Raw genomic sequence first — 114,988 nt, 5'->3', positions numbered from 1 at the left:
AATGATTTCGAGATCGCCGCCGCCAATCTGCTGGACGGTGATGACCGGAAGGTCTCGAGCCGCATCCCGGCCTATGCGCTCTACATCGACCCGCCGCTCGGACGCGTCGGCATGACCGAAAAACAGGCGCGCGAGACGGGCCGCAAGATCATGGTCTCGAGCCGGCCGATGAGCCGCGTCGGCCGCGCCAACGAGCGCGGCGAGACCAAGGGCTTCATGAAGGTGATTGCCGACGCCGAGACCAAGGAAATCCTCGGCGCGGCGATCCTCGGCATTGAGGGCGACGAGGTGATCCACGGCCTGATCGACGCGATGAATGCCGGGACCACCTATCCGACGCTGAAATGGTCGGTGCCAATCCATCCGACGGTGTCGGAGCTGATCCCGACGCTGCTTGGCGATTTGAAGCCCGTTTGACGGTGACCTGACACGTCGGGAACAGGTGAGGGCGAGCCGTCATGTCTATCGAACTGCTGATCGAGAATTACGGCCTGCTGGCGATCTTCCTGGGTGCGGCCATCGAAGGCGAAACGGCCGCCTTCCTCGGCGGAGTCGTTGCCCATCGCGGGCTGCTGAGCTATTCGGCGGCGGCATCCGCGGCCGTTGCGGGATCCTTCGTCGGCGACCAGTTCTGGTTCTTCGCCGGCCGTTACGCCGCCCGCTGGAGCTTCGTCCGCCGGCTGATGGAGAAGCCGGCGCTCGCCCGCGCAACCCAGCTTCTCGAAAAATATCCGACCGGATTCATTCTTGCGTTTCGTTTCCTGGTGGGATTGCGGACGATCAGCCCTGTCGTCATCGGGACCACGCGAATACCGACCGGCAAGTTCGTCGTCCTCAATGCCGTGGCCGCGCTGGCATGGGGGCAGCTGTTTACGGCGCTCGGCTACCTGTTCGGGCACGGCATCCAGCAGCTATTGGGCCATCTTCCCCTTCACCGCCATCTGCTGATTGCTGCCGGAGCCGCGGCTGTCATTGCAGCCGCCGCTTTTGCCTTTCGCAAAATGAGACCAAGTGCGGGCCACTCCTAGAACAGGATGATTTTAGGCCGGTCGGCCTAAAATGTGAATCCTGTTCTAAACTAAAGAGTTAGAGCATGATGTCGTCCGAAAACCGCTCATACTTTTCGGCATCATGCTCCAGACGTGGCGTGCCCTATTCCATCACGATCTGCAGCTTGACGTCGCTCGGCCGGGCTTCGACGGCACGATCGAAGGCCTTGATCGAATCCTCGAATGTGAAGGTCTCCGATATCAGCGGCTTCAGGTCGACGCGTCCCGAGGCGAGCAGCGCGATCGATCGCTCATATTGATGGGCATAACGGAACACCGTTTCGATGCGGATCTCCTTGGTGGTCGCCGTCGAGACGTCGAAACCAACAGGATTGATCGGCAGGCCGACGGCGACGATGACGCCGCCCGGGCGCGGCAGCGCCATGATCGTCTCCCAGGCTTTCGGCGAACCGGAGCATTCGAAAACCACATCCGCACCCCAGCCGTCCGTCAATCGGGCGACTTCCTCGATCAGGTTCTTCTCGCGGATATTGACCGGGATGACACCCTGGTATTGCGCGGCGATATCGAGCTTCGGCTGCGCGAGATCGGCGACGATCGCCCGGGCGCAGCCGCCGGCCAGCGCCGCGATCGCCACCATCGTGCCGATCGGCCCGGCGCCAAGCACGATCGCGGTATCACCAGGCGCAATCTTTGCCTTGCTCGCCGCCTGCATGCCGACGGCGAAGGGCTCGACCATGGCGCCTTCGGCAAAGCTGACATTGTCAGGCAGCTTGAACGTATAGTTGGCGGGATGCACGACTTCGGGCGTCAACACGCCATGGACCGGCGGCGTCGCCCAGAATGTGACGGCAGGATCGATATTATACATGCCGAGCCGGCTTGCCTTGGAGTTCGGATCGGGAATGCCGGGCTCCATACAGACGCGGTCGCCGGCTTTCAGATGGGTGACGCCGGCGCCCACCTCGACCACCGTGCCGGCCGCCTCATGGCCGAGCACCATCGGCGCGTTGACGACGAAGGGACCGATCTTGCCGTGGGTATAATAATGCACGTCCGAACCGCAGACGCCGACGGTATGAATCCTGATCTTGACCTGCCCCGGTCCTGTCTCCAGCGGCAGATCGATATCGCGAAGCGCAAGCTCATGCTGGCGCTCCAGCACCAGCGCACGGACTTTGGTCATGATCGGTTTCCTTCCCTTTTGCCCCGCTTCAGCGGGTGCCATCGATACGGACTATAAGACCGCAAGCGGCGGCAATTCAATCGCACCAGCCAAGCTTTTGCTCAACATGTGATGAAATGCCCATTTTCTATAATCCGAAAGATTCACGTTCCAAGACCTCTGTATGATTTCAGCCGAGGCCGACGGGGAGTACATTCTCAGTTCGAGATCCCCGGGGTCTCAGTTTGAGATCCCCGCAATCAGAACAGGCAAAGAGATGAAGAGCGGCCCGACGATATCAAGGTCAATCCGGCAATTCTGGCAGCGGCTTGCGGACCTGATCACCGCTCTGCCGAAAGCCCCCCGGCCGCGGCCGGTGCGCGTTATCGCAAAAACTAGGGATCGAAATCCTCCCCCACAGCGTTATTAATAATGCGTCGGCATGGCGTCACGGAAGCATGACGGCTCCGGGCACATGCGGGTCGACACGATAAGGAAGACCATCATGAAGTCGACCGCGTCATTCTGTCTGTTCGTCTCCCTTCTCTTCACCGCAAGTGAAGCCTCTGCGGCTCTGGAACAAGCCTCGCTTCCGCCGCAGCAGCAAGAAGTAAGGCTGGCGCCGGCCAACGTCGAACTCACCTTCACCGGCCCGGTCGACCTTGCCCGTTCGACGGCCGTCCTGTTGGATGCTCAGGGTACGGCGCTTCCCACGGGCAAGCCGTTTCTCTCCGGCCCCGAAGGATCGATCTTCAAGATTCCGCTCGATCCTGCCATGGCGCCCGGCCTCTACACCGTCGACTGGCGCGTCCTCTCGATGGACGGGCGCAGCGCCGAAGGCCAATACCGGTTCCGAGTCGATCCTTAGAGCATGTCGGTTTCCCGGTAACGACATGCGTAAAACAAAGCGCTGAAGCGTTGAAAGCACGTCCGAACGATCGCGACGCGCTTTAGGCACGCCCTGAAAGCATTTATAAGATTTTTATATTGATGGTCCTTCGGCCGTCTCGAACCTTTATGCCCTCCGGCTCCATATTCATGCCCGAGAGATCGAACGGTCATCTCCACGCCAGAAAGCATGAAAGGCGGCCTTTCCAAGCGAATGGCGCCCTTTGTCTTGTCTGACTCCAACAAAGAACAACAGGAGTCACGATCATGATGGATATCCTTCTACTCGGCACCGCGATCTTATTTTTCGCGCTGTGCCTTGCCTACACCAGAGCCTGCGACAGGCTTTGACGGAGAACCGACGATGACCCTCGATTACATCTTGAGCGGTGCCGTGACCGTGTTTCTCACCGTCTACCTCACCTACGCTCTGCTTCGCCCAGAACGCTTCTGAAAAGAACCGGCGCTTCTGAGAACGCGGATGCGCGATCGGGAAGCAGCCGGCATTGAAAGTTACCTCCATGACCCTCAACGGATGGCTTCAGATCCTGCTCTTTTGCGGGATCGTTCTTGCACTCGTCAAACCGCTCGGCGGCTATATGACGCGTGTCTTCAGCGGCGAGCGCACGTTTCTGTCGCCGGTCCTCGTTCCGATCGAACGGGGGCTTTACCGCGTCGCCGGCACCAGCGAAGGCGAGGAGCAGCATTGGACCTCCTATGCCTTCGCCATGCTGACGTTCAATCTTTTCGGCGTCATCGTCCTTTATGCGCTGCAGCGCCTTCAGGGCATCCTTCCGTATAACCCGGCCGGCATGGCCGCCGTCCCGCCGGAGCTTTCCTTCAACACCGCCGTCAGCTTCGTCACCAATACGAACTGGCAGAACTACGGCGGCGAAAGCACCATGTCCTATCTCACCCAGATGGCCGGCTCCACCGTCCAGAACTTCGTTTCTGCCGCCACCGGCATCGCCATCGCGCTTGCCTTCATCCGCGCCTTCTCCCGCGCCTCCGGCAAGGCCATCGGCAATTTCTGGGTCGATCTGACAAAGGCGATCCTTTACCTGCTGCTGCCGATCTGCGTGGTGCTGACGCTCGTCTTCGTCTATCTCGGCGTACCCCAGACGCTTGGGCCTTACGTCAATGCGACGACGCTCGAAGGCGCGCAGCAGACGATCGCCGTCGGTCCGGTCGCTTCGCAGCTCGCCATCAAGATGCTCGGCACCAATGGCGGCGGCTTCTTCAACGCCAATTCCGCCCATCCGTTCGAAAACCCCGATGCGATCTCCAACCTGATCCAGATGGTGTCGATCTTCGCCATCGGCGCAGCACTGACCAACGTGTTCGGCCGCATGGTGGGCAATCAGCGCCAGGGCTGGGCGATCCTCGCCACGATGGGCGCACTGTTCCTCGTCGGCGTCATCGTGACTTATTGGGCCGAAGCCGCCGGCAATCCGCTGATGCACGCCTTCGGCCTTCAGGGCGGCAACATGGAGGGCAAGGAAGTCCGCTTCGGCGTCGCCCTCTCCTCGCTGTTTGCCGTCATTACCACGGCTGCCTCCTGCGGCGCGGTCAACGCGATGCACGGCTCGTTTACCGCGCTTGGTGGCCTCATTCCGCTGATCAACATGCAGCTCGGCGAAATCATCGTCGGCGGTGTCGGCGCGGGCTTCTACGGCATCCTGCTGTTCATCATCGTCGCCGTCTTCGTCGCCGGCTTGATGGTCGGCCGCACGCCGGAATATCTCGGCAAGAAGATCGAGGCGAAGGAAATGAAGATGGCCGTCCTCGCCATTCTCTGCCTGCCGCTCGCCATGCTCGTCTTCACCGCGATCGCCACCGTGCTGCCTTCCGCCGTCGCCTCGGTCGGCACCGCCGGCCCGCACGGTTTCTCCGAAATTCTCTATGCCTATACCTCGGCTGCGGCCAATAACGGCTCGGCCTTCGGCGGCCTGACCGGCAATACGCCCTGGTACAATGTGACGCTCGGCATCGGCATGCTCGCCGGCCGCTTCCTGGTCATCATCCCGGCGCTCGCCATCGCCGGTTCGCTGATCGCCAAGAAGACGGTCCCGGCCTCGGCGGGTACCTTCCCGACGGACGGTCCGCTCTTCGTCGGCCTGCTCGTCGGCACGATCCTGATCGTCGGCGGCCTGACCTTCTTCCCGGCGTTGGCGCTCGGCCCCGTCGTCGAACACCTGGTCTCGATTGCCGGACAAACCTTCTGAGGCGTTGCCCGACCCTGCATCGCCGGGGTCCTTCGCCATCCTCGTTTCAAGCTGGAGTCTCTTATGAGCCAGGCAAAATCCGCGAGCATCATCGATTCTCGCATCCTCATTCCGGCGGTGAGCGCCGCCTTTAAGAAGCTGGATCCGCGCGCACTCGCCCGAAACCCTGTCATGTTCGTGGTGGCTACGGTTTCGGTACTGACCACCGCACTTTTCCTGCGCGATCTCGTCGCCGGCAACGGCAATCTCGGCTTCTCCTTCCAGATCAATCTCTGGCTCTGGTTCACCGTGCTGTTTGCCAATTTCGCCGAAGCTGTCGCCGAAGGCCGCGGCAAGGCGCAGGCGGATTCATTGCGCAAGGCGCGCACCGAAACCCAGGCCAAGCTGCTCACCGGCAACAACGGCAACGACTACCGCATGGTGCCCGGCACCAGCCTCGAGGTCGGCGATATCGTGCTCGTCGAAGCCGGCGACATCATCCCCTCGGACGGCGAGGTCATCGAAGGTGTGGCCTCCGTCAACGAAGCGGCGATCACGGGCGAATCCGCCCCCGTTATCCGCGAATCCGGTGGCGACCGCTCGGCAGTGACCGGCGGCACCCAGGTGCTGTCCGACTGGATCCGCGTCCGCATCACCGCGGCGGCCGGCTCCACCTTCCTCGACCGGATGATTTCACTCGTCGAGGGCGCGCAGCGCCAGAAGACCCCGAACGAGATCGCGCTCAATATCCTGCTTGCCGGCATGACGCTGATCTTCGTGCTCGCCACCGCGACGATCCCGAGCTTCGCCATCTATGCCGGCGGCTCGATCCCGATCATCATTCTCGTCGCCCTGTTCGTCACCCTGATCCCGACCACGATCGGCGCGCTGCTGTCGGCGATCGGCATTGCCGGCATGGACCGTCTCGTCCGCTTCAACGTGCTCGCCATGTCCGGCCGCGCGGTCGAGGCCGCCGGCGACGTCGACACGCTGCTGCTCGACAAAACAGGCACGATCACGCTCGGCAATCGCCAGGCGACCAGCTTTCGCCCGGTGCGCGGCGTTTCCGAACAGGAACTCGCCGATGCCGCCCAGCTTGCCTCGCTCGCCGACGAAACGCCGGAAGGCCGTTCCATCGTCGTGCTCGCCAAGGAGAAATATGCGATCCGCGGCCGCGACATGGCGACCCTGAAGGCGACCTTCGTGCCCTTCACCGCCCAGACTCGCATGAGCGGCGTCGATCTCGAAGACGCCTCGATCCGCAAGGGCGCGGTCGATACCGTGCTGACCTATGTCAACAGCGACGCCCCCTCGAAAAACCGCAGCGAGGTCGTGCGAGAACTGCAATCGATCGCCGACGAGGTCGCCAAATCAGGCGGCACGCCGCTCGCCGTCGCCCGTGACGGCCGGCTGCTCGGCATCATCCAGCTGAAGGACATCGTCAAGGGCGGCATCCGCGAACGCTTCGCGGAGCTACGCCGCATGGGCATCCGCACCGTGATGATCACCGGCGACAACCCGCTGACGGCGGCCGCCATCGCAGCCGAGGCCGGCGTCGACGACTTCCTCGCCCAGGCGACGCCGGAGATGAAGCTGGCGCTGATGCGCGAGGAGCAGGCCAAGGGCAAGCTCGTCGCCATGTGCGGCGACGGCACCAACGATGCGCCGGCTCTCGCCCAGGCCGATGTCGGCGTCGCCATGAACACCGGCACGGTCGCCGCCCGCGAGGCCGGCAACATGGTCGATCTCGACTCGGACCCGACCAAGCTCATCGAGATCGTCGAGATCGGCAAGCAGCTTCTGATGACGCGCGGCGCGCTGACGACCTTCTCGATCGCCAACGACATCGCCAAATATTTCGCCATCATCCCGGCGATGTTCCTGACCTTCTATCCGCAGCTCGGCCTGCTCAACGTCATGGGATTGTCGACGCCGCAGAGCGCCATCCTCTCGGCGATCATCTTCAACGCGCTGATCATCATCGCGTTGATCCCGCTGTCCTTGAAGGGCGTGCGCTACCGCCCGATCGGCGCCGGCGCGCTGCTGTCGCGCAACCTGCTGGTCTACGGCCTCGGCGGCATCCTGGTGCCCTTCATCGGCATCAAGGCGATCGACATGGCCGTCGCCGCCCTCGGCCTTGCCTGAAGCGCTTTAGGAGCAAGAACATGTTCAAAGAATTTCGCCCGGCTGTCGTCATGATCATTGCCACGACCGCCATAACAGGGCTTCTTTATCCACTCGCCATGACGGGGGCCGCCCAGGCCCTCTTCCCCAGTCAAGCGAATGGCAGCCTCGTCGAGAAGAACGGCCAGTTGATCGGTTCGACCCTGATCGGCCAGGCCTTCACGACAGACAAATATTTCCACGGCCGTCCCTCGGCCGCCGGCGACGGCTACAATGCCGCCGCCTCCAGCGGTTCGAACCTCGGCCCGACCAGCCAGAAACTGATCGACCGCGTCAAGGGCGACTATGAGGCCGCCAAGGCGGCAAACCCGACCGCCGAGGTACCGGCCGACCTCGTCACCGCCTCGGGGAGCGGCCTCGATCCCGATATTTCGCCGGAGGCCGCCTACTTCCAGGTGGCCCGCGTCGCCAAGGCGCGGAACATCGACGAGGCCAAGGTCAAGGCACTGGTCGACGGCGCCGTTCACCACCGCGAGCTCGGCATTCTCGGCGAACCCACCGTCAATGTTCTGGCGTTGAACCAGAGCCTTGATGATTCTATGACTGAGTGAAGGCTGGCGCCAACGGCAGCCCCTCACCCTAACCCTCTCCCCGTTCTGACGGGGAGAGGGGACGTGCCAGGTGAGAGCTCGGCGTGGAACGGAGACGTCGCGGCATGTCCCCTTCGCCCCGTTTACGGGGAGAAGGTGGCGGCAGTCGGATGAGGGGCTGGTTTCGCCGATCTGAAGTACAGCCATTCGCAGAAAGACCACACGCATGCCAGACGACAATCGCGACCAGGCCGGCAGGCCCTCGCCCGACGCGCTTCTCGAAAAAGCCCGGGCGGAAACGCGCGGCCGTCTGAAGATCTTCCTCGGCGCCGCCCCCGGCGTCGGCAAGACCTATGAAATGCTGATCTCCGGCCGCGCCAAGATCGCTGACGGCCTCGATGTCGTCATCGGCGTCGTCGAGACCCATGGCCGCAAGGAGACCGAGGCGCTGGTCGCCGGCTTCGAGATCATCCCGCGCGTCGAAATCGACTATAAGGGCCGGGTGCTCGAAGAGATGGACCTTGACGGCATCCTCGCTCGTCGGCCGGATCTCGTGCTCGTCGACGAGCTCGCCCATACCAATGCCGAGGGCAGCCGTCATCCCAAACGCTACCTCGACGTCAAGGAATTGCTCGATCGCGGTATCGACGTCTATACGACGCTGAACATCCAGCATGTCGAAAGCCTGAACGACGTCGTCTCGCAGATCACCCGCATCCGCGTACGCGAGACGGTGCCGGATTCGATCATCGACCTGGCCGACGACGTCGAGATCATCGATCTGACGCCGGACGATCTGATCAAGCGCCTGCATGACGGCAAGGTCTATATGCCGCGCACCGCCGAGCGGGCGCTGACCAGTTATTTCACGCCCGGCAACCTAACGGCACTGAGGGAACTGGCGCTGCGCAAGACCGCCCAGCGCGTCGACGACCAGCTGCTGACCCATATGCAGGCGCATGCCATCTCCGGCCCCTGGGCGGCGGGCGAACGCGTCCTCGTCTCGGTCGATCATCACCCGCGCTCGGCCTCGCTGGTGCGCTACGCCGCCCGCATGGCGTCGCGCCTGCGCGCGCCCTGGGCAGCCGTCTATATCGAGACCAGCCGCTCGATCAACCTTAGCGAAGCCGAGCGTGATACGATCGCCTCGACGCTGCGGCTTGCCGAACAGCTCGGCGGTGAGGCGATCACCCTTCCCGGCCGCGAGGTGGCCGAGGAGCTCGTCCGCCATGCCACCGCCAACAATGTCACCCACATCGTCATCGGCGCGCCGAAGAAGCCGACATGGCGTGACTGGTGGGGCCGCTCGATTACCGACGAACTGATCCGCAAGACCGGCGAGATCAGCGTTCACGTCATATCGGGCAACGAGAAGGACGGCACCACCGCGCGCGGCATCAAGGCCGCCGCCACCGCGCCGCAGCTGGATTTCAGAGCCTATCTGCTTGCGACCGTCTATGTCACCATCGCGCTCGGCGTCAGCATCGTGCTCGACCAGGTGCTCGACGTGCGCAATCTGGCGCTGGTCTTCCTGATGGCGGTGCTGACCTCGGCCGTGCTGCATGGGCTCCGGCCGGCGCTCTACAGCTGCATTCTCGGCGCGCTGTCCTTCAACTTCTTCTTCCTGCCGCCGCGCTACACGCTGACGATCAGCGATCCGGAAAGCGTGCTCGCCTTCTTCTTCTTCCTGGGCGTCGCCATCATCGCCAGCAATCTGACCGCGACCGTGCAGCGCCAGGCCGCCGCTGCCCGGCAGCGGGCGCGCACGACCGAAGATCTCTATCTCTTCTCGAAAAAGCTCGCCGGCACCGGCACGCTCGACGACGTGCTCTGGGCGACCGCCTTCCAGCTCGCCTCGATGCTGAAGGTCCGCGTCGTGCTGCTGCTGCCCGAGGAAGGCAGCATCGCCGTCAAGGCCGGTTATCCGCCCGACGACACGCTCGACGATGCCGACATCGCCGCCGCCCGCTGGGCCTGGGAGCACAATCACGCCGCCGGCCGCGGCGCCGACACCCTGCCCGGCGCCAAGCGTCTCTATGTGCCGCTCAGAACCGGACGCGCCGCCGTCGGTGTCATCGGCCTCGACAGCGACCGCCGCGACGGACCGCTGCTGACGCCCGAGCAGCAGCGGCTGCTCGACGCGCTGGCCGACCAGGCGGCCCTTGCCATCGAACGCGTCCAGCTCGTCGCCGATGTCGACCGGGCAAGGCTTGCGGCCGAAGCCGACCGGCTGCGCTCGGCCCTGCTCACCTCGATCTCGCATGATCTGAAGACACCGCTTGCCGCCATCCTCGGCGCCGCCGGAACGTTGCGCGACTATTTCGCCTCGATGCCGGAGGAGGATCGCGCCGACCTGCTGTCCACCGTCGTCGACGAATCCGAGCGCCTCAACCGCTTCATCGCCAATCTGCTCGACATGACCAAGATCGAATCCGGCGCGATGGAGCCGAACTCCGCACTGCACTATGCCGGCGATATCGTCGGCACGGCGCTCGCCCGCGCCGCAAAGATCCTCGAACATCACAAGACCGAGATGAGCATTCCAGCCGAACTGCCGATGGTGCGGGTCGATCCGGTGCTGTTCGAGCAGGTGATCTTCAATCTGCTCGACAATGCCGCCAAATACGCGCCGGAGAGATCGGTGATCCAAATCGAAGGCTGGGCCGACGCCGACAATGTCGTCGTGCAGGTTTCGGACGAAGGCCCCGGCATTCCGCCGGCCGACCTCGCCCGCGTCTTCGACACTTTCTACCGAGTGCGCAAGGGCGATCAGGTGCGCGCCGGCACCGGGCTTGGCCTGTCCATCTGCCGCGGCTTCATCGAGGCGATGGGCGGCACGATCGCGGCCGGCAACCGCAGGGGCCGCCCGGGCGCCGTCTTTACCATCCGGCTGCCGAAACCCAACGACATTCCGAAACTGGACGACCTCAAATGACCGGTTCAGCCGTCAAAATCCTCGTCGTCGACGACGAACCGCCGATCCGCAAGCTGCTCCGCGTCGGCCTGACCGCGCAAGGCTACGAAGTGCAGGAAGTGCCGAACGCCGAAAGCGCCCGCCAGTCGGTCGCCGACGACATGCCCGACCTCGTCGTGCTCGATCTTGGCCTGCCCGACACGCCGGGCCATGACCTCCTGCAGGAGTGGCGCGACGGCGGGCTTTCCATGCCTGTCGTCATCCTCTCCAGCCGCACCGACGAGGCCGGCATCGTCAAGGCGCTGGAAAGCGGCGCCGACGATTACGTCACCAAGCCCTTCGGCATCAACGAACTCGGCGCCCGCATCCGCGTGGCGTTGCGCCACCGGCTGCAGCAGCAGGGGGAAAAGGCGATCTTCCAGACCGGCGGGCTGTCGATCGACCTTGTCAAGCGCATCGTCAAGGTCGACGGCGAGGAACTCAAACTGTCGCCGAAGGAATACGACATCCTGCGCGTGCTCGCCCAGCATGCGGGCAAGGTGCTGACACACCAGTTTCTCTTGAAGCAGGTATGGGGGCCGGCGGCCGACGTGCAATATCTGCGCGTCTACATCAGACAAATAAGGCAAAAAATCGAGAAAATTCCGGATCAGCCGTACTATATAACCACCGAGACCGGCGTCGGCTACCGGCTCAGAGAACCGGACTGACATGCCTCTTCCCCGTTGCCGACCTTCGAGCCGACTATATCGAGAATGACATGAACCTTCCCAACATCATCCGGTCGGAACACACATTCATTGGCGTGTCGGCTCCGACGAAATGGCGGGCGTTGCAGACCATTGCGGACAAGGCGGCCATCGCCTTTTCCGTCGACGCGCCGATCATCCTGAAGGCGCTCGAAGCCCGCGAAAAACTCGGCTCCACCGGGATCGGCAACGGTATCGCCATTCCGCATGCGGCGATCGACGGCATGAGCAGCCCGCGCGGTCTGCTCTTCCGCTTTTCCCGGCCGCTGGATTTCGAGGCGATCGACGATATCCCGGCCGACATTGCGGTGGTGCTGCTTTTCGGGGAGAACAACCGCGGCGAATATCTGAACGTTCTGTCCGCCATCGCGCGGCGGCTGCAATCGGACGGCGTGCTTGCCGCCATGCGCAAGGCAAGGTCGGCCGACGAATTCTACTCAGATTTCATCGCCGACGCCCGAGTATGAAAAAGGCGCGGCCCGAAGGCCGCGCCCGCTCGTCTGCAATCAGACGATCTTAGAAATCGCGCTGGAAGCGCAGGAAGCCGAAGACTTCGTCGTCGCCTTCGTCCTCATCGTGATACTGCACGCTCAGCTTCGAGCGCAGGTCTTCGACGATCTGGTAGTCGATCGTCACACCTGTGGTGTAGGCGCTGCCGCCGGTAAAGCCATTGCCGTCAGCTTCGAGAGCGATGTTTTCGAAGTACTGGAAGCCCGGAGTGATCTTCCATTTGTCGTTGATCTTCAAGGCGTATTCTGCTGCGATCGTCCATTCGGACTCTTCGTAGTAGTAGTTGGCGCCGCTTGCCCAGACGCCGGCGATGCCGAGCGTGCCCGGGCCGATATCGGCATAGACGATGCCGCGAACGGCGACTTCGCTGGTGTCGGTGTCATAACCGGCAAGCAGGTAAGCGCTGATGGCGCCGGCCTTGTAGGAAACCTGGCCTGCGACACCGAAGTTGTTCGGGCCCTCGCCCGGCTTGGTGGCGTAGTCTTCTTCCAGCTCGTCGACCGAGAGGCCGGCGGCGAAAGCGCCATTCTCGTACTGATAACGGATCGAGTTGTGGGTCGTCTCGTTGCTGGCGAGCGTATCGGTCTCGCCGCTCATGTCGTCATCCCACCAGCTATAGAGCTTACCGACGCGGAAGCCGGCGATGTCGATATAGCCTTCATCCAGCAGCGCTTCCTGATCGGAGGCGTTGTCGGCATTGTAACGCAGGGTCATGACGCCGGTCAGCGTGCCGTATTCGGTATCGTTCTTGGCCTGGAAGGTAACCTGGCCGCGAGTCCAGAAGTTCACGTCGGAATCGCCGGAGATATGGTCACCGAAGCGCACTTCGGTACGGATGTAACCGCCGACAGAAAGGCATGTTTCCGTTCCCGGAATATAAAAATAGCCGGTGCCGTAGGCGTCGCAAACGCGAACATATTCCACGGGCTCGGGTTCCGCCGCCACGATGGCGTCGGCTGCGCGTGCTCCGGAGGCCGCGGCAAGGGCGGCAACGGAGGCAAAAAGGATAGTTCTGATATTCATTTTGAATGGCCCTAACAGGTTGGAATGCGAGGCGCATTTCAAGGGATGCCCCCACGTAGCGGCCGGCAAATAACGACCGCACCGCCGCCATATAGGAATCCGCAAGTGTCAAGGCGGCAAGATCCGGGCAGAAATCGGCATCGCCTCCATCGCTTGCGGAGGAACTGTGGCAGAAAAAACACGGTTCTGTGGCCGGACCGGGGCGAGCCGGGAATTGGCCGCGGCCAACTGCGGCATGTCCATTTCAAAATGGACACGTAAATGGAATGAGATTCTAAGAGATCCGTGAAAACGGAAAGTCCTTTCGTTTCATTATACGACTGACTTGATAGAGTTAAGGCAATAAACAGGAGGGTCCCAATGCAGACACAACGGTTCACCCGGCTCCTCGCGGCCGCGGTCATGGCAGGCAGCTTCGTCGTCGGGAGCATCGCTCCTGTGTTCGCGGATCAGGCGCTGCTTAACGTTTCCTATGATCCGACCCGCGAATTGTACAAGGACTTCAATGCCGCCTTTGCCGCCAAATGGCAGAAGGACAACGGGGAAACCGTGACGATCAAGGCCTCGCACGGCGGTTCCGGCGCCCAGGCCCGTTCGGTCATCGACGGCCTCGACGCCGACGTCGTCACCCTGGCGCTCGAAGGCGACATCGATGCGATCGCCAAGGCGACCGGCAAGATCCCCGCCGACTGGAAGACGAAATTCCCGAACAATTCGACGCCCTACACCTCGACGATCGTCTTCCTAGTCCGCAAGGGCAACCCGAAGGGCATCAAGGATTGGGCCGACCTGGTCAAGGACGACGTGCAGGTGATCACGCCGAACCCGAAGACCTCGGGCGGCGCCCGCTGGAACTTCCTTGCCGCCTGGGCATGGGCCAAGCAGGCCAATGGCGGCGATGACGCCAAGGCGCAGGATTACGTGACGAAACTGCTGCAGCATGTTCCGGTCCTCGACACCGGCGCCCGCGGCGCCACCACCACCTTCGTTCAGCGCGGCCTCGGCGACGTGCTGCTCGCCTGGGAAAACGAAGCCTATCTTTCGCTCGAAGAACTCGGCCCCGACCAGTTCGAGATCGTCACGCCGAGCTTCTCCATCCGCGCCGATCCGCCGGTCGCAATCGTCGACGGCAATGTCGACAAGAAGGGCACGCGCAAGGTCGCTGAAGCCTATCTCAACTACCTCTATTCGGACGAAGGCCAGAAGATCGCCGCCAAGCATTATTACCGGCCGATCAAGCCCGAAGCCGCCGATCCGGCCGACATCGCCCGCTTCCCGAAGCTGACGCTTGCGACCATCGACGACTTCGGCGGCTGGAAGGAAGCGCAGCCGAAATTCTTCGGCGATGGCGGCGTATTTGACCAAATCTACAAGCCGGCCCAATAATAGATTTCATGACAGCACATAGCCCCCCGCGGTGGCGGTTTAGGAGGCCGAGCGTCATTCCGGGTTTCGGAATGGCGCTCGGCCTTACCTTGACCTGGCTCACCCTTCTGATCCTCATTCCGCTCTCCGGCCTTGCCGTCCGGTCGAGCGCGCTCGGCTGGGAGAAATTCTGGTCGATCGCGCTCGATCCGCGTACGCTGAATGCGCTGCGCATCAGCTTCGGCACCGCCTTCATCGCCGCGATCGTCAATGCCGTCTTCGGCATCGTCCTCGCTTGGGTGCTGGTGCGCTACCGCTTCCCGGGCAAGCGCATCATCGATGCGATGGTCGATCTGCCCTTCGCACTGCCGACCGCCGTTGCCGGCATCGCGCTGACGACGCTCTATGCGCCGAATGGCTGGGTCGGTCAGTTCCTGACGCCGCTCGGCATCAAGATCGCCTTCACGCCGGCCGGCATCGTCGTGGCGCTGATATTCGTCGGACTGCCCTTCGTCGTGCGCACCGTGCAGCCGGTCATGGAGGAAATCGACAAGGAGGTCGAGGAGGCCGCCGCGACGCTCGGCGCCAACCGCTTCCAGACGATTTTCCGTGTGCTGCTGCCGGGGCTGGCGCCGGCCGTGCTCACCGGCTTCGCGCTCGCCTTTGCCCGCGGCGTCGGTGAATATGGTTCGGTCATCTTCATCGCCGGCAACCTGCCGTTCAAATCGGAGATCGCACCGCTGCTGATCGTCATCAAACTCGAGGAATATAATTATGCGGCGGCGACCGGCATTGCCGCGATCATGCTGATCCTCTCCTTCGGCATGCTGCTCGTCATCAACCTCATCCAGAGCTGGAGCAGGCGGAGATACGGTTATGGCGCTTGATACGACCGTTCAACCCAAACTGCGTTCGGTGACAACCGAACACAGGATCGCCCGCTACGGCCTGATCATCCTGTCGCTGGTCTTCCTGCTGCTGATCCTGCTGCTGCCGCTTGCCGCCGTCTTCGTCGAAGCCTTCCGCAAGGGGACCGGCCCCTTTCTCGAAGCGCTGCAGGATGCCGAGACCCTCTCGGCGATCAGCCTGACGCTGATTGTCGCCGGCGTCAGCGTGCCGCTCAACCTCGTCTTCGGGATCACCGCCGCCTGGGCGATCGCCAAATTCGAGTTCAAGGGCAAGGCTTTCCTGACGACGCTGATCGACCTGCCCTTCTCGGTCTCCCCCGTCATCTCCGGCCTGGTCTTCGTGCTTCTCTTCGGCGCCAATACCTGGCTCGGCCACTGGCTCAGCGCCAACGACATCAAGATCCTGTTTGCCGTGCCCGGGCTGATCCTCGCGACCATGTTCGTCACCTTCCCCTTCGTCGCTCGCGAACTGATCCCGCTGATGCAGGAACAGGGAACGGCCGACGAGGAGGCAGCGCTTTCGCTCGGCGCCAGCGGCTGGCAGACCTTCTGGTACGTGACGCTGCCGAACATCAAATGGGGCCTGCTCTACGGCGTGCTGCTGTGCAACGCCCGCGCCATGGGCGAGTTCGGCGCCGTCTCGGTGGTTTCGGGCCATATTCGCGGCCAGACCAACACCATGCCGCTGCAGGTCGAGATCCTCTATAACGAGTATAATTTTACCGGCGCCTTCGCCGTGGCCACGCTTCTGGCCCTGCTGGCGCTCGTCACCCTGGTTTTGAAGACGCTGCTGGAAATGCGCTACAGCGCCGAGATCTCCGCCAGCCGGCGGCACTGAAGGAATTGCAATGGAAGTACGCGTTCAAAACATTCGCAAGGAATTCGAGCGTTTTCCGGCGCTGCACGATGTCTCTCTCGACATTCGCTCCGGCGAGCTGATCGCTCTGCTCGGCCCCTCGGGTTCCGGCAAGACGACATTGCTGCGCCTGATCGCCGGCCTGGAAAGCCCGACGGAGGGGCAGATCTTCTTCGGCGACGAGGATGCCTCGAAGAAATCGGTGCAGCAGCGCAATATCGGCTTCGTCTTCCAGCATTATGCCCTCTTCCGCTACATGACGGTGCTCGACAACGTCTCCTTCGGGTTGAGGGTCAGAAAGGGCGCGCGCCGTCCTGCCAAGGCCGACATCCGCCGGCGGGCGCTGGAACTGCTCGACCTTGTGCAGCTTTCCGGCCTCGAGGCGCGTTATCCGGCACAGCTTTCCGGCGGCCAGCGCCAGCGCGTGGCGCTTGCCCGCGCCATGGCGGTCGAACCGAACGTGCTGCTGCTTGATGAACCCTTCGGCGCGCTCGATGCGCAGGTGCGCAAGGACCTACGCAAATGGCTGCGCGAGATCCACGACCGCACCGGCCACACCACCGTCTTCGTCACCCACGACCAGGACGAGGCGCTGGAGCTTGCCGACCGCGTCGTCGTCATGAGCCAGGGCGCGATCGAGCAGGTCGGCACGCCGGATGAGGTCTACGACTATCCCAACTCGCCCTTCGTCTTCGGCTTCATCGGCCAGTCGAATTGCCTGCAGGTCGATATTTCAGACGGCGACATCCGCTTCGAAGGCCGCTCGCTCGGTCTCAATGCCGAGGGTGAGCCCGATGGACCGGCGCAGCTCTACTTCCGCCCGCATGACGTCAGGCTCTGCGAATCGGCGGAAAACTGCATTGCCGGCCAGCCGGTCTCCAGCCGCCGGGTAGCCGGCACCCGTCATATCGAACTCGATATCGGCAATGACCGCCCGCATATCGAAATCGAGCTGCCGCCGAGCGAGGCCGACCGGCTCGATCGCCACCGGGTGGCTTTCAAGCCGACTCGCTGGAAGCTGTTTCGCAGCTGACGATCACGGGCGCAAAAGACGGCTGCCGCAGTTGGCGCTGCTGCATAATCCGTTAAATTTTGAGGATTATGCAGCGGCTTGTCTGAGACTCGCCGCCTGAATCGCTTTCAGCGAGAGTCGATTTTGGCATTTGTGATCTCTGGTTGTTTGTGTTTCAGTCATATGACGAGTAAAAGTTTTTTCGCGTTAATCATAAAGGGCTGGACTAATCCCATAGGAGGCACTTGGCGTTGAGGGCGGAGATTTCCTTTGGAAAATCCCTGATCGGGATTTTATTCGTAGGACTGGCGGCTACAGGCTGCACCACAACACCGAAGCCGGCGACCACGGCGGCCAAGACCAAGGTTCAATCGACGAAAGTCACTTTCAATTATACGGCAAAAGATCGCGACTGCCTGAAGCGCGCGATGTATTTCGAATCGCAACATTCCGATGAAGACGGCTATATGGCCGTCGGCACCGTCGTCATGAACAGACTGACGTCCGGCGCCTATCCCCCATCGATCTGCGGCGTTGTCGCCCAGGAGAAGCAGTTTGCGCCCGGCGTCATGACACGCGAGGTCAAGCCGCAGGCCGAACCGGAGCTTGCCACTGCGGCCGATGCGATCCTGTTGAAGGGCGCGCGCCATCCGGCGGTGAAGGAAGCAATGTTCTTCCACACCGACGGGCTGAAATTCCCCTACGACAACATGCATTATGTGACCGTTGCCGGCGGCAATGCCTTCTACGAGAAGCGCGACTCCAACGGCATGCTCGAAACGCCGCCGCCGCTGCCCTCCTACGAAGTGGCAATGAATTATGTACCCGGCGAAAGCATGCTGCCACCGCAGTTCGAGGCGCTGATCCCCTCGGCCGTTCCCGTTCCTCTGCCGGCGCCCGATCCGATGGCCACGGCGAGCACGGCGCCGATGCGGATAACGGCGCCGGTGACCCAGCCGGAACCCTCGATCGCACCCGAGCCGGGAATGCCGATCGCCATCCCGACGCCCCGCCCCGCCTATGACAGCGTCATGCTGCGCGGAAGTGTTGCGACAGACGGCGGATAAACCTGTATTTCGTTCAAGTGGGAAGAGCGCCTTAGGCGCGCTCCTCCCAGATCTTCGCAAGCTCCACGATCGTTGCGACGGCTTTTTCCATGTCTTGGCGGCTCACCCATTCGAGCGGCGAGTGGAAGGCATGGCCGCCGGCAAAGATGTTCGGGCAGGGCAGCCCCATGAAAGAAAGGCGCGAGCCGTCCGTACCGCCGCGGATGCTGCCGCGCACCGGCGTCATGCCGGCACGACGCACGGCCTCAAGCGCGTTCTCGACAATCTCCGGATGGCGGTCGAGCACCGTCTTCATGTTGCGGTATTGTTCCGTCACCTGGAAATGGTAGGTCGAGCCGGGATAGGCCGACATCACCTGCTTGACGACTGTTTCGAGCATCGCCTCCTTTTGCGCGAGCCCCTCGTCGGTAAAGTCGCGAACGATGAAGCTCAGCGACGCCTTTTCCATCCAGCCGCTGACGCCGACCGGATGGATGAAGCCCTGCTTGCCTTCCGTCGTCTCCGGCGCCACGTCCTTCGGCAACCGGTCGATGATGGCGCCGGCGATCTTGATGGCGTTCTCCATGCGGTCCTTGGCGAAACCCGGATGGATCGCCACGCCCGATATGCTGATCTCGACGCCATCGGCCGAAAAGGTCTCGTCCTCGACGTGGCCCACCGTCTCGCCGTCCATCGTATAGGCGAAGTCCGCTCCGAGTTTATCCAGATCGACCTTGTTGACGCCGCGTCCGACTTCCTCGTCGGGCGTGAACAGGATCTTGATCGCTCCGTGCCGGATATCGGGATTGTCGACGAGAATCCGGGCCGCGCTCATGATTTCTGCCAGTCCCGCCTTGTCATCGGCGCCGAGCAAGGTCGTGCCATCGGTCGTGACGATGTCGTTGCCGATCTGGTTGCTGAGCTCGGGATGCTCGGCGACACGGATCACCCGGCTAGAATCGCCGACAAGCCTGATATCGCCGCCCGCATAATTCCTGACGATCTGCGGCTTGACGTCGGTGCCGCTGAAATCGGGCGCCGTGTCCATATGCGAGCAGAAACAGATGACCGGCACCGGCTTGTCGCTATTTCCAGGAATGGTCGCATAGACATAACCGTGTTCGTCCAGATGCGCGTCCGCAAGGCCGATCTCCAGCAGCTCGTCGACCAGACGCCGGCCGAGATCCTTCTGCCTTTCGGTGGTCGGCTGCGTCGATGAAGAGGGATCGGATTGGGTGTCGATAACGACATAGCGGAGAAAGCGGTCGAGAACAGTGTCGGTCATGGCAATCCAGATTCAGTGAGATCTCCCGAGGATATAGCCCTCGCGGGCGATCCGGCAAAAGATTTTTCCGCTGGATAAATGGTTCATCCCGACGGCAGCTTTATTAAGGGAGGATGGCATGACTGGACCCGCGTGCGTGCGAAGCCGTCATTCACGGCTCCCTGGCGGGTGCAGGCCACCAGCCGTCCGGTGCGACCCAGACGTGCCGCTGCACCTTACCAAAGGCCGAGCCCCGGAGGTCACGTCGGACTTGGAAATAGCTGTCGCGCGGCACCAGGGAGGAGCCGCGCCCAACTCGAAGCGCAGTCAGCGAACTGATTTGAAGGCAGCCCGCAGTTCTTGCGCAAACAGCTGGGGCTGCTCCCAAGCAGCAAAGTGTCCGCCTCGCTCCACCTGATGGTAGTAAACGAGAGAAGGATAAGCCTGTCGGCTCCAGCTCTCCGGCGCCTTATAGATCTCCTTCTGAAAAACCGTGATGCCGACAGGGATCTTGATATCCTTTGTCTTCTGCGCCTCGGAGCTGAAGTTATTGTTGTTGTTTTCCCAGTAGAACCGCGAGGACGACGCGCCGGTATTGGTCAACCAGTAGAGCGTAATATCGTTCAGCATTTCGTCTCTGGTCAGAACGCGTTCGGGGACGCCGTCACTGTCGCTCCATTGGACAAACTTTTCATAAATCCATGACGCCAATCCGGACGGGGAATCTGACAGCGAGTAACCGATTGTCTGGGGCCGCGTTACCATCATGGCGCCATAGGCGGCGTTGCGGCCAAAAAAGGCGCTCAGAGAATCGTAAGCCCCTTTTTCCGCTGGGGACAGTCCGGCAGGGGCCGCGTCGCCATTGTTGATCGCCCGCATGAGATCGCCCGGTACAGTCGCCGGCATGTTCAAATGGATTGCCAGCAAGCCTTTCGGTGCTTGCCGTGCCAAGGCGTCGGATATCACCGAGCCGTGATCGCCACCCTGCGAAACGTAATGCGTGTAACCCAGGCGCTTCACCAGGACGTCCCGGGCGCGGGCAACGCGGTCAGGTCCCCATCCCTGATCTGTCGGTCGGCCGGAAAAGCCGTGGCCGGGAATCGAAGGAATAATCACGTCGAACGAATCTTCCGGCTTGCCACCATAGGCCGTGGGATCGGTGAGAGGTCCGATCGTCTTGATGAACTCGAAGATCGATCCCGGCCAGCCATGAGTCAAGATGACCGGGAGAGCATTCGGATAACGGGAGCGGACGTGAATGAACTGAATGTCGACGCCGTCGATCGTCGTGATGAACTGCGGCAGGGCGTTCAGCTGGTCTTCGGCTTTGCGCCAGTCGTAGTCGGTCCCCCAATAGCGGACAAGGTCCTGAACGCGCGCCAGCTGGATGCCCTGCGAGATATCTCCGACCGTCTCCCTATCCGGCCAACGTGTCTCTGCTATACGTCGTTTGAGATCATCAAGCTGGCTCTGATCGACATGAATGCGGAAAGGGCGGATACTCTCATCCAACGCCGGTCTTGCTTGGACGGTCGTTACGCCGGCTTCTTCTGCGCGTGCGGACTGCAGGTAAGACATCGTTGCCAACGATCCGACGGCGATGGCGATCGCCCGCCCGAGCAGCGGGCTCGACTTGGAAAACTTTGCAATAGTGGTCATGGGATAGCCTCCTTCGCTTGGCGTTCTGCGACTTTCTCGCGATTGGAGTGCTAGACGGTCGATGTATCACTTATGTTTCCGGCTGATGCCTGTTCTGTTGCAGAATGTAGCGTCGCGGTCGTCAAATACGCGATCTAACAAATGGGTGCGGGGACGGTCGAACGCGCCGGCGGCTGGAACAACGATCACCGCTAGTTCGTTTGAGGACCGAATATCCGGAAACAGCCATGGCCAGCGACAAGCTATCAAGCTACCGATCAAAACGCGATTTTCAGAAGACCGCTGAGCCCAGCGGCGAGCGGTCCCTCAAACAGAGCAACCGCCGTCGCTTTGTCATCCAGAAGCACGATGCGACACGGCTGCACTACGACCTGCGGCTCGAGCTCGATGGCGTGTTCAAGAGCTGGGCCGTCACCAAAGGGCCATCGCTCGATCCGCACGACAAGCGACTGGCGGTCGAGGTCGAGGACCATCCCCTCGATTATGGCGACTTCGAAGGCACTATTCCGAAAGGCCAGTATGGCGGCGGCACGGTCATGCTGTGGGATCGCGGCTATTGGGAGCCGGAGGGCAGGAAGAGCCCGGAGCAGGCGCTTTCCAAGGGTGATTTCAAGTTCACGCTCGAAGGCGAGCGCCTGCACGGGAGCTTCGTGCTGGTGCGCATGCGCAACGATCGCGAGCGCAGCAAGCGTACCAACTGGCTGTTGATCAAGCATCATGACGAGTTCTCCGTGGACGAGAACGGTGCTGCCATCCTCGAAGAAAACGTCACCTCGGTAGCCTCAGGCCGCAGCATGGAAATGATCGCAGCCGGCAAGGGGCGCAAGCCGAAACCCTTCATGGTGGAGGGCGGCAAGGTCCAGGCGGACGCCGTCTGGGACAGCAATCACGGACTGGCCGCCGAGGAGCGGCAGTCGGAGGCGAGTGCGGGAAAGCGCGCCGGTACTGCGACGGCGGTTGATCTTCCGGATTTCATCGCGCCGCAACTCTGCGAGAAGGTCGAGCGACCGCCTGGCGGGGACGGTTGGATCCATGAGATCAAGTTCGACGGATATCGCATTCAGATGCGCGTGCTCGATGGCGAAGTCACCTTGAAGACCAGGAAAGGCCTCGACTGGACGACCAAGTACCCCGAAATCGCCGAGGCGGCGTCTGGGCTTCCGGGTTGTATCCTCGATGGCGAGATTTGCGCTCTCGACGAGCAAGGTGCGCCTAACTTCGCGGCACTCCAGGCGGCGCTATCGGAGGGCAAGACCGCCAGCCTCGTCTACTTCGCCTTCGACCTGCTCTATGACGGCGGCGAGGATCTCCGGTCGAAGCCCCTGATCGAGCGAAAGAGGCGATTGCAGGAGCTCCTCACCGAGGCCGGCAACGATCCTCGGATCCGCTACGTCGAACATTTCGAGACCGGCGGTGACGCCGTCCTCAGATCGGCATGCAAGCTCTCGCTGGAAGGCATCATCTCAAAACAGACAGATGCCCCCTATCAATCCGGACGAACGGAAAGCTGGGCAAAGTCAAAATGCCGGGCGGGGCACGAGGTGGTGATCGGCGCCTACGCCAAAACCAACGGCAGGTTTCGTTCCCTTCTCGCCGGTGTTTTTCGCGGCGATCATTTTGTCTATGTCGGCCGTGTCGGAACCGGCTACGGCGCCAAGAAAGTCGAAACGTTGCTTCCGAAACTGAAGGCGCTGGAGACGGCGAGATCGCCCTTCACGGGTATCGGTGCTCCGAAGAAGCAGGCCGAGGTCGTCTGGGTAAAGCCGGAGCTTGTCGCCGAAATTGAATTCGAGGGGTGGACAGCGGACGGTCTCGTCCGCCAAGCAGCCTTCAAAGGATTGCGCGAAGATAAGCCTGCTCGGGAAGTCGAGGCGGAGCCACCGGTAAGACCCGCCAAAGCGGACATCGCGGAGCCGGTTCCGAGGGCCAAGCAAACACCGGCGCGCCGCAAGGGTGCGAAGGCTGATGTCATGGGAGTGCTCATCTCAAACCCGGACAAACCATTGTGGCCGGATGCCAACGGCAGCGAACCGGTCACGAAGGAAGAATTGGCGGGCTATTACGAGGCAGTCGGCGACTGGATGATCCACCACATCAAGGGCAGGCCCTGCTCTATCATCCGCGCCCCGGATGGAGTTGGCGGCGAGCAGTTCTTTCAGCGCCATGCGATGCCGGGACAATCGAACCTGCTCGACCTGGTCAAGGTGTTCGGGGACAAAAAGCCATACCTGCAGATCGATCGCATCGAAGGCCTTGCCGCGGTCGCCCAGATCGCAGCGGTCGAACTCCATCCGTGGAATTGCGAACCCGGTCAACCGGAAGTTCCTGGTCGTCTGGTGTTCGACCTCGATCCCGGGCCTGACGTTCCCTTTGCCACGGTCGTTGCCGCTGCCCGCGAAATGCGCGATCGGCTGGAAAACCTCGGACTGATCAGCTTTTGCAAGACGACGGGCGGCAAGGGCCTGCATGTCGTGACCCCGCTTGCGGTCAATAAGCGCAAGCCGCTGTCATGGCCCGAGGCAAAGGCTTTCGCGCATGACGTCTGCCAGCAGATGGCCCGGAACAACCCCGATCTCTACCTTATCAAGATGACGAAGAGCCTGAGGGGCGGTCGCATTTTCCTCGATTACCTGCGTAATGATCGCATGGCGACGGCCGTAGCGCCGCTTTCTCCTCGAGCCCGCCCCGGTGCGACGGTATCAATGCCTCTGACGTGGACGCAGGTGAAATCAGATCTCGACCCTAAAAGGTTCACGATCCGAACCGTACCTGCCTTGCTATCGAAGTCGTCCGCCTGGAAGGATTATTGTGAGGGGCAGCGTCCCTTGGAGCAGGCGATCAAGAGGCTCGGCCGCGCCGGCAAGCATGCCGCGTAACCAGGAGCGGGCGCATCTCGCGGCCCTGAACGACTTTCATCTGATCGCAGCCGGGCCATCAGTCATATCGAAGACGGCAGCATTATCCTGTATCTCACGAAGGCCTTTATATGAAGCGTGGCGGAGGCTGCCCTCGCGCGTCCAGCCGCGAAACTCGATTTCGGCGATGAGGGTCGGCTGGGAAAAAACGAGGCGCTTTCCTTTGAGCGGCACCACAGGTTTTTTCGTTTGGAGACGGTTCAACGTCTTGCGCAAATACTCCGCCTCCTCCCGATTGAACCCCGTGCCGACCGATCCGACATAGATCCAGTCTTGCCCCTTTCGACCCGCAAGCAAAAGACTGCCGAGCCCGCCGCGGGTGCTGGCGGATTCCTCGTAACCGACGATCATGAAACTGTCGCTCTGAACGCACTTGATCTTCTGCCAGTCCCCGAGACGACCACTCCGATAAGGGCGGTCCCCGCGCTTCGCAATGATGCCTTCCAGGCCCAGATGGCAGGCGTGCTCGAGCAGATCCTCGCCACTCAAATCCAGTTCTTGCGAGAACCGAATGGCGCCCTCGTCGGTCCCGGGAATCAGGTCCTGCAAAAGGTGACGGCGGACGGAGAGCTCGGTGCGCGTCAGGTCGTGACCATCGAGGTATAACAGATCGAAGGCGCAGAAGATGGATTCGGTTGAAACTCGCTTGCCGCCCCTGCCGCCGAGCGAGCGCTGTAACGCTCCAAAGTCGGAGCGGCCCTCTTCATCGAGAACGACGGCTTCTCCGTCGAGAATGCAGCTCGATACACCAAGCGCGCTTGCTCCTGCGGCAATCGTTGGGAATCGGTGGGTCCAGTCATGGCCGCCGCGGGTGAGGATACGAATGCCCTTTGGCTCGATGTGGATCGCCAATCGGTAGCCGTCCCACTTCACCTCATAAATCCAATCCGGCCCTTGCGGCACCGTTTGCTTCAGCAGCGCCAAGCAGGGCTCCACTCTGGTCGGCATTGCATCGAACGGCAGGCTTGGCTGGGCGGGATCACGCCGGCGGACAGGTCGAGACTGTATCGAAGAGCTGGACTCGCGAAGAAGCGGGGCGGAGGGCTGCCGTGGTCTGGTCATTGCTCAAGGCCTGCCGGATCGGTTCTCGGCATCGACGGATTTGCGCAGGGCTTCCATGATATTGATGACGTTGCTAGGGGCCGGCTCCGCCTTCTCCTTGCCCTTCGTTTTTGCCCTGGCAGGTTTCTTCATCAGTTTCTTCTTGGCCTCGATGAGGTCGAGCAGCCGATCCTGCACGGGGTCGGAGGCCATCTTCGGGTTCCAATGCTGCGTCTGCTTCTTGATGAGTTGCTGAACCAGCGGCATCATTTGGCTGTCCGCCGGTTGATCGTCGACCCGTTCGAAATAGCTCTCCGCGTCGCGCACTTCATCACCGTATCGCAGGGTCCAAAGGACGATGCCCTTGCCGCGTGGCTCCAGCATGACGGCGCGCTCGCGGCGCGCAATCACCAGCCGCGAGATGCCGACCATGTCTTCTGCCGCCATCGCATCGCGGATCACCGAGAATGCCTCCTGGCCGACCGGATCGTCGGGTGAAAGATAGTAGGGCGTGTCGAGCCAGATCCATTCGACGCTGTTGCGGGGCGTAAACACTCCGATATCGATCGTCTTGGTGCTTTCAAGCGCAACGTTCTCCAACTCCTCGTCTTCGAGCAAGACGTATTCGTTCTCACCGCGCTGATAGGCTTTCACCTCATCTTCATCTTTCACGTCCTTGCCGGTGACGGCATCGACATAGTGGCTGATGACGCGGTTTTGAGTCGCGCGATTAAGGGTGTGAAAGCGCACCTTCTCGTTTTCTGAGGTGGCCGGCATCATCTGCACCGGGCAGGTGACGAGTGATAGCTTCAGATAGCCTTTCCAGTATGGCCGGATCGCCATGGCAACCTCCGATCACCCGGTGCGGCGCTGATGAGCGCCGCCGGGGCTGCGGGATTTCGGCGTCGATGCGCGTGCGGCCTTCTGCCTGCTCTTGCCGGCATTGGCATTAGCGGCGGTGCGCTTCGTCTTTGCTGGAGCCGTCATGCCGGCGCTTTCGCGCAGCGCCTGCAACAAGTCGTTCGGCTTCACAGCGGGTGGGGCTTTTTTCTTCGGCAGGGTGCGGCCTTCGATCTTGGCCTTCACCAGTTCGGCGACGGCCGCTTCGTAACGATCGTTGAATGCCTTCGGATCGAACTCGCCCTTCTTGGTGTTGATGATGTGCTTGGCAAGCTCCAGCATCTCGCCTTTGATCTTGAGATCCGGCATCTCCTCGAACGCCTTCTCGGAGGAGCGGACTTCATAGTCGAAGTTCAAAGTGGAGCCCACCAGACCTTTGCCGAGGGGGCGGATGAGAAGCGTCCGCAGGCGCCGGAACAGCACCGTCCGGGCGATGGCCGCGACCTTGGCCTTCTTCATGCCATCCCTCAGCAGCTTGAATGCGTCGCTGCCCATCGTGTCGGGGGCCAGATAATAAGGCTTGTCGAAATAGACGTCGTCGACCTCGTCATAAGGAATAAATGCCTCCACCTTCAGCGTTTTGTCGCTTTCGGGAACGGCGGCGGCGACCTCCTCGGGCTCGAGGACAACATAGCGACCATCTTCGATCTCGAAACCCTTGACCTGGTCCTCGCGTTCGACCGGATCGCCGGTCTCGCCGTCCACGAATTCCCGGCGCACCCGATTGCCGGTCTTCCTGTTCAGCGTGTGAAACGCAATCCGCTCGGATGTGGAGGCGGCGGTGTAGAGCGCCACGGGGAAAGCGACCTCTCCGAACTTGATAAAGCCTTTCCAATTCGCTCTCGGGGCAACCATTTCGTACGCGCTCCTGCCGCAACCAGTGCGAGTCAACCGAATCACTTTACGATTGGTTCCGAATCAAAACGAATCAAATTTCAATAGCTTAGCCAAAATGATTCACGCGTTTTCCGAGTCTCGATCATCCCCTTGAATCTGATCGATCTTTTCCACGCCCGGTGCTTTCTGCGATGGGAACAACCAGGAGATAGGAGCGCCTGAGGAGTGGTTTTGATCCTCGACGGCTCAATCGACGCGTTGTCCTTCGCCATCGAACACATGCAGATATTGCGGCGGGAAGGCGACGTTGACCTTCGGCCCCGCCCTCAGCGCATCGCGGTCGAGCGTGAAGATCTTGAACGGCAGGCCGTGAAGCGCGAGGTGCAGGATGATGCCGAAGCCGGTGGGCTCGACGAGCTCCACATCGGTTGCAAGCCCGGTTCCATCATTCGTCATCAGCACATGCTCGGGCCGGATGCCGAGCGTAACCTTCGCGCCGTCTTCAAGCGGCAGCGGCTTTGCCAGCGGCACGATCGTTCCGTCTTTCAGCCGCACGCCACCCGCATCATAATTCGCCCCGAGGAAATTCATCCCCGGCGAACCGATGAAGCCGGCGACGAACAGGTTGGCCGGCCGGTCGTAGAGTTCCAGCGGACTGCCGACCTGCTGGACGACGCCGCCATGCATGGCGACGATCCGGTCGGCCAGCGTCATCGCCTCGATCTGATCGTGGGTGACATAGATCGAGGTCGCCTTCAGCTCGCCGTGGAGTTTCTTGATTTCGGCGCGCATCTGTTCGCGCAGGCGCGCATCGAGATTGGACAGCGGCTCGTCGAACAGGAAAGCCTTCGGCTGGCGCACGATGGCGCGGCCCATGGCGACGCGCTGGCGCTGGCCGCCGGAAAGCGCCTTCGGCCGCCGTTCAAGCAGCGGGTCGAGGCCGAGCTTGGCGGCGGCCGCCGCCACCGCGCTCGTGATCTTCTCCTTGGCCGTCTTTCGCAGTCTGAGGCTGTAGCTCATATTGCCGGCAACGTTCATGTGCGGATAGAGCGCATAGGACTGGAACACCATGGCAATGTCACGGTCCTTCGGATGCCGCTCGTTCACCCTGGCACCGGCAATCCGGATTTCGCCCGATGTGACATCCTCCAGCCCGGCGATCATGCGCAGCAGCGTGGACTTGCCGCAGCCGGAAGGGCCGACGAGCACGACGAATTCGCCGTCCCGGATTTCAAGATCGACGCCGTGCAGCACCTGCACGTGGCCATAGGCTTTGCGGATGTTCTGGATGTCGATCGATGCCATTTGTTTAACCCTTGACCGCGCCGGCCGTCAGGCCCTGGACGAGATAACGCTGGATGAGCAGGAAGAAGAGGCCAGCCGGGATGAGCGCCAGGACCCCCGCCGCCATCATCTGCCCGAAATCCACCGAGAATTTCGAAACGAAGGTGAGAAGCCCGACCGGGAAGGTCGCCGCGTCATTGCCGTTGATCAGCATCAACGCGAAGAGCAGCTCGCTCCAGGCCGCGGTGAAGACGAAGCCGAGTGTCGCGGCGATGCCGGGCAGCGTCAGCGGCAGGATGATTTGCCGGAAGGCGGTGAACTGCGTCGCCCCGTCGATCATCGCCGCCTCTTCGAGATCTTTGGGGATACCGTCAAAAAATGACTGCATCAGGAAGGTGGCGAAGGGCACGTTGAAGGCGGTGTAGACGATGACGAGGCCGGTCAGGCTGTTGGTCAGATGCAAGGGCGACAGGATCTTGAAGATCGGCGCCACCAGCATGACGAGCGGGAACATCTGGGTCAGCAGCATCAAGGCGACAATCCAGTATTTTGCCCGGAAATTGAAACGCGACAATGCGTAGCCTGAGAGCGAGGCGCAGATCGTCACGGTCACGGCCGTCGAGACCGAGACGATCAGGCTGTTCTTGAAGAAGGTCGGAAAGGCGCTGTGCTGCAGCACGAAGGCATAGTGATCCCAGCTCGTGCGCGACGGCCACATACGCACGCCTTCGCTATAAAGCAGGTCGTTCGGCGTCACCGAGACCTTGAGCAGCCAGAACAACGGGAAGAGCGCGAAGGCGATGTAGCAGAGGATTGCCAGGCGGTGCGCGATCGTGGGAACGACGGATCGTCTCATGGTCTCAATCCTTGTTCAGCAGCGTCTGCCGCAGCAGGATGATCAGCATCGAATAGGCGAGCAGCAGGGCAAGCAGCACCAGCGCGATCGCCGAGGCATAACCGAAATCGAGCCGTTTGAACGCCGTCGTGAAAATATAGCTCGCGACGATCTGCGTGCGGTCGGCCGGCCCGCCATTGGTCATGACGACGATCAGATCGGCGAAATTGGAAATCCAGACGGTGCGCAAGAGCACGGTGATGGCGATCGTCGGCGCGAGAAACGGCAGGGTGATGGAGCGGAAGCGCTGAAACCAGCCGGCGCCGTCGATCGAGGCCGCCTCGTAGAGATCGCGCGGGATCGCCTGCAGGGCCGCCAGCAGCGTGATGGCGAAGAAGGGAATGCCCCACCAGACATTGGCAACGATCGGCCCCCACATCGCATAATTGGGATCGGAAAGGATATTGCCCGGCGCCTGCATCAGCCCGAGGGCGAAAAGCCAGTGCGGGATCGGCCCGATAACCGGATTGAACAGCCAGGCCCAGTTGAGGCCGGCAAGAAAGGACGGCACCGCCCAAGGCAGGAAGACCAGCGCCTGCGCGATCGCCCGGCCCGGGAACGGCTTGTCGAGCAGCAGCGCCAGGATCAGCCCGAAGACGAACTGCAGGACGACGGAGGCGCCGGTCCACCAGAGTGTGTTCCTCAGCGCGCCGTAGAAGGCGGCATCGCCCGCAAGCTCGCGAAAATGCTCGAGCCCGATGAAGCCGCCGGAAAACGGATTGAGCAGCTGGATATCGCGGAACGCATAGGAAACGCCCAATGTCAGCGGCACCAGCATGACCGCGATGATCAGGATCAGCGACGGGGCGCTGTAGAGATAGGGCTCCGAAGCATCGGCAAGACGACGCAGCCACGGCCTGCGGTCGCGACGCATGTCGATCATATCGGCGGAAATGGTCATCGGTGCGTAATTTCCATTGTCTACCCGGTTGCGGATTCTCGCGCGGGTAATGGTTCTGAAAACTGGGCGGCCGCGGCCCCCTCATCCGCCTGCCGGCCCCTTCTCCCTGCTGGGGAGAAGGGGGAATGAGGCGGCGCCGCGAGTCCCTTCTCCCCTCGGGGAGAAGGTGGCCCGAAGGGTCGGATGGGGGGCCGCAGTCGCCCCCTTCACCCGTTACTTCTTGCTCAGGAACTTCTGCTGCGCCTTGGTCAGATAGTCCGCCCACTGATCAGCCAGATCCTTTGCCGAGATATCGCCGAGCAAGGCCTGCTGCGAGGTCTTGATCGCCAGCGAATCCTTGAAGAAAGCGAATTCCTCGAGATAGGTCGGCATGACCGTCGGCACGGTGTTCGGATCCGCCAGCTCTTCGAACCAGCCCTTGAACTGGTCACCGGCGTAGAAGGGATCCTTCTCGGCCGCGGTATAGGCCGGCAGGGCGCCGATGCGCTTGTTCCACTCGATATTGCCTTCCGGCCCTTCGAGGGTGGCGATCAGCTTCCAGGCGAGATCCTTGTTGGCGCTGGTGGAAAACATCGACCAGCCGCCGTAACCGATGGTCGGGAAGGACTTGCCATCAGGGCCCTTCGGCAGCGGCATGACGCCGAAATCTTCCTTTTTCATCCGCTCGGCGATGGCGATCAGCGCATCCGGGTCCTGATCGAGGAAGGCGCAGGTGCCGGAATAGAAGCCGGCGACGACTTCGTTGAAGCCCCAGTTGACGCTGTCCTTCGGCGCATAACCCTTCTTGTAGAGGTCGACCATCCACTCGATGCCCTTGGCCCAGCCGGGGCTGTTCATCGTCGAGGTGCCGTCCTCGTTGAAGTATTTGTTCGAGCCGGCCATCGAGGCGGCAAAGATCATCCAGCCGTTGAGGCCGCCCGGTCCGCCGCGCATGCAGTAGCCGTATTTGCCCGGCAGCTTGGAGACCTTTTCCGATGCGGCGGTGAATTCCTCCAGCGTCTTCGGCGGTGCTGCGACACCGGCTTCCGAAAGCAGTTTCTTGTTGTAGAACATCGCCCTCAAATAGAAGCCATAGGGCAGCATATAGGCGGTGTTCTTGACATCGCGGCCGAGTTCGAGGGCACGCGGCGTCAGCTCCTTGGTGTGCTCCCACTTTGCGAGATAGGGCTCGAGGCTTTCGAGCATGCCGTTATTGGCGTAAAGCGATAGCCAGGTATCGGGCATTTCCATTACATCGGGCACGTCGCCGGCCGACACCATGGTGGCGAACTTCTGGAAGGCTTCGTTCCAGGGCAGCGAGATGATGTCGACCTTGGTGCCGGGATTGGCGGCCTCGAACTTGCCGACGATCGATTTCAGCGTTTCGGTGCGCTCCGGGCTGGTGATGACTTCGACAAGCTTCAGCGTCGTATCGGCAAAGGCCGTACCCGCCATCATCGTAGCAAAGAGCGTCGAGATTATTAGTTTTTTCATGCTCAGTCCCCCTTTTAGGTTCTCTCGGTTTCAAGATTGCGAGGCGGCGGCGAGCGCCTCCTCGATGTCTCCCCACAGCGCCTCGGTTCCTTCGAGACCGACATGGAGACGTACGGATCGCGCATGGATGCCAAAGGTTTGCGCGGAATTCGGCTGTGCCTTCTGCTGCAGCACCACCTCGCCCGGTACGATCAGGCTTTCGTGCCCACCCCAGCTCACACCCAGTTTGAAGAGCTTGAGGTGATCGGCGAAGGCGCGGATATCGACCCCTTCGCGGAAGATGAAGGAAAACAGGCCCGACGTGCCGTTGAGCCCGGCCGGCAGCCGGTTGGCGAGGCCCGGATGACAGACCGTCTCCACCACCTCCAGCCGCTGCAGGCGCCGGGCGATCTCGAGGGCCGAGGCCTCATGCGCCTTCATGCGCAGCGGCAGGGTGCGCAGGCCGCGGATCAGCAGCCAGGCGTCGAAGGGCGAAAGCTTGCCGCCGAGATAGGGATAGGCTTCTGCCTTGATGCGGGCGATCATCTCCTCCGAGCCGGCGACGACGCCTGCCACCACATCGCTGTGGCCGCCAAGATATTTCGAGGCCGAATGGATGACGAGATCGACGCCGAGTGTCAGCGGCCGCTGGAAGAATGGGCTTGCCCAACTGTTGTCGATCATCGAGACGACGCCGTGGCGCTTGGCAAGGGCGGCGAGCGCGCCGACATCATGCGCCTCCATCACCCAGCTCGTCGGGCTTTCCAGGTACAACAGCTTGGCACCGGGCAACGCTCTGGCGACGGCTTCCTCGTCGCGCCCGTCGACATAGGTCACCTCGATCTTCATCCGCTTCAGGATGGTGCCGAACAGGCGGAAGGCATCGGGATAGACGTGTTTGACGGCGACGATGCGGTCGCCCGGCTCGACGAAGCTTAGGACGGCCGAAGAGATCGCCGCCATGCCGCTGGCAAAACCCAGCGCATCCTCGCCGCCTTCGAGCTTGGCCAGCATTTCCTCGAAGGCCCGCACCGTCGGGTTCAGCCCGCGCGTATAGGTCGGCCGCACCTTTTCGCCGCGATAGACGGTGATCATCTCGTCATAATCGGAAAAGGTGAAAAGCGAGGTCTGGAAGATCGGTGGCACAACGGCGTCGGCGAAGTTGCCGTCGTCGTGAGCGGTGATGATGGAGGCAAGATCGAACGGGTCTGCGCCGCTGCTCATTTCGACATTTCCTTGATGTCTTCCTCGACAATGTCGAGAATTTTCAATGTTTCCACGCGCGCCGCCTCGGCATCTCCGGCGGCGATCGCGTCGAAAAGGGTGCGGTGAAAGGGAAAGGACCGACGGGCGAAATCCTGCCGGTCGAAGGGATGCTCCCAGAAGCGCTCGAAGGTCTCGCGCATCTGTTCGAGCAACTGGCGAAACAGCGGATTATGGGTGGCGTCGTAGACGGCGAGATGGAAGGCCAGATCCTCCGGCCCTGAAGTGCCCTTTTCCAGATGCACCCGCTCCATCTCGTTCAACTTCTCCTCGATGACGACGAGATCCTTGGCGGTACGCCGCCGCGCCGCGACCATGCCCGCCTCGCATTCGATGCCGCGGCGCACTTCGAGCGTCTGCAGCAGCGCGTCGCGCAGATGCGCCGCGTCGAACGACAGCGGCATATGGATCGTTGCCCTCGAAACCGGTTTCAGCAGATAGGTGCCGCTGCCCTTGCGCGTCTCGATGACGCCGAGCGCCTGAAAATGGCGGATCGCTTCGCGAATGGTCGAACGGCCGACGGCAAGGGCGGCCATCAGTTCCCGCTCCGCCGGCAATCGGTCCCCGGCCTGCAGGCGCGCGTCTTCGACATAATCCGCCAACGCATCGGTGACCTGACGCGCGCGGTCGATAACAGGAAGCGGCCGGATCACCGGCCTGTCGCTGCTGTTTGCCTTCATGGGTTCCCCATTTTCTTATCAGGCAGTCAGGCTAAAATTGGTCTGACATCTTAGCATTTCGCAAAGTTGGGAAGGCGTCAAGAGATGTTTGCACTCAGGAGCCGATCGCAACGACTCTCATCGCCAAGTTCAGACATTGCGGCGTCAATTCTGCCGTGAGATGTTCCAGGACGTTGCGGCCGAAATCGGAGGCTCCGAACCATGCGCGACTATGTGAAAAGCAAAGATTTTCACCGACATATGCGCTCGCTGCTGGTCGCGAGATTTCAGGAGCTCGGCTGGCAATCGCAAGCGGCTGGCAAGTGCAGCTTTGTCCAAGGCAGACGAGTTTTCTGGCTACAGGTATCGCAATATTCGAACAGCCTTACCGGCGGCAAGTTTACGCTCAATCTTTCGGAAGGTGTGGGCGCCGCTGGCGATACGAGAATATTGCGCCATCTTGACGAAACTGACCGAGCCCTTGGCCAGGCTTTGGAAGAGCACATCATCGCCCGCCTTCCCCGGCCCGATCCCGATCCGGACGTCGAGGTTGTCGGAGACGACGGCGGACCTGTCTTGGTGAAACTCGGTAATTTGGCGAAAGCAAATCCAAGACAATGGGATGGTCCTTCCGACGTCTGGCTGCCCTACTTCAGCAAGAGCGACCTCGACGACTGGGCCGCGTTTCTTCTGCCTCGGCTCGACCGGCTCACGCGGCTGCCCACGCCTGAAATCATCGATGCGATGACCTGGGCCAGGCGGTTTGATCGCCTCACGGCTTTATTTCGCAGGCGATGAGTCAACCTGTCTCTTCGACCGCTTAAGAATCAGGGCAGTGCCGCCGCCTGCGCGCAGACGCCTCGCGTCAGCGCTCCATCCTGAACCGGGCATGGCAGGTCGTGCAGGTCTGCAACATCAGGTGGAAAAGGTGTTCGGCGGGAAGCGACGACAGGCTCGACGCCTTGGCGACATGGGTTCCGAGCGGTCCGCCGCCCATCGGCTCTCCCGGCTGCATCCGCATGCGCTCGGTCATCGCCCCGGGATTGGCTTTCGCCGCCGCGTCCAGTGCGCGCGCATAGGTCCGAAGATCCTCGGCAAGACGGTCGAAGCGATCACGCTCCCCGGCGATATCAGGCTTCGCTTCCGACCTCGCATCCTCGATGCCATCCGCAAAATGTCCTGCAAGAACCTCGCCCGACCTCTCGGCGATCGCGCCGGCGGCGGCTGCGAACGGCATGGACGAATAGGTGTCGGGGTTCCGGAACATCTCAGCCATGGTCTTCGCCGCTGCGGCCATGGCTTTCATGTCGGCCTGTCTGTCGCTGATGATATCCGCGCTCGCCGGTGCAACCAGTGCGGACACGGCGAGGACGGCGCCGAAAATGGTGGGCACTCCTGAAATCATCGAGAAACCCCGCATGTGGTTGACCGGCCGGTCGCGCCAATTCTGAAGAGGCGAACTGAAAGACCCTCCGACCCTGTCGCAGCGAAGTCGAGCGAAAAGAGGGCGTAACGGCGGGCGTCGATGGTACAGCGCTGGCAGCGCACGAAGCATTAACTGCGGCAGGATAGGTTGTGGAGCAGGTCCGGAGGGGATGATGAAAGGCAGCTATTCGACGGCGCAGATCGGCCTGCATTGGCTGATCGCTCTGCTTCTCCCGGTCCAGTACCTCACCGGCGGCAGCATCGAACGCACTCACCATGCCGCCCATATGGGCGTAACACCCTCGTCCTTCGATCTCTTCCAGCACAACGTCCACAATTATGCCGGCATGCTGATCGGAGTGCTGATGGGCGTCCGGCTGCTTCTGCGCATCACGAGGCCGCCGGCGCCGCGATCGCCGGCTTCACGGCGGCAGAAGGCTGCGGCCGCCCTTCATCACGCCCTGTACGCGGCAATCCTGGTGCAGGCCGGCTTGGGTTTCGTCACCAGCTATTTCTGGTTCGGAACCGCAGCCTACCATGTCGCCATCGCGAAAATCATCCTGCTGATCGTCGCTCTGCACTTCGGCGCCGCGGTGTGGCACACGCTGGTCCTCAAGGACGAAACGCTTGATCGGATGATCTTTCCGCGTCGCGATCCATCCTCCGAAAAGCTGTAAACTCAAAGCTATAGAGTGTCAGCCTGCGGGCGCACGATGCGCCGACGCCACAGAAATGGCGCGAATCGCTGCCAGTCCTTCCGTGCAATTGATAATGGACGGCGTTCGATGTAATCGACGCAGTATGGGCAATATGTACCGAATCGCGCTGAGCAGACTGCTCCTCCTCGTGCGGCTGGCGATCATCGTGTCGCTGGCTGGGTACAGCATTTCCACTGTCGACGCCGCCATGCACGGTCCCGCCCTGCAAGTTGAAAAGACCATGTCCAGTGCTGCGTCCCACGGCAGCCACGATATGGCCAGCGTCTCAAGTCACAAGCACGCACATGGCGATGCGGCCGACAATGACGGTCCTTCCAAGATCGCCAAACAGGAATGCTGCAAAGATTTTTGCGGCGGCTTCGTGCTTCTGTGCGCGAGCCAGAGCTTAGGCGGGCCGGTCGTCGCCTCGATCCGGCAGTTTATCGACGATCAGCACGTGATGGGGGAATTGCCGCCCCTGGATCGCCCCCCGAATATCTGATGAGGGATAAACCGGCTTGACCGGATCCAGTCGGTCGCCTGCCCGCATCAGGGCAAGCGCGCCGTAGGCTATCTCTTTTTCGGAAATTTCATAATGAAACCCTCGCTTTTCGTGGTGGGGCTGCCGCTTGTTGTCGGCGGCTGCGCATCCACGCTTCCTCCCGACGTGGTGGCGTCTTCCGCCGCGATCGAAGACCCGTCCCCGCGCCCGGCCGTCTATCGGTCACCGGTTTCGGGTTATATCACCAGGCAGCCGGTCGATCCCAAACCATGGCGCAGACAGAATGATCTGCAGTCTCCTGAGAAAGGAGACGCCTCATGATCGGTCTTGGAAAATTACTCACGGTGCTGGCGGTCCCGCTGATACTAAGCGGCTGCGTCACGGGCGCCGAATATTCAAGCAAGCAAGCTGGTTTTGCTTCCGTTGCCGACAAGACCGCGATCGTCACCACAAAGCAGACGGTCTGGATACAGAACCAGAACCAGGCCCGCTCGGCGGCCGCGCAGGTAAAACGCCTGCTAGCGAAAAACAAGGTCATCGATGTCGAGACTGCCGTTCAGATCGCCCTGCTCAACAACAAGGGCCTGCAGGCCGCCTACGCCGATCTCGGCGACAGCGCGGCCAATGCCTGGCAGTCGACGATGTTCATCAACCCGACCGTTGCCATCGGCACGACGGGCATAGGGACGTCGGAACTTCAGGCGTTCAAGACCATCGAGGCGATGATCACCACGAACATGCTGGCGCTCGCGACGAGGAACCGGGACGTAGCGATCGCCGACACCCGGTTCCGCCAAGCGCAACTGACCGCGGCCGTCAAGACGCTCCAGGTCGCCGCCGACGCCCGCCGCGCCTGGATCGGGACGGTGGCAGCCTGGGAGACCGTCGGTCAGCTCCAGCGCGCCCAGGCAGCGGCGGACGCCGCTTCCGAACTGGCGGAGAAGCTCGGCGAGACAGGCGCGATGACCAAGGGCGCCCAGGCCCGCGAGCACGTGTTCGTCGCCGAACTTGCCGGCGAGACGGCGAAGGCACGACTGGCGGCGCGGCTTGCCAAGGAGGAGCTGACGCGGCTCATGGGCCTGTGGGGCTCGGACCTTGATTACCAGGTTCCGAACGGCCTGCCGCCGCTACCGAAATCCGTTGTTAAACGGGACACTATCGAGGCCGAGGCCCTTAAGAACCGCATCGACCTTCAGGTCGCGAAGCTCGAACTCGAAGCCACTGCCAGATCGTACGGCCTCACCGAGGCGACACGCTATGTCACCGACCTTGAAATCCTCACGGGTTTCGAAACGGAGCGGGAAATCGAGGACGACGAGAAGAAGACGGAGACGACCGCCCAGGTCGAGCTCGAGTTCGCCATTCCAATCTTCGACACCGGCAAGGCCCGGATGCGCAAGGCCGAGGTGGCTTACATGCGGGCGGCGAACCTGCTGGCGGAGAAGGCCGTCAACGTCCGCTCAGAAGCACGGTCCGCGTACGAGGCCTATCGCTCGAACTACGACATCGCGCGGCACTACCGCAACAATGTCGTGCCGCTGCGCAGCAAGGTCGAGGAGGAATCCCTGCTCACCTACAACGGCATGATTACCAACACCTTCGAGCTGCTGACCGACACGCGCGACAAGATCAACTCCATCCTGCTCTCCGTCAATGCGAAGCGCGACTTCTGGCTCGCCGAAGCCAATCTCGCGCCCGCGATCTATGGCGGCGGGGCGTCGAACGCGTCAGCAGAAACCGAAGTCGCCGCGGCTTCCGAAAGCAGGGGTGGCGGTGGCCATTGAGAAAGGACCTCACCATGTACAACAGAAGACAACTGTTCGGAGCAAGCGCCGCCCTGCTGGCGGCCGGTGCCTGGACGAAGACCTCGGCGATGGGCCTTCCCGACGCTCCGACAATGGAGACGGCCGACATGCAGCCGCCGCTTCACCCGACCTCAGGCCCCGACTACCAGCCGGTCGTCACCCTCAACGGCTGGACCCTGCCCCACCGGATGATTAACGGCGTTAAGGAGTTCCACCTCGTCGCCGAACCGGTGGAGCGTGAGATGGCCGAGGGCATGACCGCCTACCTGTGGGGTTACAACGGCCAGTCGCCCGGACCGACGCTCGAGGCCGTCGAGGGCGACCGGGTGCGCATCTTCGTCACCAACAAGCTGCCGGAACACACGACCATCCACTGGCATGGCATGATCCTGCCATCCGGCATGGACGGCGTCGGCGGGCTGACGCAGCCGCACATCCCCGTCGGCAAGACCTACGTCTACGAGTTCGACCTCGTGAAATCAGGCACCTTCATGTACCACCCGCATTCCGACGAGATGGTGCAGATGGCCATGGGCATGATGGGCTTCTTCGTCGTGCATCCGAAAGATCCGACGTTCATGCGCGTCGACCGCGACTTCGTCTTCCTGCTCAACGCCTACGACATCGATCCCGGTTCCTATGTGCCGCGCATCATGGAGATGACCGACTTCAACATGTGGTGCTGGAACAGCCGCGTGTTTCCGGGCATCAGCCCGCTGGTCGTCTCGAAGAACGACAGGGTGCGGGTTCGCGTCGGCAATCTGACGATGACCAACCACCCCGTCCACATGCATGGCTACGACTTCGAGGTGACATGCACGGATGGCGGTTGGGTGCGGCCGGAAGCGCGCTGGCCCGAGGTCAGCATCGACATCCCGGTCGGCGCGATGCGGGCCTACGAGTTCGACGCCAAGCATCTCGGCGACTGGGCCGTCCACTGCCACAAGTCGCATCATACGATGAACGCGATGGGGCACGACATCCCGACCTTCATCGGTGCCGACAAGTCGAAGGTCGCCGAAAAGATCAGGAAGCTGCAGCCGGAATACATGCCCATGGGCACCAAGGGCATGGCCGATATGGGCGAGATGGAAATGCCCATCCCTGAAAACACTGTCCCCATGATGACCGGCTGGGGCCCGCATGGCCCCATCGAGATGGGCGGCATGTTCTCGGTGGTGAAAGTCCGCGAGGGCATCTCGGCGGACGATTACGCCGATCCGGGCTGGTACGAAAACCCGCCCGGAACACAGGCCTGGGAATGGACCGGCGAACTGCCGGACGCGACCAAGGCCAAAGACGCAAAAACGCAAATCACTCCGAGGCCGACAAAGGGCTGAGGCTCAATTCCCCACGTCCAGAAAGGATATATGCAATGAAGAATTATCTACTCGCATTGGCGTTCGTCGCCTTGGCAGGCTCGGCTCTCGCCTCCGGTAATCACGCCGGCGGCCACGGTGAGAAGATGGCTGTCGGCGAGCCCGGCGACAAGGCCAAGGCGACACAGACGATCCGTGTCACGATGACGGAAACCGACGACGGCAAGATGCTCTTCACCCCGGCCGTCTTCTCCGTCCGCAAGGGGCAGACGGTCAAGATCGCGATCAAGAACGCCGGGACGGTCGACCATGAGTTCGTGCTCGATCAGGAAGACAAGATCCTCGAGCACAAGAAGGTCATGGAGAAGTTCCCCGAAATGGAACATGCCGACGCCAATTCCATCCGCCTCCCGGCCGGTGAATCCGGCGAGATCGTCTGGAAATTCACGTCCGACGGAGTCTTCAAGTTCGCCTGCCTGATCCCCGGCCACTATGAAGCCGGCATGCACGGCGACGTCACCGTCGCTGGCAAGTGAACCGCAACACAAGGAGATATTAAGATGAAATCCACAATGATCAAAATCGGCATCGCCGCTCTGCTCTCGGCCTCAGCAACCTTCGGTGCATTGGCCGAGGAATTCACCAAGGGTGTCGTCAACAAGGTCGATGCCAAGGCGAAGAAGGTTACCATCAAGCATGAAGACCTGAAGAACCTCGACATGCCCGCGATGACGATGGTCTTCCGGGTAGAAGACCCGGCTTTGCTCGAAAAGCTGAAGGAAGGTTCGAGCGTTGAGTTCGTCGCCGAACGCGTGAATGGTAAGCTGACCGTCACGGAAGTAAAATAACGTGCAGCTGCCGCCCGGGTACCAACGCGGCCCCCGGGCGGCACCGTTAAGGAGTGGATACATGCGCAGGAGAAGCTTCATTGCAGTGGTAGCGTCCGCCCTGGCGTTTCCTGGCCGAGGGGCCCTCGCCGTTATGACGAGGATGACAATCTACAAGGATCCCGCTTGCGGCTGCTGCCATGAATGGTCGAAGGCGATGGCCGCTGCGGGATTTTCCGTCGATGCCCGGGACACCGACGACCTCGCCGCGATCAAGGCGCGCTTGGGCGTGCCCGCCGATTTGGAGGGCTGCCACACCGCCGTCATCGAAGAATACTACCTCGAGGGACACGTGCCGCTCGCATCCGTCCAGCAACTGCTGCAGGAGCGGCCGCCGCTCCGCGGGCTGGCTGTGCCGGGCATGCCGCCTGGTTCGTTGGGAATGGGTGAAGACTGGCGGGCGTCCTATGATGTCTATGCGATCCCCTCGGCGGACGAGGCACCCTACGTGTTCGCGGAGGTCCGTCCCGGGAAAGGCTGATGCGGCATTCGTCAATCGGTCGGCCAGTCAGGAAACCGGCGCTTTGCAGAGCGCGGCCCAGAGATCGTGCTTCCAGTCCGCGCCCGGCAGCGCCGACAGGTCGATCGGGTAGTCGGCGGAATTGATCCTGACCATGGCGGGGGAAACGCAACGCACGCTTGCCTGGTGTCTCCCGGCGTCCCGATAGAGCACACTCCCGCCATTATCGAGTTCCGATAGCGCGATGACGACGTCGAAATCAAAAGCCGGGTCGCGAGCGGGACCGCCGGTCGCCAGACTGAGGCTGATCGACCGGTTGCTGCCGACCGAAGCCGTATGGAAGACCGAAAGCTCGGAGGCAGACGAGATCGAGGCGGACTGCACGAACAGGATCAGAGTCAGAAGGACGCGACGCACTTACCCCTCCCGCGGTGAATGCGTAGCATCCTATCATATCCTCTGAGGCTCTGCGACCATCCCCGGAGCCCCGCCCCCCGATACGTCTGGTTGGCTAGGGCCGCCAGAACGCCTGCATTTCCTCAGTCGTGACCTTTCCATCCTTGTTGGCATCCACGCTGTCGAAAATCCGCTTGTGAACCGCCGTCACCTCCTCGAAAGACAAGGCACCGTCCCCATCGGTATCTGCCACGGCGAACATAATCTTCATCATAGACCCACGCATGCCCATCATCGGCATGCCGCCCATCATGCCGGATCGCATCATCATGCCCTGCCCCATCATTCTGGCGGGCATGTCGGAGCCGGGCATTGCTCCCTGGCTTCCGGTCATTCCTTTCATGTCGGAAGGCGAGGCAGCCCGTGGCGAGTCTTCGGGATGATGCGGATCCGCTCCACTGGCCTGAGCAAAGCTCGGACCTGCCCCGCCCACGATAATGGCTCCGGCCAGCAGGACAGCGTTGATAATTGTCATTCTCATATGCCTTCTCCTTTGGCTGTTCGCAGTTCAACGCCGCGGCCTGACGGCAGCGGGACGACTTCGAATTTAAGTGCTTCGGGTCCACGCCGCCGGAGCCGGGCTGATCGACAGTGACCATCGCCGGGCGACGGAAGCCGAAGGCGGGCGTGGCCCATCAGCCGAAACGGCGGCTGACGACGTTGAAAATGGTTCCGAGCAATGCGCCCGCATAGCCCCCGAAGATGAGGCTTTGGCCCGTGCCGAGCACCACGCTCCAAAGGTCGAAGCCGGTAAGCCCGAGGTAGAACTGCAGCCACGGCCTATGGAGCCCCCATTCGGGGGCGACGAAGCCAAGAGCCATGCAAAGCAGGAACGATACGGCTGTAAAAACCGCCACCGTCGCGCCGAGAACCGGAACGGAAACTTGCGCGGGCGTCGCCGTCGACGCATCGGAACGAGTCTGGAAGATTGTGTTCGCCATTGTGGTTCTCCACCGGAGTTGTTGATGCCGCAACACCACAAATCGACCGTATGCTTATCCTTTCGCGATGACCTTGATCCAGGTCAAGAATCGCGCATCTCTCGTCGAGGCAGCATGGCAGGTTTCCCGAACTCGGCGCGAAATTGCTCGACGTGAACCATGGCGAGTTTTGCCGCTGGACCGAGTCCCCAATTCTCAGGGAGGCGTTTGCGCGCATTTGCGGAATGCGGGCCTATCGGCGCGCCGATTTCAAATCGATAAGCGCCTTGATCGGCAGATGATCCGAGGCAATACGCGCCAGCGGCGTATCATGCGCTTCCACTTCGGTGATGATCCCCTTGCGGTTGGCGATGATGCGGTCGAGCGCCAGAAGCGGCAGGCCGGCGGGGAAGCTCGGGACTGCGGGCGGCAGCTCTCCGAAGGCGGATTGGAAAGTGTTGAGCGAGGAGCGGTCGCCGAGGCGCCACTCGTTGAGGTCGCCGAGCAGGATGGTCGGCATCTCGTGGCGGTCCTTTATCAGTTCCACCAAAGTGCGGGCCTGCTGGGCTCTATTGTGGCGCAGCAGGCCGAAATGCGCGGCGATGATGCGCAGCACGCCGCCCTCTTCAAGTTCGATCTCGGCGACGAGGGCGCCCCGCGGCTCCAGCCCCGGCAGCCTGATCTGATGCACGTCATGCACCAGCCCCTTCTTGAACAGCACGACATTGCCGTGCCAGCCGTGCGCCTTGGCCATGCCGGCGACCGGCACCGGAATCAGTCCCGTCTCCCGCTCCAGACGGCCGAGGTCGAGAATGCCGGTGCGCTCGCCAAAGCGCGTATCGGCCTCCTGCAGTGCGATCACGTCGGCGCCGATTTCATGGATCACCCGGCTGGTGCGCTCCGGGTCGAAGCGGCGGTCGGTGCCGACGCATTTGTGCACATTGTAGGAAGCGATTAGCGTTCCGATGCTGCGCGGCCTTGCCTCCAACTGAGCCGCGTCGAGCCGCTTCTTCCGGCTCCTGATCGAGGCGAGAATGCTGGCGGGAAGGCTGTCTCTTTTGGCGTGCATCGGAAGAGCGCACTGGTTCGGTTGATCAAAAAGGCTTCACCCGGCAGTATAGGCGGGCAAGCCGAACTTGCCATGTCCGGCGATAAAAAATCGTTCAAAGATAGGGCGACCCCAACCAGAGCACCTTCTCGAGCAGCCGCACCGGAAAGGGCCGCGCGCGCAAGCCCTCCAGCGTCACCAGCGTTGCCGATTTCAGGGTTTCGTCGAGATGCTCGTCGATCTCGGCGGCAAAGCCCTCGTTCAGAACTTCGAGATCAACCTCGAAATTCAGCCTGAGCGAGCGCGGATCGAGATTGGAAGAGCCGACATAGGCCCAGGTTCCGTCGATCGTCAGCAGCTTCGAGTGGCTGAAGCTGCCGGTCGAGCGCCAGATCCGGCAATAATTCTTGAGGATTTGATCGAATTGCGCCGTCATCGCCCGGTCGACCAGCATGAGGTTGTTGACGTCAGGCACGATGATATCGACTTCGACGCCCCGGCGCGCCGCCGTCACCAGGGCGCTGATCAGTTCGCGGTCCGGCAGAAAATAGGGCGACATGATGCGGATCGATTGACGCGCGACGGAAAAGGCGCCCATCAGCATCTTGTGGTTGGTTTCGACGCTGCGATCCGGCCCCGAGGCGACGACGCGCATCAGGATGGGATCGCCGGGGTTGCGCTGCGGCGGTTCGATGCGCCAGGCTTCGCCGTTCAACAACTCCCCGGTGGTGAAGCGCCAGTCTTCTGCGGCAAGGTCGAAGAGGTCGGCGACGACGGGGCCGGTGACGCTGAAATGCGTATCATGGGCGAAGCTCTCGCCCGTCTCCTGCTCGCTGAAGCCCGCCCGAATATTCATGCCGCCCGTCAGCGCGATACGGCCGTCGACGATCAGGATCTTCCTGTGGGTGCGCAAATTGGCATAGGGCAGCCGCAAGCCCATGATGACGTTGCCGTTGAAGACGGCGACGGTGACGCCGCCCTCCTTGAGATGGCCGAGAATGCTCGGCACCGAATAACGCGCCCCGACGGCATCGATCAGCACTCGCACCGCAACGCCACGCTTGACCGCCGAAATCAGCGCATCGGCGATGCGAAGACCGATGGCGTCGCGATCGAAAATATAGGTTTCGAGCAGGATGCTGCGGCTCGCCTCGTCGATGGCGGTCTTCATCGCCGCATAGGCCTCATCGCCGGTCTCCAGCATATCGATCGCATTGCCCGAGGTCAGCGGGTTGCGGGTCACCCGGTCGCCCAGCGTCTGCAGCGCCGCAAAGCGGCGGCCGAACTGGCTGATGACCGTCTCGGCCTCGGCGTCGAAGGTCTCCAGCTCGTCGGTGCCGGGCGCAAGCAGCAGCGCGTCGCGGCGAATGCTCAGCGATTTGCGGCGGATGCGGTTGATGCCGGCAATCGCATAGAGCACCGCGCCGACGATCGGCGACAGAATGATGACGCCGACCCAGCCGATCGCGGCGCGTACCTCCTCCTTGGTCATGGCGGCATGGATCGCCGCCGCGGCTCCCATGGCAATCGAAACGACAAAGAGGATATGCGGCCAGTATGTCGACAGGAGATAGAACATCGCTGGCCAATATAACCGGGAAACGGCGGCGTTCAATTGTGCCTGCCCTCTCCTATGGCGCGAAATTTTTGCGCACTCGCCATTTTCCGCAAGCGGTCCCGGTTCGGCTGCGAGGAACAATTCCAGCCGGGATCGATTGATCTCGAGGAGATGAGGACGAGATCATGAACATCGCCGCAAACGTCGGTCCAGCCTTCACCCTTGAGGTCGCGGATGCGGACAGCATTGACGAGCTTCGGCATCAGGCCGAAGGCTGCACCCGCTGCGATCTCTACAGGAATGCTACCCAGACCGTCTTCGGCGAAGGTCCCAACAAGGCCGAGATCGTTATTGTCGGGGAACAACCGGGTGACCGGGAAGATATCACGGGCAGGCCGTTTGTCGGCCCTGCCGGCCATCTGCTCGATCACTGTCTCGAAGAAGCCGGTGTCGATCGCCAGCGCTGCTACGTCACCAATGCCGTCAAGCACTTCAAGTTCACACCGCGCGGCAAACGGCGGCTGCATGCCAAACCCAATGCCGGCGAGATCCGGCGTTGCGCCTGGTGGCTCGGCGCCGAACTCAACATCCTGCAACCGAAGCTCATCGTGACGCTCGGCGCAAGCGCGCTTTACGCGCTACTTGGACCCAAGGCGAAACTGACGCCGGAGCGCGGCCATATCCTGCAGCCGAGGAACCATCCACCCATCCTCGTTACAATCCATCCCTCCTTTCTCCTGCGCATCCGTGACGAAGCGGAGAAGCACCGACAGCGCCAGGCGTTCGTGTCAGATCTGCACAAGGTGGCCGAATTTCAGCAACGGTGAATGCCGATTCTCAACCCTGATATGCTGCGATGCGAAATATTTAGGGTTGCAGCTCGATTTCGCTTGAAACGGCGGCGCTCCTCTGGAACCATCCCGGCAGTATCGCGTTCGAACGACGGCATTCATGTGACTGGAGATCAGCGATGGCAGAAACTCGGGAAGAGTGGATCAAGAAACGTGCATACGCCCTCTGGGAAGAAGAGGGCTATCCGACAGGGCGAGATTCCATTCATTGGGAACAGGCACGGCACGAGCGCGAAACGCTCGACGGCTCTGCTGCCTCTTCCAACGGCAAGGAAGCCAAGCCCAAGGCCAAGCGCACTGTGACGGCCACGAAGCGTGCTGCAACCGGCGCCAAGACGAACGGCGTCGACACACCAGCGTCCAAACGGACTGCGAGCCGCAAAACGGCGTCCTGAACACTTGGCATACCGAACATTGCATCGAAAGGGCGTCGTCGCGACGCCCTTCGGGCTTTCTTTGTCATACGCCTGAATTAGTTGTGGTTTATGAAGGTTCGGAGGTGGGCTTTTCCATGCGGGGGTGAACAGAAGCCGGATGACGCTGCAAGCTTTGAGTCTTCCCAAAAAGGCTGATCCCTCGCCCGATCGCCGGGAACAAGTCCTGGCCGCGACTGTTTATGGCGAAACCGGGGAAAACGCCATGAACGACGGTCTGACCGAGATGCACTCTGTTGCCCTTTTCACGGGCGGCCGCGCCTTGACCGTGGCCATGTGAGGCATGGAGATGTCACTTCTGCTCGTCGCCGCCGTGCTCTATCTCGGTCTTGCCCTTGGGTTGATCCTTGTCGTCGACAGGCTCGTCGGACTGGTTTTTCGCGATCCCCGCAGACCGCTCCAACTGCCCTCCTTCGACATTGGCCGCGCCCTCGCGGCGTCGCAAAAATTCTATCGAAAATAACCGCTCGAAAGCAACCTGCATCGCCCGTGCAAAAGCTTGAACGCACAGTGATTAATGATATTTCGTCAGCGCCCTTTCCCTGCCCTCGCAAGCCGCTATCTTGACGGTTGGATGAAGCTGAACCCCTGCAGCCGTGCCTCTTTCAGAAGGGCAAGGGAGGCTGCCGGCCTTTGAATTGCCGCCGCTCACACCGGCGCGGCGGGCGACAGGAAAGCGTTTTTGGATGGGAAGCGTCGGCAACGGCTGGCCGAGAGGCGGCGGCGAAATCGGCGAATTGTTGCGGCATCCGGCCTTTGACGCCATCGGTCTCGGACCGGTCGAGAGCTGGCCTGCCTCTCTCAAGCACATTGCCGAAATGGTATTGAATTCGCGCCAGCCGAAATTCGTCGCCTGGGGTCCGGATCTCGCCTTTCTCTACAATGACGCCTACGTGCCTGTATTCCCCGAGCGGCATCCCGCCGCACTCGGGAAACCGTTCCGCGAAGTCTGGGCGGATATATGGGAGCAATTCTCGCCGATCGTCGCCCGCACGCTCAGCGGCAGTCCGCAGCTCTTCAAGGAGCTGCTCATTCCGATGCGCCGCGACGGCCGCACCGAGGACACATGGTTCACCTTTTCCTATACGCCGCTGCGCGACGATGACGGCACGATCGCCGGCATCCTCTGCGCGACCCTCGATGTCACCGACCAGGTGGCGGCCAAGCGTGGCGAGAAGCTGGCACTTGACGAACTGCGAGCCAAATCGGAAGCGCTCGCGGTCGTCAACCGGGCGGGTGCGGCGATCACCGTCGAGCCCGATGTCGAACGCCTGACACAGATTGTCGTGGATGCCGGCGTGACGCTCACCGGCGCGGAATTCGGCGCCTTCTTTTATAATGTCGATGATGGCGAGGGCGGCAGCTATATGCTGTACGCGCTTTCAGGCGTCGACAGGAAAAACTTCGAAAAATTCCCGATGCCGCGCAATACCAAGGTCTTCGCGCCGACTTTCGACGGCGAAGGGATCGTGCGCTCCGACGATATCCTGCTCGACCCGCGCTACGGGCAGAATGCGCCGCATTCCGGCATGCCGAAGGGGCATCTGCCGGTCCGCAGCTATCTTGCCGTGCCGGTGAAATCGCGGGACGGCAGCGTCATCGGCGGCCTGTTCTTCGGCCACGCCGAACCCGGGCGTTTTTCGCAGGCCACCGAGGCGAGCCTCGTCAGCCTCGCCGGCCAGTCGGCCGTGGCGATCGACAATATCCGGCTCTTCCGTGCCGCCAAGCTCGAAATCGACCAGCGCCGCGACATGGAAGATCAGCTGCGCAAACTCAACGAAATGCTCGAGGTTCGGGTCGCGGCGGAGATCGCCGATCGCCAGCAGGCCGAAGCGGCGCTCCAGCAGGCGCAGAAGATGGAATCGATCGGCAAGCTCACCGGCGGCGTTGCCCACGACTTCAACAATCTGCTGCAGGTGATCTCAGGCAATCTGCAGCTTCTCGGCAAGGATGTGGCGGAAAACGGCCGGGCCAAGGAGCGCATTGCCAATGCGCTTGTCGCCGTCGAACGCGGTTCGCGGCTGGCTAGCCAGCTGCTCGCCTTCGGCCGCCGCCAGCCGCTGGAACCGAAGGTCGTCAATATCGGCCGTCTCGTCACCGGCATGGACGATATGCTGCGCCGCGCGCTCGGCGAAGAGATCGAAGTCGAGACCATCGTCTCCGGCGGCCTTTGGAACACCTTCGCCGATCCGGTCCAGATCGAGAACGCCCTGCTCAATCTGGCGATCAACTCGCGCGACGCGATGGATGGAGCGGGCAGGTTGACGATCGAGGTCGGCAACGCCTTCCTCGACGATTCCTACAGCCGCACCCATCCTGAAGTGAAGGCCGGCCAATATGTCGTGCTCGCCGTCACCGATACCGGCTCCGGCATGACCGAGGAGGTGAAGGAACAGGCCTTCGAGCCCTTCTTCTCGACGAAACCGGAAGGCAAGGGCACCGGTCTCGGTCTGTCGATGGTCTACGGCTTCGTCAAGCAGTCCGGCGGCCACGTAAAGATCTACAGCCAGACAGGCGAAGGCACGACCATCAAGCTCTATCTCCCCCGCTCTCTCCGCAGCGAGGATCGCGCCACCGCCGCCGACACCGTGCCGGCAACCGGCGGGACGGAAACCATTCTTGTCGCCGAGGATGACGAAGGTGTTCGCGCCACGGTCATCGAGATGCTGTCGGATCTCGGCTATTACGTCTTGAAAGCGAAGGATGCGCAAAGCGCGCTGACCGTCATCGAGAGCGGCGCCCATATCGACCTGCTTTTTACCGATGTCGTCATGCCAGGCACGTTGAAAAGCCCGGAGCTTGCCCGCCTGGCGCGCGCGCGTCTGCCCGACATCGCCGTGCTTTATACATCCGGCTATACGGAAGACTCGATCGTCCATGGCGGCAGGCTAGATCCCGGCCTTGAGCTGCTCTCCAAGCCCTATACGCGCGAGGACCTGGCCCGCAAGATCCGCCACGTGCTCGCCAGCCGGCCCCAAGGCGGCCGAGGAGCAGCCGATGCAGCTCGACCCAATGCAAAGCCCTCTGAACCACACCATCCCGAAACGGCCGCGAAGCCGAAGCTGCTGCTCGTCGAAGATGACGCCTTCATCCGCATGGATACCGCAGAAATCCTGCATGACCTCGGCTATGACGTCATCGAGGCCGAGAGCGGCGAACAGGGCGCCGACATTCTCGACCATACCCTCGTCGACATCATCGTCGTCGATCTCGGGCTACCCGGCATGTCGGGTTCGGCCTTTGCCGCCAGGGCGCGGGAAGCGCTTCCATCGGTCGGTCTGGTCTTTGCCACGGGCGGCAGCGACCTGCCCGACTCCAATCATCTCTCCGGATCGGTACTGCTGCCGAAACCTTTCAACAGCGCCGCGCTCGACCGGGCTGTCAAGGCCGCCCTGCAGCCGCGGCTCTAATGCCGCCGAACTCCGGATATTTGCCCATCAGATCGGCCTCGCTGGTGCAGCTGTCGTCGCGCGCCGTCAATTCGATCGAAATCGCGTCGGCAGGATCGAGGCCGCCGCCATCGTGGCGGTTGGCACCGCCGTGATAGACGGGAATGCGCGCGCCGCTTTGGCTGACCAGCACGGCGTCCCGGTTGAATCCTCTCTGTAGCAGCCAGTCGCGCGGCGCCATCAGGCGGATATCGACCTCGTAGGAATGGCCCATTCCCTCCTTGAAGCTGACGGTGTAGGTGACCGGCGATACCTGGCCGTTCACGTCGATCATGCCGTTTCCATCGGCTTTGACGAAGTGTTTTTCCATGGTCTCGGCTCCTTGCTATATCAGGATTATGCAGGATTTCTCCTCGAAAACCTGATAAAATCGGCTTTTGTTCCGAAATCCGGGGCACTGACGCCGACGGAACTTTTGCGCTCCGCACCGGTTGGATTCTCCTCACAAACGCATTGCATCGCTTTGCAAACAATAGGAGGCGAAGACAAATCCGACTATACCGACAAGCAGAAGCGCAAGGCCGAGCATATCGAGGAAAGCTACGAGGACCGCGGCGTTTCCGAGAAGGAGGCCGAACGGCGTGCCTGGGCGACGGTCAACAAGGAAAGCGGCGGCGGCAACAAATCCGGCTCCGGCCGCGGCAAGAAGGATACGCACGAATCCTCCGAAAAGGGCGGCCGCGCCGGCGGCGCTGCATCCGCGGCCCGCTTGACGGAGGAAAGGTCTGCTTCGGCCAAGAAGGCGGCTGCGACGCGCAAACGCAACGAACACCACAGCCACCACTGACGATGGACGCGGCAGCCTTGGCGCCCTGCCGCAGCCAAAGAGGTTTCGACATGGCCAAATCGAAGAAGAAATGGTCGCAGAACGTCACCGAACACAGCGACGCGATGGACCTGAAGGAAGGTGTGTTCAAATCGGACGATCCGAAGAAGGTCGCCCGCTCGGTCAAGCATTCGGCCGAGGAGAGTCATCGCCGTAAGTCCAGTCCCTTCCGCGCGGCCATGTCGATGCTGACCTTCTACATCAACCGCGCCGGCGACCAATTGACGAAAAAACGACGGGCCACTCTTGAAGAAGCCAAGGACGAACTGCGAAAAGACTTCGGTCGTAAACCGAAGGATTGAGCTGAGATGGCCTATGAGCTTTATTATTGGGACGGCATCCAGGGTCGCGGTGAATTCGTCCGGCTTGCGTTGGAGGAAGCCGGCGCCGATTACGTCGACATCACCCGTGAGCCCGGCCGCGGCACCGGTGCCATGTTCGATATCATGGAAAGCGAAAGCGAAGCGCATATTCCCTTCGCGCCACCCTTCCTGAAGGATGGCGAGCTGATAATCCCGCATGTCGCCAACATCCTGTTTTATCTCGGCCCGAGGCTGGGGCTTGCGCCCCAGGACGAGGGCCTTCGTCATGTCGCCAACGGACTGCAGCTTACCGTCACCGACTTCGTCGCGGAGGTGCACGACACTCATCACCCGATCGACATGGGACGATATTACGAAGACCAGAAGCAAGAGGCGAAGGCCCGCTCGGCGGCCTTTATCGGCCAGCGCATTCCGAAGTATCTGGGCTATTTCGAGCGTGTGCTGCGGCAAAACCCTGGTGGTTCCGGTCATGTCGTCGGCGACACGCTGACCTATGTCGACCTTTCACTCTTCCAGGTGATCGAAGGCCTGACCTATGCCTTTCCGAAGGCCATGGCCAAACGCAAGGCCGAATATCCCGCCCTCCTGGCGCTGCATGCTGCGGTAGGAAAGCGGGCGAACATCGCCCGCTATCTCGCCTCCCCTCGCCGCTTGCCCTTCAACGAGGAGGGGATTTTCAGGCATTATCCCGAGCTCGACAGCACGGAATAAGCGAGCCATTCATTGCAGCGGCACGGCCGCATCGAAGAAATCGCCCCAGGGATCGCGAGGCCGGACCTCCAGCCGCTGCGGCACATTGGCGAGGGTGAAGGCGGCCGGACCACCGAGCCCCTTCAGATCGGACCAATCGAGCGGCATCGACACCGGAGCACCCGGCCGCGCCCTGGTCGAATAGGGTGCGACCGCCGTGCTGCCGCGACCGTTGCGGAGATAATCGATATAAATATGCCCGCCGCGTTTTGCCTTCGTCGCCGTTGCCAGATATTTCTCTGGCGCATCCGCCGACATGTTTTCGGCAAGCGAATGAGCGAAACCCTTGACCTCGGGCCAGCCGGCCTTCGGCGCAAGCGGCGCCACCACATGCAGCCCCTTGCCGCCTGAGGTCTTGACGAAGGCGGCAAGCCCGCAGGCTTCCAGCCGCGCCTTGACATCAAGCGCTGCCGTTATCACCGCGCTCCAGACCACGTCCTCGCCAGGGTCGAGATCCATGATGATCATATCGGGTCTTTCCCAATGATCGGTCGTCGTGCCCCAGGGATGAATTTCAAGAGCGGCCGATTGCACCAGCGCGACAAGCCCGTCGAAATCGGAAATGCGCAACAGTTTCTCGCCCTCCGCGTCCTCAGGGTCGGCGATCTCCTCGATATGGGAATTCATGCCTTTCCAGCCATGTTTCTGGAAAAACCGCTGGTGGCTTTTTATTCCGTCCGGCAGGCGCAAGAGCGCCAGTGGCCGATTGACGAGATAGGGCGCCATGAAACGCCAGACGGCAGCGTAATAATCCGCCAGATTCTGCTTGGTCACGCCCTCGTCCGGCCAGTAAAGCCGGTCGGGATGGGATACGTCCGATGCCGGTGGGTTTGCGGGGCTCATTCCTCGATCTCGCGTGTCAGGAAATCAAGTAGCCTGTTTTCTTCCGCCCGCAAGCCCCGCAACGGCTCGTTGCCGCCCTCGATCAGTGCATGGTCGTTGCCGGCGAGCGCGATGATCGCCGGATGGATGTAGCTCGAGCGTGAAATTGCCGGCGTATTGTGCAGCGCTTCGGCCGCAGCCTCCGACATTTCCTTGACGGTCGGCCGGCCGCCGCCGACAATTTTTTCCCGGGCCGCACCGAAGGCCGCCAGCGATCCGGCCCAGGTGCGGAACGTCTTGGCGGAAATCGGAATGCCCGATATCTCCGCCAGATAGGCATTCAGCCGGCCGGAATCGACGGGTTTCAGCGCGCCGCTCTCATCCTTCCAGACGAAGAGCTGACGGCCGGGCAGATCGGCGATCTCCTCGAGGATCTTCTGCAGCCTGGGATGCTTGAGGCTGCGCTGGACGCGCTTGCCGCCCTTGGCGCGGAACTTCAGCTCGATCCGCCCGTCGACGATCTTCAGGTGCCGCTTCAACAGCGTCGTTGCGCCATAGGTGCCGTTTTCCCTGACATAGGCCTGGTTGCCGACCCGCAGATGCGCCTCGTCGAGCAGCGTCGTCAAAGCCGCCAGCACGCCGTTGACATCCTCGGCACCGGTGTCGAGATGGCGCAGCACGGTGCGGCGGATCTTCGGCAATGCCCGGCCGAATTCGATCAGCTGATGGAATTTTCCGGCGCTGCGGAAGGATTGCCAGTCCTTGTGATAGCGATATTGCTTGCGCCCGCGCGCATCGATCCCGGTCGCCTGGAGATGGCCGTTGTCGTAGAGACAGATCCAGACATTCTCATAGGCCGGCGGCAAGCCGAGTGCGCCGATGCGGGCCCGCTGCAGTTCGTCCGAAAGCGTCGTACCGTCAGGCATCACATAGCTGAAGCCCTTGCCTTTCCTGCGCCTGCGGATGCCCGGTTCGGTATCGCTGACATAGATGAGGCCAAGTTCGGTGATGGCTTCGGCATTCATGCTGTTGACGACCTGCTATTTGCCGCGGCGGCCGAACTGAAACCACCGGCGGCGCTGCGCCTTGGTCGCCCCCTCCGGCGGCTGGGTCTGGCCTGTCGGCGCAAAGACGGCCAGGCTCTGGGTGAAGACCATGACGGGATTGTCCTGGTCGTGCACATCGAAAGCGCCAGTTTCCGCGCCGGTGTCGAGAACCCGGGACCACTTTTTCAGTCCGTTCACCACAGGCAGACGAACTTCGCAATCACCACCGGCATTGAACACGAGGTAGAGATCGTCCATCGTCTCGGTATCCGGCGCATGCGCGCTCTTCGACAAGTAAACGCCGAGCACCTGCAATCCATCGTCATTCCAGGCGCCGTCATCCATGAAACTGCCGTCCGGCTTGTACCAGGCGATTTCGATGCGCCCGTCCTCGCTGGTCTCGCCGGTCAGGAACCGCTCCTGCCTGAGAACCGGATGGGCCTTGCGGAAGGCGACGGCCTGCCGGCAGAAATCGAGGAAGGGATCGTCGAGCCCGTCCCACCCCGTCCAGCCGATCTCGTTGTCCTGACAATAGGCATTGTTGTTGCCACCTTGGCTGTTGCCGAGCTCGTCGCCGGCCAGGATCATCGGCACGCCCTGCGAGAGCATCAGCGTCGCCATCATGTTGCGCCGCCGCCGCGCCCGCGCCGCGTTGATATCGGCATTATCGGTGGCGCCCTCGACGCCCATATTGTCGGAATGATTGTCCGAATGGCCGTCCCGGTTGTCCTCGCCATTCGCCTCGTTGTGCTTGCCGTCGAAGGAGACGGTATCCATCAGGGTGAAGCCATCATGGGCCGACAGGAGATTGATCGAGGAGGTCGCTCCCCGGTCCGAATGGTTGAATTGCAGCGCCGAGCCGGTGATGCGCGCCGCGAGCTCCGACACCATGCCGCCGTCGCCCTTCCAGAACCGGCGCACATCATCGCGGAACTTGTCGTTCCACTCGCGGAAAGGGTGCGGGAAACCGCCGACCTGATATCCGCCTTCGCCGATATCCCAGGGTTCGGCAATCAGCTTGACCCCGGCCAGGATCGGATCCTGGCGGATCGCGCCGAAGAACAGGCCTTGACGGTCGAACTCCAGATCCTGCCGGCCGAGCGTGCTGGCAAGATCGAAACGGAAACCGTCGATATGCATGACCCCGACCCAATAGCGCAGGCTGTCAAGCACCATGCGCATCACCATCGGATTGGCGACGTTCAACGTATTGCCGGTGCCTGTCGTATCGAAGGTGTGGCGGGGATCGTCGGGGGAAAGGATGTAATAGCTCGCATTGTCGAGCCCGCGGAAGGACAGGGTCGGCCCCTTCTCGCTGCCTTCGGCGGTGTGGTTGTAGACCACATCCATGATGACTTCGATGCCGGCGGCATGGAACCTCTTCACCATGGTCTTGATCTCGGTGATCTTGTCGCCGGACATGTAGCGCGACTGGGGCGCGAAGAAGCCGAGCGTCTGGTAACCCCAATAGTTGCTGAGGTTCTTTTCCAGCAGATAACGATCGTCGAGGAAGTACTGGATCGGCAGGAGCTCGATCGCCGAGATGCCGAGCTTGACGAGATGGTCGACGATCGGATCGCTGCACATGCCGAGAAAGGTGCCGCGCAGCCGATCAGGCACTTTCGGATGCGTCATCGTCAGGCCGCGCACATGCGCCTCGTAAATGATGGTATCAGGCCAGGGCCGGCGGATCGCCTCTTCACCCGCCCAGTCGAAATCTGGATCCTGCACCACGCTCTTGACCATGAAGGGCGCACTGTCGCGCTCATCGAAGGAAAGATCGTCCTCGCCGATCCGATAGCCGAACAGCGCGTCGTCCCATTTAAGGTTGCCCGTCACCTGCTTGGCATAGGGATCGATCAGCAGCTTGTTCGGATTGAAGCGATGGCCGGCTGGCGGATCGTAAGGCCCATGGGCGCGATAACCGTAGACCGTGCCGGGGCCGACGCCGGCAATATAGCCCGACCAGATATCGCCTTCGCGTTTGGGCAGCGGCAGCCGCGCGATCTCTTCCTTGCCGTCGGCAGAGAAGAGGCAAAGTTCGATCTGTTCCGCATGGGCCGAGAAGACGGCGAAGTGGGTGCCTGAACCAATATATTCCGCCCCGAGCTCCGGTTTGAGGAAGTCGAGTTCCGAAAATGAAAAGCTCATGGTGCCCCGCTTGGTAATATGGCCAAGCGGGAAACGTGACGGCGGTTCGAAAGTTCCCTCCGGCAGGCAAAAGGAAGAGATCGCCTCCGGAGAGAATGGCTTATGGCATCAGCTGGCCGCCATTGACCTCGATGATCTGGCCGGTGATGTAGCCGGACAGCGTCGGCGAGGCGAGAAACAGATAAGCGCCAACGCAATCCTCGGAGGTGCCGACGAAACCCATCGGGATCGACTTGCGCTGCAGCTCCATCTGCTCGTCATTGGTATAACGCTCGTGGAAAGGTGTTGCGATGACGCCTGGCGCCACGGCGTTGACGCGGATTCTGTCGGCGACGAATTCCTTGGCGTGGCCGCGCGTGATCGTCGAGACGAAGCCCTTGGAGGCCGCATAGAGGATCGCCCCGTTGCCGCCGCCGTTGCGGGCGGCGATCGAGGTGGTGTTGATGATGAAGCCGCCCTGCTTTTTCAACCAAGGATGGGCCGCACGCGTCGCCGCCAGCACCGAGCGGGCGTTCAGATCCATGACCGCGGCATAATGCGCGTCGGTATATTCCGAGGTCGGCTTGCGCCCCAGCATGCCGCCGGCATTGTTGATGAGGCCGTCGAGATGACCGAAGGTCTTCGCCGTCTCTTCGACGACACGCTCCGTCTCGCCTTCCCGCGACACATCGCCCTGGATCAGATGCACCGTGCCGCCGGCCGCCCGGATCTCCTCGCCTAGCTTTTCCGCCGGCTCGCGGCTGGCATTGTAATGCACGCCGACCTTGGCGCCCTGCGCCGCAAAGGCGCGGGCGAGCGCCGCACCGATGCCGGTCGAGGCGCCGGTGATCAGCACCGCCTTGCCCGACAGATCCGGCAGTTTGATGGATGCGAGCAATTGAGCACGTTCTGTCATGGCTATGAAGCCTCCCGAAAAACCAAGGACATAGGTGAAGAAACAGGCACGGGAAGTCTATCAGCCGAAATCCGAGAAGGGCAATGCACGAAACTGGCATTGAAGCCGGGAACGGCATGCAGCTCGTTCCGGCTCCACAGGTTTAGATTGAAACCCGCGACGAAGAAGGTTGGCTCGGCGGGAACTCTCCGGCAGCAAGCGCCTCATAACGATCCCGGAGATCGATCCGGTTTCCCGATATGGCAGCCTCCGTCACGGCAAGCGTCGCGATCAGTGTACGCGCACCATCCTCGACGGTGAGTAAGGATTCCGCCGTGCCGCGCACGACATCGCGGAAATGGTCGAGCTGGGCGCGGTAGGGATCGATGAAGCTTGCGAGTAGTCGCCGGGACCGGATCGGCTCGTTCCAGTTCTGGCCGCCATGTGCCTGCGACCAATGGACTAGGTTCGGGAATTCCAGCGAGCCGCGGCTGCCGACGAAGCGGTAGCTGCTCTCTCCACTGAACGGAAATTCGACCGATTCGCCGACGCCCTGCTCGGTCGTCCAGGGCGAAACCGCGCTATCGCTCGCAAAGAAGCTGCCGATGCAGCCTGCATCGAATTCAAGCAAGGCGCCGACGGTGTCTTCGACTGAAAATTGCCGCTGGCGGCTCGAGGAGATGGCGCTGACACCGAGGATCTCGCCCGCTGTGTAGCGTAGGAAATCGATCTCGTGAATGAGATTGATCAGGATCGGTCCGCCGCCCGGCTGGGTGCGCCAGGGCGCGACACGGAAGTAGTCAGCCGGCTTGTAGGTTGCCCAGATGGCGGAGACGCCGACAAGATTGCCGATCAGCCCCTCCCCGAGCAGGCGTCTCAGGGTCCTGACCTGGTCGTGATGACGGCGATGGTGACCGACAAGCGTCCGGACGTTGCTTGCGCGCACCTCCAGAAGCAGAGCGGCAGCGCTTTCGAGCGTATCGGTCACCGGCTTCTCGATCAGCATATCGATCCCGCGGCGGGCGCATTCGATGCCGATGGCCGCATGGCTCTGATTGGGCGAAGCGATGATAACGGCCTGCGGCCGCGCCTCGCCGAGCAGCGATTTGTAATCCTTGAAAACCGGAATATCGGGATATTGCGCCGAGACGGCATCGCGCTCGATATCGGCAATGCCGGCCAGGTCGAAATCGGGATGCTCGATGATCTTCTTGACATGTTTGCGGCCGATCAGGCCAGCGCCGATGACACCGATGGAGACATTTGGCATGCTTTCAACCATTCCGTTTGAGTCAGATGAGGGCTTGCAGGCGAGTGCGAAGACGACCGCCGATTGCATTCGGCAGGACGATCGACAACATTGCGCAGAAGAGCCGCCACGGCAAGCGGATGACCTATTCTATTCAATTTGACGGCGAAGCCCTACGTCGCCGTGCTCGAATGTCTCTGGGCGGAGAGCCTCGTTTCGGACTTTTCCTGACGGTCGACCTCGGTTGGCGCGTACTCAAGGGCCGCCTCACGAGGACACGCCGAAAGCAGGCTGCGGCTTCTGGCGAGCGAGCGGCGGGAAGGCGAGCGCGATTGCCGCCGCACCCAGCCCGACCATCGCCGAGCCGATGAACAGCCAGGAATAATTGGCGAAGGTGTCGAAGATCCAGCCGCCGATCAGGGGGCCGAAGGCCATGCCGAGGCTGGAGAGCATCGTCGCCGCGCCGAGCACGGTGCCGATGATGCGCTGGCCGAAATATTCCCGCGCCAGGACCGCATAGAGCGGCATCACGCCGCCATAGGCGCTGCCGAAAATGATGGCGAGCGCGTAGAATTCGCCGAGCTGGCTGACGAAGAGGTAGGTCGCGAGTGCCGCCGCCTGCACCAGCAAGCCGGCGACGAGCACCGGCTTCACGCCGATCCTGTCGGCAAGGCTGCCATAAAGCAGCCGGCCGCCCAGCCCCGCCAGGCCCTCGACGCTGTAGATGCTGACGGCCGCCATCGGGGCGACGCCGCAGATCGTCGCATAATTCACCATGTGGAAGATCGGCCCGGAATGCGCCGCACAGCAGGCAAAGAAGGTCAGGCCAAGCACGATGAACTGCGACGACCGGAAGACTTTCGACAGCTGTGGCCGGGCGCCATCGACCGCGAACTCGCTATCGCTTTCGGCGGCAGCGGCAGGCGGACGCCTGACCAGCAGGGCGGCCGGCAGCAGCAGCACCCATACCGCAACGCCGATGATCAGCATGGCGGGACGCCATTCATAGGCGGAAATCAGCCAGCGCGCGAAAGGCGAGATGGTCATCGGCGCCACGCCCATGCCGGCGGAGACAAGCGACACGGCAAGCCCGCGGTTTTCGTCGAACCAGGCGGTCGTCGCGGCGATCATCGGCGCGAAAAAGGCGCTGGCGGCCAATCCGACGAGCACGCCGTAGGTCAGCTGGAACTGCATGAGCGTCTCGGCGCGGCTGGCGAGCACCAGCGCCAGACCGAGCAGCACGGATCCGATCATCACCACCAGCCGCGGACCAAAGCGGTCGCTGGCAGCACCCCAGAGGAAGCCGCCGAAGCCCATGACGATGAAGTTCAGCGTCATCGCGCTCGCAATGCCAACATGCGACCAGCCGGTCGCGCTGGCGATCGGTTCCTGAAAAATCGCCAGCGAGAACATCGCGCCGATTGCCACGCACGACATCAATGCGCCCACGGCGACGATGACCCAACGATAGGAAACACCCATGGCTTGAAACCTCCCTGCCGACAGAGTGATCGCGAGGCATGCGGCCGGCCGCATCTCGCCTACGATCAAAGACGTTTGAACCGTTGCGATTTCGACAGCGCCGTCACATCTTTTTTCCGTACGGTCCTACAGGGTGCGGAACATCACCAGCGCGTCGACATAACCTTCGGTCGGATGCAGGAAGACACCTGGAAGCTGGCCGACGACCTCGAAGCCGAGCGATTGCCAGAGCTCGACGGCGCGGCGATTGCTGCTGACGACGAAATTGAACTGCATGGCCCGAAAGCCCCTGGCGCGGGCATGCTCCAGCGAATGTTCGTGCATGCGGCGGGCAATGCCACGGCCGCCGGCTGCCGGATCGGTCATGTAGCCGCAATTGCAGACATGGCGCCCGCCGCCCGCCTGATTGGCCTTGATATAATAGGTGCCGAGGATGACGCCATCCTCTTCGGCGACGAAGGTCTCGCGGTCCGGCCCCATCCAGTAGGCCAGCGCATCGGCTTCCGAGAGGTCGCGGTCGAGCGCATAGGTCTCGCCGGCGCGGATCGTCGGGCCGATGATCCTCCAGATGGCGCTTCGGTCGTCGTTGTTTGCGGGTCGGATCAGCATGCCCGGTTTCTACAGAAGCCGGGCGCGGCGCGCAACGGCGCCCTCAAATCCTTTCCAGTACGATCGCGATCCCTTGTCCGACGCCAATGCACATCGTCGACAGCGAATATCGTCCGCCGGTCTCGCGAAGCTCGAGCGCCGCCGTGCCGGTGATGCGGGCGCCCGACATGCCCAGCGGATGGCCGAGCGCGATCGCACCGCCATTGCGGTTGACCCGCTGATCGTCATCGGCAATGCCGAGCGCGCGCAGCACCGCCAGCCCCTGGCTGGCAAAGGCCTCATTGAGTTCGATGACGTCGAACTGCTCCTGGCTCATGCCGAGCCGGGCCATCAGCTTGCGCGAAGCCGGAATCGGACCGACGCCCATGATGCGTGGCGGAACGGCGGCGGACGCGCCGCCGAGGATGCGGGCGATCGGCGTGAGGCCGTGTTTTCGCGCCGCCGCTTCGGAAGCGACAATCAGCGCAGCGGCGCCATCATTGACGCCGGAGGCATTACCTGCGGTCACCGTGCCGCCTTCCTTTTTGAAAGGGGTACCGAGTTTCGCCAGCGCCTCGATCGTCGTCGCGCGCGGATGCTCGTCCCTGTCGACGATGACGGGATCGCCCTTGCGTTGCGGAATGGTCACCGGGGTAATCTCCTTCGCCAGCCGTCCATTCGCCTGCGCGGCCGCCGCCTTCGCCTGGCTGCGCACGGCAAAGGTATCCTGGTCCGCGCGGGTGACATGATAGTCCTCGGCGACATTCTCCCCTGTCTCCGGCATGGAATCGACGCCATATTGCTTCTTCATCACAGGATTGATGAAACGCCAGCCGATTGTCGTGTCGTGGATTTCGGCCGCCCGCGAAAAGGCCGTCTCGGCCTTCGGCATGACGAAGGGGGCGCGCGACATGCTTTCGACCCCACCTGATATCATCAGCTCGGCCTCGCCGGCGCGGATGGCGCGCGCCGCGGTGATCACCGCATCCATGCCGGAGCCGCAGAGCCGGTTGATCGTCGTGCCCGGGACGGCGATCGGCAGGCCGGCCAAGAGCGCCGACATGCGCGCCACATTGCGGTTGTCCTCGCCCGCCTGGTTGGCGCAGCCGAAAATCACGTCGTCGACGGTCTCCCAATCGACGGCGCCGTTGCGCTCCATCAGCGCCTTCAGCGGGACGGCGCCGAGATCATCGGCGCGCACCTGGGAGAGCGACCCGGCGAAGCGGCCGATCGGCGTCCTGACATAGTCGCAGATAAAGGCTTCGGTCATGACTTTTCCTCAGAGTTTCGGGACGACGAGGTCGGCAACCGGCCCCTCGACATGCAGCCGCGCGCCGGTCATCGCCTGCAATTCCGCCTCGGACATCGCAGCCAGCTTCTCGCGCAGGACGAAACGGCCGTCGACGATTTCGATGACGGCATGGCTCGTGTAGACGCGGGTGATGCAGGCCACACCGGTCAGCGGGAAGCTGCACTTCTCCACCAGCTTCGGCTCGCCCGTCTTGGTGACGTGCTCGGTGATGACGCAGACCTGCTTGGCGCCGTGCACGAGATCCATGGCACCGCCGACCGCCGGCACGCCCTTGCTGCCCACCCGCCAGTTGGCGAGGTCGCCGTTCTCGGCAACCTGATAGGCGCCGAGAATGGCGACGTCGAGATGGCCGCCGCGCACCATGGCGAAGCTGTCGGCGTGATGGAAGAAGGCCGCGCCCGGCTTCAGCGTCACCGCCTTCTTGCCGGCGTTGATCAGATCCCAGTCTTCTTCACCTTCGGCCGGCGGCTCGCCGAAATTCAGGATGCCGTTTTCGGTATGGAAGATCGCCTGGCGGCCGGGCGGCTGATAGCGGGCGACCATTTCGGGAAAGCCGATGCCGAGGTTCACATAGGCGCCGTCGGCGATGTCCTGCGCGGCGCGCCAGGCGATCTGGGCATTGGAAAGCTTGATGTCTTCACGAGTGTTTATAGTGCGGGTATCGACGGTCATACGTAGGCCACTCCGGCTCGGATGAGCTCTTCTTCCTGCTGCGGATGGGGAACGGCAACGACGCGGTCAACGAAGATGCCGGGGGTCACCACATGCTCGGGATCGACACCGCCGGCCGGCACGATCGATGAGACCTGGACGATGGTCTTTGCCGCCGCCATGCACATCAGCGGATTGAAGTTGCGGCCGGCCTTGTTGTAGGTGAGGTTGCCGTGTGCGTCGCCGACCGCGGCCTTCACAATGGCGAAATCGGCCTTCAGCCAGCGTTCCTGCACATAATGGCGGCCGTCGAATTCGGCGATGACCTTGCCCTCGGCGAGTTCCGTGCCATAGGCCGTCGGCGTGTAAAACGCCGGAATGCCGGCGCCGCCGGCGCGGATGCGTTCGGCGAGCGTGCCCTGCGGCACCAGCTCGAGCTCGATTTCGCCGGCCAGATATTTTTCGGTGAAGGCGCGCGGATCGGACGAACGCGGGAACGAGCAGATCATCTTCCTGACCATGCCGGCGTCGATCATCGCGGCGATGCCGATGCGGCCGTTGCCGGCATTGTTGTTGATGACGGTAAGGTCCTTGGAGCCCTTGTCGATCAGGGCGTGGATTAATTCGATCGGCGCGCCCGAACCACCGAAACCACCGATCATGACGGTCGCACCGTCATCGATCTCGGAGACGGCCTCTGCCGTGCTCCCGACTGTCTTGTCCATGCAGGATATCTCCTTGGCTCGACCGGGCCCGGCAGCTCGCCATCCCGTCCTCTTGTTTCAAGAGATAAAGCGCAGCAGGCACATTCTGCAAGGCAGTTTGTGCGATATTTGACATTTGTTCATATATCGCACATAACGGGCGCGTCGATTGGAGATTGAAAATCATGCGCGAAACGGATTTCGTCAGCGGCTTCGCCCGCGGCCTGAAGGTCATCGAAGCCTTCGGCGAGACGCGGCAGCGGCTCTCCATCGCCGAGGCTTCGAAACTGACGGCGCTCGACCGCGCCACGGTGCGCCGTTCGCTGCTGACGCTCGCCGAGCTCGGCTATGCCGATTATGACGGCAAGTTCTTCACCCTGACGCCAAAGATCCTACGCCTCGGCCATGCCTATCTCTCAGCGACGCCTTTGCCGGTGCTGTTGCAGCCGCATCTCGATCACCTCTCGGAAAAGGCCGGCCAGAGCGCCTCGGCCTCAGTGCTCGACGGCACCGAAATCGTCTATATCGCCCGGGCCTCGCAGCGCCGCGTCATGTCGATCAATCTCACCCCGGGCAGCCGCCTGCCGGCTTACTGCGCCTCGATGGGCCGGGTGCTGCTCGCTGCCCTTCCCGAAAGCGAGGCTCGCGCCGTGCTTGCCCGCAGCGAATTGAAGCAAAACACTGCGAATACCAAGACCGACCCGGAGGACCTCATCGCCGAGTTCCGCCGCGTCCGCGCCGAGGGGTATGCCATCATCGATCAGGAGCTGGAAATCGGTCTCTGCTCGATCGCTGTGCCTGTTGAAAACGATCGCGGCGAAACGGTCGCGGCAATCAATATCGGCGCGCCGGCGGCCCTCGTTCCGGCCGCCGACCTCAAGGAGCGCTATCTCAAGCTGCTGCAGGAGGCACAAGCTGCATTGCGGCCGCTCTTGCGACGGTAACGGCGCGCAACAAGCGCCCAGTTCGGTCGCCCCGATCTCCAAAATCAACGCGTCGTCGCTTTGTCGGACACCAATGTATATTGCCGAAGCCGTACCGGCGGCCATTCGCCACCTCACCCGATCAGCCCCCTTCAATTATCGTAGAGATGGCCACTTGCTGTATCATAAATTCCGATATACATCATGACATCGGAAATTATGGGGAAATGATGGAACGTTCTTTCTTAACCATCGCCGCCGGCGAGAATAGTGACGCAATCCGCGCCCTTTCTGCTCCGGCGCGGATCGAGATACTTAAGCTGCTCTGCGCTAAAGGGCCGATGAATATCAACGATATCGCACGCACTCTGTCCCTTCCCCAGTCTACCGTCGCAACCGGTATCCAGATCTTGGAGGACGCGCGGCTGGTCGAGTCGCAGTTGGCCAAGGCCCGCAAAGGCAACCAGAAGATCTGCTCGGCAATTTACAGCGAGATCCTGATCAGCTTCGAGGAAAGTGCGGCCCAGCGCGCAAACAACATCATCGAAGTGGAGATGCCGGTTGGGCTTTATACTAGCTGCGAAGTGCATGCGCCCTGCGGTCTCTGCTCGACGGAAAGCGTCATCGGCCCGCTCGATGTGCCGGACTATTTCCTCGATCCGCAGCGCATGCAGGCCGGGCTCGTCTGGTTCGGCCGGGGTTATGTCGAATACAAATTCCCCAATAATGCCAAGGTTTTGAACAAGGACATCCGTGCGATCGAATTTTCGCTGGAGCTGTCCTCGGAAGTGCCCGGCACCAATCCGGACTGGCCCTCGGATATCACGCTCTGGGTCAATGGCATGGCAATCGGGACCTGGACGTCGCCCGGCGATTACGGTGACAAGCGCGGCGCCTTCACGCCGGCCTGGTGGAAACTCGAAGGCTCGCAATATGGGGCGATGAAGACCTGGCGCATCTCGACGCGCGGGACATTCATCGACGGCGTCGCCGCCTCCAATGTGACGCTCGGCGATCTCGCGCTCGGCCAGCACTCCTCCATCCGCCTGCGTGTCGGCATCGCCGAAAATGCTGGCCATACAGGCGGCGTCAACATCTTCGGCCGCGGTTTTGGAAATCATGGCCGCGACATTATCATGCGCCTGCACGTCTGAATAGAAACTATCGGAAATTCTGATTTACAAAACGCGATTTTTCTTTCTTCAGGCACCTCTAAATAATTATCAAGCATCTGAAACTAAACGTCTATTCAGCGAAAATTCAATAGTATGATTAAATGCAGGAGTCAGTTGACATAACGACATTCCTGATATCAAGTTAAAGGCAAGAAAACAAAATTCTTGATACATAAACGGGAGGATCCGTTGAAGACGAATGTCGTTGCCCACCGCGATTTCCGCATCGCGACCATTGACGCCAGGCTGTACAGCTCGTTTCTCGAGCATCTCGGCAGAGCGATATACGGCGGCATCTATGAGCCCGGACATCCCACAGCCGACGAGGACGGATTTCGCCGCGACGTGCTCGATCTCGTCCGCGAGCTCGACACGCCCTACTGCCGTTACCCGGGCGGCAACTTCGTGTCGGCTTACAATTGGGAGGATGGCGTCGGCCCGCGTTCGGAGCGCCCGGTTCGCCTCGACCTTGCCTGGCGCACCCGCGAAGCCAACCAGATCGGCGTCAACGAATTCGTAGACTGGTGCAAGAAGGCCAATACCAAGCCGATGCTCGCCGTCAATCTCGGCTCCCGCGGTCTCGATGCCGCCCGCAATTTCCTGGAGTATTGCAATCATCCCGGCGGCACCTACTGGTCGGATCTGCGCCGCAAGCACGGCTGGTCCAATCCGCACGATGTGAAATTGTGGTGCCTCGGCAACGAGATGGACGGCCCCTGGCAGGTCGGCCACAAGTCGGCCTATGAATACGGCCGGCTGGCCGACGAGACGGCCAAGGCGATGCGCGGCTTCGACAAGTCGCTCGAGCTCGTGGTCTGCGGCTCCTCCAACTCCGATATGAAGACCTATCCGCAGTGGGAGGCTGAGGTTCTCGAGCAGTGCTACGACAGCGCCGACTACATCTCGCTGCACATGTATTTCGCCAACCGCGAGAAGAATACGCTGAACTACCTCGCCCGGGCGACCAAGCTCGACCGCTATATCACCACGATCGGCGGCGTGATCGACTATATCAAGGCGAAGAAGCGCTCGAAGAAGACGATCGGCATTTCATTCGACGAATGGAACGTCTGGTATCATTCCAACCAGCAGGACAAGGAAATCCTGGCGCGCGACGAGTGGCCGGATGCGCCGCATCTGCTGGAAGACGTCTATAATTTCGAGGACGTGCTGCAGGTCGGCGGCATCTTGAACACCTTCATCCGCCGTTCCGACCGGGTGCGCATCGCCTGCATCGCCCAGCTCGTCAACGTCATTGCGCCTATCATGACCGAGGACGGCGGTGCTGCCTGGCGCCAGACGATCTATTATCCCTTCTACTACGCCTCCCGTTATGGTCGCGGCACAGCGCTGCAGCTCGTGGTCGACGGCCCGACCTACGACAGCGACGAGGAGAACGAGGTTCCTTATCTCGACGTCTCGGCCGTCCATTCCGAGGATGGCAGGACGCTCACCTTCTTTGCCGTCAACCGCCATCCGGATACGGCGCTCGATCTCGACGTGCGGCTGGAAGGCTTCGGCGGCGCCCGGCTGATCGAGCAGGTGGAGATGACCCATGGCGATCTCGAAGCCGTCAACACGGCGCGGCGGCCGGAGACGGTCGCTCCGGTGCAGGTAGAGAGCGCCAAGATCGAAGACGGACGGGTACGGGCGGCGCTGAAGCCGCTCTCCTACAACGTCATCCGGCTGTCGGTGTGACAGTCGCCGCCGGGTAAAGACCCGGCTAGAAAATCGGCTCCCTGCGAGGAGGCAGGCAGCCGGAGGATGGTTCGCCGAAGCGCAAGGTCCACAAGCCCGCTTCTGCGAACCGACAACCGCGACATGCCCATGCGTGCCCCAGCGGCCGCCGCATCGTCGCTTACAAGGGAGGAGTTCATGCAAAAGTGGAAGAGGTTTGCCTTCGGCTTCGTGCTGGCCACGCTCGGTATGACGGCCGTCGCCACCGCCGAAGATTATACTTCCTTGCCGCGCAAGGAGACGCTCATCGTCGAAAATCCGGAAGGGACGATCAAGAATCCCGGCTGGTTCAATATCTGGGTCAATGGCGGCGGCGGGGTCTCGACCGGCCTGCAACAGCTGACCATGGATACGCTCTGGTATATCGACCCTGAACAGGGGCTTGGCGGCGCGGCCTGGGACAATTCGCTCGCCGCCGACAAGCCGCAATATAATGCCGACTTCACCGAAATGACCGTGAAACTGCGCAAGGGGCTCTACTGGAGCGACGGCGTCGAATTCACCGCCGATGACGTCGTCTATACCGTCAAGACACAGATGGATCATCCCGGCATGGTCTGGAGCGCGGCCTTCTCGGTGCAGGTGGCAAGTGTCGAGGCGACCGATCCGCAGACTGTGGTGTTCAAGCTGAAGAAGCCGAATTCGCGCTTCCACGCCATCTTCACCGTGCGCTGGAACGGCGCCTGGATCATGCCGAAGCACGTCTTCGAGAAGGTGGAGGACCCGCTTCGCTACGATTTCGCCAACCCCGTCTCGCTCGGCGCCTACAAGCTGAAGGCCTATGACCCGCAGGGCAAATGGTATACCTGGGAGAAGCGCGACGACTGGCAGCGGACCTCGCTTGCCCGCTTCGGCGAGCCGGCTCCGAAATATGTGACCTACACCGATCCCGGCCCGCCGGATAAGCGCACGATCGCCCAGCTCGAGCACAATCTCGATATCATCCACGACAACACGCCGGAGGGCATGTTCACCCTCAAGGAGAAGTCGAAGACGATCGACACCTGGTTCCCTGGCTTCCCCTTCGCCCATCCGGATCCGACGCTGCCGGCCGTCATCTTCAACACCCAGGAAGCGCCCTTCGACAATGCCGACGTGCGCTGGGCGCTGGCGCTGCTGATCGACATCAAGGCGGTCGACATGGCGAGCTACCGCGGCGCGGCGACGCTCTCGGCACTCGGCGTGCCGCCGACAGCGGCGACGATGAAGGACTATCAGGCGCCGATGCAGGACTGGCTGAAGGATTTCGAAATCGATACCGGCAAGAGCAAGATCAAGCCCTATGACCCGACGGTCGGGCAGCAGATCGCCGATATCCTGCGCAAGCAGCCGAAGTTCAAGGACCAGATCCCGACCGATCCGCAGGCGATCAGCGGTGCCTTCGGCTACGGCTGGTGGAAACCGAATCCGAAAGCGGCTGGCGAACTGCTGGAAAAAGCAGGCTTCAAGAAGTCAGGCGGCAAGTGGCTGACCCCGGATGGACAGCCCTTCAAGATCCGGATGACGGTCGAAGGCGACACACGCTCGGTCTTCACCCGCGCCGGCACGCTGATTGCGCAGCAATGGGCCGCCTTCGGCATCGACGCCAAAGCCGTGCCGGCCGCGAAACTGTGGCAGACGGCGCTGCAGCCCGGCGACTTCCAGGTGGCGATCGCCTGGAGCGTTGAAACCTGGGGCGGCGATCCCGACCTCTCCTTCTTCCTCGACAGCTGGCACTCGCAGTTCGTGGCCAAGAAGGGTGACGTACAGCCGCCGCGCAACTGGCAGCGCTGGTCCAATCCGGAGCTCGACAAGATCATCGAGAGCATCCGCGGCATCAGCGCCGACGATCCGAAGGGCATGGAGCTCGGCAAGGATTATCTGAAGCTGGTCGCCAAAGAAATGCCGACGATCCCGCTGATGTCCTATAACGTCTTCACCTCGATGGATACGACCTATTGGACCGGCTATCCCACCATCAAGGACCCCTATACGGATCCCGTGCCGAACTGGGCGAACTCGAGGCTGATGATGGTCAAGCTGAAGCCGGCTCAATCGCAATAACCCTCCCAACGCCGGCGCGGGAGCCATCGCGCCGGCCCCCTCATCGACGGGCATGAGCCCCAGCTGCCATGCTCGTCGATCCTTTCAAGAAGGGAAGCAGAGAGGAAGCTCCGCCTTATGACGCCCTATCTGATCTTTGTGCTGAAGCGGTTTGGTCAGTTCCTGCTCGTCGTCTTTCTCGGCGTGACGATCACCTTCTTCGTCACCCACCTGACCCCAATCGATCCGGTCGAAGAAAGCATAGGCGCCATCACCCAGATGGGTCAGTCCGATCCCAATGCAATCGAGCTGATGCGCCAGTCGCTGCGCGAGCTCTATGGCATGCAGGGTTCGATCTGGCAGCAATATCTGCATTTCTGGCTGCGGCTTGCGACCGGCGATCTCGGTCCCTCGCTCTCGGCCTTTCCGACCCCCGTTTCGACCATCATCCTGCGCTCGCTGCCCTGGACGATCGGGCTGATGACGGTGTCGACGCTGATCACCTTTGTGCTCGGCAATGCGATCGGCGCGCTCGCCGGCTATTACCGCAAGGACATGGTGCTGAAGGCCGTCAGCCTCGTCTTCATCGCGATGCTGCCCATTCCCTATTACATCCTCGCCTTCGTGCTGCTCATCGTCTTCGGCTTCATCTGGCCGGTGCTGCCGATCAATGGCGGCTATGAGATGAACGCCAATCTGGACCTCTCCTTTGCTCTGGTCACCGACATCCTCAAACACTCCATCCTGCCGGCCCTTTCGCTGATCCTGGTCGGCGCCGGCAGCTGGCTGATCGGCATGCGGGCGCTGGTTTCCAACATCATCACCGACGATTATGTCGTCTTCGCCGAGCTCGGCGGCGTGCCGAAGGGCAAGATCCTGCGCTCCTACATCGCCCGCAATGCCATGGTGCCGCAATTCACCGGGCTTGCCATGTCGCTCGGAGCGATTTTCAACGGCACCGTCATCACCGAAATCGTCTTCGGCTATCCCGGCATCGGCAATCTGCTGATCGAAGCGGTGCATGCCGGCGACTACAGCCTGGTGCTCGGCCTCAGCGCCCTGTCGATCGTCGGCGTTGCCGCCGCCGTCTTCATCATCGACGTGCTGAGCCCGCTCATCGATCCGCGCATCAAGGTGGAATAGCCATGTTTACCATCATTCGTGACCTCTCGCGCCACAATATGGAATTCTTCTGCGGCCTGCTGCTCTTTGCCGTCATCGTCGGCCTGGTGATCCTGTCCTATTTCTCGCCCTATGGCGCGACCGACATCTATCTGCTGCCGCCCGACATGCCGCCGGACGGCGAATATTGGCTCGGCACGACATCGCGCGGCCAGGACGTGTTCTGGCAGCTGACGATCGGGCTGCGCAACACGCTCTATTTCGGCATCGGCGTCGCCTTTCTCTCGCGCATCATCTCGCTGGTTGTCGGCCTTGTCGCCGGTTATGCCGGCGGGGCGGTCGACCGGGTGCTGATGGCAATCAACGACAGCGTCATGGTCATCCCGCAATTTCCGCTGCTGATCCTTTTCTATTTCGTGCTGAAGGACAACATGACCTGGGTGGCGCTGATCGTCATCATGGCCTCGCTCGGCTGGTCCTATGATGCGCGGCTGATCCGCTCGGTGGCGCTCGGCCTGAAGAGCCGGCCCTTTACCACCCAGAGCGTCTATTCCGGCATGACGATGCGCAAGATCCTCGTCGAGGAGCACCTGCCCTATGTGCTGCCGATCGTCTTTGCCACGACGATGAACAACATGATCTGGTCGATCGGCATGGAGATCACGCTTTCGGTGCTCGGTTTCACCGATATCGAGACGCCGACCATGGGCATGATGATCTACTGGGCCAATGCGCATTCGGCGCTGATCTCGGGCATCTGGTGGTGGGTCGCCGCCCCCGTCGCCGTCATCGTCATTCTCTTCCTGGCGCTCTTCCTGCTGTCCATGTCGATGAACGAATACAATGATCCGCGCAGCCGGCTGAACCGGATGGGAAGTTAGCATGGAGAATCTGGTCGAAATCGACAATCTGAAAGCCTATTACCGCGCCTTCCTTTATGGCGTCGATCGCGAGGTGCGGGCCGTCGACGATATCAGCCTGACGATCCGCCGCGGCGAGGTCTATGGCGTCGCCGGCGAATCGAGCAGCGGCAAGACAACACTGATCAAGACTATCGCCGGCGCCATCCGGCCGCCGCTCCGGGTCGTTTCCGGCAGCGTCAAATTCCACTTCGGCGGCGGCACCCAGGATCTCTATGCGATGACGCCGGAGGAGCGCGTGGCGCTGCGCTGGAAGCATCTCTCCTATATCATGCAGGGCTCGATGAATGTGCTGAACCCGGTGCGCCGGATCCGCCATTCCTTCACCGACTTCGCCTTCCGCCACATGACGGTGAGCAAGAGCATCTTCTTCGAAAAGGTCGCCGCCCACCTGCAGAGGCTGAAACTCGATCCGCAGCTGCTCGACGCCTATCCGCACGAACTTTCCGGCGGCATGCGCCAGCGCATGACCATTGCGCTCGCCACCATCCTGACGCCGGAATTCATCATCGCCGACGAGCCGACGACGGCGCTCGACGTCATCGTTCAGCGCGACGTGCTGTCGATGATCCGCGACATCCAGCGCGAGATGGGCTCATCCTTCCTGTTCGTCACCCATGACATGGGCGTCCACGCCACGGTTTCCGACCGTATCGGCATCGTCTATGCCGGGCGTCTCGTCGAGGAAGCGCCGACCGCCAAGCTCTTCAGCATGCCGCTCCACCCCTATACCCAGCATCTGGTCGGCAGCCTGCCGCGCATCGGCGATGCCTCGACGCGGCCATCGCTGGAGGGCCGTCCGCCGAACCTCGCCATGCCACCGGAAGGCTGCCGTTTCCATCCGCGCTGTCCGAAGCGGATGGATATCTGCTCGCAGAAGGTGCCGCCGCTCGTCACCGTCGAGCCTGGGCGGCGGGTGGCCTGTTTTGCAGTTACGGGAGATCGGGTTTGACTGCTCTGCTTCACCTCTCGAATGTCACGAAAATCTACCGCCAGGGCGGCATGCTCGGCCGGCGGCTGATCACGGCGGTCAAGGATGTCAGCTTCGAAGTCGGGGCGGAACCGGAGATCCTGTCGATCGTCGGCGAATCCGGCTCGGGCAAATCGACGATCGCGGCGATGATCCTGGGTCAGACCGAACCGACGGAAGGGCGGCTGGAATTTGCCGGCAAAACCGTCTCCATTCACAGCCGATCCGAACGCAAGGCTTTCATGAAGGAGGTCCAGCCGGTCCTGCAGAACCCGTTCGAAGCCTTCAATCCGCTGAAGCGGGTCGATCGCTACCTGTTCGAGACGGCCCGCAATTTCTCCGCCTCGGGCAAGCGGCCGGACCGCAAAGAGGCCGAGCGCATGGCCGATGCCGCCCTGGTGCATGTCGGCTTGACGCTCGAAGAGGTGAAGGGCCGCTTTCCCCACGAACTCTCCGGCGGCCAGCTTCAGCGCATCGCCATCGCCCGCGCGCTGATCCCGCAGCCCCGCCTGCTGGTGGCCGACGAGCCGGTCTCGATGGTCGACGCGTCGCTGCGCATGGCGATCGTCAACCTGTTCGGCCGCCTGAAAAACGAGCTTGGCCTTTCGATCATCTACATCACTCACGACCTCGCCACCGCCTATTACATCAGCGACAACATCATCATCATGCGCAAGGGCGAAATCGTCGAACGCGGGCGGGCGCGGGTGGTGTTGGACGATCCGCAGCATCCCTATTCGCGGGCGCTGAAGGATGCGGTGCTGGCGGCGGAGTTTGGTGAGGCGGTGTGAGTGCTTAAAGCGGAAATTTCGGTGGCGGTCGCCGCTGCAGCCGAGGCAGGTGCTAGGTAGCCTACATGCCGACAGTGTGCTATTCTGTCGGTAAATATTAAGGTGAAGCTATGCGCCGGTTTCTTACATCGGTAGCGTTGTTTTTATCAGCGACCGCGGCGGCCGCGGGTGATCTATTGTTCGATGCCGTTTCAGCAGGAAACACCGTTGCTGTGGAGCAACTTTTAGCTTCGGGTGCCGATGTCAACAGCCGCACTCGCGATCAGGCGACACCACTCATCAACGCCGCGATTGCAAAGCAGCTTGCCGTTGCCGAGTTGTTAATAAAAAGAAATGCCGATGTTATGGCAAGGAATTCAGGCGGCTTTACGCCCCTTCACGCTGCGGCATTTTCGGGCAGCGTACCCATCAGCAAACTGCTCCTAGACCACGGAGCAATTCTCGACGATGCGTCCAATAAAGCGGGTGTTACCCCGCTCATGGTTGCGGGTGAAGAGAACCACGTCGATCTTGCTGAGTTCTTGTTGGCTAAGGGAGCTGATGTGGGCCACGTAGAGGTTCACGGCTACGCGCCGATCACGAGGGCCATATGGAAGGGCAATTTCGATATCGTCCGGCTATTCAAACAGCATGGCGTGACGTGTCCTCCGCTCAGCGTCCTCGGCGAGGAGGAATTTTACGCGAAGTGCATGGAAATTCACGAATGAACAGGAGGCGAAGATGCACTCTGGAAGCAGAACACAATGCATTGGTCGCTCTTTGGCGATGATCGGTCTCGCTGTCGTACCGGTTGTCGGTGGATCGCCGGCGGTGGCCGACGACTCGGTAAATACGGGGTACTTCGGGGGTGTCGCAATCATGGGATACGACACGGTCGCCTACTTTACCGAAGGCAAAGCGACGAAAGGTTCGGAAAAAAACTCCTACGAGTGGATGGGAACGCCTTGGCATTTCGCCAATGCCAAACACCGCGAGATGTTTATGAGCGAACCGCTCAAATACGCGCCTCAGTACGGCGGCTATTGCACGGGCGAGGTGAGCGACGGGTCTGTCACGGTCAACATCGACCCAGAAGCCTTCAAGATCGTCGAGGGCAAGCTTTACCTGATGTACGACAAGGCGCATGGGGAGGGGTTTGCCGCCCATCCGGCGGACACCGTGGCCAAGGCCGATGCCAAATGGCCGAAGGTCGCCGCCGATCTCGAGCTGGATCAGTATCACTGACCGCGAACGGCTTCTATTTGGCAGCCGAAAAATAGAAGACCTTGGTCGAGTTCACGTAAGCGTAGGTGGTTTCGTCGGTCGGGTTTGCGTGTCTGTAGACCGGTCCGCAATCGGGCTGGCCAAATGCGTTTTCGCTCTGCTCGCAAAGGAGGTCGCCTTTGACAGAAACCGTCTCGGTCATCATCTGAGTTGCCGAGCGGAATGCCGCCTTGCCGTCCATCTCGACCTGCATGATCGCAAGGCTTTCGGCCGGCTCGGTCTTTCCCCGCAGAACTTTGCCCATGACGGTGGCCGCGATCTCGGAACCCTTCAACCGAGATTGCTCATTCCCCTGGAAACCAAACGGCCACTCCGGCAGCCCGGCCTCGCGCAGCGCGTCTAGGATAAATGCCAAATCCTCTTTCCTGAAATGGGCATTGCCGATCCGCCACGCTGCCAGGGAGTCGCGCGCCCCGAGAAGGCGTTCGGCCTCGGCCACAGTCGCTCGAGCCTCATCAATGCGACCGACACGGACATAGGCCATGGCGAGTGCGGTAACAAACTCGCCGTTGCCTTGAGAGCCGTAGCCAGCGCGCTTGAGACTGTCTATCGCCCTGTCGTAGTCGTGTTGCAGATAAAAAACCATGCCAGCCGTGTATCGGTCGATGGCGGAGGGGTTCGGGTCGTACCTGAGCGCCGTCTCGACAGCCGCGGCGGCGTCGGCGTGATTGCCCCAGACCAATTGAACATATGCGACCGCCATATGGGCTTCGGCATTGGCGGCACCAAGCGACACGGCCTTTTGTGCCGAGGCGATTGCCTGCTCGTAACGTCGGTCTACAGCCTGCATGATGGCGAGGACCGCGTAGGGTGACGGAAGTTCCGGGTCGAGGGCAAGGGCGCGACTAGCCTTCTCGTAGGCTCTTTTTCGCGCCAGGGCGCTCTGGAGGACGTCGTCATATGCGCTTCGCCAGACAAAGGACGTCGCGCGCGCATCGGACGCGAAGGCTTCGGCAAACCCGCCGTCCAGTGCCTCGGCCTTGTCAAAGAGCCCCAATGCCTCGAGCATCAGAGAACGGCGTCCGGTACGGGCCGCCTGCTCGGCACGCAGATAATAATCATATGCCTCGAGATTGGCGGTCGGAGGACGGGCGATGCGCTCGGTCTCGCTTCGAGTCAGTTTCAGACCGAGCGCATCGGCGATCTGTCTGCCCATCGCGTCCTGCACGGCAAACACCTCCGCCGCGCTGCGGTCAAACCGATTGGCCCACAGATGGTCGCCGCTCGAGGTATCGATCAGTTGCGCGTTGACACGGATCAGATCGCCGCTCCGCTGCACGCTGCCCTCAACGACGAAGCGCACGCCGAGGTCACGTCGTATCTCCTCCAGGACGTGGGGCTTACCTTTGTAAGTAAACACGGAATTCTGGGAGATGACGTCAAGGTTCGAAAGCCTAGCGAGATCGGTAATCAGGTTGTTGGTAATGCCATCGGCGAAATAATCCTGGGTTTGGTCACTCAAATTGGCGAAGGGCAGTACAGCGATCGATGCGCGTTGTTTATGCGGCCATTGCCATGCGAAGACTGTCGCACTGGCAGCGATCAATAGTCCTACCAGCGCTAACAGCGCCATACCCCGGGGCCTTGCCCGAGAGGAGAAGACGACTTTGCCGGTGTGGGCTGGGTCGAGCAGGACGCAATACACGCGAACCGGGTCCGCTATGTTTTTCAGCCGGTGTTCGCCGAGCGCCGAGAAACCGACATCGACCTTGTGCGCGACGTGGTCGAATGCGGTACCGGAAATGAAAATTCCGCCAGGTTCGGCAATCCCCTGCAGACGGGCGGCAATGTTGACGCCGTCGCCATAGATGTCATCGCCTTCAACAATAATGTCGCCGAGATTGATCCCGATGCGAAACCGAATGCGCTGTTCCGCAGGAAGTCCCGGGTCTCTGCCGGACATTCCCCGCTGGATTACGGCCGCGCATTGAACCGCGTCCACAACGCTAGCAAACTCGACCAGCGCCCCGTCACCCATGAGTTTGATGATCCGGCCATGGTGCTCTTCGATAGCCGAATCGACCAGTTCCCGACGGCAGGCCTTCAACCGCTCAAGCGTGCCGCCCTCATCCGCGCCCATGAGACGACTATAGCCTACCACGTCCGCGGAAAGTATCGCGGCGAGACGCCTCTCCATTTCTCAGCCCACCCTTTCGATACAGGGAGCTGGACATCTTACCACGCCCGAGGGCGCGCTGGCACCGGACTCGGGTTTTTATCGGCAGGCGTTGCGGCCCTTTGAGACTGGAGGCGTTCGTTGTAATTCCTCAGGAGGCGGATGCGATCTTCACATTCCCGCCATGTCCGCCTCCCCCGAAGACCCGGCGCTCGCCGAAGGAGGAGCGGATTTGCCCATGGGGGCCGGGCAGGCCGATTTCGGGGAAGAGCAACTCGGAAACCCGGTAGGCTTCTTCCAGATGCGGATAGCCGGAGGCGATGACGGTATCGATTCCGAGCGCCTGATATTCCCTCAAACGTTCCGCGATCGTCTTCGGAGATCCGACCAGTGCGGTTCCCGCGCCCGTGCGGACGAGACCGATCCCCGCCCAGAGATTGGGAGAGACTTCGAGCTTGTCGCGGCGTCCCTGATGCAGCGCGACCATGCGCGCCTGGCCGACCGAATCCGAGTTCTTCGCGAATACTTCCTGCGCTGCGGCAATCGTTTCGTCGGAAAGCTTGGAAATCAGCCGGTCGGCGGCAGCCCAGGCCTCTTCATCGGTCTCGCGAACGATGAAGTGAAGACGGATGCCGAAGGTGACGTTCTTGCCCTGCGCCGCGGCGGCCTTGCGGACCTTGGCAATCTTTTCCGCCACCTGCGCCGGAGGTTCGCCCCAGGTCAGGTACTTATCGGTGATGCCGCCGGAAAAGGCGATCGCAGCGTCGGACGATCCGCCGAAATAGAGCGGAGGACGCGGTTCCTGTACGGGCGGCAGACCAAGTCTCGCATCGATGGCCTTGATATACTTGCCGTCGAGGTTGGCCTTACCGGTCTCGACCAGCGAGTTGAATACCTGAAAGAACTCGCCGGCATGATCGTAGCGTTCGTCATGCGGCAGGAAAATGCCGTCACCGGCGAGCTCCTGGGCGCTGCCTCCGACCACGATGTTAATCAGCAGGCGGCCGTTGGAAACGCGGTCGAGCGTCGCGGCGAGGCGCGCATAATAGGCCGGCGATGCCGTGCCCGGCCGAATGGCCACCAGAAATTTCAGTCGCTCGGTATGGGCGGCGAGATCCGCGGCCAGAATGAAGGATTCCTCGCACGCCGCACCCGTCGGGATAAGCACGCCGGAATATCCCAGCCGGTCGGCAGCCTTGGCAATCTCGCGGAAATACCCGGGATCTGCCGGGCGGCTGAGATCGTCCGACCCCAGATACCGACCGTCACCGGACGAGGGGATGAACCAAAGAAAGTCGAGAGGCTTGTCGATTGCCATTATTCCATTCCTGTCGAAGCGGCAGCCGTTGCAGATCGCCGCGAGATTGTGAAATTCCAAAAAATCAGAGGGCGCCGTGCCGCGGGGGCAGGATGCCGTTCAGATAGAAGTTTCCGATATGGTGGTATTTCCAGCGCACCGGATCATGCAGCGAATGCGTCCGGGCATTGCGCCAGAAGCGGTCGAGCCCATAGCTTTCGAGCGTCGAACGCGCACCGCCGAACTCGATAAGCTTGGTGGCGGCAAGCTGCGCCACCTCCGTCGCGAGCGCCTTGACCTCCGCGACGGCGATGGATGCCTGCGCTACGCTCGCCGCCGTCGGTTCTGCGGTGGCGCGGTCGACAATGTGGCCCGCCCTTGCAAGCAGCGCATCGGCCGCATGCACTCTGATCGCCACGTCGCCGACGCCGTGTATGGTGTGCGGATCCTCATAACCGTGCTCGATCGCCAGTTCGAAAAATGGCCGCGCATGGGCACGAACATAGGATATCGTTTCGGCGAGCGCCCCGCGCGCGATGCCGACCTGCACGGCGGAATGGATGATCTGCGCGAAAGGACCCATCGGCGTCGGCTGTTCGAAGCTTCCATCATGGTCGACGATCTGGAACGGCGTCACCTCGATGTCGTCGAAAGTCACGGTGCCGCTGCCCGTCGAACGCTGGCCGAAGGACGACCAGTCGTCGACGAAGCCGAGTCCTGGCGTCGCCCGGTCGATGAAGACCAGATGGACGCGGCCGTTCGGTCCCTTCGCCACGGCGACGACGATGTGGGCGAAGAGGGAGCCGGTCGCGTAAAACTTCTGCCCGTTCAGATAGAACTTTCCGTTGCGATCGGCGAAATGCGTCTTGAAGTCGACCGGCGTCTTCGTGCCGATCTCGGTGAAGGCATTGCCAAGGCGGTCACCTTCCAGCGCGCGCCGGAAATAGTGCTGCTTCTGCTCCTCGCTGCCATTCAGCCGCAGCGCCTCCAGCATGTAGAAATGGTTCTGCGGGATTTGCCCGATCGAGGAATCCGCAGCCGAGATGATGGCGGTGACCTCGGCCAGCGTCGCCGCCGAGACCCCGGCGCCGCCATAGGCTTTCGGGATGCCGATCGCCCAGAGACCGCTCTGCGAGAAACGGTCGATCTCGGCGAGCGGAAGGCGTCGTTCGCGGTCCCGCTGGGCGGCACCGACCGCGAATTCAAGCGCCAGGTCCTTGGCGATCCGGATGGCCTCCGCATCATCGCGGATGACATGGGCCAGGCTCCGACGCGGGGCGATGTGCGGCGCAGGACGGCCGGCGGTGAGCGCGGCCTCTCGGTGCAGCTTGCGATCATTCGTGCTCATCTTGGGCTCAGTTCCAGGCGTGGCGCGGCGGATGGACGCCGTTCAGATAATAATTGCCGACGTGGTAGAACTTCCAGCGCACCGGATCATGCAGCGTATGGACGCGGGCATTGCGCCAGTGGCGGTCGAGTCCATGCTCGGCAAGGGTCGAGCGCGTTCCCGCAAGTTCGAACAGTTTGTTCGTCGACAGGATCGCAATCTCCGTCGTCAGAACCTTGGATTCGCCTGTCTTGATCGTCGCCTCCGAGACCGTCTCCAGCGTCGGATTGGCGCGCGCCGCGTCGATGGCGTGGCCGGCGATCTCGAGCAGCGCTTCGGCCGCATGCAGCTTGATTTTCAGGTCGCCGATCTGGGCGATGGTGAAGAGGTCTTCGCCGGCCGTCGCCTTGCCGCTGTCGATCCAGGGGCGGCTATATTTGCCGACGAACTCGATCGTATCGTCGATCGTGCCCCGGGAGATGCCGACATCGATCGCCGACTGGATGATCTGCGAGACGGGGCCGCCCACCGTCGGATGGTCGAAAGAAGTGACCTTCAGCGCCCGCGCCTTCGGCACGCGCACATTTTCGATCTTGACCGAACCCGACGCGGTGGTGCGCTGACCGAAGCTCGACCAGTTGTTGGTGACGGTGAGACCGGGGGCGTCGCGGTCGGCAAAGACGAGCCAGCCCTGGCCGGTCTCGTCGACACCGACGATCGGCACGATATGGGCAAGCAGCGCACCGGTCGTGTAGAATTTCTCGCCGTTGACGATCACCTCGTCGCCGTCATGAACGACCTTGGTTTCGAAATCGGCGACGGTCTTGCTCTTCAGTTCGGAGAAGGCATTGCCGTATCGAATCCCTTCGAGCGCCCAGCCGAAGAACAGTTTCTTCTGCTCTTCCGTGCCGTCGAGATCGACGGTCGCGACGATCGCCAGATGGTTCTGGGTGATCTGCGCGATGGCCGGATCGGCTGCAGCGATGATGGCGATCACCTTGGCGAGCGTGGCATAGGAGACTTCCGGACCACCATAGGCTTTCGGTACGTTGATGCTCCACAGACCGCTCTGCGAATAGGCGTCGAGCTCGGCGATCGGCAGCAGTCCCTCACGGTCACGCAATGCTGCCCCGACCTTGAAGCTCGCGGCCAGCGTCTCGGCGATCTGGATGGCCTCGTCGTCGCTCCCGATCACATGCGCCGGCTTGACCGGGCGCGGACGGGGTGTGAAGGGATCGGTGGAATTGACGCGCGGGTGGACGCTGTAATCGATCGTGGTGTCGGTGATGCTTCCCATGGGAAAACCTCGTCGGGTTGGAATGTCAGCTGGCATTGGCAAGCGTGATCGCCTGGTTGCGTTTGAATGCTTCGATGTCGCGGTAACGGTCGGCCGGATGCGCCTTGGGCAGGTAGGGGCCCTCGCCGAACAGCTTCTCCCGCAGCGTGCCGGGGCGATATCCGATCGGATAGACGCCGCGCTTCTGCAGTTCCGGCACCAGATAGCCAACGATATCCTCGAAGCTCTCGGGTGTTACGGCATAGGCAAGGTTGAAGCCGTCAACGTCGGTCTCGTCGACCCAGGCCTGGAGCTCGTCGGCAACGGTAGAGGGCGATCCCACGACCACCGGTCCCATGCCGCCGATACCGCCCCATTCGGCCAGTTCCCTGATCGTCCAGCGCTTATTCGGATCGCCTTCCGACAGACTCTCGATCGCCGAATGGATGGCGTTGGTCTCGACCTTGCGCACGAGGTCATCCGGCGCGTAGCGGGAAAAGTCGACGCCGGTCCAGCCGGACATGAAGACCAGCGAACCATCATAGGAAACGTAGTCGAGATAGTCGCGGAATTTGGCGCGCGCCTTCTCGTCGGTCTCGTCCACGATGACGGTCATCAGATTGTAGATGCGGAACTTCGACGCATCGCGCCCAACGGTCGCCGCCCGCACCCGGACATCGCGCACATAGTTCTTCAGGATCGTCCTGGTCTGTGCCGCAACGAAGACGCATTCCGCATGCTCAGCCGCGAATTGCTTGCCCGGCCCTGAAGCGCCGGCCTGGTAGAGCACCGGCGTCCGCTGCGGCGACGGCTCGGTCAGGGCGTATCCCGGTACTTCGAAGAAACGGCCCTTGTGGCCGATCTCGTGCACCTTCGAGGGATCGGTGAAGATGCGCTTCTCGCGGTCGCGCAGCACAGCGCCGTCTTCCCAGGACCCCTCAAGGAGCTTGTAGATGACCTCCAGATATTCGCTCGCCACTTCGTAGCGGTTGTCATGCGCACGCAATCCGCCTTGCCCGATGTTCTTGGCGCCGCTCTCCAGATAGGAGGTCACGATATTCCAGCCGACGCGCCCCTTTGTCAGGTGGTCGGCGGTGGCCAGACGCCGCGCGAAGGGATAGGGGTGCTCAAACGAGATCGAGGCGGTGATGCCGATGCCGAGATGTTCGGTGGCGAGTGCAATCGGCGCCGCGAGCTGGATCGGATCATTGACCGGAATCTGCGCCGCCTGATGGATGGCGTGGTAGTTGTTGGCCTTGTAGACGTCGTAATAGCCGATCACGTCGGCGATGAAGATGCCATCGAAGACCCCCTTTTCGAGCGTCCTGGCAAGATCCTGCCAGTAGTCCAGATCCTTGTATTTCCAGGATTTGTCACGGGGATGCGCCCAAAGCCCGGGCGACTGGTGGCCCACGCAGTTCATATCGAAGGCGTTGAAGTGTATCTGCTTGGTCATTCCTCGATCCCATCCGGATTTCAGGCGTGGTCCCTGAAGCATCCCGATGCGGCATCCATTTAACAGTTATTATATGTTTTTTATGTACTATTTCGGGGAATTTTTTTCCGGGTTTTGTCAGCGGGCAACCACCGGCTAGCCTTAGGTTATCACTCGCTGACCGGCCTCATCTGACCGCATCCAATCACACTTTTCCACGCGACCCGCCCTCTCGAAGCAAGAGGTGCCGCTGAATTTGAAAATAAATTCTATAATTTTTATGTACTTTAAATTCCTGTTGGTTAACGGCGCGGGTGATCTGTCGAATGATCCCCCCAAGGCCGACGCAGCTGCCACACGGATACCCGCTCCGTGGGCATTCCTGCGGCCGGCACCGTCGCAACCGAGGATCAATTCATGTCCAACCCCATCATCGACCAAGCCTATCGCCGCCGCACGGTGTTGAAGACCATGCTGGCATCAGGAGCGCTCCCTCTCCTGTCATCCGGCGTCTTCTCCTCCGCCCTGGCCGCGGACAATCGGTTCGCCGGCCGCACCCTCAATCTGCTGATCATTCAGCCGCATGTCGTCACGGGCAAGAAGATCGCCGAGGATTTCGAGAAGCTGACGGGTGCGAAGGTCAACGTGACCGCCGTTCCCTACGACCAGGTCAGCGTCAAGGCGACCCTCGACTTTCAGTCCGGCGCCGGTGAATTCGACGTCATCGACTATTTCTATACCTACAAGGGCCAGTTAGCCGAGGACGGCGTGATCGAGGACGTGACCGACTTGATCGAGAAAGACAAGGCGGAGATCCAGCCCGACGACTTCATCCAGACGATCTATGACCAGTACACGCTGCATGACGGCCGACGCTATGGCCTGCCTTATGACGGCGACAGCCATCTTCTGTTCTACAACAAGGAACTGTTCGATCGTTACGGCCTGAAGCCACCGTCGACCTGGGACGAGTACAACGAAAACGCCAAGGTCATCACCGCGGCGGAATCCAGGAACGGCATCTATGGTGCTGCGGTTCTGGGCGCGAAGATCCCAGTCATCATCCTGTCGACCTATGCCAACCGCCTTACCGGTTTCGGCGGCAACTTCCTGAAGGCAGACGGCACCTCGGCCCTCGACAGCACCGAAGCCGTGGAAGCGCTGAAGTCGCTGCTCGCATCCGCACCGCATGCATTGCCGACGCCGCTCGAGACGCGCTTCGAGGAGGGTCTACCCGCTTTCCTCAGCGGCAAGGCCGCCCAGATCGACTTCTGGACCGACCTCGGCGGCTATGCCCAGGATCCCAAGGGCTCGAAGATCGTCGACAAGTGGGGCGTCACCCGCATTCCCGTCGGCGGCGCAAACAAGACGCCGCGGCTTGCCTTCAACGCCGGCTTCGGCTTCGCAATCACCAGCGGCTCGAAGAACAAGGACGTCGCCTGGGAACTGATCAAGCTCGCGACCAGCAAGGACTACCACGAACAGTTGCTCACGCTAACCGGTTCCGGCATCGATCCCGACCGTCACTCCGGCCTCAACTCCGAGAAGTTCAAGGCCTTCCAGCCGCTCGTGCAGCCGCTGCTGGCAGACGGCGCGCTGGAAAACAGCCTCGCCTGGCCGACGGCCGTCTATGCCCCGAAGCTGGAAAACGCGCTGACCGATGAACTGGCGCTGGCCCTTGCCGGCACGAAGAATGCCGAACAGGCGATCGCCGATGCCCACAAGGCCTGGACGAACATCATCGAAGCCAATGGCTGATCATTGAGCCTCGGCCACCTGACGACGTAAAACACGAGACCCGAAGGCGTGCTTCGCGGCAGAGCGGGGCACGCCTTTGGCGACAAGAACAACAGGCGCGATGACATGACTGCGATCGATTTTCCCCTCGCTCGAAGACGAGCCGCCTCAACGACCGCCGATCACCGCATTTCGGCACACCGGGTCGTCGGCTGGCTGTGGATCTCTCCGATCCTGCTCGGGCTCGCCGCGACCCTGGTCTACCCTACGCTGTTCCTGGTGGCGCTTGCGCTCAGCAAGAGCACGCTCGGCAAACCCTTCCGCAGCTTTGTCGGATTGCAGCATGTGCGGGAGGTTCTCCAGGATCCGCTGTTTGTGACCTCTGTGACCAAGAGCATCGCCTATGCCTTCGTCACGGCGAGCATCCAGCTGGTGATCGGCTTCCTGATCGCCTTGCTCTTCACCCGGCTCCTGAAGGCCGGACGGTTCCTGGTAAGCCTGATTTTGCTGCCGCTGATGACGCCGCCGGTAATGGTCGGAGTGGCATGGAAATTGATCCTCGCGCCGGCCGGAGGGCTCCTGAACGGGCTCCTCCTGAACCTTGGCATTGTCGACGCACCCGTGAGCTTCCTCGGCGATCCTGTCTTTGCCTGGTTCGCGATCGCGGTTGCCGATATCTGGCAATGGACGCCCTTCGTCGTCATCCTCAGCTTCGCCGCCCTTTCGACCATTCCCGAAGGCGTTCACGAGGCTTCGATCATCGATGGGGCATCACCGCTGCAACGCTTTTGGCACATCACGCTTCCGCTCGTGGCGGCGCCGCTCTCCTCGATCTATCTGCTGAAGCTCATCCTCTCCTTCAAGGTCTTCGACCTCGTCTATGTCCTGACGTTCGGCGGTCCGGGCTTCGCCACCACGACGACCGGCTTCTCCATCTATCGCCGCGCATTGGAACAGTTCGATGTCGCCCGCGCCGCCGCCGAGACCCTGATCTACAGCCTGGTGATCGGCGCAGTGCTCTGGCCCGTCATCCGCATTCACCAGCATCTCGAGAGGAAAGACGCATGAAGATCAGCCGCTCCGACCTCCCGCTCGTTGCCGCGACCGCACCGATCTTCGTCTTCTTCACCCTGCCGATCGCCTATCTCGTCTCGGTGTCCTTCAAGACCAAAGACGACGTGCTGAGCGGCCGTTTCCTGCCGACGAGCCCGACGCTCGACAATTGGCCGGCCGCTTTCGAGGCCGCCCATCTCTCAGGATTCATCGCCAACTCCGTTGCCGTGTCGCTGCTCGCCGGCGCCCTGACGTTGCTGCTCACCCTGCCCGCCGCCTACGCCGTGCTGCGGCTTGGCATCGGTGGCAAGTGGCTCGCCGATCTCACTTTGTCGAGCTACATGGCGCCACCGATCGTGGCTCTCATTCCGCTGTTCTATCTTCTCAAGGCAACCGGGCTCCTCAACACCCATGCCGGCCTGGTGATGCTCTACGGCTTTGCCAATATCCCCGTCGCTTTCTGGCTCCTCACGCCTTTTCTCCGGCGCATGCCGCTGGAGATCGAACAGGCGGCGGCGCTCGACGGAGCCGGCCCTCTCAGGATCCTCGTCCATATCGTCGCCCCGATCATCGTACCGGGCATCGTGGCGACGCTGATCATCGTCTCGGTCCTCGCCTATAACGAATTCCTCTTTGCCTCGGCATTCACCTTTTCCGACGAGACGCGCACGCTTCCTGTCGGCATCTCGCTCTTCCAGGGGGATCGGCTGGTCAATTTCGGCCAGATGGCAGCCGCCTCGCTCGCCGGCATCGCACCGGTCTATCTGGTGGCGCTCTTCCTGCAGCGCTATCTCGTGGCAGGTCTCGCCCATGGCGGGCTCAAATGATCACCGAAGACGGCTCGAAACGCTTGCACTTCAAGCGCGAACAAGCTAAATACTGAACCAGATGGTTCAGTATGTAAGCCCTCCCCTCAATCTCTCGTTTGCGGCGCTGTCCGATGCGACCCGCCGCGGGATCATCGATCAGCTTGGGCGGGGGGAGGCGTCGATCACCAGTCTCGCGGACACGTTCCAGATGACGCTGACCGGCATGAAGAAGCATGTTCAGGTTCTCGAGCGGGCCGGGCTCGTCGTCACGCAGAAGGTCGGACGGGTAAGAACCTGCAAGCTTGGGAAACGCGGCCTCAAGGCGGAGGCCGAGTGGATCGAGGCGCATCGCAAGCTCTTCGAGGCGCGCTTCGAAGCATTGGACGAAATCATCAGCGAGATGAAACAGGAGGGACGCGATGACTGAGCAAGTTGACAGTGCATCTGGTGCGCCGAACCCGACGTCAGTCGAACGCAGAGGGGATCGCGAACTTCTGGTAACCAGGACATTTGATGCGCCGCCGAGCACGGTTTACAAGGCGTGGAGCCAGCCGGAGCTGTTCCAGCGCTGGTGGATGCCGAAATCGGTGCCCGGAATTTCGCTTGTATCATGCGAGATGGACGTCCGTACCGGCGGCAAATATCGGCTGGAATTCGGCGCCGGCGGTTCGGACACCATGGCCTTCTATGGCAAGTATCTCGAGGTGGTGCCGAACGAACGCATCGTATGGACCAACGACGAGGGCGACGAGGGCGCGATCACGACCGTGACCTTCGAGGGCCAGGGCGGCAGGACACTTCTGACTTTCCACGAAATCTATCCGTCCAAGGAAGCGCTTGAGGAAGCGCTGCAGGGCTCGGCGGTCGCATTGCCGGAGCAGTTGGAGCAGCTCGACGAATTGCTGTCCTGCCTGGGCGGGTAGCGCGGGTCGGGAAACTCGAGAGCGTTCTAAGCAGCGGCTGAAAGTCCTTTCGTGCCCTCTGTCTCCCTGCTATCCTAAAAGCAAGGAGACGGCGCCATGAGCGAGACCCGAAAGCTGGCTGCAATCCTGGCCGCTGATGTGGTCGGGTACAGCAGGCTTGCCGGCGCCGACGAGGAGCGCATCCTGGCGAGATTGCGGGCACTGCGGAGCGATCTCATCGATCCGACGATCGCCGTGCACCATGGCCGGGTGGTGAAGCGCACCGGCGATGGTGCGCTGGTCGAGTTCCGCAGCGTCGTGGACGCCGTGCGCTGCGCCATCGAGGTGCAGAACGGTATGGTGGAGCGCAATGACGGCGTGCCGAAGGACCGTCGCATCGAGTTCCGGATCGGTATCCATTTGGGCGACGTCGTCGAGGAAAGTGACGGCGATCTGATGGGCGACGGCGTCAACATCGCCTCGCGATTGGAGGGCGTCGCCGCGGCGGGCGCGATCTGCCTGTCCGAGGATGCCTATCGCCAAGTCAGGGCAAGGCTCGACCTCTCGGTCAGCGATCTCGGCAACACGCAACTCAAGAACATCGCCGAGCCGATCCGGGTCTATTCGCTGCAAGTCGGCAGCACCGGGGCCAAGGCAGCAGCGACCTCGGAAACCGCGACGAGCCAACCGGCGGCGGCAGCGTCGCCGAAGCTGTCGATCGCCGTCCTGCCCTTCGTCAACATGAGCGGGGACGCCGAACAGGACTATTTCGCCGACGGCATCTCGGAAGACATCATCACGGCGCTATCGAAATTGTCGCAGCTCTTCGTCATCGCCCGCAATTCGTCGTTCACTTTCAAGGGTAAGAACGTCCAGGTGCAGGAGGTGGGCACGAAGCTCGGCGTCCGGCATGTCCTTGAGGGCAGCGTCCGCAAATCGGGGAACAGGGTACGCATCACCGCGCAGCTCATCGACGCGACCACCGGCGGTCATCTCTGGGCGGAGCGGTTCGATCGCGACCTGACCGACATATTCGCGGTTCAGGACGATGTCACCCAGCAGATCGTCGACGCCTTGGCGGTCAACCTGACAGAGGGCGATCGGAAAAGGCTGGCGCCGGGGCAGACCGGGCACCCCGAAGCCTATGACTGCTTCCTGCGTGGCCGGGAGTTGTGGCACCGGCTGACGAAACAAACGAACAACGACGCTCGCGACCTTTTGCAAAGGGCCGTCGAACTGGACCCGAACTTCGCCTCGGCACACGCCTTCCTCGCCCTGACCCACGGTCTCGACTACCTGAACCGGTGGAGCGCCTCGCCGCAGCGCTCGATCGAGCAGGCCGAAGAGGCTGCGATGCTGGCGGTAGAGCGCGATGACAGCGATCCGGTGGCGCACTGGGCACTGAGTGTCGTCAGGCTTTACTCGCGCCAGCACGATAGAGCCATCAGCGAGGCCGAGCGTGCGATCCTCCTCAATCCGAACTTCGCCGAAGGGCAGGTCAGCCTCGGCGAGGCACTTCTCTATTCAGGCAGATCCGAGGAGGCACTCGCCTGTTTCGATCGGGCAAGGGTCCTGAACCCGTACTTTCCGGATGTCGTTCTCCACTTTCAGGCGTGGGCCTGGTTTCAACTGCGACGGTACGAAGAGGCCGTCGAACTGTTGCTGCAGCGCGTGAACCGCAATCCGGTCACCGATGTCTCGCGCGCGCTTCTCGCCGCCTGTTACGGACACCTCGGCCGTCTCGAAGAGGCTCGGGCGACGTGGCAGGAGGTGCTGCGCATCAATCCAGACTTCTCCTTGGAATACCGCCGCAAAGTCTTGCCCTTCAAGAATTCCGCCGATTTCGAGCTCGCCGTAGAGGGGTTACGCAAGGCCGGTGTCGTACAATGACGGCTGAGCAAACGGCCACATGTCTTCTCCCCGGATTGAAGGCCGTGATATGACGGGCGCATGGGCATCAAGAACTATCTGATCGAAGGCGGCTCGGGGACGGGAAAGACGTCGGTCGCGACCGAACTGGAGCGGCGGGGCTACCATGTCGTCCATGGTGACCGTGTTTTGGCCTATGTCGGCGACCCCGAGACAGGCCAGCCGCTCGCAGGACCACCCGAAGGGACAGACCGCATCGCCTGGGGATACGCTCACTGGATCTGGCCTGTCGACAAGGTCCGAGCGATCGCTGCCGACACCACCCATCCTGCCACGTTCTTTTGTGGCGGCTCGCGCAATTTCCACAAATTCCTGGACCTGTTCGATAAGGTGTTCGTGCTCGACGTCGACGTTGAGACGTTGAACCGGCGACTGGACGGGCGGCCGAATGAGCCGGGCTTCGAGCCGGCCGAGCGAGCTCTGGTGCTCCACTACCATCGCACCCGGGAGTTTCTTCCTGCCGGCAATAAGATCGACACGGCGAATACCGTCCCAGGTGTCGTCGACGATATCCTCGCTCAACTCACCTGAAACCCGCAAATTACTTGACTGCGATTATCAAGGATAATACGCGCTTCGATCAGTTTCTGCCATTCGAAGCGCGAGCATGACCCCCGCCGACCTGTTTCCTGAAATCGCTCGCGCCGATCAGCGTCCGGCCCTTATCTTCGCCGACGGACGGACGCTCTCCTATGCCGACCTCAACGCCCGGACGCTGCGTTTTGCCGAGCGGCTGGGACGGGGCGAAAAGCGCCTTGTCGCGATTTCGGCCGAAGTTTCGGAACATGTGATCGTCGCCTATCTCGGCGCGCTGCGTGCCGGGCATGCGGTGGCCATGCTGCCGCCCTGCGATGACAGGCTGTGGCAAGAGTTTCTGTCAGCCTTTCAGCCGGATTTCACCTACCGCGCGGCCGGTGGCCGCTGGCGGCTCGTTGGGGAAAGCCGGCCTCAGCGAAGCGACGCACCGCTGCATCCGGATCTCGCCTTGCTGCTGATGACCTCAGGCAGTTCCGGGCGCGCGAAAGCCGTGCGCCTGTCCTATGCCAATCTTGACGCCAATGCGCGTGCGATTGCCGGTTATCTCGAACTCTCCCCTGCCGACAGAACCGCGCTCGTTCTGCCGCTTCACTATTCCTACGGCCTCTCCGTCATCCATTCCCATTTCGTCGCCGGCGGCAGCATCTTCATTCCGGGCGCCTCCGTGGTGAGCGAGAATTTTGCACGATTGCTCGGCGAAAGCGGCTGCACCAATCTTTCAGGCGTGCCCTATTCCTATGAGCTGATGGAAAGGACGGGCTTCCGAAGCCAGGAACTCAAGGCGCTGCGCTTCATGACGGTGGCCGGCGGACGGCTGACCCCCGAGCTCATCCGCCTCTACCGCGACCATATGCGCGCGACGGGCGGCCGCTTCTTCGTCATGTACGGCCAGACCGAAGCAGCCGCCCGCATCGCCTTCGTGCCGCCGGAAAGCCTGGCGGACCATGAAGAGCGGATCGGCATCGCCATTCCCGGCGGCAGCCTCAGCCTGGTCGACGATGACGGGCATGCGCTCGACCGGCCTGACGTTGCCGGAGAGCTTGTCTATGCCGGCCCGAATGTGATGATGGGCTACGGCACCGACCGCGCCGATCTTCGACGGGGCTCCGAGGTGGCGGCGTTGAAGACCGGCGATATCGCCATGCGCGACCAGGAAGGTTTCTACAGGATCGTCGGCCGCAAGAGCCGTTTCGCCAAGGTCGCCGGGCTCCGGATCGGCTTCGACATCATGGAACAGGTTCTGGCCGAGGAAGGGATCGCGGCTGCCGTTGTCGGTGACGATCACGGTCTGCAGGCCTATGTGACCGATGCCGCTTCCGCCGATCGGGCGCTTGATATACTCCTCGAGGCGAGCCATCTTCCGGCGAGCCTGGTTTCCGTCAGGGCGCGACGAGACCTCCCGAGGCTTGCCTCCGGCAAGGTCGACTATGCCGGCCTCCGCGAGGAGATGCTGTCGACGCGCGAGACGAAACGAGCCACGGCGGTCAGCGTGCTCGATGCCTATGTCAGGGTCTTCTACCCCCGCAACGTTGGTCGCAGCGACAGCTTCGTCTCGCTCGGCGGCGATTCGCTGCGCTTCCTGCAATTGACGATGGAACTCGACAGGCTTGGCATCGCGCTGCCGGAAGGCTGGGAGCAGACGGCGATCGCCGAGCTCGATGTCGGCCCGCAGGTGGCACGGACCGACAGCGCCGAGGTCAGGGCGCTGCCGACCGATCTGGTGCTGAGGGCGATCGCCATCCTGCTCGTCGTCACCCATCACGAGATGCTCTGGCCCATTCCCGGCGGATCGGGCGTGATGCTGCTCCTCGTCGGCTTCAGCCTGGCGCGCTTCCAGTCGGGCCATTTCCTCGCCGGCAATTTCCGCCATGCGCTGCGGCCGGCAATCAACGTTCTCATTCCCTATTTTCTCATCGTCGCCACCTATGGGCTCGCCTGGCGCACCGTTCCCTGGGCCTCGGTCACGCTGACCGGCAATTTCGGCTATGCCGAGCCGGAGCGCCACGAGATGCTTCCCTATCTCTACTGGTTCATCGAAGCCTATGCGCAGACGCTGCTGGTGTTCGCGCTGGTTTTCGCCGTACCTGATGTGCGCAGGCTGGCGCGGGCGCACCCCTTTGCCTTCTCGCTCGCACTGCTCGGGCTGGCGGTTGCGGCGCGGTTTTCTCTGCCGCTCTTCTTCGATATCGGCAGGCGGCAGATTTTCACCATCTACTGGGGCCTGCATCTCGGCATGTTCGGCTGGTGCGCGGGCCTAGCCGGCAAGACGGCACAGCGGATCATCCTGACAGCAATTGCCGCCGCCGTGCTCGGTTATCTCGCCTTCTGGGAAACGCTCTGGATCGGAACGACGGTCAAATATCTGACGATCTTCGCAGCGCTTCTCGCCCTTCTCTATCTGCCGCGCATTCACTTGCCCGTGCGGCTGGGGCGTGTCGTGACGCTGATCGCCGTCTCGGCCTTTCCCACCTACCTGCTGCACCGTTTCATGCCGGAACTGTTGATGCCGCAGGCAGCGGCCGTGCTGCCGGCTCCCCTCTTTCATCTGCTGGCGATATCAGGTGGCCTGGCGCTCGGCGTCGTCGCCAACAAAATCGCAGCCGACCTTCGCAATCTGCTCGGCGGGATAGCAATGGCCCGCGGCGCGAGCGGACGTACTGTCATGGCGGAGACTGTCTGAACCACAAGCGAACAGCAGAATATATTAGCATCGCCGCACGAAAAGCTTGCATGCAGGCATTAAATCGGATGTCCTGAGCATGGCTTCAGTGGTGTTGGGCGCCCCGCTATGAAAACCCTCGACGCGCGAATTCGGTTTACAGGTGAGCGGCGCCAGGTCACGGCCCTTTTCTATGACATTGTCGGTTCCACCGAGCTCTTATTGCGCAGCGAGCCGGAGAAATTCTTCCGGTCGGTCTCGGCGTTACATCAGAGCGCCGAAGCGATCATCAAGAAACACGGCGGATTTCTTCATCAGCGGCTCGGCGATGGCGGATGCTGCTTCTTCGGCTATCCCGAGCAATCCGAGGATGCCGCCGAAAGCGCGGTGCGGGCCGCGCTGGAGCTGCTGCGCCTTGCGGCCGGAGCCAAGGGCAAGGCGCGCACGCCCTTCCGGCTGCGGATCGGCGTTGCCACCGGCCTTGTCGTCTTCTCGACGGAGGGTGACGAGATCGTCGGCACCGCGCCGGTTCTGGCGGCGCGCCTGCAAGCCGAGGCCGAGCCCAATTCCGTGCTTGTCGCTGACAACACCGTTCAGCTGACGCGGCAAAAATTCGAATACAGCCTGCTGCGGGAGGCGAGGCTCAAAGGCTTTGACGAGCCGATCGCGCTCTGGCGCCCAAGGGAGCGTGATCCTGCGGCCTCGGAACCCGTGCCACCTCAGGAGCCGGACCGGCCCATTCGCGGCCGAGAACAAGAGCTTGCCGCTCTTGCCAGCGCCTGGAATTCAGCGCTCGCGAACAAGGGCAGCCTGATCGCCATTGTCGGCGAGGCGGGCATCGGCAAATCCCGACTGGTCGGCGAATTCGCTCGAAATCTGCAGGGGAGCGCAAACGAGGCCGTGGTCTTTCAGTGCGGCAGGCGGATGGAAAGCCAGCCTCTGCATCCCTTCGTTTCATTTCTCGAGCGGCTGGTCGGCGACGCTTCGGTTCTGAAGGAGGGCAACGCCCACGCCGTCAAGCAGGCGCTTCAGGCATCCGGCCGGCAGGTGGACGACGCCGCCGTCGAAACGATCCTCGCCTTCACCGCCGACCTATCCCCGGCGCCGTCGCGCAATCTTCGCGTCTCCGACCTGTCCGGGCGCGCCTTCCGGCGCAAGGTGATCGAGGCCGCCGCCGACATGCTGACATGCAAGGCGCCCGGCATTCCGACGCTGCTGATCTTCGAGGATGTGCACTGGGCCGACGACATGACGCTGGAGCTGATCGACCGGCTGGGGGCGCTGGCGGCCGGGCTGCCGATCCTCGTCGTGCAGACATCGCGGATCAGACGGTCCCTCGCAGTCGCAACGGAGATCGAACTGTCAGGCCTGACGGCTACCGCGGTTCGCGATCTCGTCGCCTCGATCTGGCGCGAGCATCCCCCGCCCGGCCTGTCGGATTTCGTTCTCGATCAATGCGATGGGATGCCGCTTTACGCCGAAGAGCTGACCAATTTCCTGCGCGAACGGCAGCCGCTCGGCACGTCGTTGACGGCGTGGAAAGGGCTGCTCAGGGAGGGCGGCGTCTCCTCGCTCAATGATCTGCTGTCCGCCCGACTGGCGGCGACCGGTTCGGCGCGGCGGGCGGCGCAATTTGCCAGCGTCATCGGCCGCGAATTCAGCATCTCGCTGCTCGCCTACCTTCTCGAAGGCGTCAGCCGCCAGAAGCTCGATACCGACATCGACCGGCTTCTCTCCCAGGGCATCATCGAGCGCTCCTCGGTCACGCATGGCTCCTTTCAGTTCCGGCACGTGCTGGCGCAGGAGGCGGCCTATGGCAGCCTTTTGAAGAGCGACCGGCGTCGCATCCACAGGCGGATTGCCGATCGCCTGATCGGGGAGACGAAGCCGAGCCTGCCGGCCGCGATTGCCGCCTGGCAATGCGCCGAGGCGGGCCTGCATGATGCGGCCGCCCGATTTGCCCTGGCGGCGGCGGAAGCATGCGTTCTGCGCTCCGCCATGCGCGAGGCAAATGTCTCGCTGGAACTCTGCGAGCGGGAGGTCGACAGCCTCTCCCGGCGCCACCCCGACCGCACCGAACTCGCCTTGAGCCTGTTTGAACTGCGGGGCGTCGTGGCGGCGGCCCTTGAGGGCGAAGGTTCGCAGAGCGCGCGCCGGGTCTATGCCCGCGCGATGCAGTTCCTGAAGAAACAGCCGCCGGCCCTTCGGATGAAACACTTCCCGGTCTATTGGGGATGGTGGTTCACGGCGCCGAATATCCTGACGCAGCAGTCGCGCGCGCGGATTGTCGTCGGCGACATGCAGGCCGTCGAGGATCGGGAAACGCGGTTGCAGTCCTATCATTGCGGCTGGGCGACGAGCTTCCATGCCGGCGAGCACGCCTTCTGTCTCGATTGTGTCGCCAAGGGCCTCGATCTTTACGAGGCCGACAGCGCGGTGCGCAATCGCGCCTTCTTCGGCGGGCATGACGCCAAGGTCTGCGGGCTGGGCGAAAGCGCGCTTTCCTACCTGCTGCTCAACGAAACCGGCGCCAGCGAGGATGCGATCCGAGCATGCCTTGAATGGGGGACGGCGACCGATCACGCCGGCAGCATGGTGCATGCGCTTTATTACGCCATGGTGCTTGCCCGCTGCCAGAGCCGATATGCCGACGTCCATGCGCTTGGCGAACAGATGCTGTCGCTCGCCGAGCGACACGGACTGGCGGCAAGCCAGGCGCGGGCCAACATGTATTGCGGCTGGGCGGAGCTGATGACCTCACCGGCAGGGCGCGGCGCGGCGCGTTTCGAGGCCGGTCTTCTGCTGCAGCAGCAATTGGGCACCGACGATAATTTTTCCATGCACAGCGACATGCATGCGCAGGTGCTGCAGCGGCGCGGCAGGCCGGCCGAAGCGCTGGCAATCGTCCAGAATGCAATCAGCGTCGGCCGCAGCAGCGGCCAGTGGTTCTGGCTCGCCGAACTCTATCGCCTCAGCGCCAAACTGCGGCGCGATGTCAACGATGCGCCGTCATCGATCAGAAGAGACCTTACGAAAGCCGTGCAGATTGCCGAGGGGCAAAAGGCCGCCTGGCTGGCCGAAAGGGCAAAGCGCAGCCTGGCCGGGCTGCAAGGCAATGGCTCGCGATAGAGCGGATGGACATAGGGATGCTCGATAACTTCGCCGATATAATCCCTGATACCGAGCTCCCCTCGCCTCCCGATCCCCGGCAGACGGTGCAGCGCATCCTCACACGCCGGGCGGAATACGGCATCACCAGGCTCGGTTCGATCACCGGGCTCGACTGGATCGGCATCCCGGTCGTCCAGGTCGTGCGGCCGCACTCACGCTCCGTCGCCGTCAGCCAGGGCAAGGGATTGACCTTCCCCCTAGCGGCGATCTCGGGCCTGATGGAATCCCTGGAAGGCTGGGCCTCGGAGCGGATTGATCAGGAGCGCATCTTCACCGCAAGCCTGCGCGACATGAACGCCCGGGGAGACTGGTCGCACCTCGGCATCGACCGGGACGAGGCGATGCTCTCCTGGATTGCCGGGTTGGATCTCTTTTCCGGGCGGCAAATCGCCGTACCGCTTGCCCTCGTCGATACCGCCTACATCGTCCCGTCGCCGCATCCCCATTGGATCGCCCGCGACACGACGGGCCTCGCCGCCGGCACGAGCCTGCACGGCGCGGTCCTGCATGCCTGCCTGGAGATTCTCGAACGTCAGGCCCGCTGCACGGCGATGAAGACGCCGCACTTCTTCGACCGCTTCCAGATCGACACTCTTTCGGTCCAATCCGGAAGCGCCGGCGATATCCTGCGGCGGCTCGCCAAGGCGGGTTTTGTCGTCGGCATCTGGCAGATCCCGGCGCCGCACGCGCTGCCGGTCTACTGGTGCCACGTCATGGAAGATGCGAGCCGCGCCCCCTTTGCGCCTTTGCCGGCGGACGGCTTCGGCTGCGATCTCAGCCACGACAGGGCGCTGACCAGCGCCTTGCTCGAAGCCTGCCAGTCCCGCCTCGGCGTCATTTCCGCGGCGCGCGACGATATCAGGACGGAGCTTTACGGCCATGCCGACGTGAGCGAACTGGCCGCCTGGCGCGAACAACTCGCAAGAGGCGGCCGCCCCTATGTCGGCGCCGAGGACGCCGGCGCCGGCGAGCGCGCGATCCGGCCGGTCATCGAGGCGTTGAAGCTCGCCGGCGCTAAAGCGGCTGCTCTTGTGGTTCTTCATTCGGACGACCGCGTCCCGCTGCACGTCGTCCGCGTCGTTGCTCCGCCGCTGGAAACCAATCCGGAGGCCGATTTTGCGCGATGATATCGTGGTCTTTCTCGGCCCCACCCTCCCCGAGAGGCAAGCCCGGACCTATCTGGACGCGATCTATCATCCTCCCGTCGGCTGCGCCGATGTCGTGCGGGCCGTGGCCGAATATGCGCCCGCAGCGATCGTGCTGATCGACGGCGTCTTCGGAGAGCTTCCGGCGGTCCGTCACCAGGAAATCCTGTGGGCGATCGCCCGCGGCGTGCGCATCTACGGCGCCGCCAGCATCGGCGCACTGCGGGCCGCCGAACTCGCGCCACAGGGCATGATTGGCCATGGGCTGATCTACCGTTGGTACCGGAGGCATCCGCTCGCCGACGACGCCGACGTGACCGTGCCGATGGCGCCCGCCGCCCTCGGATCCCGCGCATTGGGCGACGCCCTCATCGACATCAGGCTGACGTTGAAAAAGGCCGAGCGCGCCGGCGTCATCGAAAGGCGGCTGCGATGCGACCTCGAAACGCTGGCAAGCGGACTTCACTTCAGCGAACGATCCTTCTCCAGGCTGCTTCTGGCGGCGGCCGAAAACAAACCCGGCCCGGCCGGCCAGATCCAAGCACTAAAAGCCTGGGTGAAAACCAGCGCCACAAGCCGTAAGCGGGAAGATGCGGTAAATCTGCTCACATATCTTGCCGGTCAAAAGATCAAAATACCGAAAAAAGGCCCTCCCCTCGCATTTGAACTTACGGAATCATTCTCCAACGACATGGAGTACTACAACATGATCGATAGTCTATTGTCGAAAGGCACGTAGTACTGGTATAGTTGATGATCGCTTGACGTTGGGCAACGAGCGGTGGGGGCAGCATTGGATGCCATCACGCATAACGAGGGCGCAAGTAACGGGGCAGCTGCAGAGCGGCCGCTTGGAACACGTTTCCTCGTCTTTCCCCAGCCATCCTTCATTCCCGGTTACGAAAAGCCCGAAGTGGTGTGGATCGGGCCTTCGGCAGGGCCGATCCTGGCGGGGCCCTCCGACAGCCGCATCTATGTGGCAAATCCGGTCGAGGCGAAATCGCCCTATGCCGCGCCTTATATCCCGCCCTATCCCGGCCTGCTGCGGCCGCCGGCCGAGCCCGGCCCCGACGGCCATTTCGATCACATTGGACCCGGCTCACCGGCCTTCCTTTCGACCCATAGCTATGCCTGCACGCGGCGCGTTCTCGACATCTGCGAGGGCTATCTCGGCCGCTCGATCGTCTGGTTCTTCCAGCCGACGCTGGAACGGCTGGAAATCGTTCCCCGCATCCCGCATTGGCAAAATGCCCAGTCCGGCTTCGGCTTTCTCGAGCTCGGCGAAAGCGAGGAGCACGGCCGGGCATCCTGTTTCGCGCTGAATTTCGATGCGGTCGCCCATGAAATGGGCCATCTCATTCTGCTCAGCGAACTCGGGATCCTCGAAGGCGACGGCGCGGGCAGCGATTTCTTTGCCTATCACGAAGCCATCGCCGATTTCATCTCGCTGCTCGGACTGCTAAGCTTCGACACGGCGCTCGACCGGCTGCTGCGCCGCACCGGCGGCAATCTGCTGCTGCACAACGAACTCGATAAATTTGCCGAGCTCAGCGACGAGAAGCAGCTGAGATTGCTCAACAATTCGCTTCGCATCGGCGATGTCAGCCAGGAAGTTCACGACCAGTCGAAGCCCTTCGCAGCCGGCCTCTTCGACAGCCTCGTCGAGGTCTACCAGACGCTGCTGTTCGAACGCGGCGTATCCGACATCGACCCGAGGCGCTTCAGCGATCTGCGCCAGCAAATGGCCCCGGCGCTGATGGAAGAAGCACTTCACGTATCGCCAGCATCCTACGAGCTGATGCATTTCGCCGCGAAAGCCGCCCTGCAGGAGGCGCGCGACATCATCGGCGAAGCGCTCGTTCGCTCCTGGAAATACCTCGATCCCGCCAGCCTGACCTTCGAAGCGGCGGCCCTGGCCTTCCTCGAGGCGGCGAGCCGCGGGCGCGGGATCTCCTATCTCGACCAGCTTGACGATTGCATGAGGTGGCGCGGCATTCTTTAACCAACGACGGGAGGCATCGATGATTGACGACAGCGTTCCAGCACCGCCTGGACCCCGCTATATCGCGGATGAGATCATACTCTACGGCATAGACTTGAATGACGCCAAGGGCGTCGCCCATCTGGATGTTGGGCTTGTCAATAATGCAGAACTACAAGTAAAACTGGATGCGGGAATAGTAGCCGGCTACACAGTGCTTGCTTATGGCTACGCCTTCGAGGGCCACTGCTACAGGCTGGATTCAGTCCGCATTTTTATTATTACAGGTCCGATTGCGGAGAAGGCAGTGGGCTGCTGCTTTGACGACGAGTTGCGTAAGCTGGGTTACAAAATGTGGCGGATCACCGCATCTGAACAAATCCTCGAAATCTCAACGTCCTTTGGCAACGCACGGACCCTCATCCTGGAATCGCAGTTGCCCGGTAAGAGATCTCCTAGTTCCTACGCCATCACCTTGAGGATGGCGCATCGCAATGGTCGCCTCACAAACGAGTAGATTGGTTCTACAGCAAGGGGAGCGTAACTATGCCATATAAAGTGAGTATTTACTTTGCTAAAGACTACGCATCGATCACAGTGAAAGACTGGCTTAGCGATAGCATCTGCATGGATATTCTGACGGATACAGAACTCAAATGCGTTGCAGTAAAAAAGTCGGCCACTTTCCAAGTGTTGATCGGACAGAAAAACAACGTAGGTGAGGTGATAATCGATGAAGCGGCGGCAGGCGCCACTTCTATACCTACCAGCTACAAAATTCCAGCTGAGCTCGATGCGACCGGAACAATCACCTTCCCTAAGCCAGCCGCCGTATCGCAAAGCGATATCGGCAAGCTTACCGAAGAGATCGAGGCCATAAAACAGCGGATTGGTCCATAGCAATTCTACGCGGCCTCGTATCCCTAGACTACGCCGCGCGTACCCTGTCGCGGCCGCTCATCTTGGCGTCATAGAGCGCCTGGTCGGCGCGCCGATAAAGCTCCGAGGCGCTGTCGATCGGCAGACTGGCGGCGATGCCGGCGGAGCAGGTGTAGCTGAAGTCGGGCGAGTCGGCGAGCGGCCGGGAAAAGCGGATCACCGTCAGCATGCGCTCGACCATGGCGAGGGCGTCTTCCGGGCTCGTCGACGGCATGACGAGCAGGAATTCCTCGCCGCCGACCCGGCCGAAACAATCGTTGCGGCGCACATTCTGATGAATGCGATGGGCGAAATCACGCAGCACCAGATCGCCGGCGTGGTGGCCGAACCGATCGTTGATCTGCTTGAACTTGTCGATGTCGAAGACGGCAAGGCAGCCGCTGCCGCCAGTCCGGGCGGCGGCCAGCATGTCGTCGACGCGGGCCATGACGAAGCGGCGGTTGGCGACGCCAGTGAGTTCGTCTGTATAGGACGCCTTGATCGCCTGATCGCGATCCTGGCGGACCGTTCTGCCCTGCGCTCTCAACCGGGTGATGTCGCTGGCAATGCACAACATCCAACCATTCTGCTGCACCGCCTCGGTCATCCACAGCCAGCGGCCGTCGCACAGATCGGTCTCGAAGGCGCGATAGCCGATCTTGCCGCGACGCGACTGGGTCGAGCGCAGCCACGCCTGGAAATCATCGGTCCGCAGAACGGTGCCGCGGCCAAGCTCGAAATTGCGCCGCATGAGATCCGGCCAGAGCGGCGTCTCATCGGGCTCGATGAAATAGGCCGAACGGAAGGCGCTGTTGGCATATTGCAGCCGGTCATCCCCATCATAAACCGCAATCAGCGTTTCGGTCTGTGCAGAAAGATTGAGAAGCTGTTCGACGTGTGCGTCCATACCGTACCCTGTCTGGTTGTCCTGGCATGACATGGCGCAGAAATCCTATGAGGAAAGGGGCGGCTGCGGCAAGCCAAGGCGCCTCCCGTGATTACGGAAACGTCAACAAACACCGCGCCGCCGCCGGCTTCACCGCAGCGCCCTGTTGAGATCATACAACCAGACCAGCGAACGTTGTTCTCGCAGGTGGCCAGGGTTCGGCCTGTTCCGGGCGTTTTCTACAATTCTTTGGCAACAGCTAACGGTTAAGCTCGTCGAAAAAAGCAACGATTGGCTCACAATCAGCGCTAAGAGCGAGTCCGTTTATCGCACGCTCGGAAACGGGGACGAAGCTCTGGGCGAAGTAGGACCAGTTGTAGAACTGGTCCCAACCACCCTTCCTGACCACGAGCACTGCATGAAACGCGAACTGGTAGTCGGTGGAACCACCGCCGTTCGTAAACGGTGTGTGCATCCTCAAACCCGCCAAGTCAGCCCACCGGCTTACTGCCTTATACCGCCCGAGATAATCCTTGGGCACCTGCACGCAATAGGGATGTGAACCGGCGACCGCGAGTGCACGCCACTCCACAATCGTGATGTTGAGGGCAGACCAAAGAAATAGGCCGGCAATAGGTCCAGCAACTGACGACACCACCACCATGTGAAGCAGTTTGACCGCCCTCGGGCTATCGATCCTGCCTAGCGCGAGCGCAAGGATCGGCAGATCGACTAGGCCAGCCAGCAATACAAACAACCAGATGGCGGGACTAAACTGATCCGTCACCCATACCATTGGAGCAACAACCAGACTCATTCCGAAGTGCACAGCGACGGCTCGCCTCATTAAGCGAGAAGCCGGTTGATCCAGAATAAGTGCACCGGCCGAAATGGCAAAAGCCATAAGCGGACCCGAAAACCACAACAGACATATAAGGACAGCCGTGAGGTCCCAACTGTAGTAGGCGGTCGGGTGGACTGACCATAGAAAAATCCCTGCCATCAGGGAGCACCATCCGCAGAGCAGGATTAGGTGGAATACCGGCAATGGTCTCGAAGGTGTCGACACGGAGGACGCGGTCATGTTTCTTTGACCAGATTTTTCATTAGCGATTTCGAACGTCAGAACGGACGTCGCGGTGCTGGCGGCGGATTTCAGCCCTGCGGTGTAGGCTCATCCCACGGCGCTTTGGTCGACATGGTCCGTTTCAGGCGGTCATTGGGCTGTGCTGGCACGTCGAGGCGGGCAAGGTATTCGGCATAGATCTCGCGGCTGACCTTGAATATGGTCCGCTCGAGCAGCACTTCCGGACTTTTGTTCCTGGGCGAGGAGGGCATGGGAAACTCCTGTCTGAAGCAGACACATAGCGTAACGATGCTCACCTCTACAAGCGCTGTAAAGATGGCGTCGTTACGCGGTTGGTCTGCTATTTCCTGCCCAGTCGCTATGCCTATTTCCCGTCAGGCTTTCCCGTTTGTGTCGTCGCTGCCTTGACGCCGCCCTGCTGCAGATCCGCCTGGTCGGCGACGATGGCGGCCGCCTCGTCGAGCAGGACGTCCTTGGCCTTCTTGCGGGCGTTTTCCATGGCGATATCGGCGCTCAGGCTACGCTCGTCCGACTGCAGGCCGTCATCGCCGGTCGGATCCTCGCCGTCGCTCGCCTCGGCCCGGTCCTTGAACCGCTTCTCGCGGGCCGCCGCTTCCTTGCGGCGCTCGGCTTCATTCAGCGACACGACGCCTTTTTCGCGCTGCGCCTTCAGCTCGGCAATGTCCTCGATCAGACGCTGGAAATCCGGATCGCTCTTGACCCGTGCGTCATGACGGCTTTGCAGGGCCGGCAGCAAGGCCGTGACGTCGCCTTCCGGCGTATATTTCGCCGGCTTGATCTCTGCCCAAGGCAGGGCATTGTCATAACTCGTCTCGCCGAAGCTCGTCGGGTCGGACAAGCCTGGCAGGCTGATATCCGGGGTGACGCCGCGCAGCTGCGTCGTACCGCCATTGACCCGGAAGAACTGCGAAATCGTCACCTTCAGCTCGCCGAGCTCGGGTTTGCTGTTGTGAACCACCTCATCGAGATCGACGACCGTCTGCACTGTGCCCTTGCCGAAGCTGCCTTCGCCGATGATGGCGCCGCGCCCGTAATCCTGGATCGCCGCGGCAAAGATTTCCGAAGCCGAGGCCGAGCCGCGATTGATCAGGACGCCCATCGGGCCGGTCCAGGCGGGGGCTGAAAGATCGGCGCTCTTCACGGCGATCTTGCCATTGCTGGCGCGCTGCTGGACGACCGGGCCCTTGCCGATGAAGAGGCCGGTGAGATCGATCGCCTCGTCCAGCGAACCGCCGCCATTGTTGCGCAGATCGATGAGAACGCCGTCGACATTCTCCCGGCTCAGTTCATCGAGCAGCTTGGCGACATCGCGGCTGGCGCTCTTATAATCCTTGTCGCCTTTGTTCTTGGCTTCGAAATCCTCATAGAAGACCGGCAGGGTGATGATGCCGATCTTGCGGGTGGCATCGCCCGCCTTGACGGAGAGCACTGTCTTCTTGGCCGCCTGCTTGTCGAGGCTGATCTTGTCGCGCACCAGGCTGACGACGCGGTGCGTGGCATCGGCGCCGGCATCGGCCGGCAGAATATCCAGGCGCACGACGGAGCCCTTCTTGCCGCGGATCATCTGCACGACTTCATCGAGACGCGTGCCCACCACTTCCTTGATCGGCCCGTCCTTGCCCTGGCCGACGCCGGTGATGCGGTCGCCGACGGCAAGCTTGCCGGAGAGCTGCGCCGGCCCGCCGGGCACGAGCTCACGGATCGTCGTGTAGTCGTCGCGCTCCTGCAGCACCGCGCCGATGCCGAACAGCGACAGCTTCATCGAGACATTGAAATCGGCCGAAGCGGCCGCGCCGAAATAATCCGTGTGCGGATCGACCGCGTTGGAATAGGCATCCATGAACGACTGGAAGACATCGTCGCTCTTGAACTTGTAGGCGCGCTCGAGCGTGTTTTCATAACGCTTGTCGAGCGTTTCGCGAATGGCCGCATCGGTCTTGCCGCCGAGCTTCAGCCGCAGCCAGTCGCTCTTGACGCGCTTGCGCCAAAGCTCGTTGCTCTCGGCCTCCGACTGCGGCCAGGGCGCCTTCTCGCGCAGCACCGCATATTCTTCCTTCTCGCTGAAATCGAAGCCCTGCTTCAGCAGGCTGCGCGCATAGCTCATGCGGTCGGCAACGCGCTGTTCATAAGCATTGAAGATCGCAAACGGGATCTTCAGATCCTTCCGCTCGATCGCGTCGTCGATCGCGCTGCGGTCCGCCATGAACTTGTCGATATCGGCCTGCAGGAACAGCATGCGATCCGGATCCAGCGACTTGATGAACCCATCCATCACCCGCGCCGACAAGGCGTCATCAAGCGCCACCGGCTTGTAGCTATAGCGCGACAGAAACTGCGCGCTCAGCAAAGCCGCATCCGCCTGCCGCTCCAGCGGCTTCAAGACAGGCGGCGGTGCAACTTCAGCATATGCGGACGGCGCAATTGCAAGAAATGCACCAAGAAAAACGTAGGCTATGCGCATGCAGCGTGGATCCAATTCTTATGCGTGCTTTGTCGATGGGTGATTTAGGTGGCGCAATTATGGTTCTTTGGCAAGCAGGTGGCAATGAATGGTTTCGGAAGCCGCGACCGGGCGTAGATTTCATCACCAAATGGTGCTATTTTCAGCACCAGAATTGGAAACCGACCATGCGATCAACTATCAATCTCGACGACACCCTCATGGAAAGGGCCAGGTTTCTAACCGGCACGAAAGAAACCGCCACTCTGGTACGCCAAGCGTTGGAGACGCTTGTTCGTGTGGAGTCGGGAAAACGCCTTATCGCGCTGGGCGGAACTATGCCGGATGCGGAGGCAGCCCCACGCCGCCGGAGCGCAGCTCGCAAGTGATACTTGCCGACACTTCCATCTGGATCGATCATTTCCGGCATGCCGATTCAGAGCTGCGCAGGATTATCGAGGACGATCGTCTCCTATGCCATCCGGCCGTGATCGGAGAACTCGCACTTGGCAGCCTTCGGGATCGCAATAACGTCATAGCTTTCCTGGCGGCCCAGCGCGAAGCGTTCGTCGCGACGCACGACGAAGTCATGATGATGATCGATCGCCACGCCGTTTTCAGCATGGGCATCGGCTACACAGATGCCCATTTGATGGCTTCAGTTCTACTCGATCGGCGAGCGGCCTTATGGACGAGAGACAAGCGTCTGCGGGCAGCGGCCGAAAAGGCGGGGGCTTCCCTTCACACGCCCGACAATGCGCGAAGCTAAATGCTGTATCAAAGCGATAGCCGCGTAAGGGCGGGCGTGAGCCCGGCCTGTCAACGAGCACGAAGTGGCGCGAACGTTTCAGTGTGCGGTGCCCGATTTCTCCCTTGCCTTCACAATGGCGTCCGCTTCCTTGCCGTATAGCTCCTCGAAGTGATCGAAGGTCTTGGAAAAATAACCAATGCCCTGCGTCGCCGAGCGCAGCGACCGCGCCAGATCTTCAAGTGCGCCGCCCGGAACGAGCGCCCGGAAGATGTCCCATCCCTTGGCGGCCTCATCACGGTCGAAGCCGAGAACCTGGCCGTTGAGCGCGGCGACGATCTGGACAAGGCTGCCGGAATAGGCCGACGGGATGTGGAACTCCGTGCGGAAGATCGGCTGCATCAAGACGGTCGATCCTTCGGAAAACGCCTGTCGCACCCCCATTTTCGACGCAGTCCGGAAGGCATGTTCCGAACTGTCGACGGAATGGTGCTGACCATCCAGCAGCGTTACGCCGACATCGATGACTTCGAAGCCCAGCGGGCCTTTCTCCATCGCTTCGCGGGCGCCTGCTTCGACGGCGGGGAAGTAATTGCGCGGAACGGCGCCGCCCTTGACGGTTTCGCCAAAGGTGAAGCCCTGGCCGCGCTCGTTGGGATGAATGCTCAACTTCACATCCGCGAATTGCCCGGCACCGCCGGTCTGTTTGCGATGGCGGTAATGAACCTCCGATGGTTTGGCGATCGTCTCGCGGTAGGTTGGGCTCGGCGTTCGGTCGGTCACGGAGATGTGAAAGACGTCCGCTAGCGTTCGGCAGAGATCACGCAGATGCACCGGCCCCTGGGCGCGGACGAGCTGAGCGCCCGTGCCTTCCTCCTGCAAGACTTTCAGGCCGCGATCCGTCTCGGACAGTTTCGCCAGCGTTTCGGAAAGTTTGTTTTCATCGCGCTCGCTGGCCGGAACCAGGATCCTTTCAAGCATCGGCGTCGGTGGTTCCGTCCACTCGGGCGGGGCGACCACCGCACCGGAAGTCAACAGCGAAGGGACGGGCAGGTGGTCGGACTTGACCGTCGCGAAGACATCCCCAGGTGCCGGCAGAACCGGCGAATTGGACCGCCCGTTTGCGAGACTTTGGACGGCGCCGAGGCTGGAGCCGCCGAGTGATGCGCCTTGCCGCAGTCCCTCGCCAAGGGCGCGCACGAGCACCGTCTTGCCGACATTCTGGCGATGATAGGCATGGAAGCTCACCGCCGCCAGCTTGCCTTCATCGACAGTTCCCGCATGCGCGAGACGCTGCCTGAGAATCCCGACCGGCGGCGCCTCGTGGCGCAGCGCCTTCATCAGCCTCATCATGCCATTGCCGTGACTTGCCGCACCGATCAGGACCGGGATAATTCTGTTTTCCCTGAGAACCCGTGATGAAATGGCATAGAGCGCGTCGCTGGATGGCTCGCGGTCCTCGATCAATTCCTCGAGAAGCCAGTCATCGAATTCGGACAGGTATTCCAGCAGCTCGGTGCGCGCTTCGTGCTCGCGTTCGGCGGTGCTTTCGGGGATTGCGATCAGCGCCGAAGGCTGGCCTTCCCGGTAGCGCCACGCCCGTTCCGAAATCAGATCGCAACTGCCGATGATCCTGTCCCCCTCGTGGATCGGAATCTGGCGAAGCAAAAGGGTATGGCTGGCGTAGTCTTGAAGCGCGGCGATCACATCCCTCAACCGCCCTCTCGGTTCGTCCATCCGGTTGACGAAGAGGATGCAAGGCGTCCCCGAGGCTTCGACGATCCGGAGATAGGGCGCGGCGAGCACCGCCTCCTCGGGTGCCGGTGAAACGCACAATATGCAGGCGTCGCTGGCAAGAAGCGCCTGCTGCGCATGCGCCAAGGCTTCGTTGGGTCCCGGCGCATCCAGTGCGCACCACGCCTCGTTTCCGAAGATGAACTCTGTGAGGTTCAATCCATAAGGGGAGTTGGATTTTCTCGGCGTCCCCTCCAGCGAGCCGAGCTTTTCCACGACTGTCGATTTTCCCGTCTGCGAAGGTCCAAGCACGGTAAAGCAACGCATCAGCATTCCTCCAACTGCCATAAACACAATTTCAGCCATCATAGGATGCCCTGAACCGCTGCAAGGCGCCAGAGGTGTTCAGTTTCACAACGCTTTTGACCTGGATCTGCGCTTATCGTCGTGTGTTCTGGGCGGCCCGAAGCAGCCTTTCTCGCCCGCTTTATACAATGCTGCGATGGACGATGGAAAAGCGCGGTCTTCGTGCCAAGCTATTTAATAACCATGACCGGGTGAAAACCTATAGGATAGTGGAGTTGGTCGCCTTGAAGGGATTTGAACCTACGACCGAGCGTACTTGACCCTAAGCTCTGATTACATGTGACAATGTTACGTCTTACGTCTGAATTCCGACGGCGGGCTTGAGTGCCACGCGGTTGAGGACCTGATTATACACCCCTAATTCCCCTGCCATTTCGAGCGTCACCACGAGAGCGAATTGGACATCGTCCGGCAAACTGTCTGCCTCACGCTGAATGTCGATCTCGAAGAACCCGTCTCCCGCAATTGCCGACGCCCTGCTGCCGTCCCAACGCCGATGCACCACGGTTCCTTTGTGCGCCTGCTTTGGATCCGGTTGAATCCCAGCCGCCTTTATACCAGCCGCACCCAATTTTGAGGGCTCGATGATCTTCATACGCGCGCCCCTGTATGCGACAGCACCCGGTTTTGGCGGAGAGAACCATGCTAGAGTTGCGTTCACGCCATGGGGTCTTGCCTGGCCGCTCATGGCGGCGGGCCAAGGGATGCGAAATCGTTTGCCCTGATCAGCCCCCAACCTGCCGACCGCCCAAAGTGTTGCACGGTCGGCGGCACAATCGATGACGCGGTCAGGATCGTAAGCGCCGAAACCGATATAACGCCGCACGTTGTCCTTCTGTCGGTAATGCTGGCGATTGTCGGACGGTCCGAGAATTTCGATCAAAAGGTCGCGAGCTTCGGTCCAGCGTGCGCCGTGGACGAGAAGCGCTTTCAACAGAACGGCGCGCTGCGCGCTTGGAAGCGTGACAAAATCCGGATAGGCGGCTTCGAGCGCTTCATGTGCGCGGGCCGCGACACCGGTTGCCAACGCCGCAGCGACGCTCGTGCCGACAGATCGCGCGACAACATTTGGTCCGAGCGATGTTCCCGTCGGGGGAGCAGCTACTCCTATACCGCCAAATGCGCCAGCGTTGACCGTCAAGGGCTGCAGCCGATGATTAGCACCGTCGGGCATCAGGCGAACATGATGGCGCCCGCCGGGCGCAAGGATATCTGGCTTGGTCGCTCCGGCATAACCTGGACCAAGTCCGCTTGAAACGGTACATAGGCCACTTTCGGCCCAAACATCGAAGGTTGAAGCCGGCAATGGGTAAGGATGCTGATAATTATCCGCATGCAGGGCACCGACCGTGATTGCGTTTATCGCCTCCGCCGGCGCCAAAATGCGACGCAGAGCGATCTGCGAGGCGCTTGCCCGAAGGGCAACCCGCATTTTCTGGTCAATTGGTAAGTCTTCGAATTGCATTGCGCTCATGTTTTCCGTTTCGTAGGCGCCCATGTGATTTCCGGCGCTGATGACGAAAAGGACGCCATATCGGCTTGCGAGATAATCGACGACACGGGACCATCCCGACATGCGCCCTGAAAACGGCTTGTTGGCATCCCCGAGCGAAGCATTGACGATCAACACATGCGGTGCCGCCGGTGACGGCCCATCACGCATGTGCACCAAGGCTTGCTCGAACAGGTCTGCGGGCAACCGATCAGGGAAACGCTCGACATTGCTACCGTCGGCCGCATCGAACATCATGCTGACGAAATAAACGGGACGCTCAAGTGCGCGGGGCCAAGGGTTGTTAAGATCGCCGTGAACCACCGCCGACGCCATCGCGGTTCCGTGTCGGCGCGGCCCTACCGCAAGTTGCTCGAGTCCGAACGGGTCGTCCAGACTCAGCATGTTGGCGAGACGGGGGTGCTGAGACAAGGGAACCGCATCGAATATACCGGCTATTGGATCGCCTGATGGAATGTCGGGCGCCTCGCCTGTAACATCACCCGGCTCGTCCTCATAGGGCACCGCGTGAAAGACGCTTTGTGGTCTGATCTGAAGGATCACGTCGGATCCGGCCAGGCTTTCGGAGTTGCCTGCCAATGCATCACGGATGGCCACAGTAGGGACGTCTGCCAAAATGGCGTGATAGGCAGCGCCCGCCACCCGCGCACGCGAGATGACGACACCGCCTTTAGCCTGAATGTGTTCACGTGCCACACCCTCGGCCACTTCGCCGTTTTGACGAAACACAAGTTCGATTTCCACGCGCATCGTGGCATGGCCGTGATCCGCCTCGGTGGCGAGAACCAAGGCGTCTTCGACGGCAATTCTGTCCTGCGGCCCCCAAGGGCGGATATCCCGCAATTGCGACAGGAGCGCTTTCCAGCTGCTGAACCGACTGGGTACGGATCCATTCCTACGCCAGTCCCGCCATAACGTGACCAGATTCCGCAGTGCTCCCTCGGACGGGACCATCAAATAAAGCGACGGATTGTGATCGAGATCGTCCGGATCAAGGTCCTCGACGCCGAGAAACTCGAGGCCGGGAACCAACCGAACGGCTTCCTCGAACTTGTAAACGCCGCCAGTCAGTTCGAAGACGAGCAAACGCTCCGGCGCTAATGCATTGGGATCGGCGCGTAATTGCAGCGTCGAGGTGTTGGTCGCCAGCAGATCGGACAACCGTTGTAGTTTGCGACCTGCATCGGTTCTAGCGTGCTCTGTTGGCGTGAACTTACGCGGGATCGGGGGGCGACCGCCCGACTGTCTTCCGACGCTGGCGGGGTTGTTGAGGCGTAGAAGGGGGCGTTCCGGAATGTTGGCCATCGCTCTCGGGTCTTATGCGGGTTTTCCAAAGACGAAGTTCTTCAGCGAGGACGGACTTGAGCGAGGCAGTCCCTTGCGCCAGGATATGGCGACGACGAATGTTCTGGCAGAACTCCCTCACCTCGGCATAGCTCGTGGGGCCGAGTTGTGAGGCGACCGTTTCAGCCGACATGCCTGCATTTTCCGGCCACATCTCGAAAAAGCGGTTAACCAGAACGGCCACGGAGCCGGCATCAGGTGCTGGCATGTCGATGCGAAGCTGGAAGCGGCGCCAGACGGCACGATCGAGCAGTTCGGCATGGTTGGTGGCGGCAACGACAATCACGTAACTCGGCAACTGGTCGAGCTGCATGAGCAGGAAGGAAACGACACGCTTGATCTCGCCGGTTTCGTGAACGTCACCGCGCTCCTTGCCAACGGCATCGAATTCGTCAAAGAACAGCACGCATGGTGTGGTACGGACATAGTCGAAAAGCCGTGCAAGACGCGCATTGGTTTCGCCGAGATAGGCACCGACCAGCGCATCGTAGCGGACCGTCAGGAGCGGAACTGCGACACTTTCCGCGATCGCTTCGGCGAGCGACGTCTTGCCGTTACCCGGTGGACCTGACAGGAGCACGCGGTGGCGCGGCTGCATGCCCTGCGCGCGCAAGAGATCGGCCCGCCGCTGTTCTTCGGTGAGCTGGCGTGTCAGTTGTTCTGCCGGAAGCGTGAGGAGCAGGCTTTCCAGTGTCGTCCTCGGCTCGCTCTCAAGGATGAAATCGCGGCCAGCGCCATTTGGCCGGCGCAGCTCGCTTGCCGGCGTGACGGGCACGGACTGGAGAGCCCGGTGCAGCTTGTCTGCCAGGACGTGATGGCTCTTCGACCGCTCTTCGGCTACGATCGCTTCGACAGTCGACGTCAATGTCGAGCGATCGCCGGAAGCGCCAGCCTTGACCAGGGATACAAGGAGATCACTTCTCGCCATTTGTTCAGGTCACATTCCTCTGTTCGAACAACTCTACCATGCAAGCTCCCGCCTGTGAATCCCGCCAATCACCGAGATTGTGGATGCTGCATAGGCATGGGCAGGGCCACCGACCGCCAATTGCCTCACCCGGCCCCTGTTCCGGAACAAGATGAAGGTGAGAGATAAGGTGCCGTTGCTGATTGCTGTAGGAATTCTCAACCTTCTTGGCGTCCCCTATCTTGGTGAGCGGGCATACGCTGGCGGACTAGCCTTCGTGTTGGATATGGTACTGCCCCTTTGAAAGTGGAAGGTCGATTTCTCCCATAGACGACGGCTCGCACAAAGTTTGAGTTGACCGTCTCCGATGACAAGGCAACACTCCTACCAGCAGCAAGGCAGGGAGGAAAATCGATGGATGAGCCAGACCGCTGGCGCAATATGGCAACCGCACCGAGGGACGGCAGCCGGATCCTGGTGACGATCCGGGCGTCCGAGCAGGGGCCGGCGGAAGTTGATCTCGCTTATTGGTCGCATGGCGATCAATTCGCGGGAGAAGGCTGGCGCGCCTCGGATTCTTCGCCCGGGCACATCATCGAATATGCCGAGCCGGAGCTGAAGTGTTGGATGCCGATGCCGTCCGCCAATCGCACCTCGATGCCCTCGCCCTGGGAAGGCGATGACGACGAGCAGCTCGATGGGTCGGGGATTTAGCGTTTCCGGCGATTGATGCCGAGAGGCTTCCCCATGCAAAAGCCCCGCGGTCGTTGCCACACCGCGGGGCTCCTTGATGCCTAACCCGGGAGAAAGAGGTCAGGCGGCCTGGACTTTTTTGGAGGTGCGGGCCCATTCCGGCAGCCAGTTGCCGTGGCTGGCGAGCAGGTCGTCGACCAGCGACCAGATCTGGTCGAGGTCGAGTTCGGCTGATGTGTGCGGGTCCATCATCGCGGCGTGGTAGATGTGCTCGCGATTTTCCGTCATCAGCGCCTGCACCGTCAGTTCCTGCACGTTGATGTTGGTGCGCATCAGCGCGGTCAGTTGCGGCGGCAGGGCGCCGATGAAGGTCGGCTGGATGCCTGACGCGTCGACCAGGCAGGGCACTTCGGCGGCGCAATTTTCCGGCAGCGAGGTGATGCAGCCATTGTTGCGGACGTTGCCGTAGATCACCGAGGGTTCGCCGGTCCAGACCGAGTTGATGATCGAGGAGGCATATTCCTTCGACGGCTCGACCTCGATCTTGTCGGCGGTGCGATAAGCTTCCGCCTGGCCCTTCCAGCGCTCGATCTGCTCGATGCAGCGCTTCGGATATTCATCGAGCGGGATGCCGAATTTCTCGATCAGGTCGTCGCGGCCCTCCTTGATAAAATAGGGCGTGTATTCGGCGAAATGCTCCGAGCTTTCAGTGACGAAATAGCCGAGCCGCGTCAGCATCTCGTAGCGCACCTTGTTGGGGCAGCGCGGGTTCCAGCCGGGCTTCGGTGCCCTGCCCTCGCGATAGGCGCGCAAGAGATCGGGATAGAGGTTGCGGTAGGAGCCGTCGGCCTGGCGATGCTCGAATTTGAGATAGAACGCCATATGGTTGATGCCGGCGGCGCGGTAGCGGATTTCCTCATAGGGAATGTCGAGGTCGTGAGCGAGCTCCATCGCCGTGCCCTGCACCGAATGGCAGAGGCCGACCTGGCGGATGGTCGGGTATTTCTCCGATATCGCCCAGGTGTTGATCGCCATCGGGTTGACATATTGCAGCATGATCGCCTCTGGGCAGACGGCGAGCATATCCTCGCAGACCTTCCAGAGATGCGGCACGGTGCGCAGGCCGCGCATGATGCCGCCGACGCCGAGTGTGTCCGCGATCGTCTGGCGCAGGCCGTATTTCTTCGGCACCTCGAAATCGGTGACGGTGCAGGGCTCATAGCCGCCGATCTGGAAGGCGACGACGACGAAATCGGCGCCGGCAAGCGCCTTGCGCTGATCGGAATAGGTCTCGGCCTTGGCCTTGACGCCGAGCGTCGAGATCAGCTTGTTGACGACGATGGCGCTTTCTTCCAACCGCTGCGGGTTGAGGTCCATCAGGGCGATCGTCGCGCCCGAGAGTGCGGGACGCTGCAACACGTCGCCGATGATGTTTTTCATGAAGACGGTGGAGCCAGCTCCGATGAACGTGATTTTGGGATTTGCTGCCATTATAACCTCCGGCATGCGGTCAATCATGCTACCTCGAAAGCGGCTTTGACGAGCCGTTCGGTGTAGGCGGTCTTGGGATGGGTGAGAACTTCGTTGACAGGACCTTCCTCGACGATCTTGCCATGCTGCATGACGATGACGCGGTGGCAGAGCGCCCTCACAACCTTGAGATCGTGGGAGATGAAGAGGTAGCTCAGGCCCCGCTCGTCCTGCAGCTTGCGCAACAGCTCGATGATCTGCGCCTGGACGGAAAGGTCGAGGGCTGACGTCGGCTCGTCGAGCAGGATGAATTCCGGCTCCAGCGCGATGGCGCGGGCAATGGCGATGCGCTGGCGCTGGCCGCCGGAAAATTCATGCGGGAAACGCGAGAGGATATTGCCGGGCATGCCGGCCGAGATCAGCGCCTCGCGCACCCGGTCCTGCCGCTCGCCCCTGGTGGCGCCGAGCCGGTTGACGACGAGGCCTTCCTCGATGATCTGGCCGATCGTCATGCGGGGGTTGAGCGAGGAGAACGGGTCCTGGAAGACGATCTGCATGCGGGCGCGCAGCGGCCGCATCTCGGCTCGGGAAAGCCCGTGGATCGGCTGGCGGTCGAAATGGATCTCGCCGGCCTGGGGCGTGTTCAGCCGCAGGATCGCCTGGCCGAAGGTGGTCTTGCCGGAGCCGGATTCGCCGACGAGGCCAAGCGTCTCGTGACGGCGCAGCGTCAGGCTCAGGCTGTCGACGGCGACGAGTTCGCGCATTTCGGGCTTCAGGAAAGTGCCGTGGCGCAGCATGAAGCCGACGCGCACGCCTTTGGCGTCGAGGATGATATCCGATCCCTCCGGCAGCGGATTGGCCTGGCCGCGCGGCTCGGAGGCGAGCAGGTGTTTGGTATAGGCGTGCTGCGGATTGGCAAACAGCGCTTCGGTGACATTGTGCTCGCGCACCTCGCCATGCTGCATCACATAGACGTAGTCGGAGAACTGGCGCACCACCGTCAGGTCGTGGGTGATGAGGATGACCGCCATCCCCAATTCCTTCTGCAGGTTGCGGATCAGGTTGAGGATCTGCGCCTGCACGGTGACGTCGAGCGCCGTCGTCGGCTCGTCGGCGATCAGCACGTCGGGATCGTTGGCGAGCGCCATGGCGATCATCACGCGCTGGCGCTGGCCGCCGGAAAGCTGATGCGGATATTGCTTCAGCCGCGCGGCGGGGTCAGGGATCTGCACATGTTCGAGCAGTTCGAGCGCCCGTTTTTCCGCTTGCCCGCGGCTCATCCGGCGATGCACGCGGATCGCCTCGACGATCTGGCTGCCGATCGTATAGATCGGGTTCAGCGAGCTCATCGGCTCCTGGAAGATCATCGAAATGCGGTCGCCGCGCAGCTTGCGGCGGGCCCGCTCGGAGAATTTCAGGATATTGCTGCCGTCATAGGAAACGGTCGAATTGCCGGACACGACGGCGCGCTTCGACAACAGCCCCATCACCGTGCGCGCGGTCACTGATTTGCCGGAGCCGGATTCACCGACGATGGCGATGGTCTCGCCGCGATAGAGCTGGAAGGAGACGTCCTTGACGGCTTCGACCATGCCGTCCTCGACCTTGAAATTCACCGCGACATTGCGGGCGTCGATGATCGGCGTCTCAGAACGGCCGTCATGATCGTGGCGGACGGGCGGGGCGAAGGAATTGACCAGGGAAAGAGCCATATCAATCACCTCAATAAGGGTCGACTGCGTCGCGCAGTCCATCGCCGAGCGCATTGAAGGCGAAGACGGTGACGAGCACGAAGCCGACGGGAGCGAGAATCCAGGGATAGGAGCCGATGACCGAATAGGTCGCCGTATCCTGCAGCATCAGCCCCCAGGAGATCAGCGGCGGCTTGACGGCAAAACCGAGGAAACCGAGGAAGGATTCCAAGAGCACGACGCTCGGTATGTGCAGCGTCACCGCGACGATGACGTGGCTCATCACGTTCGGGAAGATATGCTGGATGATGATGCGCTTGTCGGTGGCGCCGACAGCCATGGCCGCCCTGACATAATCGATGCGGGCGAGCGCCAAGGTCTTGCCGCGCACCTCGCGCGACATCTGCGCCCAGCCGAGCGCCGACATGACGACGATGACGAAGGCAAGGAAGACATTGGTCGGCGCCGTCACCGGAATGAGCGAGGTCAAGGCGAGATAGAGCGGCAGCTGCGGGAAGGCGAGCACCAGCTCGACGAAGCGCTGCAGCCAGATATCGAAGGTGCCGCCGAAATAGCCGGAGACCATGCCGACCGTCGTGCCGATCAGGGTGACGATGAAGACGACGGTGAGCGCAATCATCAGCGAGATGCGCGAGCCGATGATGGCGCGCGACAGCACGTCGCGGCCGAACTTGTCGGTACCGAGGAAATGCACCGGCTGGCCGTCGGTCGAGCCGAAGAAGTGGCGGTCGGCCGGGATCAGACCGAACAGCTTGTATTCGGCGCCCTTGACGAAGAAGCCGAGGAGCCTCGGATTGTCGTAATCCATGCCGACGATCGGCTGGAAGGTCACCGGGTCGAGCTCCTCGCTATCCGACAGCGCATAGACGCGCGGCTGGAAGACGAAATTGCCGTCCTTGTCGTGGAAGCTCATCACCTGCGGCGGCGCGAAGCCGACATCGGTCGCCTTCGGATCCATCGGCGCGAAGAAATCGGCAAAGACCGCCATCAGGATCAAGAGCCCGACCAGGATGAGCCCGGCCATGCCGGTCCAGGAGCGCCTGAGCCGGCGCCAGACGAGCGCCAGATAGCTCTCGCTGCCGTGCGACGGCTTCTTCACGGCAAGTTCGGTGGTCGGGGGCGTGGCGGACGAGTCGAAAGCAAGCATCTCAGGCTCCTCCGAATTGGCGGACGCGCGGATCGAGCAAGGCGAGCAGCATGTCGGCGATGATATTGCCGACGATCAGCGTCGCCGACAGCACCATCATGAAGGTCGCCGTGACATAGACGTCGCCGATCGCCATCGAGCCGACGATCGCCGGGCCGACGGTCGGCAGCGCGAAAATGATGGCGGTTTCGATCTCGCCGGTCAGCATGTAGGGCAGCACGACGCCCTGATACATCACGAGCGGATGCAACGCGTTCGGCACGGCATGGCGCATCACCACGGCGCCGCCGGAAAGCCCCTTGGCCTTGGCCGTCTCGACATATTGGGCATTCAAGGTATCAAGCAGGTTGCCGCGCATGACGCGCATATTGTAGGCGAGCCCGCCGAAGGTGGCGATCGCCACAACCGGCCAGACATGCTGGACGAGGTCGACGAATTTCGCCCAGGACCAGGGCGCTCCGCCATATTGCGGCGAGAAGAAGCTGCCGATTTCGGACACGTTGAACTGGAAGACCAGGAGATAGACGATGATCAGCGCCATCAGGAAGCGCGGCACCGTCATGCCGAGAAAGGACACCGCCGACAGCACGCTGTCGATCCAGCTGTACTGGCGCATCGCCGCCCAGATGCCGAAGCCGATGCCGAGCACGGAGGCGAAGATGTGGCAGACGAGGGCCAGAAGCAAGGTGCGCGGCAGGCGCTCGCCGACGACGTCGGCAACCGGCTTGTTGTAGAACATGCTGTAGCCGAAATCGCCGCGGGTGACGATGCCGCCGATCCAGTTGACGTATTGCACGACCATCGGCTTATCGAGGCCGTGCTCGACCCGGTAGGCCTGCGCCTGGGCGTCGGCCTGGGCGTAGGAGGCGCCGCCCTGATTGATCAGCTGCGATCTTATATAATCGGCATAGTCACCGGGCGGGGCCTGGATGATCGCGAAAGTCACCACGCTCAGAATGAAGAGAACGGGGATCGCGGAGGCTATGCGCACGAGCAGGAATCGCAACATCGGACGGTTCGCTTCTCTTTGCCGCCAGTCGCTCCTTGTCAGCGCGGCCGGCTTGTTGATTATATCAGGCCGCGCGCCACGCGCGGCCTGACTCTCACTTCAGCTGGGAGGGAATTTTTCCCGCGCGCCGCATCACCTGCGACGCGCTTAGCTTTTACTCCCTGATGCCATGCATCAGTTGGTCGGACCTTTGTCGCCGGGCTTGCCGGGCAGCTGCTCGGGGAACAGCTCATATTTGCCCTGCTTGTCGGCGGCCACCCACAGGCGTTCGCGGATCACCGAATCTTCGGCCCAGTTGAACATGAAGATCGGCGTGCCCTGCGGCACATTCGAGAAGCGCTTGTTGATGATCAGCGCGCCCGGATATTCCGTCAGTCCGACCGTGTTGACGTGCTCGGTCGAGATCTTTTGATACTGCTTCATCAGATCGACGCGCTCGTCATTGTTCTGGCTGGTGGTGAACTTGTTGACGACGTCGACCAGTTCCTTTTCGAAGGGCATCAGATCGAGCTGATCATCCTTGCCGGCGCGATGCTGCCAGCTGGTGCGCGGACCGACCGGGGCAAGCTGCTCGGTATTCTGCACCACCGACGACAGTTCCGTGGTGTTGCGCTGGATCAGCCAGTCGAAGCGGCCGGCATAATGGGCGTCGTCACGCTTGGCGCCGTCAAG

The 114,988-nt window shown here is 61.8% G+C and carries 106 protein-coding genes and 1 pseudogene (2 of these 107 only partly in view); 59 read left to right on the top strand and 48 right to left on the bottom strand.

The window, feature by feature from the left end; all coding sequences use genetic code 11:
- Both AMC88_RS24400 and AMC88_RS24395 read left to right on the top strand, forming a co-directional pair.
- On the top strand, positions 1–417 hold the end of the coding sequence (locus AMC88_RS24400; protein ID WP_064826210.1) for an FAD-containing oxidoreductase. It extends 945 nt beyond the left edge of the window; only the last 417 of its 1,362 coding nucleotides appear in the window; the start codon falls outside the window, past its left edge; it ends in the stop codon at positions 415–417.
- A 41-nt stretch (positions 418–458) separates the two neighbouring features.
- Positions 459–1,028 carry a DedA family protein gene (locus AMC88_RS24395; protein WP_064826209.1) on the top strand — a complete coding sequence of 190 codons (570 nt, stop codon included), beginning with the start codon at positions 459–461 and terminating at the stop codon, positions 1,026–1,028.
- Positions 1,029–1,152: 124 nt separating this feature from the next.
- Here AMC88_RS24395 and AMC88_RS24390 read toward each other — a convergent pair whose 3' ends face one another.
- Positions 1,153–2,196 (bottom strand): NAD(P)-dependent alcohol dehydrogenase, encoded by a 1,044-nt coding sequence (locus tag AMC88_RS24390; protein WP_012490592.1) that lies wholly within the window; start codon positions 2,194–2,196, stop codon positions 1,153–1,155.
- Positions 2,197–2,680: 484 nt separating this feature from the next.
- On the opposite strand from AMC88_RS24390, the gene AMC88_RS24385 reads away from it, so the two are divergent.
- The 8 genes from AMC88_RS24385 (at position 2,681) to AMC88_RS24350 (ending at position 12,111) form a co-directional block, all read left to right on the top strand.
- Positions 2,681–3,043, top strand: coding sequence for a copper resistance CopC family protein (locus tag AMC88_RS24385; protein WP_064826208.1), 363 nt, complete (start codon positions 2,681–2,683; stop codon positions 3,041–3,043).
- 384 nt (positions 3,044–3,427) lie between these two features.
- On the top strand, positions 3,428–3,517 hold the full coding sequence (locus AMC88_RS24380) for a K(+)-transporting ATPase subunit F (RefSeq protein ID WP_003594574.1): 90 nt from the start codon (positions 3,428–3,430) through the stop codon (positions 3,515–3,517).
- Between the two features lie 67 nt (positions 3,518–3,584).
- Positions 3,585–5,288, top strand: a complete 1,704-nt coding sequence (gene kdpA / locus AMC88_RS24375; protein ID WP_012490590.1) for a potassium-transporting ATPase subunit KdpA — start codon at positions 3,585–3,587, stop codon at positions 5,286–5,288.
- A 63-nt stretch (positions 5,289–5,351) separates the two neighbouring features.
- A complete protein-coding gene (kdpB, locus tag AMC88_RS24370; protein WP_012490589.1) occupies positions 5,352–7,412 on the top strand; it encodes a potassium-transporting ATPase subunit KdpB in 2,061 nt (686 codons plus the stop codon).
- 20 nt (positions 7,413–7,432) lie between these two features.
- Complete coding sequence (gene kdpC / locus AMC88_RS24365; RefSeq protein ID WP_012490588.1) at positions 7,433–8,002, top strand: potassium-transporting ATPase subunit KdpC; 570 nt, start codon at positions 7,433–7,435, stop codon at positions 8,000–8,002.
- 205 nt (positions 8,003–8,207) lie between these two features.
- On the top strand, positions 8,208–10,916 hold the full coding sequence (locus AMC88_RS24360; RefSeq protein WP_012490587.1) for a sensor histidine kinase: 2,709 nt from the start codon (positions 8,208–8,210) through the stop codon (positions 10,914–10,916).
- The gene (locus AMC88_RS24355) at positions 10,913–11,605 is read left to right on the top strand and encodes a response regulator transcription factor (protein WP_012490586.1); all 693 of its coding nucleotides are present in this window, start codon (positions 10,913–10,915) and stop codon (positions 11,603–11,605) included. Before AMC88_RS24360 ends, AMC88_RS24355 begins: the two co-directional genes overlap by 4 nt.
- A gap of 50 nt (positions 11,606–11,655) precedes the next feature.
- On the top strand, positions 11,656–12,111 hold the full coding sequence (locus AMC88_RS24350) for a PTS sugar transporter subunit IIA (RefSeq protein WP_012490585.1): 456 nt from the start codon (positions 11,656–11,658) through the stop codon (positions 12,109–12,111).
- Between the two features lie 49 nt (positions 12,112–12,160).
- Here the strand turns inward: AMC88_RS24350 and AMC88_RS24345 are convergent, their stop codons facing one another.
- Positions 12,161–13,177, bottom strand: coding sequence for a porin (locus tag AMC88_RS24345; protein ID WP_012490584.1), 1,017 nt, complete (start codon positions 13,175–13,177; stop codon positions 12,161–12,163).
- 360 nt (positions 13,178–13,537) lie between these two features.
- Here AMC88_RS24345 and AMC88_RS24340 point away from each other — a divergent pair, with 360 nt between their 5' ends.
- The 5 genes from AMC88_RS24340 to AMC88_RS24320 all read left to right on the top strand — a co-directional run bounded on the left by AMC88_RS24340 (position 13,538) and on the right by AMC88_RS24320 (position 18,385).
- The gene (locus AMC88_RS24340; protein WP_012490583.1) at positions 13,538–14,563 is read left to right on the top strand and encodes a sulfate ABC transporter substrate-binding protein; all 1,026 of its coding nucleotides are present in this window, start codon (positions 13,538–13,540) and stop codon (positions 14,561–14,563) included.
- Positions 14,564–14,571: 8 nt separating this feature from the next.
- Complete coding sequence (cysT, locus tag AMC88_RS24335; protein ID WP_012490582.1) at positions 14,572–15,429, top strand: sulfate ABC transporter permease subunit CysT; 858 nt, start codon at positions 14,572–14,574, stop codon at positions 15,427–15,429.
- Positions 15,419–16,288 (top strand): sulfate ABC transporter permease subunit CysW, encoded by an 870-nt coding sequence (gene cysW / locus AMC88_RS24330; protein ID WP_012490581.1) that lies wholly within the window; start codon positions 15,419–15,421, stop codon positions 16,286–16,288. Before cysT ends, cysW begins: the two co-directional genes overlap by 11 nt.
- A 10-nt stretch (positions 16,289–16,298) precedes the next feature.
- The gene (locus tag AMC88_RS24325) at positions 16,299–17,339 is read left to right on the top strand and encodes a sulfate/molybdate ABC transporter ATP-binding protein (RefSeq protein WP_012490580.1); all 1,041 of its coding nucleotides are present in this window, start codon (positions 16,299–16,301) and stop codon (positions 17,337–17,339) included.
- Positions 17,340–17,569: 230 nt separating this feature from the next.
- On the top strand, positions 17,570–18,385 hold the full coding sequence (locus tag AMC88_RS24320; protein WP_004672098.1) for a cell wall hydrolase: 816 nt from the start codon (positions 17,570–17,572) through the stop codon (positions 18,383–18,385).
- Between the two features lie 31 nt (positions 18,386–18,416).
- Here the strand turns inward: AMC88_RS24320 and pepT are convergent, their stop codons facing one another.
- Complete coding sequence (pepT, locus tag AMC88_RS24315) at positions 18,417–19,649, bottom strand: peptidase T (protein WP_012490579.1); 1,233 nt, start codon at positions 19,647–19,649, stop codon at positions 18,417–18,419.
- A 306-nt stretch (positions 19,650–19,955) separates the two neighbouring features.
- A complete protein-coding gene (locus tag AMC88_RS24310) occupies positions 19,956–21,287 on the bottom strand; it encodes an epoxide hydrolase family protein (RefSeq protein ID WP_064830104.1) in 1,332 nt (443 codons plus the stop codon).
- Positions 21,288–21,514: 227 nt separating this feature from the next.
- On the opposite strand from AMC88_RS24310, the gene ligD (AMC88_RS24305) reads away from it, so the two are divergent.
- A complete protein-coding gene (gene ligD / locus AMC88_RS24305; RefSeq protein WP_064826207.1) occupies positions 21,515–24,163 on the top strand; it encodes a DNA ligase D in 2,649 nt (882 codons plus the stop codon).
- 36 nt (positions 24,164–24,199) lie between these two features.
- Here the strand turns inward: ligD (AMC88_RS24305) and ligD (AMC88_RS24300) are convergent, their stop codons facing one another.
- From ligD (AMC88_RS24300) to AMC88_RS24260, 9 genes are all read right to left on the bottom strand, one after another.
- Positions 24,200–25,264 carry a non-homologous end-joining DNA ligase gene (gene ligD, locus AMC88_RS24300; RefSeq protein WP_012490576.1) on the bottom strand — a complete coding sequence of 355 codons (1,065 nt, stop codon included), beginning with the start codon at positions 25,262–25,264 and terminating at the stop codon, positions 24,200–24,202.
- A gap of 3 nt (positions 25,265–25,267) precedes the next feature.
- Positions 25,268–26,086 (bottom strand): non-homologous end joining protein Ku, encoded by an 819-nt coding sequence (ku, locus tag AMC88_RS24295; RefSeq protein ID WP_012490575.1) that lies wholly within the window; start codon positions 26,084–26,086, stop codon positions 25,268–25,270.
- Between the two features lie 12 nt (positions 26,087–26,098).
- Complete coding sequence (gene ku, locus AMC88_RS24290) at positions 26,099–26,998, bottom strand: non-homologous end joining protein Ku (protein WP_064830103.1); 900 nt, start codon at positions 26,996–26,998, stop codon at positions 26,099–26,101.
- 228 nt (positions 26,999–27,226) lie between these two features.
- Entirely contained in the window at positions 27,227–28,285 is a 1,059-nt protein-coding gene (locus AMC88_RS24285; RefSeq protein ID WP_012490573.1) for an ABC transporter ATP-binding protein, read from the bottom strand.
- Positions 28,286–28,289: 4 nt separating this feature from the next.
- Positions 28,290–29,120, bottom strand: a complete 831-nt coding sequence (locus tag AMC88_RS24280) for a carbohydrate ABC transporter permease (RefSeq protein WP_012490572.1) — start codon at positions 29,118–29,120, stop codon at positions 28,290–28,292.
- Positions 29,121–29,124: 4 nt separating this feature from the next.
- Positions 29,125–30,060: a carbohydrate ABC transporter permease gene (locus AMC88_RS24275; RefSeq protein WP_012490571.1), complete on the bottom strand. Its 936-nt coding sequence runs from the start codon at positions 30,058–30,060 to the stop codon at positions 29,125–29,127.
- Positions 30,061–30,273: 213 nt separating this feature from the next.
- Complete coding sequence (locus tag AMC88_RS24270; RefSeq protein ID WP_012490570.1) at positions 30,274–31,533, bottom strand: ABC transporter substrate-binding protein; 1,260 nt, start codon at positions 31,531–31,533, stop codon at positions 30,274–30,276.
- Between the two features lie 30 nt (positions 31,534–31,563).
- On the bottom strand, positions 31,564–32,736 hold the full coding sequence (locus tag AMC88_RS24265; protein WP_012490569.1) for a PLP-dependent transferase: 1,173 nt from the start codon (positions 32,734–32,736) through the stop codon (positions 31,564–31,566).
- Positions 32,733–33,455, bottom strand: coding sequence for a FadR/GntR family transcriptional regulator (locus AMC88_RS24260; protein ID WP_012490568.1), 723 nt, complete (start codon positions 33,453–33,455; stop codon positions 32,733–32,735). Before AMC88_RS24260 ends, AMC88_RS24265 begins: the two co-directional genes overlap by 4 nt.
- 201 nt (positions 33,456–33,656) lie before the next feature.
- Here AMC88_RS24260 and AMC88_RS24255 point away from each other — a divergent pair, with 201 nt between their 5' ends.
- Positions 33,657–34,232, top strand: a complete 576-nt coding sequence (locus AMC88_RS24255; protein ID WP_012490567.1) for a hypothetical protein — start codon at positions 33,657–33,659, stop codon at positions 34,230–34,232.
- A gap of 67 nt (positions 34,233–34,299) precedes the next feature.
- Here AMC88_RS24255 and AMC88_RS24250 read toward each other — a convergent pair whose 3' ends face one another.
- The gene (locus AMC88_RS24250; RefSeq protein WP_012490566.1) at positions 34,300–34,854 is read right to left on the bottom strand and encodes a cytochrome c; all 555 of its coding nucleotides are present in this window, start codon (positions 34,852–34,854) and stop codon (positions 34,300–34,302) included.
- A 178-nt stretch (positions 34,855–35,032) separates the two neighbouring features.
- Between AMC88_RS24250 and AMC88_RS24245 the strand changes: the two genes are divergently transcribed.
- The 8 genes from AMC88_RS24245 to AMC88_RS24210 all read left to right on the top strand — a co-directional run bounded on the left by AMC88_RS24245 (position 35,033) and on the right by AMC88_RS24210 (position 40,551).
- Positions 35,033–35,536: a cytochrome b gene (locus AMC88_RS24245; RefSeq protein WP_012490565.1), complete on the top strand. Its 504-nt coding sequence runs from the start codon at positions 35,033–35,035 to the stop codon at positions 35,534–35,536.
- 124 nt (positions 35,537–35,660) lie between these two features.
- Entirely contained in the window at positions 35,661–36,059 is a 399-nt protein-coding gene (locus tag AMC88_RS24240; RefSeq protein WP_012490564.1) for a hypothetical protein, read from the top strand.
- A gap of 93 nt (positions 36,060–36,152) precedes the next feature.
- Positions 36,153–36,380: a hypothetical protein gene (locus AMC88_RS24235; RefSeq protein WP_012490563.1), complete on the top strand. Its 228-nt coding sequence runs from the start codon at positions 36,153–36,155 to the stop codon at positions 36,378–36,380.
- Positions 36,377–37,843 (top strand): TolC family protein, encoded by a 1,467-nt coding sequence (locus tag AMC88_RS24230; RefSeq protein ID WP_012490562.1) that lies wholly within the window; start codon positions 36,377–36,379, stop codon positions 37,841–37,843. The genes AMC88_RS24235 and AMC88_RS24230 overlap by 4 nt, the downstream gene beginning before the upstream one ends.
- A 14-nt stretch (positions 37,844–37,857) precedes the next feature.
- Positions 37,858–39,204 carry a multicopper oxidase family protein gene (locus AMC88_RS24225; protein ID WP_012490561.1) on the top strand — a complete coding sequence of 449 codons (1,347 nt, stop codon included), beginning with the start codon at positions 37,858–37,860 and terminating at the stop codon, positions 39,202–39,204.
- Positions 39,205–39,239: 35 nt separating this feature from the next.
- Positions 39,240–39,719, top strand: a complete 480-nt coding sequence (locus AMC88_RS24220) for a cupredoxin domain-containing protein (RefSeq protein WP_064829306.1) — start codon at positions 39,240–39,242, stop codon at positions 39,717–39,719.
- 24 nt (positions 39,720–39,743) lie between these two features.
- The gene (locus AMC88_RS24215; protein ID WP_012490559.1) at positions 39,744–40,031 is read left to right on the top strand and encodes a copper-binding protein; all 288 of its coding nucleotides are present in this window, start codon (positions 39,744–39,746) and stop codon (positions 40,029–40,031) included.
- Positions 40,032–40,092: 61 nt separating this feature from the next.
- Positions 40,093–40,551: a DUF411 domain-containing protein gene (locus AMC88_RS24210; RefSeq protein ID WP_012490558.1), complete on the top strand. Its 459-nt coding sequence runs from the start codon at positions 40,093–40,095 to the stop codon at positions 40,549–40,551.
- Positions 40,552–40,578: 27 nt separating this feature from the next.
- Here the strand turns inward: AMC88_RS24210 and AMC88_RS24205 are convergent, their stop codons facing one another.
- From AMC88_RS24205 to AMC88_RS24185, 5 genes are all read right to left on the bottom strand, one after another.
- Complete coding sequence (locus AMC88_RS24205; RefSeq protein WP_012490557.1) at positions 40,579–40,947, bottom strand: hypothetical protein; 369 nt, start codon at positions 40,945–40,947, stop codon at positions 40,579–40,581.
- 94 nt (positions 40,948–41,041) lie between these two features.
- Positions 41,042–41,467 (bottom strand): EF-hand domain-containing protein, encoded by a 426-nt coding sequence (locus AMC88_RS24200; protein ID WP_064830102.1) that lies wholly within the window; start codon positions 41,465–41,467, stop codon positions 41,042–41,044.
- 154 nt (positions 41,468–41,621) lie between these two features.
- Entirely contained in the window at positions 41,622–41,927 is a 306-nt protein-coding gene (locus AMC88_RS24195; RefSeq protein ID WP_012490555.1) for a hypothetical protein, read from the bottom strand.
- Positions 41,928–42,159: 232 nt separating this feature from the next.
- Complete coding sequence (locus tag AMC88_RS24190) at positions 42,160–42,975, bottom strand: endonuclease/exonuclease/phosphatase family protein (RefSeq protein WP_064826205.1); 816 nt, start codon at positions 42,973–42,975, stop codon at positions 42,160–42,162.
- A gap of 94 nt (positions 42,976–43,069) precedes the next feature.
- Positions 43,070–44,533, bottom strand: coding sequence for a phospholipase D-like domain-containing protein (locus AMC88_RS24185; RefSeq protein ID WP_012490553.1), 1,464 nt, complete (start codon positions 44,531–44,533; stop codon positions 43,070–43,072).
- Positions 44,534–44,697: 164 nt separating this feature from the next.
- Between AMC88_RS24185 and AMC88_RS24180 the strand changes: the two genes are divergently transcribed.
- The 3 genes from AMC88_RS24180 to AMC88_RS24170 all read left to right on the top strand — a co-directional run bounded on the left by AMC88_RS24180 (position 44,698) and on the right by AMC88_RS24170 (position 46,077).
- Positions 44,698–45,339: a UdgX family uracil-DNA binding protein gene (locus AMC88_RS24180; protein ID WP_012490552.1), complete on the top strand. Its 642-nt coding sequence runs from the start codon at positions 44,698–44,700 to the stop codon at positions 45,337–45,339.
- Positions 45,340–45,482: 143 nt separating this feature from the next.
- Positions 45,483–45,758, top strand: coding sequence for a DUF2934 domain-containing protein (locus tag AMC88_RS24175; RefSeq protein ID WP_010001657.1), 276 nt, complete (start codon positions 45,483–45,485; stop codon positions 45,756–45,758).
- A gap of 139 nt (positions 45,759–45,897) precedes the next feature.
- Positions 45,898–46,077, top strand: a complete 180-nt coding sequence (locus AMC88_RS24170; RefSeq protein ID WP_010013940.1) for a hypothetical protein — start codon at positions 45,898–45,900, stop codon at positions 46,075–46,077.
- A 12-nt stretch (positions 46,078–46,089) separates the two neighbouring features.
- Here AMC88_RS24170 and AMC88_RS33900 read toward each other — a convergent pair whose 3' ends face one another.
- Positions 46,090–46,281 carry a hypothetical protein gene (locus AMC88_RS33900; RefSeq protein ID WP_170960047.1) on the bottom strand — a complete coding sequence of 64 codons (192 nt, stop codon included), beginning with the start codon at positions 46,279–46,281 and terminating at the stop codon, positions 46,090–46,092.
- Between the two features lie 202 nt (positions 46,282–46,483).
- Here AMC88_RS33900 and AMC88_RS24165 point away from each other — a divergent pair, with 202 nt between their 5' ends.
- Entirely contained in the window at positions 46,484–49,207 is a 2,724-nt protein-coding gene (locus tag AMC88_RS24165) for a hybrid sensor histidine kinase/response regulator (protein WP_064826204.1), read from the top strand.
- On the opposite strand, the gene AMC88_RS24160 is transcribed toward AMC88_RS24165, so the two are convergent.
- Positions 49,179–49,556 (bottom strand): hypothetical protein, encoded by a 378-nt coding sequence (locus AMC88_RS24160; RefSeq protein WP_010015115.1) that lies wholly within the window; start codon positions 49,554–49,556, stop codon positions 49,179–49,181. The genes AMC88_RS24165 and AMC88_RS24160 overlap by 29 nt on opposite strands.
- A 162-nt stretch (positions 49,557–49,718) precedes the next feature.
- Here AMC88_RS24160 and AMC88_RS24155 point away from each other — a divergent pair, with 162 nt between their 5' ends.
- From AMC88_RS24155 to AMC88_RS24145, 3 genes are read left to right on the top strand one after another with little or no spacing between them, the layout of a single operon-like run.
- Positions 49,719–50,033, top strand: a complete 315-nt coding sequence (locus AMC88_RS24155) for a hypothetical protein (protein ID WP_037113329.1) — start codon at positions 49,719–49,721, stop codon at positions 50,031–50,033.
- 50 nt (positions 50,034–50,083) lie between these two features.
- A complete protein-coding gene (locus AMC88_RS24150) occupies positions 50,084–50,374 on the top strand; it encodes a DUF3175 domain-containing protein (RefSeq protein WP_029531957.1) in 291 nt (96 codons plus the stop codon).
- Between the two features lie 6 nt (positions 50,375–50,380).
- Positions 50,381–51,106, top strand: a complete 726-nt coding sequence (locus AMC88_RS24145; RefSeq protein ID WP_037113253.1) for a glutathione S-transferase — start codon at positions 50,381–50,383, stop codon at positions 51,104–51,106.
- A 9-nt stretch (positions 51,107–51,115) separates the two neighbouring features.
- Here AMC88_RS24145 and ligD (AMC88_RS24140) read toward each other — a convergent pair whose 3' ends face one another.
- The 10 genes from ligD (AMC88_RS24140) to AMC88_RS24095 form a co-directional block, all read right to left on the bottom strand.
- Positions 51,116–51,988 carry a non-homologous end-joining DNA ligase gene (gene ligD, locus AMC88_RS24140; RefSeq protein ID WP_004669652.1) on the bottom strand — a complete coding sequence of 291 codons (873 nt, stop codon included), beginning with the start codon at positions 51,986–51,988 and terminating at the stop codon, positions 51,116–51,118.
- Positions 51,985–52,992 carry a DNA topoisomerase IB gene (locus tag AMC88_RS24135; protein WP_037113255.1) on the bottom strand — a complete coding sequence of 336 codons (1,008 nt, stop codon included), beginning with the start codon at positions 52,990–52,992 and terminating at the stop codon, positions 51,985–51,987. The genes ligD (AMC88_RS24140) and AMC88_RS24135 overlap by 4 nt, the downstream gene beginning before the upstream one ends.
- Before the next feature lie 15 nt (positions 52,993–53,007).
- Complete coding sequence (glgX, locus tag AMC88_RS24130; protein ID WP_037113257.1) at positions 53,008–55,164, bottom strand: glycogen debranching protein GlgX; 2,157 nt, start codon at positions 55,162–55,164, stop codon at positions 53,008–53,010.
- Between the two features lie 100 nt (positions 55,165–55,264).
- A complete protein-coding gene (locus AMC88_RS24125; protein WP_064826203.1) occupies positions 55,265–56,059 on the bottom strand; it encodes an SDR family NAD(P)-dependent oxidoreductase in 795 nt (264 codons plus the stop codon).
- 142 nt (positions 56,060–56,201) lie between these two features.
- Entirely contained in the window at positions 56,202–57,308 is a 1,107-nt protein-coding gene (locus tag AMC88_RS24120; protein WP_037113332.1) for a Gfo/Idh/MocA family protein, read from the bottom strand.
- 246 nt (positions 57,309–57,554) lie between these two features.
- Positions 57,555–58,769, bottom strand: a complete 1,215-nt coding sequence (locus tag AMC88_RS24115; RefSeq protein ID WP_037113259.1) for an MFS transporter — start codon at positions 58,767–58,769, stop codon at positions 57,555–57,557.
- Between the two features lie 126 nt (positions 58,770–58,895).
- Complete coding sequence (locus AMC88_RS24110; protein ID WP_064826202.1) at positions 58,896–59,378, bottom strand: GNAT family N-acetyltransferase; 483 nt, start codon at positions 59,376–59,378, stop codon at positions 58,896–58,898.
- Between the two features lie 43 nt (positions 59,379–59,421).
- Positions 59,422–60,627, bottom strand: coding sequence for a 3-oxoadipyl-CoA thiolase (gene pcaF / locus AMC88_RS24105; protein ID WP_064826201.1), 1,206 nt, complete (start codon positions 60,625–60,627; stop codon positions 59,422–59,424).
- A gap of 9 nt (positions 60,628–60,636) precedes the next feature.
- Entirely contained in the window at positions 60,637–61,341 is a 705-nt protein-coding gene (locus AMC88_RS24100; protein ID WP_064826200.1) for a CoA transferase subunit B, read from the bottom strand.
- Positions 61,338–62,045, bottom strand: a complete 708-nt coding sequence (locus AMC88_RS24095) for a 3-oxoacid CoA-transferase subunit A (RefSeq protein WP_012490537.1) — start codon at positions 62,043–62,045, stop codon at positions 61,338–61,340. Before AMC88_RS24095 ends, AMC88_RS24100 begins: the two co-directional genes overlap by 4 nt.
- A gap of 164 nt (positions 62,046–62,209) precedes the next feature.
- Here AMC88_RS24095 and AMC88_RS24090 point away from each other — a divergent pair, with 164 nt between their 5' ends.
- The 10 genes from AMC88_RS24090 to AMC88_RS24045 all read left to right on the top strand — a co-directional run bounded on the left by AMC88_RS24090 (position 62,210) and on the right by AMC88_RS24045 (position 72,908).
- Positions 62,210–62,968, top strand: a complete 759-nt coding sequence (locus tag AMC88_RS24090; RefSeq protein ID WP_012490536.1) for an IclR family transcriptional regulator domain-containing protein — start codon at positions 62,210–62,212, stop codon at positions 62,966–62,968.
- Between the two features lie 206 nt (positions 62,969–63,174).
- Complete coding sequence (locus AMC88_RS24085) at positions 63,175–64,101, top strand: ArsR/SmtB family transcription factor (RefSeq protein WP_016736612.1); 927 nt, start codon at positions 63,175–63,177, stop codon at positions 64,099–64,101.
- 210 nt (positions 64,102–64,311) lie between these two features.
- Positions 64,312–65,820, top strand: coding sequence for an arabinosylfuranosidase ArfA (arfA, locus tag AMC88_RS24080; RefSeq protein ID WP_064826199.1), 1,509 nt, complete (start codon positions 64,312–64,314; stop codon positions 65,818–65,820).
- A gap of 177 nt (positions 65,821–65,997) precedes the next feature.
- Entirely contained in the window at positions 65,998–67,902 is a 1,905-nt protein-coding gene (locus AMC88_RS24075; RefSeq protein ID WP_064826198.1) for an ABC transporter substrate-binding protein, read from the top strand.
- Positions 67,903–68,019: 117 nt separating this feature from the next.
- A complete protein-coding gene (locus AMC88_RS24070; protein ID WP_042119874.1) occupies positions 68,020–69,024 on the top strand; it encodes an ABC transporter permease in 1,005 nt (334 codons plus the stop codon).
- Positions 69,025–69,026: 2 nt separating this feature from the next.
- The gene (locus AMC88_RS24065; RefSeq protein ID WP_064826197.1) at positions 69,027–69,884 is read left to right on the top strand and encodes an ABC transporter permease; all 858 of its coding nucleotides are present in this window, start codon (positions 69,027–69,029) and stop codon (positions 69,882–69,884) included.
- A 1-nt stretch (position 69,885) separates the two neighbouring features.
- Entirely contained in the window at positions 69,886–70,875 is a 990-nt protein-coding gene (locus tag AMC88_RS24060; RefSeq protein WP_064826196.1) for an ABC transporter ATP-binding protein, read from the top strand.
- Positions 70,872–71,684 (top strand): ABC transporter ATP-binding protein, encoded by an 813-nt coding sequence (locus AMC88_RS24055; protein WP_064826195.1) that lies wholly within the window; start codon positions 70,872–70,874, stop codon positions 71,682–71,684. The genes AMC88_RS24060 and AMC88_RS24055 overlap by 4 nt, the downstream gene beginning before the upstream one ends.
- Positions 71,685–71,794: 110 nt before the next feature.
- The gene (locus tag AMC88_RS24050; RefSeq protein ID WP_016736606.1) at positions 71,795–72,391 is read left to right on the top strand and encodes an ankyrin repeat domain-containing protein; all 597 of its coding nucleotides are present in this window, start codon (positions 71,795–71,797) and stop codon (positions 72,389–72,391) included.
- 13 nt (positions 72,392–72,404) lie between these two features.
- Positions 72,405–72,908, top strand: a complete 504-nt coding sequence (locus AMC88_RS24045; RefSeq protein WP_269465935.1) for a YHS domain-containing (seleno)protein — start codon at positions 72,405–72,407, stop codon at positions 72,906–72,908.
- Between the two features lie 13 nt (positions 72,909–72,921).
- On the opposite strand, the gene AMC88_RS24040 is transcribed toward AMC88_RS24045, so the two are convergent.
- The 5 genes from AMC88_RS24040 to AMC88_RS24020 all read right to left on the bottom strand — a co-directional run bounded on the left by AMC88_RS24040 (position 72,922) and on the right by AMC88_RS24020 (position 80,419).
- On the bottom strand, positions 72,922–75,084 hold the full coding sequence (locus tag AMC88_RS24040; protein WP_064826194.1) for an adenylate/guanylate cyclase domain-containing protein: 2,163 nt from the start codon (positions 75,082–75,084) through the stop codon (positions 72,922–72,924).
- A gap of 130 nt (positions 75,085–75,214) precedes the next feature.
- On the bottom strand, positions 75,215–76,384 hold the full coding sequence (gene ssuD, locus AMC88_RS24035) for an FMNH2-dependent alkanesulfonate monooxygenase (protein WP_097541090.1): 1,170 nt from the start codon (positions 76,382–76,384) through the stop codon (positions 75,215–75,217).
- Between the two features lie 61 nt (positions 76,385–76,445).
- Positions 76,446–77,708, bottom strand: a complete 1,263-nt coding sequence (locus AMC88_RS24030) for an SfnB family sulfur acquisition oxidoreductase (protein ID WP_064830101.1) — start codon at positions 77,706–77,708, stop codon at positions 76,446–76,448.
- Positions 77,709–77,715: 7 nt separating this feature from the next.
- On the bottom strand, positions 77,716–78,984 hold the full coding sequence (locus AMC88_RS24025) for an SfnB family sulfur acquisition oxidoreductase (protein WP_064826191.1): 1,269 nt from the start codon (positions 78,982–78,984) through the stop codon (positions 77,716–77,718).
- A gap of 25 nt (positions 78,985–79,009) precedes the next feature.
- Positions 79,010–80,419: an LLM class flavin-dependent oxidoreductase gene (locus tag AMC88_RS24020; RefSeq protein WP_010024242.1), complete on the bottom strand. Its 1,410-nt coding sequence runs from the start codon at positions 80,417–80,419 to the stop codon at positions 79,010–79,012.
- A 396-nt stretch (positions 80,420–80,815) separates the two neighbouring features.
- On the opposite strand from AMC88_RS24020, the gene AMC88_RS24015 reads away from it, so the two are divergent.
- From AMC88_RS24015 to AMC88_RS23950, 14 genes are all read left to right on the top strand, one after another.
- Positions 80,816–82,156: an ABC transporter substrate-binding protein gene (locus AMC88_RS24015; RefSeq protein ID WP_064826300.1), complete on the top strand. Its 1,341-nt coding sequence runs from the start codon at positions 80,816–80,818 to the stop codon at positions 82,154–82,156.
- A gap of 105 nt (positions 82,157–82,261) precedes the next feature.
- Positions 82,262–83,203, top strand: coding sequence for a carbohydrate ABC transporter permease (locus AMC88_RS24010; RefSeq protein ID WP_064826299.1), 942 nt, complete (start codon positions 82,262–82,264; stop codon positions 83,201–83,203).
- Entirely contained in the window at positions 83,200–84,015 is an 816-nt protein-coding gene (locus AMC88_RS24005) for a carbohydrate ABC transporter permease (RefSeq protein WP_016736597.1), read from the top strand. Before AMC88_RS24010 ends, AMC88_RS24005 begins: the two co-directional genes overlap by 4 nt.
- 61 nt (positions 84,016–84,076) lie before the next feature.
- Positions 84,077–84,424 carry an ArsR/SmtB family transcription factor gene (locus AMC88_RS24000; protein ID WP_010023496.1) on the top strand — a complete coding sequence of 116 codons (348 nt, stop codon included), beginning with the start codon at positions 84,077–84,079 and terminating at the stop codon, positions 84,422–84,424.
- A complete protein-coding gene (locus tag AMC88_RS23995; RefSeq protein ID WP_064826190.1) occupies positions 84,417–84,920 on the top strand; it encodes an SRPBCC family protein in 504 nt (167 codons plus the stop codon). The genes AMC88_RS24000 and AMC88_RS23995 overlap by 8 nt, the downstream gene beginning before the upstream one ends.
- A 96-nt stretch (positions 84,921–85,016) precedes the next feature.
- Positions 85,017–86,789: an adenylate/guanylate cyclase domain-containing protein gene (locus AMC88_RS23990; RefSeq protein ID WP_064826189.1), complete on the top strand. Its 1,773-nt coding sequence runs from the start codon at positions 85,017–85,019 to the stop codon at positions 86,787–86,789.
- 60 nt (positions 86,790–86,849) lie between these two features.
- Positions 86,850–87,359: a DEAD/DEAH box helicase family protein gene (locus tag AMC88_RS23985; RefSeq protein WP_010020982.1), complete on the top strand. Its 510-nt coding sequence runs from the start codon at positions 86,850–86,852 to the stop codon at positions 87,357–87,359.
- A 76-nt stretch (positions 87,360–87,435) separates the two neighbouring features.
- The gene (locus AMC88_RS23980) at positions 87,436–90,045 is read left to right on the top strand and encodes an AMP-binding protein (RefSeq protein WP_064826188.1); all 2,610 of its coding nucleotides are present in this window, start codon (positions 87,436–87,438) and stop codon (positions 90,043–90,045) included.
- A gap of 108 nt (positions 90,046–90,153) precedes the next feature.
- The gene (locus AMC88_RS23975) at positions 90,154–93,153 is read left to right on the top strand and encodes an ATP-binding protein (RefSeq protein WP_064826187.1); all 3,000 of its coding nucleotides are present in this window, start codon (positions 90,154–90,156) and stop codon (positions 93,151–93,153) included.
- Positions 93,154–93,158: 5 nt separating this feature from the next.
- Positions 93,159–94,322 (top strand): YcaO-like family protein, encoded by a 1,164-nt coding sequence (locus AMC88_RS23970; protein ID WP_064826186.1) that lies wholly within the window; start codon positions 93,159–93,161, stop codon positions 94,320–94,322.
- Positions 94,312–95,079 carry a TfuA-like protein gene (locus tag AMC88_RS23965; protein WP_064826185.1) on the top strand — a complete coding sequence of 256 codons (768 nt, stop codon included), beginning with the start codon at positions 94,312–94,314 and terminating at the stop codon, positions 95,077–95,079. The genes AMC88_RS23970 and AMC88_RS23965 overlap by 11 nt, the downstream gene beginning before the upstream one ends.
- A gap of 42 nt (positions 95,080–95,121) precedes the next feature.
- The gene (locus AMC88_RS23960; RefSeq protein ID WP_064826184.1) at positions 95,122–96,342 is read left to right on the top strand and encodes a gluzincin family metallopeptidase; all 1,221 of its coding nucleotides are present in this window, start codon (positions 95,122–95,124) and stop codon (positions 96,340–96,342) included.
- A 19-nt stretch (positions 96,343–96,361) separates the two neighbouring features.
- The gene (locus AMC88_RS23955; RefSeq protein WP_064826183.1) at positions 96,362–96,838 is read left to right on the top strand and encodes a hypothetical protein; all 477 of its coding nucleotides are present in this window, start codon (positions 96,362–96,364) and stop codon (positions 96,836–96,838) included.
- Between the two features lie 29 nt (positions 96,839–96,867).
- The gene (locus AMC88_RS23950) at positions 96,868–97,221 is read left to right on the top strand and encodes a hypothetical protein (RefSeq protein WP_064826182.1); all 354 of its coding nucleotides are present in this window, start codon (positions 96,868–96,870) and stop codon (positions 97,219–97,221) included.
- A gap of 28 nt (positions 97,222–97,249) precedes the next feature.
- Here AMC88_RS23950 and AMC88_RS23945 read toward each other — a convergent pair whose 3' ends face one another.
- The 4 genes and pseudogenes from AMC88_RS23945 to AMC88_RS23930 all read right to left on the bottom strand — a co-directional run bounded on the left by AMC88_RS23945 (position 97,250) and on the right by AMC88_RS23930 (position 101,694).
- Complete coding sequence (locus AMC88_RS23945) at positions 97,250–98,146, bottom strand: GGDEF domain-containing protein (protein WP_064826181.1); 897 nt, start codon at positions 98,144–98,146, stop codon at positions 97,250–97,252.
- A 238-nt stretch (positions 98,147–98,384) separates the two neighbouring features.
- Positions 98,385–99,029 (bottom strand): hypothetical protein, encoded by a 645-nt coding sequence (locus AMC88_RS23940; RefSeq protein ID WP_141489223.1) that lies wholly within the window; start codon positions 99,027–99,029, stop codon positions 98,385–98,387.
- A 251-nt stretch (positions 99,030–99,280) separates the two neighbouring features.
- Positions 99,281–99,439: pseudogene (locus AMC88_RS23935) on the bottom strand (type II toxin-antitoxin system TacA family antitoxin); the annotation flags it as partial.
- Positions 99,440–99,576: 137 nt separating this feature from the next.
- Complete coding sequence (locus tag AMC88_RS23930; RefSeq protein WP_064826178.1) at positions 99,577–101,694, bottom strand: carboxy terminal-processing peptidase; 2,118 nt, start codon at positions 101,692–101,694, stop codon at positions 99,577–99,579.
- Positions 101,695–101,861: 167 nt separating this feature from the next.
- On the opposite strand from AMC88_RS23930, the gene AMC88_RS23925 reads away from it, so the two are divergent.
- Positions 101,862–102,062, top strand: coding sequence for a type II toxin-antitoxin system VapB family antitoxin (locus AMC88_RS23925; RefSeq protein WP_064826177.1), 201 nt, complete (start codon positions 101,862–101,864; stop codon positions 102,060–102,062).
- On the top strand, positions 102,059–102,442 hold the full coding sequence (locus AMC88_RS23920; protein ID WP_010015189.1) for a type II toxin-antitoxin system VapC family toxin: 384 nt from the start codon (positions 102,059–102,061) through the stop codon (positions 102,440–102,442). The genes AMC88_RS23925 and AMC88_RS23920 overlap by 4 nt, the downstream gene beginning before the upstream one ends.
- Before the next feature lie 78 nt (positions 102,443–102,520).
- Here the strand turns inward: AMC88_RS23920 and AMC88_RS23915 are convergent, their stop codons facing one another.
- The 3 genes from AMC88_RS23915 to AMC88_RS23905 form a co-directional block, all read right to left on the bottom strand.
- Positions 102,521–104,482 (bottom strand): elongation factor G, encoded by a 1,962-nt coding sequence (locus AMC88_RS23915; RefSeq protein ID WP_064830105.1) that lies wholly within the window; start codon positions 104,480–104,482, stop codon positions 102,521–102,523.
- 334 nt (positions 104,483–104,816) lie between these two features.
- Positions 104,817–107,195: a S8 family peptidase gene (locus tag AMC88_RS23910; protein WP_081277770.1), complete on the bottom strand. Its 2,379-nt coding sequence runs from the start codon at positions 107,193–107,195 to the stop codon at positions 104,817–104,819.
- 52 nt (positions 107,196–107,247) lie between these two features.
- Entirely contained in the window at positions 107,248–108,306 is a 1,059-nt protein-coding gene (locus tag AMC88_RS23905) for an AAA family ATPase (RefSeq protein WP_064826176.1), read from the bottom strand.
- 393 nt (positions 108,307–108,699) lie between these two features.
- Here AMC88_RS23905 and AMC88_RS23900 point away from each other — a divergent pair, with 393 nt between their 5' ends.
- Complete coding sequence (locus AMC88_RS23900) at positions 108,700–108,999, top strand: hypothetical protein (protein ID WP_064826175.1); 300 nt, start codon at positions 108,700–108,702, stop codon at positions 108,997–108,999.
- Positions 109,000–109,098: 99 nt separating this feature from the next.
- Here AMC88_RS23900 and melA read toward each other — a convergent pair whose 3' ends face one another.
- The 5 genes from melA to AMC88_RS23875 form a co-directional block, all read right to left on the bottom strand.
- Entirely contained in the window at positions 109,099–110,469 is a 1,371-nt protein-coding gene (gene melA, locus AMC88_RS23895; RefSeq protein ID WP_064826174.1) for an alpha-glucosidase/alpha-galactosidase, read from the bottom strand.
- 23 nt (positions 110,470–110,492) lie between these two features.
- Positions 110,493–112,160, bottom strand: coding sequence for an ABC transporter ATP-binding protein (locus tag AMC88_RS23890; RefSeq protein WP_064826173.1), 1,668 nt, complete (start codon positions 112,158–112,160; stop codon positions 110,493–110,495).
- A 10-nt stretch (positions 112,161–112,170) separates the two neighbouring features.
- Positions 112,171–113,307, bottom strand: coding sequence for an ABC transporter permease (locus AMC88_RS23885; RefSeq protein WP_004669733.1), 1,137 nt, complete (start codon positions 113,305–113,307; stop codon positions 112,171–112,173).
- A 1-nt stretch (position 113,308) separates the two neighbouring features.
- On the bottom strand, positions 113,309–114,316 hold the full coding sequence (locus AMC88_RS23880) for an ABC transporter permease (protein ID WP_064826172.1): 1,008 nt from the start codon (positions 114,314–114,316) through the stop codon (positions 113,309–113,311).
- A 174-nt stretch (positions 114,317–114,490) separates the two neighbouring features.
- Positions 114,491–114,988 carry the 3' portion of an ABC transporter substrate-binding protein gene (locus AMC88_RS23875; protein ID WP_064826171.1) on the bottom strand. It continues 1,590 nt past the right edge of the window, so 498 of the gene's 2,088 nt are visible here — the last part of the coding sequence; its start codon lies beyond the right edge, outside the window; it ends in the stop codon at positions 114,491–114,493.

This window comes from Rhizobium phaseoli (assembly GCF_001664385.1).
GTDB lineage: Bacteria > Pseudomonadota > Alphaproteobacteria > Rhizobiales > Rhizobiaceae > Rhizobium > Rhizobium phaseoli.
Note: the sequence above shows the minus strand (reverse complement) of the source record. Positions and strands in the feature narration are given on the sequence as shown.

Bases quoted from the DNA above. Each gene is read 5' to 3' on its own strand.
- kdpC (WP_012490588.1), top strand. From the start codon at position 7,433: ATGTTCAAAGAATTTCGCCCGGCTGTCGTCATGATCATTGCCACGACC.
- AMC88_RS24095 (WP_012490537.1), bottom strand. From the start codon at position 62,045: ATGGACAAGACAGTCGGGAGCACGGCAGAGGCCGTCTCCGAGATCGAT.
- AMC88_RS33900 (WP_170960047.1), bottom strand. From the start codon at position 46,281: ATGCAGGTTGCTTTCGAGCGGTTATTTTCGATAGAATTTTTGCGACGC.
- AMC88_RS23885 (WP_004669733.1), bottom strand. From the start codon at position 113,307: ATGCTTGCTTTCGACTCGTCCGCCACGCCCCCGACCACCGAACTTGCC.
- AMC88_RS23945 (WP_064826181.1), bottom strand. From the start codon at position 98,146: ATGGACGCACACGTCGAACAGCTTCTCAATCTTTCTGCACAGACCGAA.
- AMC88_RS24245 (WP_012490565.1), top strand. From the start codon at position 35,033: ATGAAAGGCAGCTATTCGACGGCGCAGATCGGCCTGCATTGGCTGATC.
- ligD (WP_064826207.1), top strand. From the start codon at position 21,515: ATGGCCAGCGACAAGCTATCAAGCTACCGATCAAAACGCGATTTTCAG.
- AMC88_RS24325 (WP_012490580.1), top strand. From the start codon at position 16,299: ATGGAAGTACGCGTTCAAAACATTCGCAAGGAATTCGAGCGTTTTCCG.
- AMC88_RS24280 (WP_012490572.1), bottom strand. From the start codon at position 29,120: ATGAGACGATCCGTCGTTCCCACGATCGCGCACCGCCTGGCAATCCTC.
- AMC88_RS24265 (WP_012490569.1), bottom strand. From the start codon at position 32,736: ATGAGCAGCGGCGCAGACCCGTTCGATCTTGCCTCCATCATCACCGCT.
- AMC88_RS24135 (WP_037113255.1), bottom strand. From the start codon at position 52,992: ATGAATGCCGAAGCCATCACCGAACTTGGCCTCATCTATGTCAGCGAT.
- AMC88_RS24270 (WP_012490570.1), bottom strand. From the start codon at position 31,533: ATGAAAAAACTAATAATCTCGACGCTCTTTGCTACGATGATGGCGGGT.
- AMC88_RS23955 (WP_064826183.1), top strand. From the start codon at position 96,362: ATGATTGACGACAGCGTTCCAGCACCGCCTGGACCCCGCTATATCGCG.
- AMC88_RS24215 (WP_012490559.1), top strand. From the start codon at position 39,744: ATGAAATCCACAATGATCAAAATCGGCATCGCCGCTCTGCTCTCGGCC.
- AMC88_RS23990 (WP_064826189.1), top strand. From the start codon at position 85,017: ATGAGCGAGACCCGAAAGCTGGCTGCAATCCTGGCCGCTGATGTGGTC.
- AMC88_RS23980 (WP_064826188.1), top strand. From the start codon at position 87,436: ATGACCCCCGCCGACCTGTTTCCTGAAATCGCTCGCGCCGATCAGCGT.
- AMC88_RS24060 (WP_064826196.1), top strand. From the start codon at position 69,886: ATGGAGAATCTGGTCGAAATCGACAATCTGAAAGCCTATTACCGCGCC.
- AMC88_RS24275 (WP_012490571.1), bottom strand. From the start codon at position 30,060: ATGACCATTTCCGCCGATATGATCGACATGCGTCGCGACCGCAGGCCG.
- AMC88_RS23925 (WP_064826177.1), top strand. From the start codon at position 101,862: ATGCGATCAACTATCAATCTCGACGACACCCTCATGGAAAGGGCCAGG.
- melA (WP_064826174.1), bottom strand. From the start codon at position 110,469: ATGGCAGCAAATCCCAAAATCACGTTCATCGGAGCTGGCTCCACCGTC.
- AMC88_RS23900 (WP_064826175.1), top strand. From the start codon at position 108,700: ATGGATGAGCCAGACCGCTGGCGCAATATGGCAACCGCACCGAGGGAC.
- ku (WP_012490575.1), bottom strand. From the start codon at position 26,086: ATGGCGATCCGGCCATACTGGAAAGGCTATCTGAAGCTATCACTCGTC.
- AMC88_RS24000 (WP_010023496.1), top strand. From the start codon at position 84,077: ATGGTTCAGTATGTAAGCCCTCCCCTCAATCTCTCGTTTGCGGCGCTG.
- AMC88_RS23975 (WP_064826187.1), top strand. From the start codon at position 90,154: ATGAAAACCCTCGACGCGCGAATTCGGTTTACAGGTGAGCGGCGCCAG.
- AMC88_RS23985 (WP_010020982.1), top strand. From the start codon at position 86,850: ATGGGCATCAAGAACTATCTGATCGAAGGCGGCTCGGGGACGGGAAAG.
- AMC88_RS23930 (WP_064826178.1), bottom strand. From the start codon at position 101,694: ATGCGCATAGCCTACGTTTTTCTTGGTGCATTTCTTGCAATTGCGCCG.
- AMC88_RS24190 (WP_064826205.1), bottom strand. From the start codon at position 42,975: ATGCACGCCAAAAGAGACAGCCTTCCCGCCAGCATTCTCGCCTCGATC.
- ligD (WP_012490576.1), bottom strand. From the start codon at position 25,264: ATGACCAGACCACGGCAGCCCTCCGCCCCGCTTCTTCGCGAGTCCAGC.
- AMC88_RS24120 (WP_037113332.1), bottom strand. From the start codon at position 57,308: ATGCCAAATGTCTCCATCGGTGTCATCGGCGCTGGCCTGATCGGCCGC.
- AMC88_RS24065 (WP_064826197.1), top strand. From the start codon at position 69,027: ATGTTTACCATCATTCGTGACCTCTCGCGCCACAATATGGAATTCTTC.
- AMC88_RS24235 (WP_012490563.1), top strand. From the start codon at position 36,153: ATGAAACCCTCGCTTTTCGTGGTGGGGCTGCCGCTTGTTGTCGGCGGC.
- AMC88_RS24025 (WP_064826191.1), bottom strand. From the start codon at position 78,984: ATGGGAAGCATCACCGACACCACGATCGATTACAGCGTCCACCCGCGC.
- AMC88_RS24010 (WP_064826299.1), top strand. From the start codon at position 82,262: ATGACTGCGATCGATTTTCCCCTCGCTCGAAGACGAGCCGCCTCAACG.
- AMC88_RS24150 (WP_029531957.1), top strand. From the start codon at position 50,084: ATGGCCAAATCGAAGAAGAAATGGTCGCAGAACGTCACCGAACACAGC.
- AMC88_RS24385 (WP_064826208.1), top strand. From the start codon at position 2,681: ATGAAGTCGACCGCGTCATTCTGTCTGTTCGTCTCCCTTCTCTTCACC.
- cysT (WP_012490582.1), top strand. From the start codon at position 14,572: ATGACAGCACATAGCCCCCCGCGGTGGCGGTTTAGGAGGCCGAGCGTC.
- ku (WP_064830103.1), bottom strand. From the start codon at position 26,998: ATGGTTGCCCCGAGAGCGAATTGGAAAGGCTTTATCAAGTTCGGAGAG.
- AMC88_RS24090 (WP_012490536.1), top strand. From the start codon at position 62,210: ATGCGCGAAACGGATTTCGTCAGCGGCTTCGCCCGCGGCCTGAAGGTC.
- AMC88_RS24115 (WP_037113259.1), bottom strand. From the start codon at position 58,769: ATGGGTGTTTCCTATCGTTGGGTCATCGTCGCCGTGGGCGCATTGATG.
- AMC88_RS24070 (WP_042119874.1), top strand. From the start codon at position 68,020: ATGACGCCCTATCTGATCTTTGTGCTGAAGCGGTTTGGTCAGTTCCTG.
- AMC88_RS24355 (WP_012490586.1), top strand. From the start codon at position 10,913: ATGACCGGTTCAGCCGTCAAAATCCTCGTCGTCGACGACGAACCGCCG.
- AMC88_RS24040 (WP_064826194.1), bottom strand. From the start codon at position 75,084: ATGGAGAGGCGTCTCGCCGCGATACTTTCCGCGGACGTGGTAGGCTAT.
- AMC88_RS24045 (WP_269465935.1), top strand. From the start codon at position 72,405: ATGCACTCTGGAAGCAGAACACAATGCATTGGTCGCTCTTTGGCGATG.
- AMC88_RS23950 (WP_064826182.1), top strand. From the start codon at position 96,868: ATGCCATATAAAGTGAGTATTTACTTTGCTAAAGACTACGCATCGATC.
- AMC88_RS24345 (WP_012490584.1), bottom strand. From the start codon at position 13,177: ATGAATATCAGAACTATCCTTTTTGCCTCCGTTGCCGCCCTTGCCGCG.
- kdpB (WP_012490589.1), top strand. From the start codon at position 5,352: ATGAGCCAGGCAAAATCCGCGAGCATCATCGATTCTCGCATCCTCATT.
- AMC88_RS24165 (WP_064826204.1), top strand. From the start codon at position 46,484: ATGGGAAGCGTCGGCAACGGCTGGCCGAGAGGCGGCGGCGAAATCGGC.
- AMC88_RS24340 (WP_012490583.1), top strand. From the start codon at position 13,538: ATGCAGACACAACGGTTCACCCGGCTCCTCGCGGCCGCGGTCATGGCA.
- AMC88_RS23970 (WP_064826186.1), top strand. From the start codon at position 93,159: ATGGACATAGGGATGCTCGATAACTTCGCCGATATAATCCCTGATACC.
- pcaF (WP_064826201.1), bottom strand. From the start codon at position 60,627: ATGACCGAAGCCTTTATCTGCGACTATGTCAGGACGCCGATCGGCCGC.
- AMC88_RS23940 (WP_141489223.1), bottom strand. From the start codon at position 99,029: ATGGCTTTTGCCATTTCGGCCGGTGCACTTATTCTGGATCAACCGGCT.
- AMC88_RS24360 (WP_012490587.1), top strand. From the start codon at position 8,208: ATGCCAGACGACAATCGCGACCAGGCCGGCAGGCCCTCGCCCGACGCG.
- AMC88_RS24100 (WP_064826200.1), bottom strand. From the start codon at position 61,341: ATGACCGTCGATACCCGCACTATAAACACTCGTGAAGACATCAAGCTT.
- AMC88_RS24285 (WP_012490573.1), bottom strand. From the start codon at position 28,285: ATGGCATCGATCGACATCCAGAACATCCGCAAAGCCTATGGCCACGTG.
- AMC88_RS24160 (WP_010015115.1), bottom strand. From the start codon at position 49,556: ATGGAAAAACACTTCGTCAAAGCCGATGGAAACGGCATGATCGACGTG.
- AMC88_RS24020 (WP_010024242.1), bottom strand. From the start codon at position 80,419: ATGACCAAGCAGATACACTTCAACGCCTTCGATATGAACTGCGTGGGC.
- AMC88_RS24085 (WP_016736612.1), top strand. From the start codon at position 63,175: ATGATGGAACGTTCTTTCTTAACCATCGCCGCCGGCGAGAATAGTGAC.
- AMC88_RS23880 (WP_064826172.1), bottom strand. From the start codon at position 114,316: ATGTTGCGATTCCTGCTCGTGCGCATAGCCTCCGCGATCCCCGTTCTC.
- AMC88_RS24005 (WP_016736597.1), top strand. From the start codon at position 83,200: ATGAAGATCAGCCGCTCCGACCTCCCGCTCGTTGCCGCGACCGCACCG.
- AMC88_RS23905 (WP_064826176.1), bottom strand. From the start codon at position 108,306: ATGGCGAGAAGTGATCTCCTTGTATCCCTGGTCAAGGCTGGCGCTTCC.
- AMC88_RS24240 (WP_012490564.1), top strand. From the start codon at position 35,661: ATGGGCAATATGTACCGAATCGCGCTGAGCAGACTGCTCCTCCTCGTG.
- AMC88_RS24250 (WP_012490566.1), bottom strand. From the start codon at position 34,854: ATGCGGGGTTTCTCGATGATTTCAGGAGTGCCCACCATTTTCGGCGCC.
- AMC88_RS24185 (WP_012490553.1), bottom strand. From the start codon at position 44,533: ATGTTCTATCTCCTGTCGACATACTGGCCGCATATCCTCTTTGTCGTT.
- AMC88_RS24210 (WP_012490558.1), top strand. From the start codon at position 40,093: ATGCGCAGGAGAAGCTTCATTGCAGTGGTAGCGTCCGCCCTGGCGTTT.
- AMC88_RS24175 (WP_010001657.1), top strand. From the start codon at position 45,483: ATGGCAGAAACTCGGGAAGAGTGGATCAAGAAACGTGCATACGCCCTC.
- AMC88_RS24395 (WP_064826209.1), top strand. From the start codon at position 459: ATGTCTATCGAACTGCTGATCGAGAATTACGGCCTGCTGGCGATCTTC.
- AMC88_RS24050 (WP_016736606.1), top strand. From the start codon at position 71,795: ATGCGCCGGTTTCTTACATCGGTAGCGTTGTTTTTATCAGCGACCGCG.
- AMC88_RS24350 (WP_012490585.1), top strand. From the start codon at position 11,656: ATGAACCTTCCCAACATCATCCGGTCGGAACACACATTCATTGGCGTG.
- AMC88_RS23995 (WP_064826190.1), top strand. From the start codon at position 84,417: ATGACTGAGCAAGTTGACAGTGCATCTGGTGCGCCGAACCCGACGTCA.
- AMC88_RS24230 (WP_012490562.1), top strand. From the start codon at position 36,377: ATGATCGGTCTTGGAAAATTACTCACGGTGCTGGCGGTCCCGCTGATA.
- pepT (WP_012490579.1), bottom strand. From the start codon at position 19,649: ATGACCGACACTGTTCTCGACCGCTTTCTCCGCTATGTCGTTATCGAC.
- AMC88_RS24390 (WP_012490592.1), bottom strand. From the start codon at position 2,196: ATGACCAAAGTCCGTGCGCTGGTGCTGGAGCGCCAGCATGAGCTTGCG.
- AMC88_RS23915 (WP_064830105.1), bottom strand. From the start codon at position 104,482: ATGCGTTGCTTTACCGTGCTTGGACCTTCGCAGACGGGAAAATCGACA.
- AMC88_RS24225 (WP_012490561.1), top strand. From the start codon at position 37,858: ATGTACAACAGAAGACAACTGTTCGGAGCAAGCGCCGCCCTGCTGGCG.
- AMC88_RS24220 (WP_064829306.1), top strand. From the start codon at position 39,240: ATGAAGAATTATCTACTCGCATTGGCGTTCGTCGCCTTGGCAGGCTCG.
- AMC88_RS24015 (WP_064826300.1), top strand. From the start codon at position 80,816: ATGTCCAACCCCATCATCGACCAAGCCTATCGCCGCCGCACGGTGTTG.
- ligD (WP_004669652.1), bottom strand. From the start codon at position 51,988: ATGAGCCCCGCAAACCCACCGGCATCGGACGTATCCCATCCCGACCGG.
- AMC88_RS24200 (WP_064830102.1), bottom strand. From the start codon at position 41,467: ATGAGAATGACAATTATCAACGCTGTCCTGCTGGCCGGAGCCATTATC.
- AMC88_RS24170 (WP_010013940.1), top strand. From the start codon at position 45,898: ATGACGCTGCAAGCTTTGAGTCTTCCCAAAAAGGCTGATCCCTCGCCC.
- kdpA (WP_012490590.1), top strand. From the start codon at position 3,585: ATGACCCTCAACGGATGGCTTCAGATCCTGCTCTTTTGCGGGATCGTT.
- AMC88_RS24260 (WP_012490568.1), bottom strand. From the start codon at position 33,455: ATGAAGGCAAACAGCAGCGACAGGCCGGTGATCCGGCCGCTTCCTGTT.
- AMC88_RS24180 (WP_012490552.1), top strand. From the start codon at position 44,698: ATGAACATCGCCGCAAACGTCGGTCCAGCCTTCACCCTTGAGGTCGCG.
- AMC88_RS24075 (WP_064826198.1), top strand. From the start codon at position 65,998: ATGCAAAAGTGGAAGAGGTTTGCCTTCGGCTTCGTGCTGGCCACGCTC.
- AMC88_RS24030 (WP_064830101.1), bottom strand. From the start codon at position 77,708: ATGAGCACGAATGATCGCAAGCTGCACCGAGAGGCCGCGCTCACCGCC.
- cysW (WP_012490581.1), top strand. From the start codon at position 15,419: ATGGCGCTTGATACGACCGTTCAACCCAAACTGCGTTCGGTGACAACC.
- AMC88_RS23890 (WP_064826173.1), bottom strand. From the start codon at position 112,160: ATGGCTCTTTCCCTGGTCAATTCCTTCGCCCCGCCCGTCCGCCACGAT.
- AMC88_RS24255 (WP_012490567.1), top strand. From the start codon at position 33,657: ATGCGCGACTATGTGAAAAGCAAAGATTTTCACCGACATATGCGCTCG.
- AMC88_RS24380 (WP_003594574.1), top strand. From the start codon at position 3,428: ATGACCCTCGATTACATCTTGAGCGGTGCCGTGACCGTGTTTCTCACC.
- AMC88_RS24145 (WP_037113253.1), top strand. From the start codon at position 50,381: ATGGCCTATGAGCTTTATTATTGGGACGGCATCCAGGGTCGCGGTGAA.
- AMC88_RS24310 (WP_064830104.1), bottom strand. From the start codon at position 21,287: ATGACCACTATTGCAAAGTTTTCCAAGTCGAGCCCGCTGCTCGGGCGG.
- AMC88_RS24195 (WP_012490555.1), bottom strand. From the start codon at position 41,927: ATGGCGAACACAATCTTCCAGACTCGTTCCGATGCGTCGACGGCGACG.
- AMC88_RS24125 (WP_064826203.1), bottom strand. From the start codon at position 56,059: ATGACAGAACGTGCTCAATTGCTCGCATCCATCAAACTGCCGGATCTG.
- glgX (WP_037113257.1), bottom strand. From the start codon at position 55,164: ATGAGCTTTTCATTTTCGGAACTCGACTTCCTCAAACCGGAGCTCGGG.
- AMC88_RS24110 (WP_064826202.1), bottom strand. From the start codon at position 59,378: ATGCTGATCCGACCCGCAAACAACGACGACCGAAGCGCCATCTGGAGG.